The 115,343-nt window shown below is 31.1% G+C and carries 94 protein-coding genes, 2 tRNA genes and 1 riboswitch (1 of these 97 running past the window's edge); of the genes, 48 read left to right on the top strand and 48 right to left on the bottom strand.

The genetic code is table 11. From position 1 onward, the window contains the following. Positions 1–1,202 carry the 3' portion of a hypothetical protein gene (locus GYM73_RS03595; RefSeq protein WP_220234167.1) on the top strand. Its footprint begins 37 nt before the window's first position, so the window shows 1,202 of its 1,239 coding nt (coding positions 38–1,239); its start codon lies beyond the left edge, outside the window; its stop codon occupies positions 1,200–1,202. A 44-nt stretch (positions 1,203–1,246) separates the two neighbouring features. On the opposite strand, the gene GYM73_RS03590 is transcribed toward GYM73_RS03595, so the two are convergent. The 4 genes from GYM73_RS03590 to GYM73_RS03575 form a co-directional block, all read right to left on the bottom strand. Continuing rightward, positions 1,247–1,657, bottom strand: a complete 411-nt coding sequence (locus tag GYM73_RS03590) for a secondary thiamine-phosphate synthase enzyme YjbQ (RefSeq protein WP_160542299.1) — start codon at positions 1,655–1,657, stop codon at positions 1,247–1,249. Between the two features lie 19 nt (positions 1,658–1,676). Next, entirely contained in the window at positions 1,677–2,201 is a 525-nt protein-coding gene (idi, locus tag GYM73_RS03585; RefSeq protein WP_220234166.1) for an isopentenyl-diphosphate Delta-isomerase, read from the bottom strand. Between the two features lie 16 nt (positions 2,202–2,217). After that, positions 2,218–3,183: a PorP/SprF family type IX secretion system membrane protein gene (locus GYM73_RS03580; RefSeq protein ID WP_160542301.1), complete on the bottom strand. Its 966-nt coding sequence runs from the start codon at positions 3,181–3,183 to the stop codon at positions 2,218–2,220. Between the two features lie 117 nt (positions 3,184–3,300). Then, entirely contained in the window at positions 3,301–4,005 is a 705-nt protein-coding gene (locus GYM73_RS03575; protein WP_220234165.1) for an alpha/beta hydrolase, read from the bottom strand. A gap of 130 nt (positions 4,006–4,135) precedes the next feature. On the opposite strand from GYM73_RS03575, the gene GYM73_RS03570 reads away from it, so the two are divergent. Continuing rightward, positions 4,136–5,350, top strand: a complete 1,215-nt coding sequence (locus GYM73_RS03570) for an RsmB/NOP family class I SAM-dependent RNA methyltransferase (protein ID WP_220234164.1) — start codon at positions 4,136–4,138, stop codon at positions 5,348–5,350. Here the strand turns inward: GYM73_RS03570 and coaE are convergent. Continuing rightward, positions 5,343–5,942, bottom strand: a complete 600-nt coding sequence (gene coaE, locus GYM73_RS03565; protein WP_220234162.1) for a dephospho-CoA kinase — start codon at positions 5,940–5,942, stop codon at positions 5,343–5,345. The two genes, GYM73_RS03570 and coaE, sit on opposite strands and share 8 nt — an antisense overlap. Positions 5,943–5,949: 7 nt before the next feature. Continuing rightward, complete coding sequence (locus tag GYM73_RS03560) at positions 5,950–6,576, bottom strand: hemolysin III family protein (protein ID WP_220234161.1); 627 nt, start codon at positions 6,574–6,576, stop codon at positions 5,950–5,952. 154 nt (positions 6,577–6,730) lie between these two features. On the opposite strand from GYM73_RS03560, the gene hemG reads away from it, so the two are divergent. The 8 genes from hemG to uvrB all read left to right on the top strand — a co-directional run bounded on the left by hemG (position 6,731) and on the right by uvrB (position 15,018). After that, positions 6,731–7,270 (top strand): menaquinone-dependent protoporphyrinogen IX dehydrogenase, encoded by a 540-nt coding sequence (gene hemG / locus GYM73_RS03555; RefSeq protein ID WP_220234160.1) that lies wholly within the window; start codon positions 6,731–6,733, stop codon positions 7,268–7,270. A 68-nt stretch (positions 7,271–7,338) separates the two neighbouring features. Beyond that, positions 7,339–8,214, top strand: a complete 876-nt coding sequence (locus GYM73_RS03550; protein ID WP_160542307.1) for a carbon-nitrogen hydrolase — start codon at positions 7,339–7,341, stop codon at positions 8,212–8,214. 24 nt (positions 8,215–8,238) lie between these two features. After that, positions 8,239–8,880 (top strand): DUF4271 domain-containing protein, encoded by a 642-nt coding sequence (locus GYM73_RS03545; protein ID WP_220234159.1) that lies wholly within the window; start codon positions 8,239–8,241, stop codon positions 8,878–8,880. Positions 8,881–8,886: 6 nt separating this feature from the next. Continuing rightward, positions 8,887–9,624, top strand: a complete 738-nt coding sequence (locus GYM73_RS03540; protein WP_105297371.1) for a uroporphyrinogen-III synthase — start codon at positions 8,887–8,889, stop codon at positions 9,622–9,624. 352 nt (positions 9,625–9,976) lie between these two features. Then, entirely contained in the window at positions 9,977–11,110 is a 1,134-nt protein-coding gene (gene hemW / locus GYM73_RS03535; RefSeq protein WP_220234158.1) for a radical SAM family heme chaperone HemW, read from the top strand. Between the two features lie 28 nt (positions 11,111–11,138). Beyond that, the gene (gene murI / locus GYM73_RS03530) at positions 11,139–11,960 is read left to right on the top strand and encodes a glutamate racemase (RefSeq protein ID WP_105297369.1); all 822 of its coding nucleotides are present in this window, start codon (positions 11,139–11,141) and stop codon (positions 11,958–11,960) included. A gap of 152 nt (positions 11,961–12,112) precedes the next feature. Next, complete coding sequence (locus GYM73_RS03525) at positions 12,113–12,733, top strand: bifunctional nuclease family protein (protein ID WP_166003343.1); 621 nt, start codon at positions 12,113–12,115, stop codon at positions 12,731–12,733. Positions 12,734–13,011: 278 nt separating this feature from the next. Further along, positions 13,012–15,018 (top strand): excinuclease ABC subunit UvrB, encoded by a 2,007-nt coding sequence (gene uvrB, locus GYM73_RS03520; RefSeq protein ID WP_160542310.1) that lies wholly within the window; start codon positions 13,012–13,014, stop codon positions 15,016–15,018. 394 nt (positions 15,019–15,412) lie between these two features. Here the strand turns inward: uvrB and GYM73_RS03515 are convergent, their stop codons facing one another. From GYM73_RS03515 to GYM73_RS03450, 14 genes are all read right to left on the bottom strand, one after another. After that, complete coding sequence (locus tag GYM73_RS03515; protein WP_160542311.1) at positions 15,413–16,003, bottom strand: hypothetical protein; 591 nt, start codon at positions 16,001–16,003, stop codon at positions 15,413–15,415. 548 nt (positions 16,004–16,551) lie between these two features. Then, positions 16,552–17,502, bottom strand: a complete 951-nt coding sequence (locus GYM73_RS03510; protein WP_220234157.1) for a hypothetical protein — start codon at positions 17,500–17,502, stop codon at positions 16,552–16,554. Between the two features lie 537 nt (positions 17,503–18,039). Beyond that, on the bottom strand, positions 18,040–18,516 hold the full coding sequence (locus GYM73_RS03505) for a hypothetical protein (protein ID WP_160542313.1): 477 nt from the start codon (positions 18,514–18,516) through the stop codon (positions 18,040–18,042). Positions 18,517–18,530: 14 nt separating this feature from the next. Further along, the gene (locus GYM73_RS03500; RefSeq protein ID WP_160542314.1) at positions 18,531–19,571 is read right to left on the bottom strand and encodes an RHS repeat domain-containing protein; all 1,041 of its coding nucleotides are present in this window, start codon (positions 19,569–19,571) and stop codon (positions 18,531–18,533) included. Between the two features lie 794 nt (positions 19,572–20,365). Then, entirely contained in the window at positions 20,366–23,680 is a 3,315-nt protein-coding gene (locus GYM73_RS03495; RefSeq protein ID WP_220234156.1) for an RHS repeat-associated core domain-containing protein, read from the bottom strand. A 200-nt stretch (positions 23,681–23,880) separates the two neighbouring features. Then, entirely contained in the window at positions 23,881–24,291 is a 411-nt protein-coding gene (locus GYM73_RS03490) for a hypothetical protein (protein WP_220234155.1), read from the bottom strand. Positions 24,292–24,303: 12 nt separating this feature from the next. Next, entirely contained in the window at positions 24,304–25,317 is a 1,014-nt protein-coding gene (locus GYM73_RS03485) for an RHS repeat-associated core domain-containing protein (protein WP_255571021.1), read from the bottom strand. 177 nt (positions 25,318–25,494) lie between these two features. After that, complete coding sequence (locus tag GYM73_RS03480; protein ID WP_220234154.1) at positions 25,495–25,680, bottom strand: hypothetical protein; 186 nt, start codon at positions 25,678–25,680, stop codon at positions 25,495–25,497. A gap of 228 nt (positions 25,681–25,908) precedes the next feature. After that, positions 25,909–26,250, bottom strand: coding sequence for a hypothetical protein (locus GYM73_RS03475; RefSeq protein ID WP_220234153.1), 342 nt, complete (start codon positions 26,248–26,250; stop codon positions 25,909–25,911). Between the two features lie 128 nt (positions 26,251–26,378). Further along, a complete protein-coding gene (locus GYM73_RS03470; protein WP_255571020.1) occupies positions 26,379–27,719 on the bottom strand; it encodes an RHS repeat domain-containing protein in 1,341 nt (446 codons plus the stop codon). Between the two features lie 275 nt (positions 27,720–27,994). Beyond that, complete coding sequence (locus GYM73_RS03465; protein WP_220234152.1) at positions 27,995–28,531, bottom strand: hypothetical protein; 537 nt, start codon at positions 28,529–28,531, stop codon at positions 27,995–27,997. Next, positions 28,506–30,386, bottom strand: a complete 1,881-nt coding sequence (locus GYM73_RS09955) for an RHS repeat domain-containing protein (protein ID WP_255571019.1) — start codon at positions 30,384–30,386, stop codon at positions 28,506–28,508. The genes GYM73_RS03465 and GYM73_RS09955 overlap by 26 nt, the downstream gene beginning before the upstream one ends. A gap of 290 nt (positions 30,387–30,676) precedes the next feature. Beyond that, on the bottom strand, positions 30,677–31,039 hold the full coding sequence (locus GYM73_RS03455) for an immunity 8 family protein (RefSeq protein WP_220234151.1): 363 nt from the start codon (positions 31,037–31,039) through the stop codon (positions 30,677–30,679). Positions 31,040–31,049: 10 nt separating this feature from the next. Continuing rightward, positions 31,050–32,258 (bottom strand): RHS repeat domain-containing protein, encoded by a 1,209-nt coding sequence (locus GYM73_RS03450; protein ID WP_220234150.1) that lies wholly within the window; start codon positions 32,256–32,258, stop codon positions 31,050–31,052. A gap of 1 nt (position 32,259) precedes the next feature. Here GYM73_RS03450 and GYM73_RS03445 point away from each other — a divergent pair, with 1 nt between their 5' ends. Next, on the top strand, positions 32,260–32,577 hold the full coding sequence (locus GYM73_RS03445) for a hypothetical protein (protein ID WP_220234149.1): 318 nt from the start codon (positions 32,260–32,262) through the stop codon (positions 32,575–32,577). 205 nt (positions 32,578–32,782) lie between these two features. Here GYM73_RS03445 and GYM73_RS03440 read toward each other — a convergent pair whose 3' ends face one another. The 6 genes from GYM73_RS03440 to GYM73_RS03415 form a co-directional block, all read right to left on the bottom strand. Beyond that, positions 32,783–33,139 carry a hypothetical protein gene (locus GYM73_RS03440; protein ID WP_220234148.1) on the bottom strand — a complete coding sequence of 119 codons (357 nt, stop codon included), beginning with the start codon at positions 33,137–33,139 and terminating at the stop codon, positions 32,783–32,785. Positions 33,140–33,141: 2 nt separating this feature from the next. After that, positions 33,142–33,846 (bottom strand): hypothetical protein, encoded by a 705-nt coding sequence (locus GYM73_RS03435; RefSeq protein ID WP_220234147.1) that lies wholly within the window; start codon positions 33,844–33,846, stop codon positions 33,142–33,144. A 582-nt stretch (positions 33,847–34,428) separates the two neighbouring features. After that, entirely contained in the window at positions 34,429–36,192 is a 1,764-nt protein-coding gene (locus tag GYM73_RS09950; protein ID WP_255571018.1) for an RHS repeat domain-containing protein, read from the bottom strand. A gap of 316 nt (positions 36,193–36,508) precedes the next feature. After that, entirely contained in the window at positions 36,509–36,982 is a 474-nt protein-coding gene (locus GYM73_RS03425) for a hypothetical protein (RefSeq protein ID WP_220234146.1), read from the bottom strand. Positions 36,983–36,988: 6 nt separating this feature from the next. Continuing rightward, complete coding sequence (locus GYM73_RS03420; RefSeq protein WP_220234145.1) at positions 36,989–46,912, bottom strand: toxin TcdB middle/N-terminal domain-containing protein; 9,924 nt, start codon at positions 46,910–46,912, stop codon at positions 36,989–36,991. A gap of 23 nt (positions 46,913–46,935) precedes the next feature. Then, positions 46,936–50,010: a T9SS type A sorting domain-containing protein gene (locus GYM73_RS03415; RefSeq protein WP_220234144.1), complete on the bottom strand. Its 3,075-nt coding sequence runs from the start codon at positions 50,008–50,010 to the stop codon at positions 46,936–46,938. A 315-nt stretch (positions 50,011–50,325) separates the two neighbouring features. Here GYM73_RS03415 and GYM73_RS03410 point away from each other — a divergent pair, with 315 nt between their 5' ends. Both GYM73_RS03410 and leuS read left to right on the top strand, forming a co-directional pair. Further along, on the top strand, positions 50,326–50,961 hold the full coding sequence (locus GYM73_RS03410) for a DUF6348 family protein (RefSeq protein WP_160542317.1): 636 nt from the start codon (positions 50,326–50,328) through the stop codon (positions 50,959–50,961). A gap of 141 nt (positions 50,962–51,102) precedes the next feature. Beyond that, positions 51,103–53,958 (top strand): leucine--tRNA ligase, encoded by a 2,856-nt coding sequence (gene leuS / locus GYM73_RS03405; protein WP_220234354.1) that lies wholly within the window; start codon positions 51,103–51,105, stop codon positions 53,956–53,958. Between the two features lie 67 nt (positions 53,959–54,025). Here leuS and GYM73_RS03400 read toward each other — a convergent pair whose 3' ends face one another. Next, positions 54,026–54,793, bottom strand: coding sequence for an SDR family NAD(P)-dependent oxidoreductase (locus GYM73_RS03400; RefSeq protein ID WP_220234143.1), 768 nt, complete (start codon positions 54,791–54,793; stop codon positions 54,026–54,028). 121 nt (positions 54,794–54,914) lie between these two features. On the opposite strand from GYM73_RS03400, the gene GYM73_RS03395 reads away from it, so the two are divergent. The 3 genes from GYM73_RS03395 (at position 54,915) to GYM73_RS03385 (ending at position 58,130) form a co-directional block, all read left to right on the top strand. Continuing rightward, complete coding sequence (locus GYM73_RS03395; RefSeq protein WP_160556370.1) at positions 54,915–55,223, top strand: MerR family transcriptional regulator; 309 nt, start codon at positions 54,915–54,917, stop codon at positions 55,221–55,223. A gap of 303 nt (positions 55,224–55,526) precedes the next feature. Continuing rightward, positions 55,527–55,624: riboswitch (SAM riboswitch) on the top strand. A gap of 159 nt (positions 55,625–55,783) precedes the next feature. Continuing rightward, positions 55,784–56,920, top strand: coding sequence for a PLP-dependent aspartate aminotransferase family protein (locus tag GYM73_RS03390; RefSeq protein ID WP_220234142.1), 1,137 nt, complete (start codon positions 55,784–55,786; stop codon positions 56,918–56,920). A 28-nt stretch (positions 56,921–56,948) separates the two neighbouring features. Further along, positions 56,949–58,130 carry a homoserine dehydrogenase gene (locus tag GYM73_RS03385; RefSeq protein WP_220234140.1) on the top strand — a complete coding sequence of 394 codons (1,182 nt, stop codon included), beginning with the start codon at positions 56,949–56,951 and terminating at the stop codon, positions 58,128–58,130. Between the two features lie 30 nt (positions 58,131–58,160). Here GYM73_RS03385 and bshA read toward each other — a convergent pair whose 3' ends face one another. The 4 genes from bshA to GYM73_RS03365 form a co-directional block, all read right to left on the bottom strand. Then, positions 58,161–59,285, bottom strand: a complete 1,125-nt coding sequence (gene bshA, locus GYM73_RS03380; RefSeq protein ID WP_220234139.1) for an N-acetyl-alpha-D-glucosaminyl L-malate synthase BshA — start codon at positions 59,283–59,285, stop codon at positions 58,161–58,163. A gap of 1 nt (position 59,286) precedes the next feature. Beyond that, complete coding sequence (locus tag GYM73_RS03375) at positions 59,287–59,916, bottom strand: alpha/beta hydrolase (protein ID WP_220234138.1); 630 nt, start codon at positions 59,914–59,916, stop codon at positions 59,287–59,289. Positions 59,917–60,172: 256 nt separating this feature from the next. Further along, on the bottom strand, positions 60,173–60,823 hold the full coding sequence (locus GYM73_RS03370; RefSeq protein WP_105297009.1) for a protein-L-isoaspartate(D-aspartate) O-methyltransferase: 651 nt from the start codon (positions 60,821–60,823) through the stop codon (positions 60,173–60,175). 153 nt (positions 60,824–60,976) lie between these two features. Then, positions 60,977–61,891: an EamA family transporter gene (locus GYM73_RS03365; protein WP_220234137.1), complete on the bottom strand. Its 915-nt coding sequence runs from the start codon at positions 61,889–61,891 to the stop codon at positions 60,977–60,979. Positions 61,892–62,128: 237 nt separating this feature from the next. On the opposite strand from GYM73_RS03365, the gene rpsL reads away from it, so the two are divergent. From rpsL to rpsJ, 4 genes are read left to right on the top strand one after another with little or no spacing between them, the layout of a single operon-like run. Continuing rightward, on the top strand, positions 62,129–62,509 hold the full coding sequence (gene rpsL / locus GYM73_RS03360) for a 30S ribosomal protein S12 (RefSeq protein WP_055425682.1): 381 nt from the start codon (positions 62,129–62,131) through the stop codon (positions 62,507–62,509). Between the two features lie 25 nt (positions 62,510–62,534). After that, a complete protein-coding gene (gene rpsG, locus GYM73_RS03355; protein ID WP_055425681.1) occupies positions 62,535–63,011 on the top strand; it encodes a 30S ribosomal protein S7 in 477 nt (158 codons plus the stop codon). A gap of 7 nt (positions 63,012–63,018) precedes the next feature. Then, on the top strand, positions 63,019–65,148 hold the full coding sequence (gene fusA / locus GYM73_RS03350; RefSeq protein ID WP_105297011.1) for an elongation factor G: 2,130 nt from the start codon (positions 63,019–63,021) through the stop codon (positions 65,146–65,148). 11 nt (positions 65,149–65,159) lie between these two features. Next, complete coding sequence (rpsJ, locus tag GYM73_RS03345) at positions 65,160–65,465, top strand: 30S ribosomal protein S10 (protein ID WP_055425679.1); 306 nt, start codon at positions 65,160–65,162, stop codon at positions 65,463–65,465. A 678-nt stretch (positions 65,466–66,143) separates the two neighbouring features. Here rpsJ and GYM73_RS03340 read toward each other — a convergent pair. From GYM73_RS03340 to GYM73_RS03325, 4 genes are all read right to left on the bottom strand, one after another. After that, on the bottom strand, positions 66,144–66,839 hold the full coding sequence (locus GYM73_RS03340) for a formyltransferase family protein (RefSeq protein WP_220234136.1): 696 nt from the start codon (positions 66,837–66,839) through the stop codon (positions 66,144–66,146). 142 nt (positions 66,840–66,981) lie between these two features. Next, positions 66,982–68,109: a metallophosphoesterase gene (locus GYM73_RS03335; protein ID WP_220234135.1), complete on the bottom strand. Its 1,128-nt coding sequence runs from the start codon at positions 68,107–68,109 to the stop codon at positions 66,982–66,984. Positions 68,110–68,336: 227 nt separating this feature from the next. Continuing rightward, on the bottom strand, positions 68,337–69,722 hold the full coding sequence (gene glmM, locus GYM73_RS03330) for a phosphoglucosamine mutase (RefSeq protein ID WP_220234134.1): 1,386 nt from the start codon (positions 69,720–69,722) through the stop codon (positions 68,337–68,339). A 24-nt stretch (positions 69,723–69,746) separates the two neighbouring features. Beyond that, complete coding sequence (locus GYM73_RS03325) at positions 69,747–70,301, bottom strand: TlpA disulfide reductase family protein (RefSeq protein WP_220234133.1); 555 nt, start codon at positions 70,299–70,301, stop codon at positions 69,747–69,749. A 213-nt stretch (positions 70,302–70,514) separates the two neighbouring features. Between GYM73_RS03325 and GYM73_RS03320 the strand changes: the two genes are divergently transcribed. The 4 genes from GYM73_RS03320 to GYM73_RS03305 all read left to right on the top strand — a co-directional run bounded on the left by GYM73_RS03320 (position 70,515) and on the right by GYM73_RS03305 (position 72,007). Continuing rightward, complete coding sequence (locus GYM73_RS03320; protein WP_220234132.1) at positions 70,515–70,772, top strand: hypothetical protein; 258 nt, start codon at positions 70,515–70,517, stop codon at positions 70,770–70,772. Positions 70,773–70,838: 66 nt separating this feature from the next. Further along, the gene (locus tag GYM73_RS03315) at positions 70,839–71,468 is read left to right on the top strand and encodes a YceI family protein (RefSeq protein WP_220234131.1); all 630 of its coding nucleotides are present in this window, start codon (positions 70,839–70,841) and stop codon (positions 71,466–71,468) included. A gap of 338 nt (positions 71,469–71,806) precedes the next feature. Beyond that, positions 71,807–71,880 (top strand) — tRNA-Asp (locus tag GYM73_RS03310). A gap of 53 nt (positions 71,881–71,933) precedes the next feature. Further along, positions 71,934–72,007, top strand: a tRNA-Asp gene (locus tag GYM73_RS03305). Between the two features lie 182 nt (positions 72,008–72,189). Here GYM73_RS03305 and GYM73_RS03300 read toward each other — a convergent pair. The 4 genes from GYM73_RS03300 to GYM73_RS03285 all read right to left on the bottom strand — a co-directional run bounded on the left by GYM73_RS03300 (position 72,190) and on the right by GYM73_RS03285 (position 77,551). Then, the gene (locus GYM73_RS03300) at positions 72,190–73,245 is read right to left on the bottom strand and encodes an alpha/beta fold hydrolase (protein WP_220234130.1); all 1,056 of its coding nucleotides are present in this window, start codon (positions 73,243–73,245) and stop codon (positions 72,190–72,192) included. Positions 73,246–73,415: 170 nt separating this feature from the next. Then, the gene (locus tag GYM73_RS03295; RefSeq protein WP_220234129.1) at positions 73,416–74,168 is read right to left on the bottom strand and encodes a LytTR family DNA-binding domain-containing protein; all 753 of its coding nucleotides are present in this window, start codon (positions 74,166–74,168) and stop codon (positions 73,416–73,418) included. A gap of 6 nt (positions 74,169–74,174) precedes the next feature. Beyond that, complete coding sequence (locus GYM73_RS03290) at positions 74,175–75,188, bottom strand: sensor histidine kinase (RefSeq protein ID WP_220234128.1); 1,014 nt, start codon at positions 75,186–75,188, stop codon at positions 74,175–74,177. A 332-nt stretch (positions 75,189–75,520) separates the two neighbouring features. Further along, entirely contained in the window at positions 75,521–77,551 is a 2,031-nt protein-coding gene (locus GYM73_RS03285) for a dipeptidyl peptidase 3 (RefSeq protein ID WP_220234127.1), read from the bottom strand. Positions 77,552–78,037: 486 nt separating this feature from the next. Here GYM73_RS03285 and rlmH point away from each other — a divergent pair, with 486 nt between their 5' ends. The 5 genes from rlmH to asnB all read left to right on the top strand — a co-directional run bounded on the left by rlmH (position 78,038) and on the right by asnB (position 82,869). Beyond that, positions 78,038–78,511: a 23S rRNA (pseudouridine(1915)-N(3))-methyltransferase RlmH gene (gene rlmH / locus GYM73_RS03280; RefSeq protein ID WP_160556348.1), complete on the top strand. Its 474-nt coding sequence runs from the start codon at positions 78,038–78,040 to the stop codon at positions 78,509–78,511. Beyond that, positions 78,504–79,313 (top strand): CPBP family intramembrane glutamic endopeptidase, encoded by an 810-nt coding sequence (locus GYM73_RS03275; protein WP_220234126.1) that lies wholly within the window; start codon positions 78,504–78,506, stop codon positions 79,311–79,313. The genes rlmH and GYM73_RS03275 overlap by 8 nt, the downstream gene beginning before the upstream one ends. Further along, complete coding sequence (gene rdgB, locus GYM73_RS03270) at positions 79,298–79,870, top strand: RdgB/HAM1 family non-canonical purine NTP pyrophosphatase (RefSeq protein WP_160542336.1); 573 nt, start codon at positions 79,298–79,300, stop codon at positions 79,868–79,870. Before GYM73_RS03275 ends, rdgB begins: the two co-directional genes overlap by 16 nt. A 161-nt stretch (positions 79,871–80,031) precedes the next feature. Then, complete coding sequence (locus GYM73_RS03265; protein WP_220234125.1) at positions 80,032–80,976, top strand: MBL fold metallo-hydrolase; 945 nt, start codon at positions 80,032–80,034, stop codon at positions 80,974–80,976. Positions 80,977–81,204: 228 nt separating this feature from the next. Further along, positions 81,205–82,869, top strand: a complete 1,665-nt coding sequence (gene asnB, locus GYM73_RS03260) for an asparagine synthase B (protein ID WP_220234124.1) — start codon at positions 81,205–81,207, stop codon at positions 82,867–82,869. 48 nt (positions 82,870–82,917) lie between these two features. Here the strand turns inward: asnB and GYM73_RS03255 are convergent, their stop codons facing one another. Further along, the gene (locus tag GYM73_RS03255) at positions 82,918–83,760 is read right to left on the bottom strand and encodes a glycosyltransferase (RefSeq protein ID WP_220234123.1); all 843 of its coding nucleotides are present in this window, start codon (positions 83,758–83,760) and stop codon (positions 82,918–82,920) included. A gap of 427 nt (positions 83,761–84,187) precedes the next feature. After that, positions 84,188–85,474, bottom strand: coding sequence for an N-acetylmuramoyl-L-alanine amidase (locus GYM73_RS03250; RefSeq protein ID WP_160542341.1), 1,287 nt, complete (start codon positions 85,472–85,474; stop codon positions 84,188–84,190). Between the two features lie 22 nt (positions 85,475–85,496). Between GYM73_RS03250 and GYM73_RS03245 the strand changes: the two genes are divergently transcribed. The 3 genes from GYM73_RS03245 to GYM73_RS03235 are packed head-to-tail and all read left to right on the top strand — an operon-like array spanning position 85,497 to position 88,948. Then, on the top strand, positions 85,497–88,109 hold the full coding sequence (locus GYM73_RS03245; RefSeq protein ID WP_220234122.1) for a putative LPS assembly protein LptD: 2,613 nt from the start codon (positions 85,497–85,499) through the stop codon (positions 88,107–88,109). 23 nt (positions 88,110–88,132) lie between these two features. Further along, positions 88,133–88,510, top strand: coding sequence for a RidA family protein (locus GYM73_RS03240; protein WP_220234353.1), 378 nt, complete (start codon positions 88,133–88,135; stop codon positions 88,508–88,510). A gap of 6 nt (positions 88,511–88,516) precedes the next feature. Then, positions 88,517–88,948: a hypothetical protein gene (locus GYM73_RS03235; RefSeq protein WP_105297028.1), complete on the top strand. Its 432-nt coding sequence runs from the start codon at positions 88,517–88,519 to the stop codon at positions 88,946–88,948. A gap of 2 nt (positions 88,949–88,950) precedes the next feature. Here GYM73_RS03235 and GYM73_RS03230 read toward each other — a convergent pair whose 3' ends face one another. Next, positions 88,951–89,439, bottom strand: a complete 489-nt coding sequence (locus GYM73_RS03230; RefSeq protein ID WP_166006659.1) for a YkgJ family cysteine cluster protein — start codon at positions 89,437–89,439, stop codon at positions 88,951–88,953. 33 nt (positions 89,440–89,472) lie between these two features. Continuing rightward, positions 89,473–90,381, bottom strand: a complete 909-nt coding sequence (xerD, locus tag GYM73_RS03225; RefSeq protein WP_220234121.1) for a site-specific tyrosine recombinase XerD — start codon at positions 90,379–90,381, stop codon at positions 89,473–89,475. 116 nt (positions 90,382–90,497) lie between these two features. Here xerD and GYM73_RS03220 point away from each other — a divergent pair, with 116 nt between their 5' ends. The 7 genes from GYM73_RS03220 to GYM73_RS03190 all read left to right on the top strand — a co-directional run bounded on the left by GYM73_RS03220 (position 90,498) and on the right by GYM73_RS03190 (position 97,885). Continuing rightward, positions 90,498–91,937, top strand: coding sequence for an MBOAT family protein (locus tag GYM73_RS03220; protein ID WP_220234352.1), 1,440 nt, complete (start codon positions 90,498–90,500; stop codon positions 91,935–91,937). Positions 91,938–91,943: 6 nt separating this feature from the next. Next, positions 91,944–93,005, top strand: a complete 1,062-nt coding sequence (locus GYM73_RS03215) for a hypothetical protein (protein ID WP_220234120.1) — start codon at positions 91,944–91,946, stop codon at positions 93,003–93,005. A gap of 259 nt (positions 93,006–93,264) precedes the next feature. After that, positions 93,265–93,591 (top strand): nucleotide pyrophosphohydrolase, encoded by a 327-nt coding sequence (locus tag GYM73_RS03210; protein ID WP_160542348.1) that lies wholly within the window; start codon positions 93,265–93,267, stop codon positions 93,589–93,591. Next, the gene (locus tag GYM73_RS03205; protein WP_220234119.1) at positions 93,588–94,796 is read left to right on the top strand and encodes a 3-phosphoshikimate 1-carboxyvinyltransferase; all 1,209 of its coding nucleotides are present in this window, start codon (positions 93,588–93,590) and stop codon (positions 94,794–94,796) included. The genes GYM73_RS03210 and GYM73_RS03205 overlap by 4 nt, the downstream gene beginning before the upstream one ends. Positions 94,797–94,880: 84 nt before the next feature. Continuing rightward, complete coding sequence (locus tag GYM73_RS03200) at positions 94,881–95,846, top strand: glycosyltransferase family 2 protein (protein ID WP_255571015.1); 966 nt, start codon at positions 94,881–94,883, stop codon at positions 95,844–95,846. A gap of 112 nt (positions 95,847–95,958) precedes the next feature. Next, positions 95,959–96,999: an EpsG family protein gene (locus GYM73_RS03195; RefSeq protein ID WP_220234118.1), complete on the top strand. Its 1,041-nt coding sequence runs from the start codon at positions 95,959–95,961 to the stop codon at positions 96,997–96,999. Between the two features lie 103 nt (positions 97,000–97,102). Then, entirely contained in the window at positions 97,103–97,885 is a 783-nt protein-coding gene (locus GYM73_RS03190) for a glycosyltransferase (protein ID WP_255571014.1), read from the top strand. Between the two features lie 134 nt (positions 97,886–98,019). On the opposite strand, the gene GYM73_RS03185 is transcribed toward GYM73_RS03190, so the two are convergent. Continuing rightward, positions 98,020–98,898, bottom strand: coding sequence for a T9SS type A sorting domain-containing protein (locus GYM73_RS03185; protein WP_220234117.1), 879 nt, complete (start codon positions 98,896–98,898; stop codon positions 98,020–98,022). 372 nt (positions 98,899–99,270) lie between these two features. Here GYM73_RS03185 and GYM73_RS03180 point away from each other — a divergent pair, with 372 nt between their 5' ends. The 8 genes from GYM73_RS03180 to upp all read left to right on the top strand — a co-directional run bounded on the left by GYM73_RS03180 (position 99,271) and on the right by upp (position 108,955). Continuing rightward, positions 99,271–100,392: a glycosyltransferase family 4 protein gene (locus GYM73_RS03180; RefSeq protein ID WP_220234116.1), complete on the top strand. Its 1,122-nt coding sequence runs from the start codon at positions 99,271–99,273 to the stop codon at positions 100,390–100,392. After that, positions 100,385–101,503, top strand: coding sequence for a DegT/DnrJ/EryC1/StrS aminotransferase family protein (locus tag GYM73_RS03175; RefSeq protein ID WP_220234115.1), 1,119 nt, complete (start codon positions 100,385–100,387; stop codon positions 101,501–101,503). The genes GYM73_RS03180 and GYM73_RS03175 overlap by 8 nt, the downstream gene beginning before the upstream one ends. 6 nt (positions 101,504–101,509) lie before the next feature. Next, a complete protein-coding gene (locus tag GYM73_RS03170; RefSeq protein ID WP_220234114.1) occupies positions 101,510–102,556 on the top strand; it encodes a polysaccharide biosynthesis protein in 1,047 nt (348 codons plus the stop codon). Positions 102,557–102,581: 25 nt separating this feature from the next. Continuing rightward, positions 102,582–103,388: a polysaccharide biosynthesis/export family protein gene (locus GYM73_RS03165; protein WP_160542355.1), complete on the top strand. Its 807-nt coding sequence runs from the start codon at positions 102,582–102,584 to the stop codon at positions 103,386–103,388. 19 nt (positions 103,389–103,407) lie between these two features. After that, complete coding sequence (locus tag GYM73_RS03160) at positions 103,408–105,915, top strand: exopolysaccharide transport family protein (protein ID WP_220234113.1); 2,508 nt, start codon at positions 103,408–103,410, stop codon at positions 105,913–105,915. Positions 105,916–106,000: 85 nt separating this feature from the next. Beyond that, complete coding sequence (locus tag GYM73_RS03155) at positions 106,001–107,203, top strand: NAD(P)/FAD-dependent oxidoreductase (protein WP_220234112.1); 1,203 nt, start codon at positions 106,001–106,003, stop codon at positions 107,201–107,203. Positions 107,204–107,541: 338 nt separating this feature from the next. Beyond that, positions 107,542–108,213: a DUF4919 domain-containing protein gene (locus GYM73_RS03150; RefSeq protein WP_220234111.1), complete on the top strand. Its 672-nt coding sequence runs from the start codon at positions 107,542–107,544 to the stop codon at positions 108,211–108,213. Positions 108,214–108,295: 82 nt separating this feature from the next. Then, a complete protein-coding gene (gene upp, locus GYM73_RS03145; protein WP_220234110.1) occupies positions 108,296–108,955 on the top strand; it encodes a uracil phosphoribosyltransferase in 660 nt (219 codons plus the stop codon). 141 nt (positions 108,956–109,096) lie between these two features. On the opposite strand, the gene rpiB is transcribed toward upp, so the two are convergent. Together rpiB and uvrA are read right to left on the bottom strand one after the other, a co-directional pair. Further along, the gene (gene rpiB, locus GYM73_RS03140) at positions 109,097–109,558 is read right to left on the bottom strand and encodes a ribose 5-phosphate isomerase B (RefSeq protein WP_105297045.1); all 462 of its coding nucleotides are present in this window, start codon (positions 109,556–109,558) and stop codon (positions 109,097–109,099) included. Between the two features lie 402 nt (positions 109,559–109,960). Continuing rightward, positions 109,961–112,783, bottom strand: a complete 2,823-nt coding sequence (gene uvrA / locus GYM73_RS03135; RefSeq protein ID WP_220234109.1) for an excinuclease ABC subunit UvrA — start codon at positions 112,781–112,783, stop codon at positions 109,961–109,963. A gap of 422 nt (positions 112,784–113,205) precedes the next feature. On the opposite strand from uvrA, the gene GYM73_RS03130 reads away from it, so the two are divergent. Continuing rightward, positions 113,206–113,850 carry a trimeric intracellular cation channel family protein gene (locus GYM73_RS03130; RefSeq protein ID WP_105297047.1) on the top strand — a complete coding sequence of 215 codons (645 nt, stop codon included), beginning with the start codon at positions 113,206–113,208 and terminating at the stop codon, positions 113,848–113,850. A 128-nt stretch (positions 113,851–113,978) separates the two neighbouring features. On the opposite strand, the gene GYM73_RS03125 is transcribed toward GYM73_RS03130, so the two are convergent. Continuing rightward, entirely contained in the window at positions 113,979–114,629 is a 651-nt protein-coding gene (locus tag GYM73_RS03125; RefSeq protein ID WP_166006682.1) for an NAD(P)-dependent oxidoreductase, read from the bottom strand. Between the two features lie 80 nt (positions 114,630–114,709). Next, a complete protein-coding gene (locus GYM73_RS03120) occupies positions 114,710–115,117 on the bottom strand; it encodes an Rrf2 family transcriptional regulator (RefSeq protein ID WP_160567991.1) in 408 nt (135 codons plus the stop codon). Positions 115,118–115,343 lie beyond the last annotated feature (226 nt).

Raw genomic sequence — 115,343 nt, 5'->3', positions numbered from 1 at the left:
TATTTGTTGCCGGAGTTCTGGGATTTTTACTCAGGATATTTCAATACTATGAGGTACGTTTTCCGTATGGTAATTTTTTACATACTCATTCTCATATTGCTATGTTGGGAGGATTGTATCAATTATATTATGTATTAATCTATCTGTATTTTATCCCTCAAAATAAAAAAAAATTATCTTCCTATTCTGCCTTATTTTGGATTACTCAAATAACTATTTTGGGAATGTTATTGAGCTTTCCGATTCAAGGCTATGGCTTGTTTTCTATATTGTTTTCCGTTATACATATTTTATGTTCTTATTATTTCTGCTTTATAACTTTTAAGAGTATTACTCAAGAGAATGACTTGAGTTCTATTTTTCTTAGATCAGCATTAACTTGTATGCTCATATCTTCTTTTGGAATTTGGGGACTAGGGATTACAATGGGAACATTAGGTAAGAACTTTGTATTGTATTCTATTTGCATACAATTTTATCTACATTTCCAAATCAACGGTTGGTTTTTATTGGGCTCTTTGGCTTTATTATTACGATTGATTTCAATAAAATCTTTAAGGATTCCGCCTAAAATTGCCAGGTATTTTTATATTTTGATTTTAGGAGGTATACTTTTAACATTTGACTTACCTCTTAGCTGGTATTTTCATTCGATTTATATTTATTTTGTATACTCTTTAGGGATTCTTTGTAACATTGCCGCTTTAGTATTGTATTTAAAGTATATTCATCCTTTTATTGTAAAAATTAGTAAGACAAATAATTATATCCTATCTCTTTTATATGGTTGTTTTGTAATTTCCTTTATTGCAAAAAATGTTATCCAACTGTTTCTTTTAGTACCGGAAATGGCTCAATTATCTCATGAGATTAAAAATTTACGTATAGGATTTATACATTTGGAAGTTCTTGGAATGTATACAACTTTAGCTGTTGTTTTACTCTTGATACAAAGTCAATGGATTAACTGCAGAAATAATCTTATACAGATCGGTACTTTCTTTTTCTTACTTTTCTTCTTTATTTCGGAAGGTTTATTATTTATACAGGGATTTTACATTTATTTAGATAAAGGTTCAATTCCTTATTATTCTTGTATTTTGTCTTGGATCAGCTTGTTATTTCCTTTAAGTTTTGGATTATATTTGATGTATTTATATCAAGCTAATCTTTCTTTAAAAAGCAATAGCCAAATCCAGTAAAGTATCGAATAATAAAAATTAAAAAGGGGTTAAAAAAGGCTGAACTAGCTTAATATAGTAGCAACCAGTTTTCTGTTTCCTCCTCTATTTCTAAATTCACATAAATATAAACCCTGCCAAGTTCCTAGATTAAGTTTACCATTGGTTATAGGTATCGATACACTCGTTCCTGAAAGTATGGATTTAGCATGGGAAGGCATATCATCTTCCCCTTCATAAATATGGGTATAGTAAGGTTCTCCTTCTTTAACTAGATGATTAAAAATATTTTCTAAATCGAATCTGACATCGGGATCGGCATTTTCATTGATAGCTAAACCTGCAGATGTATGCTTAATAAAAAGATGGAGTATTCCGACCGGAGGAAGGTGCGGTAATTTATTGATTATTTCATCCGTGATCAAATGAAAACCTCTGGCTCGTTCTTTTAAAACAATTTCTATTTGAGATACCATCGGATTTAATGTTTAAAAATTAACCGGTGTAATGTTCAATATATTTTTCATATTTGTCGAATATAATCTTAAACCATTCAGTGTAATTAGAGGGATGCAAATCAATATCTTTTTTTAAATCGGTTAAGTTTATCCACTTTATCGATTCTACTTCCAAGGGATTGATAACTATTTCTCCATCGTATTGGCCTATGAAAACATAATCATATTCATGTTCAATAAGCCCGTCTCCTACCTCTGCTTTATAAATAAAATCGAACTTTTTGTGCAATTCACAATCAAATCCTAATTCTTCTTTAAGTCTCCGATGCGCTCCATCCATATAACTTTCACCAATTCTAGGATGGCTGCAACAAGTATTGGTCCATTTCAAAGAGGAATGATATTTTATTTTTGCTCTTTGTTGAATTAAAAGTTCCTTTTTTTTATTGAAAATAAATATTGAAAATGCTCGATGCAATTCACCTTTTATATGGGCTTCTTGCTTTTCCATTTCACCTACTATCTCATCTTTCTCATTCACTAAAACTACGTATTCTGTCATCTTTTCAAAAATTCTTCTATCTGTAACGAAATCCTTGCGGATTTATAAAGTTTTCTATATTATACCCTAAACCTACCAATAATCCATCACCTCCTTTTTTGAATACGTCTGTAATTCCAAAATTATAGCCAAAAGTAAAATTTAATCTGCCTAATTCTGCTTGTAAAAATGGTGTTACGGAAAGACCGCCGCTAACTTGAGAATCTTTGGCTGTTCTATAACTAACTCCTAAAGCAAAAGCATTGAAATCATCTTTATATTTGGCTTTCAAATTTAAATCCATCATTCTTTCGGAATTTGTATTTAAGCTCATCATAAATGAGGGTTCTAAAAAAAAGGATTCTACTAATTCCCAATTATAGCCTAAATTCAAATAATACCAAGAAGGTGAAGGTTCAATGGAGTTTACCACCGGTTTGTTTTTCCCTAAAGGTATGTCTTGTACAGAAACTCCTGCAAAGAAACCTTCATAGGCTACAGACATCCCTAAATTCAGGTAAGGCAAAAATACAGATTTATCACCATATAATAGAGGATCATTCGCATCTTCCGGTCTCAATTTGGAATATTCAAATGATTGTGAAAAAAAACTGAACGAAGTTCCGAATGAAAACTGACTTTCCGATCTGTTCTCTTCATCCGTTAAAGGAATATGATAGGCTCCTGAAATATTAGCTCCTGTTAGTGTAATCGGACCGTTTTCGTCCCTAAAAAAGTATGCCCCCAATCCTACCCTGTCAAAAGCATTGAAATGGGTACTGATGGTTTGAGTATTCGGACTTTCATTAAAATTGCTAAATTGTTGATGATACGTAGCTTTTAATACAATATCATCAGTAGATCCAGTATATGACGGATTAATCAACACTTTATCCGACAAAAGATATTGTTGATCAAAAGGAATACTTTGTTGTCCATATAATTTTACTTTAGTTAGAAAAAATGATAGCATTAAAAATAAAAAAAGTCGAAATGATCTCATTAGCAATTATTAAATTAGAATCTAAATAAACGTTTATATATTGTACAAACTTACTAAAAAAAGAAATATTTTAAGTATTAGTAATGTTTTAATTTTTTTTTCATCAATTTTTATTATTTATTCATTTAATATTATATTTTCTAATGCTTTATTCACTTTTTTTGGTAATTCCAATACTAAAAGATGAGATCCTTTTTCTATTATTTCAAGATGGGGTTGTTGGGTGGTAGCATAACTGGTATGTATCTTTTTAAATGGAAAAATAATATCTTTTGTTCCGTGAATTTGATATATTTTTTCACATTCTTTTTCGGGTAACCAATTTATAATTTGATCAATGGACCATTTAAAGTAATCTGAATTTAAATCTACCACAAATTCGTCTAACTTAATTTGATTTCTTTTTTGTTTTTTGGATGGTATTGTATTAAAATAGACGGATCTCATAAATGCATATGAAAGCATTTTCATTCCGGTAAAAAATTTCATAGGAAACCATTTTGCGAATTTAATTTTCTTTAAGATTTTAAATAATTCAGGAATTTGGATTTTATCTTTCATACTTGCTATCAGTATGGTTTTTTCCGGTTTCATAAACTTATTCATTTCTTGAACAATGACGCCTCCAAAAGAATAACCGACTAATATAAAAGGTTCGGATTGATCTATTTTTTCTGACATCTTTCGGACATAAGTAGATAAACTATCATTTTTTTCAGGAAGATGCCATTCTATATATATTTTTTCAAATCCTTCAGGTAGCTTAATGAACTTGAAACATTGACATTTTGCTCCTAATCCCGGAATGAAATATACCTTCATAGTTTTATTTATTTTGTAGTTAAGTAATTACTGTTATAATACAAATGTATTTTTTATTGTACAATGCATTAGCTTAAATATTGATACATGTTATAATTAACCTATATATTTGCAAATATTTTCATACGAAATGATTCCAAAGATAAAGTTACACAGAAATTTAATAATAGGTTTACATAAAGCCTTAGAAGAAAGTTTTTTCGAGCCCAATAAATACGCGGACAAGGTGTTGGAAAGAACCCTGAAATTCAATAAAAAATGGGGCAGCAAAGACCGTGGCTTTGTTTCTGAATCATTTTATGAGATTATACGCTGGAAAAACCAATTGGAATTTTTTGCAAATAAGAAGCTATCTCCCGAATCTATTGATAGTATAATCGCCACGTATTTACTCCGTAATAAAATTGAGCTTCAACCATTTCCTGAATTCGAAAAAGTATATATAAAAAAGATTAAGGATCGTTTTAAACTTCCCTTTCCCACTCTAGCCATAAAATATTCTATTCCTGAATGGATGCAAAAAGTGTTGGAATCAGAATTGGGCGATTCATGGAGCCAAGAAATAAAAGCTTTAAACGTTCCGGCACAAACCATCTTAAGAGCTAATACTCTTAAAATCACAGCAGAAGAACTTAAAGACGTTTTGAGTGAAGAAAATATAACTGTTGATTTTATCAGTGGATACAAAAATGCTCTTATAATGGAAGAGAAGAAAAATATTTTCAAAACACAAGCTTTTAAAGACGGTTTATTTGAAATTCAAGATGCGTCTTCACAAAGAGTGGGAGAATTTGTTGACGTAAAACCCGGGATGAGAGTTATCGATTCATGTGCAGGAGCCGGTGGTAAAACATTACAACTTGCTGCTTTAATGGAAAACAAAGGCCAAATTATTGCCATGGATATTCATGAATGGAAATTGCAAACGTTAAAACAAAGAGCTCGCAGAAATGGTGCTCACAATATACAAACTAAAGTTATTGAAGATTCTAAAACATTAAAAAGACTAGAAAATAGCGCAGATAGAGTACTCATTGACGCTCCGTGTTCCGGTTTGGGTGTGTTAAGACGTAATCCGGATGCAAAATGGAAATTAAATGAAGAGTTTATTAACCGTGTTAGAGAGGAACAAAGACAAATCTTGCAAAACCATTCCAAACTTGTTAGAAAAGACGGAATCCTAGTTTATGCAACTTGTTCCATTTTACCATCTGAAAATTCTTTACAAGTAAAAAACTTTTTGAAAGAAAACTCCAATTATCAGTTGATTGAAGAGAAAAAATTGATGCCATCCGTTTGTGGTTTTGATGGGTTTTATATGGCTAAAATCGTCCGAACTAGCTAGTCTGTTTGCATTTACTTTTTAAGATATTGACGGTTTGAATGACCTGATTCTTTAAATTTTCATAATCCGAATCATTATTTATATGAAAGGTGGATAATTTTACAATTTTACTCTGAGGCCATTGATGTTGAATACGTTCTTTAACTTCAGTTTCGGATAAATGATCTCTGGATAGTATTCTTTGCATCCGTAGAGGATCGGGAGAAGTAACAGCTATCGTAAAATCGCAATCCTTGTAAGAACCACTTTCAAATAAAATGGCTGCTTCTTTGATTCCAAATAGGGCATTCTGTTTACTTTTCCATAACTGAAAGTCGTGTTGCAAAGCAGTATGAACTAAAAGATTCTGCTTTTTAAGAAGTTCTTTATCGGTAAAGATTTTTTTTGCTATATATTTTCGGTTCAATGTGTCTCCTTCATAAGCCTCTTGCCCTAAAAGTGAAATTATATTCCTTTTGAGCTCATCATTTTCAACCATTAGTTCCTTTGCTCTTGTATCGGAATTAAACACCGGAAAACCAAAATCTTCAAATAAATTGGCTACCGTCGATTTTCCTACCCCCATTCCTCCTGTTAATCCAACTATTTTCATTAAAAATTTATATAATATAGTATACCATGGCGTAATGGGATGCGCTTCCTCCTAAAACAAATAAATGCCATATAAAATGAGCATAAGGCATCTTATCCCTTGCATAAAATATAGTTCCCAGAGTGTACAAAACTCCTCCCAGAACTAAAAAAATCAAAGCCTGAGAAGTCATAGAATTTGCGATATTCTTTATGTCGAATACCAAAAGCCAACCCATAACCAAATAAAGAAGTAAAGATAACTTATCAACCTTACCGGTCAAAAAAATTTTCATGATAATACCTAAAGCTGCTATAGTCCAAACGATAGTAAAAAGCGTCCATCCCGAACTTTTTTCCAATGTGATCAGACAAATCGGCGTATACGTTCCTGCAATAAGTAAAAATATACTCATATGATCTAAAACGCGAGCTTTTTTCTTCCAATTTTCATTCACAAAAAAATGATAGATGGTTGAAGAAGTATATAGGATGATGAGCGAAAGACCAAACGTCCAAATGCTTAAGGTACTGTATAAACTACTATTATTATTTTTTACTAATAGAAATATAAGTCCGACAACCCCCAATACAATTCCCATTCCATGCGAAATAGTATTTAAAATTTCTTGTTTATCTCTGGCTATTTGAGTCATTACCTTTAACTTTTAACAAAGTTACTAAATATATTTATCTGAAATTTAATTTTGTAATTTTTAACACTTCTTATTCATGAAAGCTTTATTCATACATACCGGCTATTACATTTATTATAAGTAATTTTGCAGTCACTAAAAACTTTATTGTCATATGTCATCAAAAGAAAAAAAAGTTTTGATTATATATTCTTCTACCGATGGTCATACCATTAAAATTTCCAAGTTCATTTCTGGTATTTTAAAAGCGACGGTAACTATAGTATCAATTAATGATCCAATTCCCTCTCTTTCTAACTTTGATGGTGTAATTATCGGGGCTAGTATTCGGTATGGATTCCACAGAAATAAAGTAAAAAAATATATCAATACTCATTCTCAAGAACTCAGTTCGATGCCGAATGCTTTTTTCTCAATAAGTTTAATATCGAGAAATAAAGAAAGAAGATTGGTTGAAAATAATCCATACGCTAAAAAATTTTTAAATAAAATTAAATGGAAACCAAACCTTATAGGTTTATTTGGTGGCTTATTAAATTATCCTGCCTATTCAACTTTTGACAGGCTCATGATTCAGCTTATTATGACAATGACTAAAGGTCCTACAGATTCTTCAACCGTAATTGAATACACAGATTGGAAACAGGTTAAAAATTTTGCCAACGAGTTTAATTCTCAAATTGATGCCATTTGAGCACTATAATTTATAAAATAAAACTTATTTTTGTAAGTGAAAAAACCTTGAAAATATATTTTTAAGTAATGGCAAAAGTAAAAATCGGATTGGTACAATCCAGCTGTTCCAATAATATTGAGAATAACATAGAGAAAGCAATTGAAGGAATTAAAAAAGCAGCTTCACAAGGTGCTCAAATAGTTTGTCTTCAAGAGTTATTTACATCCCTGTATTTTTGTGATGTTGAAAATTACGATAATTTTAAAATAGCTGAAACTATTCCCGGCCCCACTACGGACCGATTGGGAAAAGTAGCAGCTGAATTAAATGTAGTTATTGTTGCTTCTCTTTTTGAGAAAAGAGCCAAAGGATTATACCATAATACTACTGCAATTATTGATGCCGATGGTCAATATTTGGGAAAATATCGCAAAATGCATATTCCTGATGATCCTGCATATTATGAAAAATTTTATTTTACTCCGGGTGACTTAGGATACAAGGTTTTTCAAACCAAATATGCTAAAATTGGAGTATTAATTTGTTGGGATCAATGGTATCCTGAAGCTTCACGAATTACGGCTTTATTGGGTGCTGAAATTCTATTTTATCCTACTGCTATTGGTTGGGCTTCTACTCAAGATGAAGACACCAACATCGAACAATATAATGCATGGCAGACCATTCAGAGAAGTCATGCAATTGCCAATGGAGTGCATACAGTAAGTGTTAATCGTGTGGGATATGAACAAGACGGCGCGATGAAATTTTGGGGTGGATCTTTTGTTTCTAATCCGTTCGGCACTATTTTACAACAAGCTTCTCATGAAAATGAAGAGGTTATGGTCGTGGAAATTGAAACCGAACAATCTGACAGTTACCGAGTGCATTGGCCTTTTTTAAGAGATCGTCGTATTGACTCTTATTCTCCTATTACCAAACGTTTTATTGATGAAGATTAATTTATAGAGTAAATCATCTAAATTTTGGAAATAACAAAAATACCTTTAGGGGACAATCTGGTAAATTTTATTCTCTTAGGATCTTTACTATTATTGATTATTTCGAGATTTTTATTAATTCCTAAAGATGAACCCATTTTCCGTTTTAGGTCCATACCTACCGAAAATGAGAATTTTACTATGTATGTTGCTATATGTAGTTTTGTTTATACAGTTATTTTGGCTTTAACTCTTCTTCCTTTTTTTACGGTAGTAATTCCTTTTTACAATACGGAAGCTTTAAAATTAATCTCATTATTTGTAATTTTAACCATATATCAAGTATCTTCTTATACATTAGGAAACGGCTTTCTTTTGATATTAGGAAAAAACAAAGAATATCAGATTAATTATAATAATCGATTTATCTTTTTGTTTATCAAATTGTTTATTACAATACTACTTTGTTTTACAATATATTATACAGATATTTCGGTTCAATATGCTCCTTATCTTGTGGTAGGAACGCTATCATTTTTACTGGTTACAGAATGGATTTGGCTGATGTTCTTCATTAAAAATCAAATAAAACTTCCTGGTTATTATGAATTTTTGTACCTTTGCGCTTTCGAAATCTTACCGGCACTATATGTTTTAAAATTAGTGTTTTTAGGAGATAAATTTTAATTTATTATGAAAATAAAATCCGTTTTAATCTCTCTATCAAAGCCCGCTGGCGATAGTTCACCATATTTTGACATTGAAAAAAAGCATAAAATAAAAATTGATTTTTGTCCTTTTATCCATGTGCAGGGCGCTGATGCAAAAGATGTTAGATTACAAAAAATCGATTTTTCTAATTTTACCGCAATCATATTTACCAGCCGCAATGCGATCGATCATTTTTTTAGACTGGCCGATGAAATGCGATTTACAGTACCTGATTCCATGAAATATGTTTGTCAATCTGAGGCTATTGCTTTATATCTTCAAAGATATATCGTATACCGAAAAAGAAAAATCTATTTTGGAGAGAAAGAGGCGGAAGATATGATTCCTCTTTTGAAGAAGAACCCTAATGAAAAATATCTTTTACCAACTTCTGATGTGCTTAACCAGGATATCCCTGATGCATTAGACAAATCGGGAGTAGATTATACCCGAGCTATACTTTTCCGTACAGTAAGTAGCGATGTGGCTTCACAAATTAAAGATATTAAAGAATACGATGCTTTGGTATTTTTTAGTCCTTCCGGTATCAAATCCTTATTTGATAATTATAAAGATTTTAAACAAGATTCGATAAGTATCGGTATATTTGGTCATTCCACCAAACAAGCTGCTGAAGAAGCAGGATTAACTGTTAACTTCTTTGCACCAACCAAAGAAAGTCCATCAATGGCAAAAGCTTTGGATGATTTTTTACAATAAATTTATAAAATATAAAGCTCAAATTTAAAATTAAATTTGAGCTTTTTTTTACTGTATTGATAAATTTTATTTTATTTCTTACTTACATATTAACTTTGCTTTACTTATTACCTATTTAAATACTTGTAAGGCACATTTAGCTCTTAAGCTTCCGATATCTATAAAACTCATTCATTGATAATACACATTTTTTAACTTACTACTTTTTATAAGTGAATTTAATCTTCATTATACTATTTATCAGATATTAGGACGTAATCATTTGCTTAAAAAGCATTAATTAAATCAAGTTAAATTAATTAAAATGATTCAACATTTCCTTGAGTTGTAATATCTTTGCAATGATTTTACTATGTCGGGACTTTATATTCATATTCCTTTTTGTGTAAAAAAATGTAATTATTGTAATTTTCATTTTTCAACTCAATTCAACTATAAATCACAATTGATACAAGCTATAGGTAAAGAATTGATTTTAAGAAAAAATGAATTGATTAGCCCCATTAAGACCATATATTTTGGTGGTGGAACTCCTTCAATCCTTAATTATAAAGAACTTGAATACTTATTTACTATAATTAAGGAACATTACGATATGTCTGAAACTAAGGAAATTACTTTTGAAGCAAATCCGGATGATTTATCTGTAGAATATCTTCACTTCCTCAAAAATCAAACTCCAGTAAATCGTCTAAGTGTAGGGATTCAATCTTTTATTGATGAGGATATCAAATTTATGAATCGAAACCACAATGCGGATGAAGCAATTCAATCTATTCGATCCGCTCAAGATATTGGTTTTAACAATATTACGATAGATTTGATTTATGGGGCACAAACTACTACCCATGAAAGATGGATGTATACTCTTGAAAAAGCTATCTCTCTAGGAATTCCTCATATTTCATCCTATGCGCTTACAGTTGAACCAAAAACCGCTTTTGAAGCTCAAATCAGAAAAAATAAACTTCCACCTATTGATGAGGAAAAACAAGCGATTCAATTTGAAATGCTTAGAAATAAATTAATTGAGCATAAGTATATCCAATATGAATTTTCAAATTTTGGAAAAGAAACGTTTTTTTCTCAACATAATACTTCCTATTGGAAAAATAAACCTTATTTGGGGATAGGGCCTTCCGCCCACTCTTATAATGGAAAAGATAAAAGAAGCTGGAATGTCTCCCATAATATCCAATACCTTAAAGCAATCGAAAAGAATATACTCAATTATGAGGAAGAGGTAATTAGTGAAAAAGATCGTTTTAATGAAAAAATCATGTTGGGACTACGTACCCTCTGGGGGATCAATATCGAAGAATTGGAGAAAGAATTTTCATCTTCTTTGATGAAACACTTTTATAAAGAACTAAAGAAACTGGAAGCAACTAAAAAAGTAAGAATATCCAATCAAACAGTAACTATTCATCCAGAATCTTTATTTTTTACGGATGGAATTATTGCCCAATTTTTTTTCATTGATTAATAACTTATAAACACTTATTTTTGCACCAATGAAAGAAGAAGATCGACCTATTGGTATTTTTGACTCCGGAATGGGAGGACTTACTATTGCGAAGGAAATAAAACGATTGTTACCTCATGAAAGTCTAATTTATTACGGAGACTCAAAACATTTGCCTTATGGAGATAAATCTAAAGAAGTTATAACCGAATATTCGATAAAAATAACTAAATTTTTACTCGAAAATAATTGCAAAGCTATTGTTATTGCTTGTAATACAGCCACTGCCAACGCTTTGAAAGAAGTAATTGCTTTGGCAAATGAAAAAAATGTGCCGGTATATGATGTTATTTCACCCGTAGCTGAAAAAGTAGCCTTCACTTTTAATCAAAATGTAGGTGTGTTAGCCACCAAATCTACCATTTCTTCTCATATTTATAAAAAAAGCATTCAAAAACTAAATCCACATATTAATGTTCATGAACTAGCTGCTCCCCTGCTGGTTCCGGTAATTGAAGAAGGTTTTAATAATCATGAAATATCTTCTATAGTTCTTAAAACGTATTTAACTAATAAAAAGCTACAAAATATAGATTCTTTAATTTTAGGGTGTACTCATTATCCTATCATTATTAATGAAGTTAAAAATTTCTATTTAAATAAAATACAAGTTATTGATTCTCCACTGATCGTTGCCAATTACATTAAACAAGACCTTGAAAATAAAAAATTGACTTCACAATCTAAAAATCCTTTGTATGAATTTTATGTTTCCGATTTAACGCCTACTTTTTCTAAATTGGCAAAGAAATTTTTTGGAAGCTGCATACATCTTAAAATTGTTGATATTTTTAATATTATTAGAAATTAATTTATCAATAAAAAAGGATTTTATTAATTTATATAAAGAAAAGTTCCTTTATACCCCTAAAATAAATATCTATTAAAAAATTCTAAAAAAAATTCGTAAATTGCATTGTTATTTCAGTATTTACTATGTTTTCATTGAGTAATATATAATTTATGGATCTAATTCGACTACATATTAGAGGTATTTCATACAGCCAAACTCAAACAGGAGCTTATGCTCTTATTTTAGAAGAAGATTTTGGTAAAAGGAAAATTCCTGTAATTATAGGAAGCTTTGAAGCACAATCCATTGCTTTAGCATTAGAGAAAGATATTACTCCTCCCCGACCTATTACTCATGATTTATTTACTACCTTTGCAAGAAGTTTTCATATTATTGTAAAAGCTGTTTTTATATATAAATTAAAAGACGGAATATTTTATTCCAATATTTTATTTCAAAACAGAGATACCGATGAGGAAATTGAAATAGATTCTCGCACTTCTGATGCCATTGCCTTAGCCGTGCGTTTTGAAGCTCCCGTGTATGCCACTAAAGAAATTTTGGAAAAAGCAGGGGTATATATGGAAATGAATGAAGATGAATTAGCCACTGAATCAACTTTTGAAAAGGCGTTAGATACCATTGAAAATCAATTGAATATCAATGATATTGAAGATTCATTTGCCCATTTAACCGATTTCGAGATTAATGATTTAATTTCTAAAGCTATAGAAAATGAAGATTATGAGACTGCAGCAAAATTAAGAGATGAACTCGTTAAACGAAAATAATCTATCTCACAACTTGTTTAAATTTATCATTATTTTATAATATTTTAACATCAATTAATTGATTATTATTTATAAATTTAAGATTCAAACTTTAAATTTATTATCTTCCTTATTTAAGTAAATAAAACATTACTTAATTTAATGTAACATTTTTTTTGAAACCTAGGTTTCAAATGATAATTAATGCCTTAACATATTTGTTTTTATACAGTAAAAAACCTTTTTTAGTAAAAAGAGTACTATCAATATATATTTTATTACATTTATATTTTTAATATATGAAATTTCAAGTAGTTTCTCAATTTAAGCCCACAGGCGATCAGCCTCAGGCCATAGAATCACTTTCCAAAGGAATATTAAAAAATGAAAAGTATCAAACTCTATTAGGAGTAACCGGTTCGGGTAAAACCTTCACTATTGCCAATGTGGTTGAAAAAATTCAACGTCCGACTATCATCCTGGCGCATAATAAAACGTTGGCTGCCCAACTTTATATGGAATTTAAAGAATTCTTTCCAAATAATGCAGTAGAATATTTTGTTTCATATTACGATTATTATCAGCCTGAAGCATTTATGCCTACTACCAATACGTATATAGAGAAAGATCTGTCCATTAATGAAAATCTTGAAAAATTACGTTTAAGCGCTACTTCTGCCCTGCTTTCCGGCAGACGAGATGTATTGGTGGTTTCATCTGTTTCTTGTTTATATGGTATTGGAAATCCGGTAGAATTTAAAAGTAGCATGGTTTCATTAAAAGTGGGTCAGGCTATTTCAAAAACTAAATTACTGCAATCTTTGGTAAATGCTTTATATTCTCGCTCTGAAATCAATTTTGGAAGAGGAAATTTTAGAGTCAAAGGGGATGTAATCGATGTTTTTCCTGCTTATTCAGATACAGGAATACGAATTCAATTTTTCGGAAATGAGATTGAACGTATTGAAAATGTTGATTATGTTTCTAATAATGTAATTGATTCTATTGAAAGTATCAATATATATCCGGCTAACCTATTTGTGACTTCTCCGGAAACATTAAATAATGCTATACGAAACATACAAATTGATTTAGGTAAGCAGGTCGACTATTATAATGAAGTAGGTAAAAATCTGGAAGCTCACCGTTTAAAAGAACGAACTGAATTTGATCTGGAAATGATTAAAGAGTTAGGATATTGTTCGGGAATAGAAAATTATTCTCGATACCTCGATGGTCGTCTACCCGGAACCCGACCTTTCTGTTTATTAGACTATTTTCCTGAAGATTATTTAATGGTAATTGATGAAAGTCACGTTACTTTACCTCAGGTTCATGCCATGTACGGAGGAGACCGAAGCAGAAAAGAAACGTTGGTAGAACATGGTTTCAGACTTCCTGCTGCACTTGACAACCGTCCTTTAAAATTTGAGGAATTTGAAATGATGCAGAATCAGGTCATTTATGTTAGCGCTACTCCTGCTGATTATGAATTGCAGAAAAGTGAAGGTATATACATTGAACAAATTATTCGTCCGACCGGATTACTGGACCCTATAATTGAAGTGAGACCTTCTTTAAATCAAATTGATGATCTGATGGCTGAAATTCAAAAAAGAATTGAAGAGGATGAAAGGGTATTAGTTACTACGCTAACTAAACGTATGGCGGAGGAATTAACTAAATATCTTACGAAATTTGGAATTAGAACTCGATTTATTCATTCAGATATTGATACGTTGGAACGTGTTGAAATTATGCAGGATTTACGTATTGGTAAATTCGATGTTTTAGTTGGTGTAAATTTATTACGTGAAGGATTAGATCTTCCAGAAGTTTCTTTAGTTGCTGTACTTGACGCCGATAAAGAAGGTTTTTTACGTTCGCATCGTTCTCTAACGCAAACCGCGGGTAGAGCCGCTCGTAATATTCACGGTAAGGTTATTATGTATGCGGATAAAATGACGGATAGCATGAAAAAAACGATCGATGAAACTGCCAGAAGAAGGGAAATTCAAAATCAATATAATTTAGAACATCATATTACTCCTCAACCATTAAATAAAAAAATAACCAATATTTCCATTAATAATTTGGACAATGAAGTGAAATCATATGCTCCAAGACATGAAATTAAAAAAGTGGCAGAAGATGAACCTCAATATAAATTAGAAGATTTAGAAAAAATTATTTCTAAAAAACAAAAAGAAATGGAAAAAGCTGCTAAAAATTTAGATTTCTTAACGGCTGCTCAATATAGAGACGAAATACAGGCTTTAAAGGATAAAATGAATTTATCTAATTAAATAGTATTTTTTAGTAATACATCTATTTTATTAGAAAATAGCAGCTTAAAAAAATATATATAATTATTAAACGGGATTAGATTGATTATTGGATTAATTAAAAATCTTCATTGAATATTTTTTTTCCTATGATAAAAATTAGGGATAGAGTTAACATTAACAATACATACTATGGCTATAAACTGAAAAAGTTTTTTTAATATGTGATGGATGATTGAATATCTTTTATTTTGAAACTTTTCTAATTTGAAATTATTGAACTTTTTCTATTTTATTTGTTACGAAATATTATGATTTCATTTAGAATTCATAATTCCGGATTTTTATATAAATATCATAAAACCCCGTTATAAAGCGGGGTTTTCATATTTTAAAAATTAATATTAGTTAATAGTTATTTCCCCTCTAGACATTTAGCTATCTTTTCTTCTCGATTTCCATCCTCATCCATTGAACACTTATATTTCATCTTTATAGAAGCTAATGTTGTTTTCTCATAAGAATCACCATTTTTAATATAATACACTTTTTTTTGAGCATGATCGTCTCCGGGTAATTTATCAGTCATATCAATCGTTTGAACTTTTACTAAAGCATATAATTTATTCGGAACAATTTCTTTGCTTAATTGAACTTCATTTTCAATTAAAATAGGTCTATATGTAGCGATTTTAGTTTCTCTACCAAACATTTTTGATCTGGTTTCAAATTCTATTTTATCTATATTTTCTACATTTATTTCTTCACTTTTTCCACCTTTAGCTTTTGTAGGTGTAAAAGATATCTCCTTCATGTATTTTTTATTTTTTTTACCGAAGCCTACTCCATTTATACCTAATCTAGACCGCTGATCATTAATATAAGCTTTACCTTCTTTTAATTCTCCATTTTTTAAATAAACTTTTGCCGGAAGAGCTAATTTGTTAAATTGTCCATATGAAAACATACTAAATGTTATCATTAATAATAATAAAATTTTTTTCATAATGTTATTGTTTGTTTATATAAATTTTAGATTAAATAAATTTTAGTAGATATCTTGAAAATGTTTTATAGTAGCGATATTTTTTTAAGATTTTAATTTATATAGTTTAACTCCATATAAAGATCAATTCACAATTCAATAAATTTTTAAAATAGCCGACAAATATATAATTTTTATAGATAAATTTTATATTGATTAAAATTATTCAATTAAAATATTTATAAAAGTAATGTTCAATCCTTTAATTAGCAGTCCACTGTTACGATCATAACTTAGATTTATACTTAATTTTCGTTACTTAAATTATAGATTTAGAGAGTAATAAAAAAAATCAAGCAAATTACTTAGCGGACATAGAAGTATTTATTTGAAAATTATACTTAAAAATTAATATATAGGTTCTTCTGCTCCTAAATTTTCAACTAAATTTACATTATATTGATCTTTTTTACACACTATTTCCGAATTAGAATTATTATCTAATTTTATAACAAACTCACATTCTTTTTCTATATCTTTTTTTATACATTTTTAATTTATTATCAACTTTATCTCCTACTAATATTAGGATGATAATAATACTGCATTTTCTCATAGTTCACATTGCCGATTCCTATCCCTGCTCTTAAGGCTGTATTCTGAGAACAACAGAAGCCTTCCCCGTTTACGTAATCATCATTGTCTTTTCCGTTATACGGTACTTCAAAGTACGCATAGTTCCCTTTTAAGTCTTCAATGCTTCTTTGGTATTTCGCTTTCCAGTTGATCGTTACTCCGGGTACGGTTGATCCTGCATATTCTATTCTTCTCGGATCTGCGCCAAAGCTTTCTATATCTCCCAATTTACTTACTATTCGTTGACTTCCTGCGTAGTAATGTTTGGTATATTTTCCATTAGGACTTACTACTAAGTATGGGTTAATATAGGCCGTGAATCCTTGTGTTTCGGTATTCCCGCCTGAGAATAAGGAATTGATATACACTTGTTCGCTCTCGCCGCTTGTTTTGATTACTCGTTCTCCTGAAGCATCGTATACATAGTTACTTACATAGCCATAATCATCTATTGACATTAATCGGTTTTCTTCATCCCAGCGTAATTTCCTTTCTTGCGTTTGGCTGGTTTTTCTTAAATCCTTCTTCTCTAATTCTACATTTACATAGGTTAGATTTCCGTTTAAATCATAGTGATAATTCTTGTGCTCTTGGCGTTTTTCTTCTTCTTTACTTTCTTCTTCTCTGTAATTTATGTCTTGAACGGTTTTTATTTGATTCTTTTTCGTTGAATCGTAGGTATACGATAAGTCATAACCTGCTTTTAATCCGCCTTCAATCATTATGCCTTGTTGACTTACCTGTTGGTTTTTGCTTACTATATTATGTAAGTTATCGTAGCCCATTTGTAAGCGGTATGCGGCCGTTTTGTTATCCGCTCCTGTGTAACTTCCTTGTGTTTGTAATAAGCGGTAAAGTCCATCATAGGCATAGTCATGTTGCATTTGTCACCCATAGTCTTTTGGTTGTCTTGAGGTAGCGGGGCTTGGTTGGATACGCTTAATACATTGCTAACAGCGTCATACGTATATTTGTTACTAATGATCTGAGTTCTTACTCCTGATCCTTGCGTTTTTGGTGATACCCAAACTTGTAATTTTACACCTAGTAGAATTCATTGTTAGTGACCTGATTTTTTCGTTAAATTAACCCTTTTTCATCATGACATCCCCAAAAAAGTCTTTAAACCTAAGGATTTCTTAGTTACTTTAGAAAAGCTTAAAACTATTCCTGACTACGAAAACTTAGGCTTTACTCTTAAATCTAATTTTAAAATTACCCAAACGGTTTTACTGGCAGAAATCTCTTTCCCTAATTACACAGAACACAATCAATGGGATATTTATAATTTTTTTGCTTTCATTCGCTCCCTTATTCCTAAGTATGAGTTAGAGTTGTTAGATTTACTTAACAAAGAACTTTAAAAGAAAAACCCCGATTAATACGGGGTTTTTATTTATTAATTTAGATAGAAGATATATTTACATCTTTTCTACTCTAAATTTTAATGTATCTATTTTTACATGAAATGCTCTAGCCTCTCCCGTTCTAGTGCCAGCACTAGTACTCCATGGATAATAAATAGAATCATTTTTTATAATAAACACTCTTTGCAATATTCCCCAAGACATCTTTTTTGTCTTAGCACAAGAAGTAAATACAAAAAATATATCTCTTATAATTCCTCCTTTAGATGATATTTTACAAGGACAATCTATATTCATATTATAGCATTCTACAAAAGGCGGAGAATACCATAAAGTATCTCCTTTAGATGATATTTTAGGGGGTTCTTTATAGTTATATACTTCCTTAAACTTATTTCTTACATCTGAGGGCAATTCCTGATAAGTTATTTCTGTATAATCATCATTTCTAACCGGCCAGAACCATATAATAAATGATGTGCAGAATATAAAAACCAACAAAAGTATTATTACTGATTTCTTTACTTTCATAATATAATTCTTTATTATTTCAAGTCTTTCTCTACCTTGGGATACCAAACGTTTACATTTGCATCTGCATGTCCACAATGATTAGACATTCCACAACCAAACATATCTATTTTTAACTGATCTTTATATTCTATACGTGAATTTGCATCTTGATAAAATTCATTTGTCAAAGCGCCTGAACCTGTAATTCCCTGACCTGCTCCAGCTACAAGATCGACTTTCGAATCTACTTGAATGGAATTAATATGAAGCTGTTCAACAGGTGTTAAACTATATGCCGACTCATTAACTATGGTAGGAACGTTAACCATCACTAAGTTTATAGCAGGTATTTCATCTAACTCTCCTTTACTTACCATTAAAGATAAGGCTTTATATACATCTTTTGCTACTACTCTGGCCACGTTAGCTCCATGACTATGACCTCCAATAGCAATGCCTTTTCCTCTGTATTTTCCTCCTGAAATATTATTCTTAATAGATTTTATAACATCTTTTGCTATTCTATGTCCTGCACTAATTCTTCCTTCTTTTCCGTTCCAAAATGCATTATCTCTACTGAATAAACTTCCTGACCATCCCCATGAATCAAATGTACCAAACCTTGCTTTAAACTTATCTTCAAAACTTCCTTTAAAGTAGGTATTTGCATCCCAATCACCTGTTCCATGCATAAAATGCGCTTGCTTACCATTAGGATCTACCATTGTTATAGGGTTTTGATAGGTGTATCCATACGTATTTAAGTTAAATGAGTTGAAGACTCCTCTGTTGTGTTGACCGTCTATGTAGTGTTCTACTTCCATCATCGGATTATATCCGCTTAATGGATCCGCACTTAACCATACACTCTCTCTTGGATTATAATATCTCGCTCCGTAATAATACAGTCCTGTTTCTTCATCTAACTCTTTTCCATTAAACAAGTAAGGGGTATTCAAACTGTTGTTTCTCTCCTCTATAAACACTTCTCCAAACGGTACATATTCTACATGCTGCACTATTTCGCCATCTAAGTTAGTGATAAATGAGTAACAATGTTGTGAAAAATACATTGGAAGGCGTATGGGTAAAAGTCACAAAGCTTTTTCTACTCGTTTAAATTTGTTATCAGCGACATACCTCTTTTATTCATACTTAATCTAAATTTTATGACAACAAATTTAAAGTCGAAAACAAAAACCCCAAAGAGTTTCTAACCTCCTTAGTAAAGATTACATCTAATCCTTATTAACAAAACCTGGGCACACTATCGCCTCTCCTGCAAAATTTTACAAACAGCCCTAATGGAGGAACAGGAATATAAAAAAGAAACTTGTTGCCACCAACCGCTCGACTTTTATAATATTTTTTCTATTATTAAATCTCCCATTTCTATCAACGAACTGGAACTGCTTGACCTATTGAATAAAAGGTAATATAAAACCCCTCGTTCGGCGAGGGGTTTTGATTTAATTTATTTTTCCATCCAAGATAAAAACACTGTTGAAAAAAGTATCATCATAATGATTGATACAAAAGTATGAGATAGCAAAGAACTCCTTGTTAAAAAGCCACTCAAATCATTTTTGAAAATGTGTTGAAAACCATTTGTATCAAAAAAATACAACACAATAGCATATATTATAATGTTGATTATAAAGAATATATGTGATCCCTTAATTATATTCCTCATTGTAAAATAAATTATAACAGAAATAATTATTTGAATAATAAGGGTAATAAACATTAAAAATGGAGCCATGCCAATATTACCCCCTGAATATTCACTGTTAAATACCCATAAATAAAAAATTATAAAGGTAAGTATGCTTTCTACAAAAAATAAAAAAGGCATTTTCATATATTATTAGGGTTTCTGTTGATAATCTACTTTTATCTTTTTGTCTTGACTCGGTTGAGATGTCGAAGGATTACCAGCTACCACATTCTCATTTATTTCTTTTTGTGTAAAACTATCTACAGAATGTTCACTCAACCATCCAGTTTTATTATCTTTTCGAGTTTCATGAAAGTTTTCATTATTAATTCCATTTATTCTTGACACTCCGGCAATTCCATCATTTGTATGAGCTATTTGTTCATTTAAAACACCTTCGCTTGCTTGTAGTGAAGATCCTTGAAATGTTGCTAAATCTAAAACTCTTTCTATTCGAGCATCCAATTTATTCTCTTTCGCATATGCTTTTAAACCATTTATAAAGCCCTTACCATAGGCTCCTCCCATACTATGAGTTACTATTTTAATAGTTTCTCCATCTTTAAGATTTGCATAAATTTCTGCTGCTTGAGAGTATCCTTCTCTATATCCTGCATTTCTTCGATGGCTCCACCATAAATTATTCTTTCCCCCATCTATTGTCCATCTAGTAAGCGTATTTTTCCAACCTCCCATTGCTCCATCATAATAGCGAGCACGATAATCATTGAATCTATTTGCAATTCTTTGATCTAAGCCATTCCAATACTTCCTATTACCCCCATCTCCTGCATGCTGTCCATTAATAAATATTATTACCCTTCCATCAGGATCTATCGCATTTACTGGATTATTCGCTACATATGCATACGGTGAAATACTCGGATATTTCTCCGCCAATGGATCCACAGATAACCAAACAGATTCCCTAGGGTTATAATACCTTGCTCCATAATAATACAGCCCTGTTTCTTCATCTAACTCTTTTCCATTGAACAAATAAGGGGTATTCCAACTGTTGTTTCTCTCCTCTATAAACACTTCTCCAAACGGTACATATTCTACATGTTGTACTATTTCGCCGTCTAAGTTAGTGATATAACTTGAGCTGCCCAAATGATCCGGGTGATAATAATACTGCATTTTCTCATAGTTCACATTTCCGATTCCTATTCCTGCTCTTAAGGCTGTATTCTGAGAACAACAGAAGCCTTCCCCGTTTACGTAATCATCATTGTCCTTTCCGTTATACGGTACTTCAAAGTACGCATAGTTCCCTTTTAAGTCTTCAATGCTTCTTTGGTATTTCGCTTTCCAGTTGATCGTTACTCCGGGTACGGTTGATCCTGCATATTCTATTCTTCTCGGATCTGCGCCAAAGCTTTCTATATCTCCCAACTTACTTACTATTCGTTGGCTTCCTGCGTAGTAATGTTTGGTATATTTTCCATTAGGACTTACTACTAAGTAGGGGTTAATATAGGCCGTGAATCCTTGTGTTTCGGTATTCCCGCCTGAGAATAAGGAATTGATATACACTTGTTCGCTCTCGCCGCTTGTTTTGATTACCCGTTCTCCTGTAGCATCGTATACATAGTTACTTACATACCCATTATCATCTATTGACATTAATCGGTTTTCTTCATCCCAGCGTAATTTCCTTTCATGGGTTTGATTTGTTTTTCTTAAATCTTTCTTCTCTAATTCTACATTTACATAGGTTAGATTTCCGTTTAAATCATAGTGATAATTCTTGTGCTCTTGGCGTTTTTCTTCTTCTTTACTTTCTTCTTCTCTGTAATTTATGTCTTGAACGGTTTTTATTTGATTCTTTTTCGTTGAATCGTAGGTATACGATAAGTCATAACCTGCTTTTAATCCGCCTTCAATCATTATGCCTTGTTGACTTACTTGTTGGTTTTTGCTTACTATATTATGTAAGTTATCGTAGCCCATTTGCAAGCTGTATGCGGCCGTTTTGTTATCCGCACCTGTGTAACTTCCTTGTGCCTGTACTAAGCGGTAAAGTCCATCATAGGCATATTCATGCTGCATTTGTCCCCCCATAGTCTTTTTGTTGTCCTGCGGTAGCGGGGCTTGGTTGGATACGCTTAATACATTGCTAACAGCGTCATAGGTATATTTGTTATTAATGATCTGAGTTATTACTCCTGTTCCTTGCGTTTTTGGTGTTACCCAAACTTGTAAATCGCTAAGTCTTCTTCTTTCTGGATCATACGTATAAGTGGTTTCCGAGCCGTTGCAATATTTAAGATAATTTCTTTGTTCGAATTTATCATAGCCTATTTTATTTACATAGTCATAGCTATAAGCTTTGCTTCCTTTTATTCCGGTTAGTAATCCTGCTGTATTATAGATATAATCTACTTTTTCTTGATCCGGATAGATGATCTGCTCTAGTTTATTCCAGCTGTCGTACTTGGTTTGGGTTACGTAGGTAGCGATTGCTTGATTAGGAATTATCACAGTTCTGCGTACTTCGGTGATTTCTCCTAACGTACCGTATTTATACTCTTGAGCTCCGGTTGCATCTTCAACTAAAGATACTCTTCCTTTTCGGTTATATTTGGAATTTTTATTTCCGTAATGGTAGGTAACGTTATTTTGCGGATGTTCCGGATAATATATTGATTTTAATCGGGTATAATCATATTCGTATTCTATTTTTTGGTTTGTTTTTTCTAAGTTGGAAGTCTGACGACTTATTACATTTCCTAAGGCGTCGTAACTTAATCGGGTAATTCCTGCACTTGGATGTGATAATTGAATTCTTCTTCCGGCTAAGTCATACTTCGATTGAGTGATTTGTCCCTCGGTATCGATGACTTCTAATAATTGATTAATACCATCGTAAGCATAACGGGTAGTAATTATTCCTGACGGGCCGGATAGTTGTTCGGTCTTAACAGTAAGCCCAGATCCGTTGGCATAGGTTTTCTGTTTTCCTCCCATAGCATCCGTAACGATGGTTACTTGTTGTCTTTCAGTCGGATTTATTGTATACTCGGTGGTTTGAGTACTGGAATCCGGAAGGATAGTTGCTACGATACGGTCTAACAGGTCATAGTTGCTTACACTTGGGTTTACTTTATCGAAGTTTCGATTAAATTCTATGGCATGTTCCGGCGATTCGGTAATTGGATAGTAGCTTTTTACTACTCGTCCGAACGGATCCAGCATAGTTCTTCCACTTACAATAAGTACCTTTTCGTCCTGAGGATTACTTCCGTTTGCATCGGTCTTGGTTATCACTCCGTCTTTTTTTACCTGCAAGGTTCTTCCTGCTCCGTCAACAAAACTAAATGTTTTTATATCCTCTGTAGGGTGTTGCGGATTGTAATGATAAGTTATTGCATAAGCAGGGTTTTCAATGTCTCCATCTGAATTTAAAACTACTGACGGATTATACTTATATTTTATGGTATAAGGTAAATCCAATTCCAATTCATTTGGTCCGGTGATGGTTTCAATTCTTCCCAGATTATCTATTGTGGTTTCTGTGAAATATCCGTTGATATCTTTGCTGGTTAACGGTATTCCATAGCGATAATCATAATTTTCTAATAAACCGGTATATCCATTTGTTAATTTGAAAAATTAATAATATAATCAAAAAACCTCGCATAATGCGAGGTTTTTGATTTCTATTTACCTTTTGCCCATTCGGGACGTTCTTTCCAGCCTCCCGGCGGAGCTTGCTTTATGCTATCCGGTACTGGAATATCCTGGTATATTTTTGAATAACTATTATCCTCCAATGAAAATTGGACCAAATAATAATGTCCTACTTTGGGATCTGCACTATCCTTATATATACTACTACTTGAATATACTTTATCATTTACGGTATATTCATAACTTACTTTTTTATGATTTACTATAGGCCAATAGATCCGATCTATATATCCTATCGTGTAATTGCCATATTCTACAGGATTATGTTTGTAACTTATATACATATACAGCAAAATAAAAGGTATTATAATAAATAAATAATTCCATTTTGATTCCTTTTCAACTAAATAATAGCGTAAAGTTTCTATAAACTTATTCATTAGGGTTATTTTCTAATCCAATTTATTTTGAATTACATTGACTCCATAATCCGGGGCATTCATAAGTACGGTTGCGGCTCTGCTTCCTGCTGTTTGACCAAAGCGTACGCTGGTTTGCATATATGTCCCGATTACGGTTCCTTTAAATAATTGTGAACCGCTGATTCCTGTAGCTGCAGCTCCTCCTAATACCCCTAAGGTTGCCTGGTTTACAAATCGCTTGCCTTCAAGTGTTCCATTAAATACGGACTGCATTCCATCATTTATTGTTATTGGAGTTGATGAAGAAAGCAAGGCATTTCCTACATAATTCATTCCTAGACCCGCTAATCCGCTCTGGGTAAGGTTGACGTCTCCTATAGCTTTGGTCAAATCTCCGCCGTTTGTAGTCATGTTTGCCGCCGTTTGTACAGCTGCATCTGTGCCTACTCTACCTAAAACGGCTGTAGTTGTTGCTCCTCCGGATAAACTAAAGAATCCTGCTGCTATGCCTTCATAAGCCGCAAACGGTCCGAAAATCACGCCTAATGCTCCTAACGTCCAGTTCTTTACATCATCTGTATGCATTAAGGGTTTTCCGCCATAGGCATCCAAATATCGTTGATAGGCTTCTCTTGAGCGTCTTTCTTTTTCCTGCTGTTGCTTGGTTACTTCATCGTTGGACGGTCTTCTTTTTCCTATTACTTCTATTTCTGGTAATACTGTCTCATTCTCTGGATCTACGCCTTCTGTTTTCATTCCTGTTGGATCTGTATACTTTATTGGGTTCTGATAGGTATACTGATATATTAACATTGTTTTATCATATAAGGGATCTACACTTAAAAAGATGCTTTCTCGCGGATTATAGTATCTTGCTCCATAATAATACAGTCCTGTTTCTTCATCTAACTCTTTTCCATTAAACAAGTAAGGGGTATTCCAACTGTTGTTTCTTTCCTCTATAAACACTTCTCCAAACGGTACATATTCTACATGCTGTACTATTTCGCCGTCTAAGTTAGTGATATAACTTGAGCTGCCCAAATGATCAGAATCGGCGTGATATTTAATGTATAAAGAGTAATGAAAAAAAACAAGCTAATTACATAGCGGACATAGGTGTATTTATTTGAAAATTATATTTAAAAATTAATATATAAATTTTTCAGCTCCTAAATTTTCAACTAAATTAACATTATATTGATCATTTTTACACTCTACTTACCAATTAGAATCATTAACTAATTCTATAACAAACTCACATTCTTTTTCCATATCTTCCTTTCTTTTATATATTCCTAATTTATTATCGTCTTTATCTCCTACTAATAAAAGTTTTAACATTTGTTCAAATTGACTAGAGAAAATTATTAATTTTTCTCCTAACACTACCTTCCCATTCTGCAAATCATTAACTCCTTTTTATAATTCAGATATATTTCTTTAAAATGAAACACTATCTCCCTCATAAAAGAACTTATTCCAAATAGTGAATGGGAACAACTTAATGATTTAATGGAAATATTAAAGTAATTAAAAACAAAAAAGAGGAATTTTAAGTTCCTCTTTTTTGTTTTATTTGATCTTACCTATTTTAAAAAACTTAAGTAAAATAATAAATGAACTTAAGATAGGTTACCTATTAATTAATGTTGTAAATTTTCTTTCCGCAAGAATATCTTTAGGATTATACCAATAAAAAGACAATCCATCGTTACACATTCTAAATGCTTCAATTCCCACTTCATAAATTCCACTATCCCATAAATTCACCAAATTTAATATCCTTTCATAATTTAATTTACTTAATATAATTATAAGGTTTCCTAAATAAAAATCATCTGTTTCAATAATATTTTTGATATCTTCTTTTAATAAATTCAAACCAGCAGAATATAAACATTTTTTAGAATTTATTTTAGTTTCTGTATAAGATGATGTAATATCATATATTATTGAATTTTTTGTCGGTTTCATTTCAAATAAATAACATTCATGTTTTCCTATTTGATCAAATATAAACTCAAGTATGACATCGTTTTTATTAAAAAAACTCTGATCAAAATCTATATTTAAAATTATATATTTATTAAAACTTATCATAATTATTTAACTAGTTCTTTTGCTCCCTCTTCAGCTAACCACGATCCTCCAAATGATCCTACTATTCCACCACTTAAACCACCTACAAAACCACCTACCGCTGCACCTGGTACCGCACCAACACCACCAAAGAAACCTCCAATTACACCTCCTAAATAAGCTCCTCCTTCTGCACCGATCGCAGCTCCTGCAAAAGCACCTGCCCATCCACCTGCAACACTTGAACTTGTAATAATTGTATTGTTTCCAATAGTACCACCATCTTCATGTATTGCATTACCTATCCTAGCTGCGTCAATAACTATTGCGACTGGCTTTGCTACTTTACCAATTGCATCAAGCGTTTTACCTGAACTTTCTAATGCTTTTAATGTTTTTGCTCCTCCCGGTATTGCTGTATGTGGATCCGCAACACCTGTAGCTTTAGGATTAACGTTTAAATGAGGTTCTGGCGCACCTTTATGTGCCTGATCTGCTCTAATTACCCAATCACCAACAGGCTTTCCAGTTTTATTGCTTATCCTACCAGCTTTAGTGTCTCGTAATCCTGCTTTCGTATCTCCTCTTACAGGTTCCAATTGAAATCTTTGTTTAGTTCCACTATCAACTCCCTTAAATATATTACTCATTTTATTTGAAAACTCATCCCAATTTTTGCTTGGAGGATCTCCACCACTATCTTCAGGAGACATTCCAGTTGGGTCAATATACTTCACCGGATTTTGATACGCATACTGATATAGAGTCATCGTTTTTTCAAACATTGGGTCAACACTTAAGAAGATTGACTCTCTTGGATTATAATATCTTGCTCCATAATAATACAGTCCTGTTTCTTCATCTAACTCTTTTCCATTGAACAAATAAGGGGTATTCCAACTGTTGTTTCTTTCTTCTATAAACACTTCTCCAAACGGTACATATTCTACATGTTGTACTATTTCGCCGTCTAAGTTAGTGATATAACTTGAGCTGCTCAAATGATCCGGGTGATAATAATACTGCATTTTCTCATAATTCACATTGCCGATTCCTATGCCTGCTCTTAAGGCTGTATTCTGAGAACAACAGAAGCCTTCCCCGTTTACGTAATCATCATTGTCTTTTCCGTTATACGGTACTTCAAAGTACGCATAGTTCCCTTTTAAGTCTTCAATGCTTCTTTGGTATTTCGCTTTCCAGTTAATCGTTACTCCGGGTACGCTTGATCCTGCATACTCTATTCTTCTCGGATCTGCGCCAAAGCTTTCTATATCTCCCAGCTTACTTACTATTCGTTGGCTTCCTGCGTAGTAATGTTTGGTATATTTTCCATTAGGACTTACTACTAAGTAAAGATTCATATAAGCGGTAACTATCATAATTAAGACTTTACTATTAAATCCCTCCGCAAAGTAACGCAAACCGATTTATTAGCGTAAATCTCTTTTCCAAATTACAAGGAACATAACATATGGGCTTTTTACAACATTTTTGCGCTTAATAGCTCCCTTATTACTAAAGATAAATTAGATCTTCTATATCTTATATCTAATGAACCATAATAATACTCCTTAATAGAAAAGCGGAACTAAAAGTTCCGCTTTTCTACCTTACTATATTATTCGATTATTCAAATTTACTTATCTTCTATTATAATATTTCCATCTATATCTAAATTAATTCTTTCATAAAACCACAGCATATCATTTGTTTCCTTCTTTTTTTTTAATAAGAATTGAAAAAAATCATTATCATTTATATTTTTCTCTTTATTTATATAAAAATCTCTTATACAACTTATTACGCTATCTCTTTTCTTAATATTTTTTTCTTTATTATATTGTAAAACAAGAACATCATTAGTTAATATATTTTTTTCTATAGAATATTTAAAATATGTACTATCTAAGCTATTATAAAAATCTATCGTCCTTATATATTCTTTCTTTGCTAAAAAATATCTTGATTTTTCTCTTAAATAATCATATTTTGTTATAGAATCTTGCTTTAGCTTTTGATCTAATCTGTCTAAAAAATCAATTCCCTCCGATTTATAATCAATATTTTTTATTAATGAATAAGGTAATTCAGATGCTGTATATTTTTTTTGGCATCCTGATAATATCAGGACACCAAAGATTATTATTTTAAAATCGAATAGGATGTTTTGCATTTTTATTTGAATTTAACGGTAATCCTTTATTTTTTCCAGAAATTAATCCTCCTCCTTTTCCAGAATCTATTTTAAAACTAACAGGAATAGGAATTATTGGATGTTTTACCACTGGAGTATATATATTATCTCTTTCACTATATGGAATTACATTAGCTGAAATATATTTTTGATATCCCTTATTTTCTAATGCCACATTTAATGGTATGTTAAAAACTGCTTCAACCCCTGGAGGCATTGAATTAGCCATTCCTAATGTCTTACTATATGAATCATATCCATATACCAAATCTACTTTTCCTCCTGTAGCCACTTGTATTGCTCCATGAGACGATTTTATATATTCAAAGGATGCTTGAATATTAACACCTACTACTTCTTTTTCTCCACCGTCATTAACTCGCTTATCCAAACCTACCTTAACTTTCCCATTCAAATCTAACTTAGTCCAATCAGTTACAACATTATTTCCTTCTAAAGTGGATATAGAACCATATTTAGATTGGTTAATATCATGTCCCTGATTCACCCCTAAATAGTCTAAAACATCTTCATCATTTTTGCCAATATATGTCTGTCCTGGTTTGGTATTATTTTTTGAAGTAACTTCTTCATCCCAAATTATTCTACTTCCTTGCTGTACCCAATCCTCTCCTTTCATCCCCGTTGGGTCTATAAACTTAACCGGATTTTGGTAACAATATCCATACGTATTATGATTAAACGAGTTATACACTCCACCGTTGTGTTGACCGTCTATGTAGTGTTCTACTTCCATCATCGGATTGTAACCGCTTAATGGATCCGCACTTAACCATACACTTTCTCTTGGATTATAGTATCTTGCTCCATAATAATACAGTCCTGTTTCCTCATCCAACTCTTTTCCATTAAACAAATAAGGGGTATTCCAACTGTTGTTTCTCTCCTCTATAAACACTTCTCCAAACGGTACATATTCTACATGCTGTACTATTTCGCCGTCTAAGTTACTGATATAACTTGAGCTGCCCAAATGATCCGGGTGATAATAATACTGCATTTTCTCATAGTTCACATTGCCGATTCCTATCCCTGCTCTTAAGGCTGTATTCTGAGAACAACAGAAGCCTTCCCCGTTTACGTAATCATCATTGTCTTTTCCGTTATACGGTACTTCAAAGTACGCATAGTTCCCTTTTATGTCTTCAATGCTTCTTTGGTATTTCGCTTTCCAGTTGATCATTACTCCGGGTACGGTTGATCCTGCATACTCTATTCTTCTCGGATCTGCGCCAAAGCTTTCTATATCTCCCAGCTTACTTACTATTCGTTGGCTTCCTGCGTAGTAATGTTTGGTATATTTTCCATTAGGACTTACTACTAAGTATGGGTTAATATAGGCTGTGAATCCTTGTGTTTCGGTGTTGCCGCCTGAGAATAAGGAATTGATATACACTTGCTCGCTCTCGCCGCTTGTTTTGATTACTCGTTCTCCTGTAGCATCGTATACATAGTTACTTACATAGCCATTATCATCTATTGACATTAATCGGTTTTCTTCATCCCAGCGTAATTTCCTTTCTTGCGTTTGGCTGGTTTTTCTTAAATCCTTCTTCTCTAATTCTACATTTACATAGGTTAGATTTCCGTTTAAATCATAGTGGTAATTCTTGTGCTCTTGGCGTTTTTCTTCTTCTTTACTTTCTTCTTCTCTGTAATTGATGTCTTGAACGGTTTTTATTTGATTCTTTTTCGTTGAATCGTAGGTATACGTTAAGTCATAACCTGCTTTTAATCCGCCTTCAATCATTATGCCTTGTTGACTTACTTGTTGGTTTTTGCTTACGATATTATGTAAGTTATCGTAACCCATTTGCAAGCTGTATGCGGCCGTTTTGTTATCCGCTCCTGTGTAACTTCCTTGTGCTTGTACTAAGCGGTAAAGTCCATCGTAGGAATATAATTAATGGGATATTTATAACATCTTTTAACTCCTGCGCTCACTAATTCCTGAAGACGAACTCGAACTGCTCGATTTATTGAAGGAAAAAGAGTAAAGTAAAAGCGACCGATGCATATCGGTCGCTTTCATTTTAATATTTATAGAATTTTTGTCTGAAATTTTAGATCATCTCTACAATACAATAATATTAGATATTTTGATTATTCTTTATAATCCTCAAATTCCCAATATCCTATACGAGATAATTTCAAGCCTATTTCATCCCATGTATCTCCTGTTAATCCATCTACATACTTCTTTATGTAATTATAAATTCTAGCATAATCATACTCTTTAACTATCAAATAATGCCTAGCAAAAAATATATCTTCTTCTTTCATATTTTGTAATAACCATTTAGGAGTACATATTGTTAAATCAAAACTTTCTTCCCCTTTATTCATACTCTCTCCTACAATCATTCTAATTGGAACATTAAAATTAAACTTATCCAAAGGAAAATAATCACTCAAATACTCTCCAAAGTCATCTAATCTATATATTCTATTTAATACGGCCTTCATATAAATTATATTATTTAATATCTAAATGTCCGTTCCCTACTGGTTTTCCTCCTACCTCTGTTTTCCATTCAAAATTAGCTTGAGTTTTATTTATCCTACCTTTATATTTAGGGAGTCTAAAAATTTTTAATTCATCTTTACTCACTAAAGATGTTCCATCTTTAGATAGTCTAGCTCCTTTACCTACCCAAGACTCACCTAACTGCATAGCTTCTGATTCCGTAGCTGTTCCCATTCCAAAATTACCTTTAGTTTTAGCTGCTTCTCGTAATCTTCCACTAATTTCATTCCATGGTAATTCTCCAGTATTGGCTTTAGCAGTACCACTTGTAACCGTTCCAACTTTAGAAGCATTTCGAAGAGCTCCTGCACTTCCTGAACCTATTATACTAATACTCGCATCTACTATCTCTGCATTTTGCTTTGACATTCCTGCGGCTTGTAAGCCTTGACTAGTAAGTGAATTTTCTTCTTCTCCTGTCCACATTTGCCTTAATCCGGAACTAGCTACATCAGCTCCATGAACTGCTACTACAACTCCAGCTGCTTTAGTTGCCATTGTGGGCTCTGGTGTTACTAGTAAAGCACCTCCTGCTACCATTTCTAAAGCACCTCCTACAGCTTTTACTCCTCCCAAAATTCTTGTCCATACTTGTTTTCCATTTGGATCAATCAGTATAATTGGACTTTGGTAACAATACCCATACGTATTGAGATTAAACGAGTTATACACTCCTTCGTTGTGTTGCCCGTCTATGTAGTGTTCTACTTCCATAATCGGATTATATCCGCTTAATGGATTAGTACTTAACCACACACTTTCTCTTGGATTATAGTATCTTGCTCCATAATAATACAGTCCTGTCTCTTCATCTAGCTCTTTTCCATTAAATAAATAAGGAGTATTCCAACTGTTATTTCTCTCCTCTATAAACACTTCTCCAAATGGTACATATTCTACATGTTGTACTATTTCGCCGTCTAAGTTAGTGATATAACTTGAGCTGCCCAAATGATCCGGGTGATAATAATACTGCATTTTCTCATAGTTCACATTGCCGATTCCTATTCCTGCTCTTAAGGCTGTATTCTGAGAACAACAGAAGCCTTCCCCGTTTACGTAATCATCATTGTCTTTTCCGTTATACGGTACTTCAAAGTACGCATAGTTCCCTTTTAAGTCGTCTGAAAGCATTAAAAATATTAACATTTCGGACATTTTGGCGGTTCTTATTTTGATTGTGATTTTAGGTTGCTTTCTCCCTGATTTTTTGCCGATTTTCGGCAAAATTTGTGTCGTTTCTGCCCCGATTTTGGGGCAGATTTTTGGGGCTTTTTCGGACTGTTTCAGTCCGTTATTTTTATTAGTTCGTGGCTTCGCCACTTCCTTTTTCGGGGCTTTTTTCTTTTTTTTCTTTTTTTTCTTTGGTTTTTTCGGGGTTTCTAACCGTTTCAAAATCACTGAAAATCAAGCGGATTGGGTAAAAAAGGAAATGAGCGAAAAACGAGGTAAAGAAAATAAAATCAAATCATTATAAAAAAATTCAAATTGTGAGATAATTTTTTTATTTTGCCCGATTTTTAGAGCTAAAAGCGGACGATTTTAAACCTAAATACAAAAATTGCACGAAGTGTAGTAAATAAATTCGTGCTTTCAGCACTCCTTTTTTGCCCCTCTTTTTTAGTTCTGCGGAGCAGAACAGGGTAGAAAAAAAGCTCCGATTATTTCGGAGCTTTGATTGTTTAATGGTCAAAATCTATTAAGTACCATTTGTATAAAGACCAAATTATCCAAATTATAATAATAATCTCTACATATAAAATAATGAACTTTAAAACCTTATTTCCTTTGAATTTAAAGAGTAAAAATAAATTTGCAATTATGTAAAGGACTGCAAAAATAATTAACCCTATATTCCAAGTAATAAAATTCTGTCCGGTTTGATATTTCCATTCAACCCAATCGCTACCTATGTGATAAACCCTTTCATATTCTAAAGGATTGGTATTGTAATCCATAATCTCGAATAAAGAAAGTAAAGCAATAAGTAACGCAATAACTATCCCAACATAGGATTTAATTTTTAGCCCTATCTTCATAATCAATAGTTTACTCTTAATCTAATTTTGGATTCTTTTGATTTTTCGAGAATTCTAAAGAATGGCAAATCTTTAGTTGTTAAATCAATACAACCTGCACTTCCAGGAGAAGTTCCTCCGTGTATAGAAAAATTATTCCGGAGTACACTTTCCCCTGTTGCAGGATTAGTAACATTCACTTCTTGCGGACTTATCCAAGTTCTGGCTACGCCCCAAGCAAACAAGCCACCTGGCCAAGTTCCTTTTTTTACAAAAGCGGCTGTTCTGGTAGTAAAACTTTGGTCTGTCCACCATTGAATAGCTGAAGGATTTATCGAGTAATCGCCTTCAGGTAGCGGACCTGAAAAAGGAGTGGCTTGGGCTTGTTTTGAATAATCAAAAGTTCCGTCCTTTTGTTGTCTTCCTGATACGGCAGAAAAAGAAGTGCTATTAAGTTTTAAGTTTCCGTCTGATAACTTTTCTTGAGTGTAGTATGTTAGGTTCTTGCCGTCAAAAGTTAAGAGTTCTTCGCCTATGTTATTCCAACTTCCTCTACTATCATTGATTATTTCGTCTTGACTATTTCGCCATTCTAATTCTCCTGTTGAAGCATTTTCATACCAATCATCAAATTTAGTTACACTTTCTCCTTCCATCCCTGTAGGATCAATATATTTAATCGGATTTTGGTATGCATACTGATATGGAGTCATCGTTTTTTCAAACATTTGATCTATGCTTAAAAAGATTGACTCTCTTGGATTGTAGTATCATCTATTGTCATTAAATTACTTTCTCTTTTAAATAGCTTTAATGGCTAAATTAACTTATTTATACTTAATTTTAAAATTTATTTATCTTTTATATCATATACAATTATCATTTCTCTAAACTCCCTCTGTAGCATTGCTAATTCTTTTTTTATCTTGACTATGAATCTTCCCCGTAGCTCCGAAAAGCAAACTTTGAAATATGTTTCTAAGCTTTTACAATCACCTGGCTCTTATCCCCCTACAACGATCTGGAATTGTGGGATATGATTAATAAGTAAACTTCAATATAAAACCCCGCTAATAGCAGGGTTTTTAGTAGTTTATTTATTTTTAATAAAGTTAATAATCTTTAAAATAATCCGATAAACTATTCCAAAAATTAGTCCTGATATTGCCATAAATAAAAGTAATTTTAAAGGAATAATCCATTCTCCTTTTCTTATAAATATAATAAACACGAAAATCCATAATATTATTAAAATAAATATGTTGATATTTTTTTTTAACAAATATTTGATTCTTTCTACTAAATTTTTTTTATTTTTTTTCATCTGATTTAGCTTTAGCTTGTTTTATAGCTTCTGTTCCAACTCCAGAGCCAACAGCAGATGCTGTGATTGTTCTTTTAGATCCATATTTATCCAACTTATTTTGAGCTCCTTTAACATCTGCTTTATTTTTAGGAATTTTATTAGATTTTCCTCTGGCTGCATTTTTCTGAGTATTCAATTCTATTTGCAAAAATTTTGCTGTTTTAGAATTTTTCAAAGTTTTACTTGTTGCTTCTCCAAAAGCACGTCCAGCAGCTACGTCCACTACAGTAGTTTCTATACTTACTTCTCCCTCATTAATAGCCTGACTAGCAACACTTATTCCTGTATCTGTAGCTAATTCTATAATGACTGTTCCAATTTTACCTACATTTTTGGCTTTTGCTGCTATAGCTATTCCTGCACTTAAGGCTCCCGCTCCTGCGGATACTGCTATGGATTTATAATCTATATCGGTCCATGCTTCTATTCCTCTTTTTCCTTCTATATAATTTACCCCTACTTGCAATCCATAATCTACTATTGCTCCTATTACTGCTCCTGCTATAGCTTGCTTTCCGTTGGGATCTACTAATATTACAGGATTTTGATAACAATAAATATATGTGTTATTATTAAACGAGTTAAACACTCCTCCGTTGTGCTGACCATCAATAAAATGTTCTACTTCCATAATCGGGTTGTATCCACTTAACGGATCCGCACTTAACCATACACTTTCCCTTGGATTATAGTATCTTGCTCCATAATAATACAGTCCTGTTTCTTCATCCAACTCTTTTCCATTAAATAAGTAAGGAGTATTCCAACTGTTATTCCTCTCCTCTATAAACACTTCTCCAAACGGTACATATTCTACATGCTGTACTATTTCGCCGTCTAAGTTAGTGATATAACTTGAGCTGCCCAAATGATCCGGGTGATAATAATACTGCATTTTCTCATAATTCACATTTCCGATTCCTATGCCCGCTCTGGATGCTATATTGGATGAACAACAGAATCCTTCCCCATTAACGTAATCATCGTTGTCTTTCCCGTTATACGGTACTTCAAAGTACGCATAGTTCCCTTTTAAGTCTTCAATGCTTCTTTGGTATTTCGCTTTCCAGTTGATCGTTACTCCGGGTACGGTTGATCCTGCATATTCTATTCTTCTCGGATCTGCGCCAAAGCTTTCTATATCTCCCAACTTACTTACTATTCGTTGGCTTCCTGCGTAGTAATGTTTGGTATATTTTCCATTAGGACTTACTACTAAGTAAGGGTTGATATAGGCTGTGAATCCTTGTGTTTCAGTGTTGCCGCCTGAGAATAAGGAATTGATATACACTTGTTCGCTCTCGCCGCTTGTTTTGATTACCCGTTCTCCTGTAGCATCGTACACATAGTTACTTACGTAGCCATTATCATCTATTGACATTAATCGGTTTTCTTCATCCCAGCGTAATTTCCTTTCTTGCGTTTGGCTGGTTTTTCTTAAATCCTTCTTCTCTAATTCTACATTTACATAGGTTAGATTTCCGTTTAAATCATAGTGATAATTCTTGTGCTCTTGGCGTTTTTCTTCTTCTTTACTTTCTTCTTCTCTGTAATTGATGTCTTGAACGGTTTTTATTTGATTCTTTTTCGTTGAATCGTAGGTATACGTTAAGTCATAACCTGCTTTTAATCCGCCTTCAATCATTATGCCTTGTTGACTTACTTGTTGGTTTTTGCTTACTATATTATGTAAGTTATCGTAGCCCATTTGCAAGCTGTATGCGGCCGTTTTGTTATCCGCTCCTGTGTAACTTCCTTGTGCTTGTACTAAGCGGTAAAGTCCATCGTAGGAATATAATTAATGGAATATTTATAACATCTTTTAACTCCTGCGCTCACTAATTCCTGAAGACGAACTCAAACTGCTCGATTTATTGAAGGAAAAAGAGTAAAGTAAAAGCGACCGATATGCATCGGTCGCTTTATTTTTATTATTTATTAAATATTAGTATACCTTATTAAGGGGCATGCCCAATTGTAAAATTTTTATTTTTATATTCAAGCAAAATCCTTCTAATAACTTTTTATCGGATTACATTCAATCGAAATAACTTACCATCTTCACTTTCTACTTTAAAATTGGCTTGCTCTGAGGATAAATGTAATTCCTTATCAAAATCAAAAATTAATGTATTTTCACTTTTGTTTAAAAAATCAAAGAAATCAACACCTTGAGGATAAACTTCTTCCTGATAAATAACATTATTTCTCTTTACAAATATTATCTTATCAAATCCTGGATCTAATAATAATTCAAGATTTATATTCTTAAAAGTTTTGATATAATTACTACCTAAATCACCTTTTATAAGGTATACAGAATCCCAATCTGTGTTAATAATATCTTTTAGATTAATTGAACAATTTTCAGCTCTTAAATTTGAACAATTTTCTTTATAATATAATTTTATTCCCTTATAAAACTTTCTATTATCTAGACAACTATAAACCGTCATCAATAATAAAAGCATAATTAAAGACTTACTTATTGCTCTCATAATTTATTAATTAGATGGATTGTTATTTCTTGCATCCCTACTTACTTGTTCATTTGAATCTCTAGCTAAACCACTTAAATTATTTAACCTAACTTTATAAGCATTGTATTTATCATCAGACAATTTCCCTTTAAATACTTTCCACTTATCATCTTCTTTTCTTGCTTGCCATAATCCATTGTTATGAAATTCCTCTAAAACACTATTTACTAAATCTTTGCTATTAGTTGTTTTTGAATTTGCTCCTATATCCCGACCTATAATATTATTTAACAAGTCTACTGTCTGATCTGCATCCGCTAAATTATTATAAAGTCTAATTTTTAAATCTGCATTTGGGTTTTTCTCATGTGCATCACCAGCTTGCTTTGCTATATCAGATCCATAAGCTGCTGTTATAAGAGCTTGCCATGTAGCATGTCTAAATGCTCCCCTCTCTGACCCCTCATCAGATTTAACAGAGTTCAAAGATAAAATAGACTGATTATTATTTACATAACCATCATATCTAGTTGTTGCAAACCTTGATGCTATAGATGAAATATTATTTGATCCTTGTTTAACTTCTCCTATTGAATAAGCTATCATAGGATTCATTAAACTAAATAATCCAGTTCTAACATTTACTGATAAAAATGGGGCTTCATTTTGCTTTCCGTTGGGATCTACTAATAGTACTGGATTTTGGTAACAATACCCATACGTATTAAGGTTAAACGAGTTATACACTCCACCGTTGTGTTGACCGTCTATGTAGTGTTCTACTTCCATAATCGGATTATATCCGCTTAATGGATCAGTACTTAACCATACACTTTCTCTTGGATTATAGTATCTTGCTCCATAATAATACAGCCCTGTTTCCTCATCCAACTCTTTTCCATTGAACAAGTAAGGGGTATTCCAACTGTTGTTTCTCTCCTCTATAAACACTTCTCCAAACGGTACATATTCTACATGTTGTACTATTTCGCCGTCTAAGTTAGTGATATAACTTGAGCTGCCCAAATGATCCGGGTGATAATAATACTGCATTTTCTCATAGTTCACATTGCCGATTCCTATACCTGCTCTTAAGGCTGTATTCTGAGAACAACAGAAGCCTTCCCCGTTTACGTAATCATCATTGTCTTTTCCGTTATACGGTACTTCAAAGTACGCATAGTTCCCTTTTAAGTCTTCAATGCTTCTTTGGTATTTCGCTTTCCAGTTGATCGTTACTCCGGGTACGGTTGATCCTGCATATTCTATTCTTCTCGGATCTGCGCCAAAGCTTTCTATATCTCCCAACTTACTTACTATTCGTTGGTTTCCTGCGTAGTAATGTTTGGTATATTTTCCATTAGGACTTACTACTAAGTAAGGGTTAATATAGGCCGTGAATCCTTGTGTTTCGGTATTCCCGCCTGAGAATAAGGAATTGATATACACTTGTTCGCTCTCGCCGCTTGTTTTGATTACTCGTTCTCCTGTAGCATCGTATACATAGTTACTTACATACCCATTATCATCTATGGACATTAATCGGTTTTCTTCATCCCAGCGTAATTTCCTTTCTTGCGTTTGGCTGGTTTTTCTTAAATCCTTCTTCTCTAATTCTACATTTACATAGGTTAGATTTCCGTTTAAATCATAGTGGTAATTCTTGTGCTCTTGGCGTTTTTCTTCTTCTTTACTTTCTTCTTCTCTGTAATTTATGTCTTGAACGGTTTTTATTTGATTCTTTTTCGTTGAATCGTAGGTATACGATAAGTCATAACCTGCTTTTAATCCGCCTTCAATCATTATGCCTTGTTGACTTACTTGTTGGTTTTTGCTTACTATATTATGTAAGTTATCGTAACCCATTTGCAAGCTGTATGCGGCCGTTTTGTTATCCGCTCCTGTGTAACTTCCTTGTGCCTGTACTAAGCGGTAAAGTCCATCGTAGGCATATTCATGCTGCATTTGTCCCCCCATAGTCTTTTTGTTGTCCTGCGGTAGCGGGGCTTGGTTGGATACGCTCAATACATTGCTAACAGCGTCATAGGTATATTTGTTACTAATGATCTGAGTTCTTACTCCTGTTCCTTGCGTTTTTGGTGATACCCAAACTTGTAAATCGCTAAGTCTTCTTCTTTCAGGATCATACGTATAAGTGGTTTCCGAGCCGTTGCAATATTTAAGATAATTTCTTTGTTCGAATTTATCATACCCTATTTTATTTACATAGTCATAGCTATAAGCTTTGCTTCCTTTTATTCCGGTTAGTAACCCTGCTGTATTATAGATATAATCTACTTTTTCTTGATCAGGATAGATGATCTGCTCTAGTTTATTCCAGCTGTCGTACTTGGTTTGGGTTACGTAGGTAGCGATTGCTTGATTAGGAATTATCACAGTTCTGCGTACTTCGGTGATTTCTCCTAACGTACCGTATTTATACTCTTGAGCTCCGGTTGCATCTTCAACTAAAGATACTCTTCCTTTTCGGTTATATTTGGAATTTTTATTTCCGTAATGGTAGGTAACGTTATTTTGCGGATGTTCCGGATAATGTATTGATTTTAATCGGGTATAATCATATTCGTATTCTATTTTTTGGTTTGTTTTTTCTAAGTTGGAAGTCTGACGACTTATTACATTTCCTAAGGCATCGTAACTTAATCGGGTAATTCCTGCACTTGGATGTGATAATTGAATTCTTCTTCCGGCTAAGTCATACTTCGATTGAGTGATTTGTCCCTCGGTATCGATGACTTCTAATAATTGATTAATACCATCGTAAGCATAACGGGTAGTAATTATTCCTGACGGACCGGATAGTTGTTCGGTTTTAACAGTAAGCCCAGATCCGTTGGCATAGGTTTTCTGTTTTCCTCCCATAACATCCGTAACGATGGTTACTTGTTGTCTTTCAGTCGGATTTATTGTATACTCGGTGGTTTGAGTACTGGAATCCGGAAGGATAGTTGCTACGGTACGGTCTAACAGGTCATAGTTGCTTACACTTGGGTTTACTTTATCGAAGTTTCGATTAAATTCTATGGCATGTTCCGGCGATTCGGTAATCGGATAGAAGCTTTTTACTACTCGTCCGAATGGATCCAGCATAGTTCTACCGCTTACAATAAGTACCTTTTCGTCCTGAGGATTACTTCCGTTTGCATCGGTCTTGGTTATCACTCCGTCTTTTTTTACCTGCAAGGTTCTTCCTGCTCCGTCAACAAAACTAAATGTTTTTATATCCTCTGTAGGGTGTTGTGGATTGTAATGATAAGTTATTGCATAAGCAGGGTTTTCAATGTCTCCATCTGAATTTAAAACTACTGACGGATTATACTTATATTTTATGGTATAAGGTAAATCCAATTCCAATTCATTTGGTCCGGTGATGGTCTCAATTCTTCCCAGATTATCTATTGTGGTTTCTGTGAAATATCCGTTGATATCTTTACTGGTTAACGGTATTCCATAACGATAATCATAATTTTCTAATAAACCGGTATATCCATAAGCATCATCAATACGCTCTACATACATATGGTAATCTTTATCGTATCGATATTTATACCACATTCTTTGGCCTTTAGTATTGGCCGGTAAAGTTTTTTGGGTAATATTTCCGTACTTGTCGTAAGTAATATCAGTTACCGATTCTTCTTTATCATTGAGTTTTTGACGAACTCGTGTAATATGATTAGCATAGTTTAAATCATATTCTGCCGTTACTTCTCTTTGAACATTTCCACCGGATCCTTTGACTTGAACTTTTACCGGTAATCCGAAAATGTTCTTATTAGGATTAGAGGTATAGGAAATGGTTGTTTGATAGTTATAGCTTCCTGCTCCGTTTTCACCTAAGTTTCCGCTATCACTGTATCGGTAGTTGGATAGTTCTCCGTATTGATCTACCAAGTCATACGAATACCAGGTTTCATTGGTTATTATCCCTTGATCTTTACCTTCAAACACCGTATTGCGGGTATATTGTAGTGGAGTAAAGGAAGCTTGGTCATCAGAACATACTATGTTGGAAGAAATGCTATAATTGTTTCTATCCTTTTGTTTTACTTCGTATTGATAGTATTTGTTTTCAGTTTGGGCATATTTTTTCCCTTGAGCATCGGTGATGGTTGTTTTTAATAAATTACCTGAAGTATAGTAATTCGTAACATCATATTCTTCAATGGTTTTCCTATATACTTGATTGTTATTTTCGGTATTTATATTAATTTTTTCAACTTTTCCAAAACCTAAAAACTCTCTTTCATGTCTGTCTTGTTTTCCTTCCAGGTAGCGATATTCCGTACGCATATTAGCACCATCATCATGAATTCCGTCATCAATTTCTACGGATGACAACACCCATTTTCCTCCCGGATGTTCATAAGTAGCTTCGGAACGGTTATAATCAAGCATGAATTTTCCCCCTATGGAATTGGATACTTTGCTCAATTTATTGGTTCTTCCAATGGTAGAGCGCTTCACTTTTATACTTCCCGAATTATCCGTCCATACCATATCCGGATATCCGTCACCGTCAACATCTTTAAGCTCAAAAGTTGTATGACCGGTAGAGGTTGAAGAGTTTATACCCGGATTGATTGAAAATTTCAAATTAAAAGGTGGAGGAATAATAACGTTTAAAGTATACGCTACATGGGTAGAGACACTTACCGAGTTTGATTTTGCAATTCGACTTAATTGTTTCCACTCTATTTCGGGAGCAAAGTTAGTTCCTCTATTTAAAGACACCCACGCTTTTCCGTCACTAATACGTACTTTGTCAATTAAACCATCGCTGTTGACATCCATCAAATTAAAGGTAGGATTGTTGGTTACGGTGGTCACATTAACACCTCCGGCAAAACTTGAAGAAGCTTTATCGGTAGCTTTGGCAACTATCGGAATATCTACGCCTCCGGAAATTGCTTCGGATTTTGCTGATTGTATTTCGGTTATATCCCAATCTACTTCAGGAGTAAAGCTGTACCCCAAATTCAAACGTACTTTTCCGTTTTTATACACTTTATCCGGTAAACCGTCTCCGTTGAGGTCTATCAAGGTATGCTCCACATTTTCACTCATTTTCGGAGCGCTGATAGACAAGTCTACAGAGCTTATTCCCAATTCTGAGGCTTTAGAATCTTGAGAATTTTGTTGTTCCGAACTCTGTTTTTTGGTAAAAAGGGCAGCCGCAGATATAGGATTAGCTCCTAAACCATAAGCCTGACTGGTGGTATTGCTGCGATGATTGCCCGGAAATCCGTTACGTGAATCGATAATTTCTCCGTCGAAACCTCCACGGGTATTGGTGAATTGTATCTTATTTTTGGTTATAATATCCGGATATCCGTCTCCATTCATATCGGTAAATGACAAACGAGTTTCGTCACTGCCTTCGGAACTATTATATGTTATTCCAAACCCTTTTAAAGTTCCTTCATCTTTATTAGCTCCCGATTGTTTGGTTGTGCTTTTGGATTTACTTAGTAACTTTACTCCTACTGCCGAAGATCCTTGAAGACAATTTCCTGAAGAGGTAAATTTATTACTTAAACCTTCCAATGGGTTGGTAAGTTTAACCTCTTTTTCACCTAATCGGGATGCACTCATGCTTGAATCTTTAGTATATACATAACGGTCTGCTCCCGTCCAATAACTTTTGGTTTCAATATCTAATCCCATCGGAATAAAAATCATGGTACGAGGATCCATATCAGCATTTTCGTCCTGCGGCAATTTTAATTCCTTTTCATCTATAGGACGTGCAAAACGTCCGGCATTGGCATTATAGATAAATTGTCCCCATCCGCGATACATAGGTCCAAAACCTTTGTCTGAATCTTTTACAAAAATATTTGCATATCCATTTGACGACAATCCGTTTTCGGTTTGCAAAGTAAAAGTTAAAGCTTTCAAATTTTTGATGATCGTTGCATCCTTGGTAAATGCTTCCACCCAAATATTTTCAGTTAAAGCCCCATTTGCCTCAACTTTCAAATCCGTTAAAGGTGGAGTAACGACAATTCCATTCTCAACTCTGATTTTATATCTTCCCAATAATCCTGTTTTTTTCTTAATGGTAATCGCAAGATCTCCATTTAAAACGGAAGAATTCATAGGATCATTTGCCAGCGCTTGAAATGTAAGCGATATATTTTTAGTTTGGCTTGCATTTTCAAAAGTTAATGGATAATAATTTCCTTCCCATTTCTGATGGTAAATGCTGTAATTAACACTTCCCGGTTCTGCCTCTTGGCTGTCATCTAATTTTATCTGTGGTTTCCAACTAATTTTTTTCCAATTCACTTGGCTGGGTGAACTCAAAGTAAAATAAAAGTTTGTCCAATTTTTGCCTTCAGGTACAGGTATTTCCAAATTACCTTGATGAGATTCGTTCCAACTGAATGTTTTTTCATAAACTATAACTTCTTCGGAACGACTGTCATTGGTTTGAATAACTTTTACCGTAACGTCATCAGATGTGATCGGTTTTTCAAAAGTTCCAAATATTACGGCTTTTTTAAAATCACCGACACTGGTAGCTACATCCTGTGAAGCTATGTGGGATTCTGAGGATGGAAAACGATACATTTTTTGCCCGTCAGGATTTATACTGTTTAAGTCTGCTTCAGCAAGGGCGGTTTGTTCGTAGGTTATAACAGGATTCCATTGTACTTGATCAAAGCTTCCATTAGACATTTCCTGGTTTCCGGATTGTACTCGGAAATAAATTTTATCTCCTTTTTTTATAGTCTCGGATAATTTTATATTGGCAGGATAATTAGTAAAATCACCTTTGTTTATACTCTTATTCCATTTTTCTTTTCCTTTATATTGGATAGCAACCCTTACACCGTCGGCTTTTTCATATTCTTCAGTATCGTAATCTCCCGTTGGTGCTTGTAATTGTACATTTCCTTCTATTCTTATTTTCCCGTCAAAAGGTGCTTCCCATACTTTTACAACATCATAAAGTGGAGAATTATAAATAAGATCTTTTTGTTCTTGAGGATCTACCGCAGTATCAGAACTGTCAATAGTTCCTCCACCCATAATCGGGCTTGGAGTTGTAGCGCTTTCTAAAGAAAAGTTGGGTATAAGATTTCCGTCTTTATCTCGAATAATTCGATTAAAATAAACTTTTCCATTGGAAACTATATCGATCAATCCATCACTGTTTACGTCAGAAAAGTAAACCGTTGTTGTTGTATTTGTTGTACCTCCGCTTACTCCAACTGTCACCGCAGCCATCCACTTCCCTACTTTGGCTGATCCACCGGTATTAGTGCTGGTTGATTTGGTTTTAGAGAATTTGTTTACACCTTTTATGGCTAAAGGTTTACCAAATTTTTCTCCTTTTAGAGGTGTTAGCAAATGAGGTTCATAATATAATACTCCATTTTTTTGGTATACTTTATCCGTTAAACCATCACCGTTGATGTCTATAAAAATTGATTTACCCTCGGTTACACTATTACTATAACTATAGCTTCCTCCTATGGTACCACTATTAAAGATGACATCGCCTTTATTAAGACCTATCCCGGCATAAAAAGATCCTCCATACGATGTTGTGGAACTTTCGTTTATCTTTTCTCCTTTTTTTGCCCAAGTTTCTTCATTTTGACTAAAGGCTATATATCCCTCTTGAGATTTAACATCATCATAATATTCAAAACGATTGGAAGTAAATTCTTTTCCTTGATCGTCTTTGTGCGTTATCTGATCTAAAAGATCTGTATAAAACGCTCCGGATTTATATTTTAATTCATATTCTCTTAATTTACTTCCTTCAAAATCTATCTCAACATGGGTAAGTAAGCGATTAGAAGAGGTAAAAAATCCATATCGAGCTGAATTTGTTTCTTTTTGCTTAGTTTTAGCAGAAGTAAATTTAACTACTGTATGCGCATTTTGTCCTTTGTTACCGGCATGTACTTCTTTAAGATATAAAGCTTTGGATTTCAAACCTCCTTTTACCGGTTCTTCCACTTGTTCATAAATATATTCAATCCAATCTCCGTGAAGTTCTTCTACTCTGGAAACTTTCCATTCCGTAATTACGTCTTTGCTCTTTCCGGATATATCGGTAACAGTTCCTTTAAGTATTCCTCCATTTCCTCCGTAAGTATATTTAACCCCTTTTCTATTGGTAACTTCCCAGGTATAATTTCCCGGATTAGTTCCTTTCCTTTGAATGGTAGCAAAGCTCCCTTCTTTTCTGGAATAAAATAATCGATCCGATTTTCTGGCTATTTTTTCTCCTCTGTGGGCTATGGACGTATTTCCATCGGCTCCCAGGGTTACCAACTGGGTTCCATCCATCGTATAGGTTTCGGTTTCTTTTGAAGTATCGTATCTCGGTACTCCCCAACGAGTATCTACTGTTATACTCGGAATATTCATATCCCAGCCTTCGCCTAACCATCCGCTACCTCCATCACTGTTATATTGAATACCTAGAGATGGACTCATTCCATTACGAGCGGGAGGCATTTCAAAGATATAACTTAACGCTGCGGATCCACGATTATTGGCAGTGGGTGCGCTTATTAAATTCACCTTTGACAACGGATCGGCAACTTTAATATCGCTCATGGTTGTGGGTGTAAAACCATTAGTTTCCGGCGATTCCGGTACTTGTATCACCCCGTTAATCATATCCGTGAAATGAGTAGTTCGGGATATGATTACTTGATTTTTGGTATCTATACTGTCTCGTTCCAAAGCTACCCAATGATGGCTTTCCAAATCAAAATAGAAAGTACGGATATCTTTTTCGGTATAGCCGTTCGGAATTTTAGAGCGGTCGTAAGCCAACTTGAGTATTGCCCCTTCATTGAAATGCTCTCCATGAGGTAAAAATTTATACCCGTCTGCTTTCCCCGTCACATTTTTCATACCCATATCCAGTGCGGGAATGTCAATACTTCTTAATCCTCGAATCAGTATTTGCTTGTCACTTAACAAATTCTTACCATTTACACTCAATTCAGCTCCTAAAAGATGTATTTTATTATTTGTCTTATCTTTTTTAAACCATATTTGCTCTTGTGCTGTGTTAGATTGCAAGGGATACGAGTAATCTTGTTTTCCGGTTACAATTTTGGAATCTCTGACATTTTTAATTCCTTCGGTAACCAATTCAACGGTAGAAACTTTACCGGAAAGTACAACTTCAAATTCACCTTGACAGGTCGAAGTTTCGGTATTATTAATAACTAATTTGCGATCTTTTCCGTCTGCAAAATATCCTTTTACATAGGTATCTCCTCCTTCAAAAGCAAATGCCTCCCAGGTAATAGTACCTACAGGAGATTCTTGTTTTTCTACTTCAATTTTTAAGTTCTTTATTTTATATCCGTATCCGGCATCCTGCGGAATAGCAAATTGAATCGTATTATCACCGGTTTTCAGCCAATCTGAATTAATTTCTTCTTTTTGATGAGTCCATCCGGAATATTTTTTCACTAAATATCCTCCTCTGCTCATTCGGTCGTTGATACTTTTGGAAATTCCGTTTTTATCGGAAACTCCATATAATTCATAACTCAAATATACTTTTTGATCCTGCTGCGGTTTTTGATCCAGATATATCGTGAAAATATTATCTTCCGGATTATCAAAAATTTTATTCTCTAAAGTACCGATTACTCCTTCTGAAATATTAGCACTGTAAAGAATAGACTTTGAAGTAATTAATTTTTCTGATTTACTATTTTTTTGGGTTTCCTCACCTTTACTCATCACCGATTTTTGAGGGTTTCCAGATTCAGAATTCTCATCAACGGTTTCAGAATGCTTAGTAAGTACTAAACGTTTCTCCCTTAATTCATACTTCTTATGTTCAATTAAAGGAATATATGGGGAAAAGCTCTGTAATGCCATCGTGGATAGTAACACGAGTGAAACAAAACGGGCTTGCTTTGAATTTAATTTCATAATGATGTACTTATTTTAGTAATTTAGTTTATTGAAATCTTCTTGGTAAATTCACCTTCTTCGGAAAATATTTTCACTATATACACACCTTTGGAAAGTCCGGTAAGATCGAAGGTATGTTCAGTATCGATTTTGTTCATATGTTTATTCAAAACCATATTTCCTGAAAAGTCGAATACTGAAATCATTATTCCGGATGGTTGTTTTAACTTAATAGTACCGGTTATTTCTGATTTGTTTTTAAAATCTTTATAATAAAATTGAACATTTTTATTGGTTTTAACCGGTATGTCTTGATTTTCTGCTTCTTCCTCTTTTGTACAATCATCTTTCAAAATGATTGTTTGTTCCAATATACTCTTAGATAGATTTTCGGATTTTGGATAAGAATGAGCTCCTTGATACTTCCAATAATTAGGTTGAGATTCATTAAATCCGTCTGTGTTTCTTATATTATAAACACCTCCCACATTATTGTTTAATTTAATTGCAAAGAAATGGTAAAGGGTGATATATTCCGTATAAAAGGTTTCACCGTTTATTTTATAGTATACTTTATACGGCGATTGTCTTTCATTAAAGTCTTTATATATTTGAACTCGATCACCTTCCTTAAGCACAACATTTGCTAAAGGCGTGTTACTTTTTACATAGTCTTTTATTATATATATGCGTCCTTGATTGATTTCAAATCCTGCATGGATTGCAATGTCGGCTACTGAATTCGATCTTGGATTAAGAGTTAATCCCATCTGGAAATTTTGATTGGTACCTTTAATAGTTGTTTCAAAAAATCCTCCTCTATCCCAATCGATACTTTGTATACTATGTGCTTTTGCTTCCACACCGGTAGAATCGGATAAAATATTGAAACCACCCAATTCTTTTAATCTCAAGGTGTATTCACCGGTTGAAAGTCCGCTTAAATTTAAATCTTTACCATAAAATACTCCGGATTTTTTTACTTCCATATCATTTTTATCGACTAGTTCATATTCAAATCCTTCATCTCCTCTAAGAATTTTCACTTGTACGGATCCGTCATTATTACTATGAGAAGAAGCATCACAGGTTGGATTGCTTTTATTTATTTTTGCAATTATATTGGTTGGTCGGTATCCGAAAGTAAATACATCTTTTCCGTTGTAATCCGTATCAAAGAATACATTATTAAATATTATTTTTTGTCTGTATGGATCGTATTCATCCGATAAATAAAAATCGGTATTTTCTAATTTAAAATCTCCTTTTCCTGATCGGTCAATTAAAAGATATGTTCTTCCGTCTTTATATTCCGAGAATTCTTCCGCGCGATGTTGAATATATCCTAATTCAACTTTGTTACCGCTATTCACAAATCCTCCGGTCCTTACATCTTTGACAATCGATTCTAAATTCCACTTATACATGACCAGACTGACATGGAATGGTTGATCTATATCTTCCTTATCCAAAGGTATATTGGGAGAGTCTAACCCTGGAATTGGAGGGGCATATCCGTTAAATCGTATGATAAAATCATCTTTAGTTTTATCGATTTGTACCCGATCTCCAACATTTACTTTGTGATTGATATAATGTGTTACTATACCTCTAATAATGGTAAATACTTTTCCTTGATGATCTATGAATACTCCATAATCAGCACTTGGTTTTTGTTGATTTGTAACCTCTTTTGTACCGAACTTTAACATAACTCCTCCAAAAGGATTGCCTAAAGTTAAAGAGGCATGACCTTCATATCCTTTCAAGGGATCTTGAGTATACATGATCGCTGTCTCAGAATCTTTGCTGCGATCATTAACCATTTTTACTTGAGAAAACTTATATTTTTCTTTTACTGCTTCTAAATTTTCAGGCAATTTCCAAATTACGTCTTTTTCTTCTGTATTACTGATATTACCGGTATTTACTAACCATCGACGATTCATGATATTCATTCCGGCAATGCTTTCAATCTGAGATGTTTTAATATCATTGTTATTATCACCCCAAATCATATATTCAGAATCAGACAAGGAATTAGCCGGGAATTTTTCAATAACCAATAATTTATTTTTATTGGGTAAATTGTAATTATTAGCTTCATCATAGGAGTCTCCTTGTGCTGAATAAGTAAAATAAGGACTTTCTTCATAGGATGTGGTACTTCTTCGTTGATATAATCCACTTATATCATCTCTGTAAATACCTGTAACTCGATGATTATACTTTACATTCTCATCTTTGTCCCATAGTAATTTATCATAACTATTTATCAAGGAATTTTCTAACATAAAACCGTATTTTAAGGCTAAATACGATTCTACTTTAATTTTTTCAAGCGGATTTAATATACGATCGTACATGATTAATTCCGGCATGTACGCTCTGTATATCGAATTAGGATCAAAAAGATCTGTATTATAAGTCGAATTGTTATATTTATTGAATGAATAAAATTTTTCTCCTATGGATAAGGTAGAACTCATTCTTTCACCCCATACGTTAGTTGCTCGTTTATTTGCACGAAAATAAGTGAACAAACGCATGGTCTTTTCTTGATAAGCCGTTAGACCTGAATTTGAATTTCCGCTTGGATGATACATTAAATCATAGCCTTCTTCAGAACCATAGTCTAAAACTCCTTTGTTGCTTTCATCACTATGAATGATTTTATCTTTATTTAAGACAAATCCTTTTCCCTCCACCCCGTTAAGTGTGAAAATATAGTCCGGATATTCAAATTTATTTCCTGATAAATTGGCCTCGGCATAAGTACCTAAAATAGTAGCCGTAGATAAATTCCCACTTTTTATTTGAATTTCCTTACTCGAATATGGATTGGTTAAAAGTATTGAAGGATTAAAATTAATGGACCTCCCGAATGGATTCCATTCAACTATATACTCTCCACTACTATCATAGTAATTCAGCCGTAAAGAATCTCCAGAAAAATCTTTCCAAAGATATCTACCGTTAAGATTCTTTGTTTCAGGGACTGTTTTCATCCATAAAACAGCACCGGGAACACCTCCCGGCCCTACAATTCTACTTGTTTGTGCAGAAGTAAATATAGAATTAGCCCCTATAAGAAGTATTAAGTATAATTTTCTCATAGTTAAATGATTATTTTGAATTAAAGCAACAAATATATTATTTTATTTTTATTAAATATACACATAAAGGTTTTACAATTAAAAAAATTAATATTTTGAATTAATTATATTGTAGAATTGATAATTTTAAATTTAATATACATAATAAACATAATATAAATTACTTATAATTGTCTATTAAAATTTTGTATCAAAATATTTTTATAGAATCAATGCGATTTATGATAAATATATGAAGCGGTATTCGTGAGTTACGTACTTGTACTAGTTGTAGTATTAAAAAAGATATTATGTAATTTTGAAAAAAAATAATCTATGTCACCTCAAGAAATTCTCGCTAATATGCTTCTTGCTCATGACCTACCCAGCATTGAATATAAAGACTGGCTTTTGGTTGATGAACAACTTCCTGCCATGCGTGCTGAAACATTTGATTTTAAAGAATATGAAAACGGAGCCAGTATACGTTTAGATATAACCTTACTTTTAGCCAGTAAAAAAACTATCTCGGAAAGCTACTTAGGTATTGGTAAAAATAAAATTAGTGCCATACAAAATGCTTTTCAAAATTTTGTAACTAATTCATTTCATGTATTTTTATCTGCTTTTTGGCAAATTACTAATGATGATCAAATCGGAATTGAAGAATGGGAGATTAAAGGCAACAAATGGAAGGTATATATCGGTAATTTTGGGTGCAAAGGCGATTTCAATATTCCCGAGAATTTATTTAAAATCATAGAGGAACAAATTCAAGAGGAAAATCTAGAGGAAGATTTATATTGGCTTCGCATCTATTATGCTAATGTTAACAGCCGGGAGATTATGATTGAAACTTTAAAAAATAATGAAGTATGGCCGGAAATGGAAAATAAATTGAAAACAGTTGCATGGGAAAGTTCCGATAAATTTTACAGTCTAAGAAATTTTATTATATTGAAGCGTAAGTAAGTTTGTAAGAATTATTATATATATTTCATATCATATATCTTTTTTTTTACTATTGTAATTAATACGTATGCTTTGAGCTGAAATACAATTTAAAAATTGAATAAATCATTACCTTTGCAAAAAATTAATTCAATTTTACCCATGCAATATAATTTTCAGGAAATCGAAAAAAAATGGCAAAAAAAATGGAAAGAGCAACAAACATTTGCTGCTTCAAACCATACAGATAAACCCAAGTTTTATGTGTTGGATATGTTTCCGTATCCTTCGGGAGCAGGTTTACATGTAGGTCATCCACTGGGTTATATTGCCTCTGATATTTATGCAAGGTTTAAACGCCACCAAGGTTTTAATGTACTTCATCCCATTGGTTATGACAGTTTCGGGCTTCCTGCCGAACAATATGCTATTCAAACAGGCCAACATCCGGCGATAACCACAGAAGTTAATATCAACGGGGGTATAGATAATAAAGACAATGTTATAGCAGGATATAACAATCAGTTGAAAAAATTGGGATTTTCTTTTGACTGGAATCGTGAAATGAGAACATCTGATCCCGACTATTACAAATGGACCCAATGGATATTCATCCAACTTTTTAACTCATATTACAATACTGCTTCGCAAGAGGCTCGTCCTATTACTGAATTAGTAGATATTTTTTCAAAGGAAGGTAATGCTAAAATAAATGCCTGTACCTCACCAATTGAAATATTTTCGGCTGAAGATTGGAATCGTTTTTCAGATGAAAAAAAACAACATATTCTTTTAAATTATCGATTGGCTTATCGTGCAGAAACAACCGTTAACTGGTGTCCGGCCTTAGGTACGGTTCTGGCAAATGATGAAGTAGTAAATGGAGTTTCTGAACGGGGAGGATTTCCTGTTTATCAAAAAAGCATGATGCAATGGTCCATGCGGATCACCGCTTATGCTGAAAGACTTCTTTCCGGATTGGAAACCATCGATTGGAGCGAATCAATCAAAGAAAGTCAACGTAATTGGATCGGAAAATCTTTAGGAGCAGAAATCAATTTTGCTGTTGCTGATTCCGAGGCAACCGTTACAATTTTCACCACTCGTCCGGATACAATATTTGGTGCTACTTATATGGTTATGGCTCCTGAACATCCTCTTGTGGATCAAATTACTACCGGAACTTATTACGAAGCCGTAAACCAATATAAAGATCAAAGCACCAAACGATCGGAAAGGGAGCGAATCGCAGATGCTAAAATTGTTTCAGGACAATTTACCGGAGCTTATGCTATAAATCCTTTTACTCATAAAAAAATTCCTATTTATATTGCAGATTACGTATTATATGGATATGGAACAGGTGCCATAATGGCTGTTCCTGCTCATGATGAGCGCGATCATCGATTTGCTAAACATTTTGGACTTCCGATTGTTGAAGTAATTAAAGGAGGAACCGATGTTCAAGAAGAGGCTTTTTCTTCTAAAGAAGGAATCTGTATCAATTCCCAAATTTTAGACGGATTGACTGTTAAAGATGCTCAAGCTAAAATTATTGCAGAAATTGAAAAAATGAAAATCGGGCACGGAACTACCAACTACCGATTACGAGATGCCGTTTTTTCTCGTCAACGATATTGGGGGGAACCTATTCCTATATATTATAAAAATGATATTCCCTATGCTTTACCGGAATCTGCACTACCTTTACTTCTTCCGGAGGTTGAAAAATATTTGCCCACTGAAGACGGAGACCCTCCGTTGGGACGTGCTGCACAATGGGCTTGGGACACTGAAAATGAACAAGTTGTAAGTAACAACCGTATTAATCATACCACTATTTTTCCTTTAGATTTGAATACAATGCCCGGTTGGGCCGGAAGTTCCTGGTATTTTCTAAGATACACAGATCCAACTAACCATTCTTGCTTTGCGGATACTAAAAAAATAAATTATTGGGAAAATGTAGATTTATATATTGGAGGAAGTGAACATGCTACGGGACATTTATTGTATTCACGTTTTTGGAATAAATTTTTAAAAGATTATGGATACTGTGCCCAAGAAGAACCGTTCCAAAAATTAATTAATCAAGGGATGATTTTAGGTCAAAGTGCTTATATCTACCGAATTAACGGAACTAATAACTTCATCTCTTACAATTTATTACATGAAGCACAAGATACCACTCCTCTGCATATTGATGTAAAACTTCTTAAAGGAACAACGGATGAAGTTGATTTAGAAAAATTAAGAAATTGGAGGGATGAATTCAAAAATGCAGAGTTTATTCTTGAAGAAGGTAAATTTATATGCGGGAGAGAAGTAGAAAAGATGTCAAAATCTTACTACAATGTTATTAATCCGGATGATGTTTGTGATGAATACGGGGCCGACAGCTTACGTATGTATGAGATGTTTTTAGGACCTATTGAACAGGCTAAACCTTGGAATACTCAAGGACTTAGCGGAGTTCATGGATTCTTAAAAAAATTCTGGAAACTGTATCATTCCGGTGAAGGAGAAACTTTCTTTGTATCAAATGAAAAACCTACTAAAGAAGAACAAAAAATAATTCATCAATTAATAAAAAAAGTTAAAGAGGATTTGGATAACTTTTCTTTCAATACATCCATAAGTTCTTTTATGATTGCTACCAATGATTTGGTAAAAATAAAATGTTATAAAAGAGAAATTTTAGAATCTTTGTGCATTTTAATCTCTCCTTATGCTCCACATATTTCAGAAGAGCTATGGGAAAAATTAGGACATGAAAACAGCATTGAATTTCAAGCATTCCCTGAATTTAACGCTGAATATCTTGTTTCCGAAATACATGAATATCCGGTTAGTTTTAATGGAAAAGTACGTTTTAAAATTGAAATGCCTATTTCCGCTACTCCTAAAGAAATTGAAGAAGCAGTAATGTCTCATGAAAAAACACCGAATTATCTTGACGGCAAACAACCTAAAAAGATTATTGTAGTGCCTAAACGAATTGTCAATATTGTACTATAAATAGACTTGAAAAACCAATCCCAAAACGGATTGGTTTTTTTATATTTTTTATGCTACCTTTTATTAACTAATTAGTTGTTAATCCACCATCAACCGGTAGAATCGTTCCGGTAATCCATTGGGCTTGATCGGATGCCAGGAAAACAGCAGCCGCCCCAATATCTTCTACCGTTCCAATACTTCCCATCGGATATATAGATTTAATCATTGTATGAAAATTTGTTTTCCCTTCTTCGCTAAGCTGTTCTAAATTATATCGTAGAAGCGGCGTATCAATACTTCCCGGAGCAATAGCATTAACCCGAATTCCATCTTTACCTGCCTCAAAAGCCAATGATTTAGTAAATGAATCTATACCGCCCTTAGTCATGGAGTAAGCAGTAGATTCTCTTCCCGGTAACATTCTGTGTGAAAAATAAGATGAAATATTAATTATATTTCCTTTGGATTTTTTCAAAGATTGATACAAATTTTGAGTCAGCATATAAGGCGCTTTCATATTGAGATTAATGTGTTTATCTAATAAATCTTCAGATGTTTCTTCAAAAGGATTAAAACGACCGATTCCTGCATTATTAATTAACACATCAACTGTCTTTACTTTTTCTAAAATTAGTTTACCAACTGAAGATAATTTTTCAATTTCCGTCAAATCCGCAGAAATCAGAGAAACAGTTACATGATACAACGAAAATTCTTCTTTGATGTTATTTAATTTTTGAGAATCTCTGGCAATTAGAACAAGATTTGCTCTTTGTTGGGCGAAAGCACGAGCAATTCCCAAGCCTATTCCTTCTGTAGCGCCGGTTATAATAACATTTTTGTCTATGAACATAGTATTTAAATTTTAATTATATTTTATTGTTAAATATTTACATTTTATGCAAATTATTTACAATTACAAATTTAACTTTTATTTTGTATATTTACTTCAAATAATGTAAATAATTTACAAAATGAATGAAACCAATCATTTATCTTTCGATTTTAAATTTTTAGAGCAATTAATTGTGGGCATTGGCGAAGTTTCTCAAATAACGGGAATTCCTACCCGACAAATTAGGTATTGGGAAGATAAAGGAATTATCAAAAGTCTTACAGAACAGGAAGGAAAAAACAGAAGATACAATTATGAAAATATTAAAAAAATGATTCTAATAAAAGAATTATTGGAAGAAGGGTTTACATTAGATGCTGCTTCACAAAAATTAGACAGCCGAATGCAAATGATTGAAAACGTTTTAAAAAAGCTTACCAATAAATAAAATCAGTAGTAAATAAATGGGTTATTAAAAGATCATTTACATTATATAATATTATTATTGATCTTAATATAAATTAGTTACCATTGCAAAAAATTGTATTTTTTTAAACTTAGAATTAATTTCGACGGTTATTTAAATGCTTCTGTCGGTAAATTCATTTATATTTAGCATGCTTTATATCTTATATTATAATGATTAATAAAGATACATTACCTTTATAAATATTATAATAATATCGTTTTTTATTGGAAATTAAAAAATAAAACGTATCTTTGTAATATATTTAACGATCATTAATAAAATTACTTATCAAGAAAGGTGGAGGGAATTGGCCCTATGATACCTTAGCAACCCTCTTATATGAGTAGGTGCTGCATCCAACCGTAAAGGAAAGATAAGTCGAAACAGCTTACATACAAATACAAATAATACGAGCTTCTTTCGACCTACATAAAGAAGCTAATTCATAATTTAGCATTTAAATGGGAATCTTGTATAAGTTGTTTTATGATGATTAATGAATTTTAAGGCATTTATTAATTAGAAAAAACAACCTAGTCATGAAATTAGAAACAAAATTAGTACATATTTCTACTCCTGATGTACTTACCGGAGCTATTTCTACTCCTATTTACCAAACCTCTTCTTATGTTCAGGAAGAACCGGATGTGAATAAAGGATTTGCTTATACAAGAACGGCTAATCCTACTCGTAAAGTTGTAGAACAAGCCATTGCTGAATTAGAGGGCGGTATTGCCGGATTTGCTTTTTCATCGGGATTGGCTGCAACGGATTGTGTTTTAAAGTTATTAAAACAAGGGGATGAAATTATCGCTGTAAATGATGTTTATGGAGGTACTTATCGAATAGTTACTACAGTTTATAATAAATTTGGTGTAACCTCTAAATTTATTGATACGACTGATATTCAAAATGTCTTACAAGCAGTTTCAAATAAAACTCGCTTCATTTGGCTGGAAACCCCTACAAATCCAACTTTAAAAATATCCGACATTGAAGAAATCGCTAAAATTTCCAAACAAGTGGGAGCATTATTAATTGTAGATAATACATTTTTATCTCCTGCTTTACAACAACCGATACGTTTAGGAGCAGATATTGTTGTACACAGTGGAACTAAATATCTTTCAGGACATGGAGATGTTTTATCCGGATTTATAGTTGTGAAAGAACCTAAAATAGCCGAAGAATTAAAATATTTACAAAATACCTCAGGTGGGGTACTCTCTCCTTTTGATAGTTGGTTAACCTTACGCGGAATTCAAACTCTATCTCTGCGTATGGAAAAACATTCACAAAATGCTCAAAAAATTGCTGAATTTTTAACTACACATCCCAAAGTAGATAAAGTATATTATCCAGGATTAAAAAATCATCCCAACCATCATATTGCGGCCAAACAACAAAAAGGGTTTGGCGGAATGGTATCTTTTAGTTTAAAAGACGATACTTTAGAAGCGGCAAAAGATTTTTTAACCCGTACCAAAATTTTCCTTTTAGCTGAAAATTTAGGCGATGTTAGGAGTTTGGGTAGCCATCCTGCCACCATGACCCATAAATCAACCCCTCTTGAAGTTCGTAAAGAAACAGGAATTCAAGATTCTTTAATTCGTTTATCGGTTGGAATTGAAAATGTTGATGACCTGATTAATGATATCAAACAAGCTTTAGATTAACGGTTAATTTTATAAATTGAATAATTGAATGATAAGAAATAAACTTAAATTAGGAATTTTTGGATTTGGATGTGTGGGAACTGGATTGTATAAAGTGTTAGAAGAAGCCGAAAGTGTAGATGCAAATATTAAAAAAATATGTATTAAACATCCCGATAAACCGAGATCAATCGATAAAAAGTATTTTACTACTGATAAATACGAGTTATTATCGGATCCTGAAATTGAAGTTATTGTCGAATTAATAGATGACGCTGATGCTGCTTTTGATATTGTTTCAGAGGCCATGAAAAACGGAAAAGCTGTAGTTTCGGCAAATAAAAAAATGATTGCCGAACATTTACCTGAACTTCTAAAGTTGGAAAAAGAATACCAAGTTCCCCTACTCTATGAAGCCTCTGTTTGCGCCAGTATTCCCATCATCAGAAATTTAGAAGAATATTATGATAATGATTTATTAACATCGGTATCGGGAATTTTTAATGGTTCTACCAATTTCATTTTAACCAAAATGATCCATGAAAAACTTTCTTATCCTGTCGTTTTAAAAGAAGCACAAGATAAAGGATTCGCAGAATCAGATCCTACCTTAGATGTGGAAGGAATTGATCCTAAATATAAATTGTGTATTATTCTTTTTCATGCTTTTGGACTTATTACTAAACCGGAATCTATATTTAATTTTGGAATATCAAGAATTAGTGATTTTGACTTGGAATTTGCTCGTCAAAGAAATTTAACAATCAAGTTAATAGCAAGATGCAATAAAAATAATAATGAAATTACGGGCTTTTGTGCTCCTACTTTTATAGAAAAAGAAAATACATTAGCTCATGTAAATTATGAATACAATGGAGTGGTTTTAGAAAGTGCTTTTTCTGAAAAGCAACTGATGATCGGTAAAGGTGCGGGAGATAAACCCACCGGATCTGCCGTGCTTTCTGATATTTCAGCTTTAACGTATGATTACAGATATGAAAACAAGAAATATATTCATCTAAATAAACAATTACAATTAGTAGATACTAAAATTTATAAGGTTTATGTGAGATATCACGATCAATTTTCCGGTTTTGATGATTTTGAGTCCATCGAAGAACAATACAGCAGCCTTTCAGGTAATTATTTTATAGGCTTCATCTGTTTACATAAATTAGCGCATTCTTCATGGATTAAAGACCCGAATATAAATGTTATTTTTTTCAGCTGATTGGGTTGATAAGTATGTAAATTCAACTATTTAGTTATGATTGCCCAATGCTCGGTCATACAATTCTTTATATATAGGAATTATCTTAGAATTATCAAAAAGTAAAGCTTGATCTTTCGCTTGTTTTTTGAAAAGTGAAAGCATTTTTTCATCTTTCAGCAGCCTAATGGCATTCTTTGCCATGGAAGGAACGTCACCAACAGGTGATACAAATCCTGAAAAACCGTCTTTATTAACTTCCGTAATTCCCCCGGCATTACTTGAAATAACAGGTATGCCACAGGCCATTGCTTCTAAGGCTGCCAATCCGAAACTTTCTTGTTCAGAAGGTAATAAAAATAGATCTGCAATACTTAAAATTGAAGATACATCAACCATTTTTCCCAACGTTTTGATTTTATCCTCCAAATGATATACTTTAGTTAAATGCTCAATAGTTTCTGTCTCCGGTCCTTCTCCAACAATCAAAAGTTTCGATTTAACTTCTTTTTGTACCAGATTGAAAATCGACATTACATCATCAATGCGTTTAATTTTTCTCAAGTTAGATACATGGATAAGTAATTTTTCATCTTCAGAAGCAAAATTCTTTCGGATACACGGGCTTGATATTTTAACAGAATTATCAATAAAATTCGGAATTACTTCAATGTCTTTTTTTATAGTAAATGCCTCAAAAGTATCTTGTTTTAAACTTTGGGAAACTGAGGTTATATAATCGGATTTATTGATCGAAAATTCGACACCGGATTTATAAATGGGATGACTTCCTACCAAAGTAATATCTGTACCGTGTAAGGTAGTGATTACCGGTAAGTCAACACCCTTCTCTTTTAAAATTTGCTTGGCAAAATAGGCTGCATAGGCATGAGGTATTGCATAATGCACATGCAGCAAATCTAATCCGTAAGTTTCTGCAACATTTACAATGATTGTAGACAATGCTAAGGAAAAGGGTTGATATTCAAATAAAGGATATTGTTTAACGCAAACTTGATGAAAATATACATTAGGCAAAGTGACATCCAGCTTTGCCGGAATGCTATAGCTTATAAAATGAGCTTCATTACCTAATGCGGCCATCTCCATTCCTAATTGGGTGGCAACTATCCCGCTCCCACCGAACGTAGGATAACAAACAATTCCAATTTTCATCTTATTGCAAAAAATTTAAAAGATCATAATAGTTTTCAGAATTTATGCCATGACCTTCATTGTATTCATGATATTCATAATCTAAATCTAATTCTTCACATATTGATTTGAATTGACGAGACCATTGAATGGGAATAATAGGATCTTCTTTTCCATGTGAAAAGAAAAATTCCAATTGTGAAAAATCATCTCCCATGTTTACGTCTTTCAATAATTCCGGATCCGGATATCCACTTAAACAGGCTATTTTTTTAAACCTTTTAGGATGGTGTAATGCTAATGAAAAGGAAAGGATTGCTCCTTGACTAAAACCTAACAAGGTTATGGAATTAGTATCGAAAGGATATTTAGTTTGGATTTGATCCAAAAATTTCATAATAATTTTTTTCGATTCAATGGCCTGGTCGGAATTAATCATTTTGGCTCCTGAATTAAAATCTAAATCGTACCAGGCATATCCACCCATGCTAATTTCTCGTATGGCTCGTAAACTAATTACGTAGGCATCATCGGGTAATTCTTCTGCAAAACTGAACAAATCTTGCTCATTACTTCCATACCCATGCAGTAAAAGTATTAATGAAGGCGTCTCGGTAGCTGACTTAGGTTCTCTTAATAAATAATGGACCATATTTAGAAATTTAGTAAAACAAAGATACTCTTTTTTGTATAATACATTTTAGAGAATCAAGCGATCTAACGTTATCTATACGTTTCTTATGAAATTTATGCTTCTTGGTGAGTATCTTGAAAATGATTTTTTTTAGATCAATTGTTAATAAGAAAATTAGATTAGATTATATTATACTTTTTCAAATTATTAAAACATAATGCTTTATAGTAAAATAGATACGGTTTAAAATTATCAATTGAAACCAATCGATTTTTTATTCAATCACTCTATTTTCTAACATAGGAACAAATTGATAATCTCCAAACTCCATAGTCTCAAATGTATTTTCATCTAATTTTAGAACGGTATACATTTTTTGCTCTTTTTCACCTATAGGAATAACCATGACCCCTCCAACTGCTAATTGCTCCAATAACTTTTTAGGCATGGTGGGAACCCCCGCTGTCACTATAATTTTATCAAAAGGAGCAAAAGAAGGAAGACCTAAATATCCATCGCCAAAAATTTGATGTTTAGGAGTGAAATTAATTTTTTTAAGGATTCTTTTGGAGAATTCAAATAATTCTTTTTGTCTTTCAATGGTAAAGACTTGTGCTCCTAAAGCTACTAAAACAGAAGTTTGGTATCCGGAACCCGTTCCAATTTCTAAAACTTTTTCTCCTTTCTGAACGTGTAATAATTGAGTTTGAAAAGCTACTGTAAATGGATGGGAAATCGTTTGATTGGATAATATTGGAAAAGCTCGGTCTTCATAAGCCAGATCTTCAAATATTGAATCTATAAAAAGATGACGAGGAATTTTATTTAGGGCGTTTAATACAATTTCATCATTTATTCCTTTTTGCTTAAGTAAATTAATTAGTTTATTTCTCTTTCCTTTATGTTTTAATGTATCCTGTTTCATTGTCTTGCAAGTTATTTAAAATATCAATGAGAAACAATATTTACCGGGACGCATAAAGGCGAAAAGCAAGCGATAAAAAATATTTTTTACATGAAAATTATTGTAAGTTAAAAAGTTCCTTATTTTTATCTTATTTTTATTTTTTTGAATTTTTTATTTTTTTAATCTTTTGGGAAGGATAAAAGTTAAATTAAGTAAAACAATAGCGATAAGGATAAGTACAATGCCCACCCATTGCAGGGAAGTTACTTTTTCGCTAAGCATAAATTTCGCCATCATAACAGAAACCGGAAGTTCCAAGGAAGCGATTATACTTCCTATTCCGATTCCCACCACCGGCATACCTTTGGTAAATAAAAATGGAGGAAGAATAGTTCCGAAAACAGCTAATATAATACCCCATTTATAGAATATTGAAAAATGGAACGGTTCAGTTATCAGCGCATGAGCCCAAATCAATGAAACCATAAGGGTGGCTCCTACTAGCAGATAAACAGACCGCAAAGTAGAGGGCATAGATAAGGCTACTTTATTGGACGTAAACATAGAAAAAGTATAGGATAGTGCTGCTAAAATTCCAAAAATTACACCTGTTGCATTCAAATGAACGTGAGATTCATTAATAAGATTGGTTGCTAATAAAGTACCCAAAAGAATGGTTAAAATGGCTACAATTTCAACAAGTGTAGGTTTCTTACGATTTACAATAAAATCCACTAATGCACCCATCCATACCGCTTGCATAAGTAAAACTATGCATATGGATACAGGGATTCCGTAATGAACAGCTAAATAATAAAAGGTGCTGGTAAGACCAAAAGATGTTCCACACAAAACTAAATATACTTTATCTTTTAAAGTGTATTTTTTTTCTTTACTTACCTGTTTATTTTTACTAAAACCATGAAGTATGATAAGACCTAGCAAGCCGAGGACCGCTTGAGAAAAGGTAACCTCCGCAGTAGTATAACCGTCGTTATAAGACAGACGAACAAAAGTTGCCAATACTCCATAAGAAGCTGCTGCAAACGCCACAAAAAATAGCGATTTTAAGTAGTTCACGTTCATTTATTTGTATTTATATAATTTTAAGCAGGTTCAAAGTTAAAAACTTAAATTCAGATACTTGACGAAAAATTCATTCAATTCTTGATTTTTTTTAAATTTAGATTAAACTATTATCATTTAGAAAGATAAAATTTTAAATAAATAATCATATGAATCAGTGGATTATGGGCGTATTATTTTTTGCATTTATAAATAAAAAGCACTACATTTGCAAACTTAAAAATTAAAAGAGCATAAATGCCAACTATTCAACAATTAGTAAGAAAAGGAAGAGCCACACTTACCAAGAAGAGTAAATCGGCTGCTTTAGATTCTTGTCCACAAAGACGTGGAGTATGTACTCGTGTATATACCACTACACCTAAGAAACCGAATTCAGCACTTAGAAAAGTAGCCAGAGTTCGTTTAACTAACGGTAAAGAGGTCAATGCGTACATCCCGGGAGAAGGACATAATCTGCAAGAGCACTCGATAGTATTGGTGAGAGGCGGAAGGGTAAAAGATTTACCTGGTGTTCGTTATCACATTGTCAGAGGTGCTTTAGACACAGCTGGTGTTCAAGGACGTTTACAAAGAAGAAGTAAATACGGAGCTAAACGACCTAAAGAGAAAAAATAAGTAATAACGAAATTATTCAGGTAAAATGAGAAAAACGAAAGCAAAAAAACGTCCGCTTTTACCGGATCCTAAGTTTAACGATCAGTTAGTAACTCGTTTCGTTAATAACTTAATGAAAGACGGTAAAAAAAGCATAGCTTTTAAAATTTTTTACGATGCGTTGGAAATCGTAGAAACTAAAAAAGAAAATCAGGAAAAAACATCTCTGGAAATTTGGAAAGATGCTTTAGAAAACGTAATGCCTCACGTTGAAGTACGTAGCAGAAGAGTTGGGGGAGCTAACTTCCAGATTCCAATGCCTATTCGTCCGGATAGAAAAATTTCTATGGCGATGAAATGGTTAATAAAATATTCAAGAGATAGAAATGAAAAGTCCATGTCTCAAAAGTTAGCTGCTGAAATTATTGCCGCTGCTAAAGAGGAAGGTGCTGCAGTTAAAAAGAAAACCGATACGCATCGTATGGCTGAAGCTAATAAAGCATTCTCACATTTCAAATTCTAAAGAAAATATGTCTAGAGATTTAAAATATACACGTAATATAGGTATTGCTGCTCACATTGATGCAGGAAAGACAACTACAACGGAAAGAATTTTATTTTATACCGGAGTAAACCATAAAATCGGAGAAGTTCATGACGGAGCTTCAACGATGGACTGGATGGTTCAAGAAGCTGAAAGAGGAATCACTATTACTTCTGCAGCTACTACATGTAATTGGAATTTCCCATTAACTGATGACGGTAAAAAACTACCGGATACACAGTCTTACCACTTTAATATTATCGACACTCCGGGACACGTTGACTTTACTGTTGAGGTGAACCGTTCATTAAGGGTATTAGACGGATTAGTTTTCTTATTTAGTGCGGTTGACGGTGTTGAGCCTCAATCTGAAACTAACTGGAGACTTGCGGATAATTACAAAGTTCCAAGAATGGGATTTGTAAACAAAATGGACAGACAAGGTTCTGACTTCCTAAATGTGTGTCGTCAGGTTAAAGAAATGTTAGGATCTAATGCGGTTCCTATCGTATTACCTATCGGATCTGAAGAAGATTTCAAAGGGGTAGTTGACTTAGTTAAAAACCGTGCTATTGTATGGCATAATGATAACTTCGGTTCTACTTTTGATATTGTAGATATCCCGGAAGATATGAAAGAGGAGGTAATGGAATATCGCCAAAACCTTATCGAAGCAGTTGCTGAGTACGATGAAACTTTAATGGAAAAATTCTTTGAAGATCCGGATTCAATTTCGGAAGAAGAAATCCACGAAGCGCTTCGTAAAGCAACTATAGATATCAGCATTATACCTATGGTTTGCGGATCATCTTTCAAAAATAAGGGAGTTCAGTTTATGTTAGATGCTGTTTGCCGTTATCTTCCTTCTCCACTGGATAAAGAAGCTATTGAAGGTACAGATCCTAAAACTGATGAACCGATTGCAAGAAAACCGGATGCAAAAGAACCGTTTGCAGCTTTAGCGTTTAAAATTGCTACCGATCCTTATGTTGGTCGTTTGGCTTTCTTTAGAGCTTATTCCGGTCATTTAGATGCCGGATCTTATGTATTAAACACTCGATCCGGAGATAAAGAAAGAATTTCCAGAATCTATCAAATGCATGCCAATAAACAAAATCCTATCGAATATATCGAAGCCGGAGATATTGGTGCAGCAGTTGGATTTAAAGATATTAAAACAGGAGATACACTTTGTGATGAAAAATCTCCGATTATTTTGGAAAGCATGGTATTCCCTGATCCGGTTATCGGTATCGCTGTAGAACCTAAAACTAAAGCGGATGTTGATAAATTGGGTATGGCTTTATCAAAATTAGCGGAAGAAGATCCAACTTTCCAAGTAAAAACAGATGAAGCTTCAGGACAAACTGTAATTTCAGGAATGGGTGAGCTTCACCTTGACATCATTGTAGACCGTTTAAGAAGAGAATTTAAAGTTGAAGTAAACCAAGGACAACCTCAGGTTGAGTATAAAGAAGCTTTAATGGGATCTGCTGATCACAGAGAAGTTTACAAAAAACAAACCGGTGGTCGTGGTAAGTTTGCTGATATTGTATTCCAAATCGGACCTGCTGATGAAGGAAAAACCGGATTAGAATTCGTAAACGAAATCAAAGGTGGTAACATTCCTAGAGAATTTATCCCATCTGTTGAAAAAGGTTTCAAAGAAGCTATGAAAAATGGTCCTTTAGCAGGATATGAGATTGACGGTATGAAGATCACATTGAAAGACGGATCTTACCATGCGGTTGACTCTGACCAGTTATCTTTCGAATTAGCAGCTAAACTTGGATTCAAAGAAGCAGCTAAGAAAGCAAAACCGGTTATTATGGAACCTATTATGAAATTGGAAGTTTTAACTCCGGAAGAATATATGGGGGACATTGTAGGAGACTTAAACCGTCGTAGAGCAACAGTAAGCGGAATGGATGATAGAAATAATGCCAAAGTTATTAAAGCATTTGTTCCATTATCTGAAATGTTCGGATACGTAACTTCCTTAAGAACTTTATCTTCAGGACGTGCTACTTCAACTATGGAATTTGACCACTATGAAGCAGCTCCTCAGAATATAGCTGATGAAGTAATTGCTAAAGCTAAGGGTACAAACGTTTAATTTTTAAAACAATGAGTCAAAAAATAAGAATAAAACTTAAATCTTACGATTATAATTTAGTTGATAAATCAGCTGAAAAAATCGTAAAAACCGTGAAAGCAACCGGTGCTGTAGTTAATGGTCCTATTCCATTACCTACTCATAAAAGAATTTTTACCGTATTGCGTTCTCCACACGTTAACAAAAAATCTCGTGAACAATTCCAATTAAACTCTCATAAAAGATTAATGGATATCTACAGTTCTTCTTCTAAAACTGTTGATGCATTAATGAAATTAGAGCTTCCTAGCGGTGTTGAAGTAGAGATTAAAGTATAAGTTTTTAAACGAAACTTTAGATATAAAAAACCTTCTGAATTATAATTCAGAAGGTTTTTTTATTTTATATAGTATAACAAAAACGCACATTACCACTTAAATATAATATTTATTTATACAGTATTCGGAATATATTTTAAGTATTTACTTTATTATTATATAAATTTTGGCACGAAATTAGTGTTTAATAAAAGCATAAATAAATCTATTATGAAAAATAATTTGGCTTATTTTTTTAAAAGTATATTGTTCTCAACTGAAAAAAGTAGTATTAGTCATTCTAACTTATTGCCAATTGTAACTTTCAGCACATTTATAATTCCATTTTCAATAGTAAAATTAACTATCTTAGTATATCTATCTAACTTTCTAAGATATTTTTTAAAAGAATTCAGATTTATATTCTTTAGAAATCCAAATATATATTTTTCAAGACCTCAATCTGTAATTTACTGCGATTGTTGCTATAAAAATTAATTAAAATATTATTGAATATTTTGAATGGTTTAGAATTTTAATTATGAATGAATTATAAGATAAAAAAGAATAGAATCAGAAAATTTAAAGACTAATTATAAGTATATGTATAAATTCACCAATTAAATTTGTAAACTCATTTAATTTAAATTCAATAACATGTTAAATTCTATTTAGTGATGCAGGCTTTTTTAAGCCTGCTTATTTTATATTTTTATCTTTATATTCTTCAAATTTTAAATATAATTTTTCTTCTTTAATTCTGGGCATTCTTCGATGAGGCTCTGCCACATCCGTTGGTAAGGAAATAAAATCTTTAATGGTATCGACCTTTTCAATAGAATCAACCAACAGCTGCATTTCTAAATTCCAAAGTTTAAAGCATAGGGTATGAAACGTATCTTCTGTAACTATTTCTATTTTTTCTTGAATAATTAAAAGCCCCGCATCTGCTTCTTTGTTTACATAATGAACCGTTGCGCCTATGGGTAAATCTTCATATACCGCCCATTTCAGAGCATCTAAACCCCGAACAAAGGGAAGGTATCCCGGATGAGAATTTATAATTTTATGGTTGGAAACTAATTGTTCGGGCAATAAACCCGCTCCCGCTATTAAGATAGAGTGATACGAATTTTCTGTAAAACAGTTATCCAACTCTCCTATTTCTTTTTTTATATAAGTATAGTCTAAATTTTTAGCTAACTGTTCATTTTCCAGGGTAAGAAGTAATTCGGTGGGACGATGTGTAATAAGTGCTTGTATAGGTTTTCTGGGAACAAATGGTATTGCATATACATCAACTTTATAATATCCTTTCCCTTTTAATCGCAACAATACTTCTTGTATTTTCCTTGTGGGATGGTCATAACAAATAACAGCTATTTTTTTATTCATAATAAATATTTTAAAAATTAACTATTTCTAGTGAGATTTACTAAAGTGTGTTATTTTAAAGCATTATATAAATAATAATATAATGAACGGGAAAAGGACGTTCTATTGTTTAAAACTTTAAAAATAACACTTAAATTTAAAATTAATTTTGGGTTGAATCTTGTAAAAAATCTACTACCACATATTCAGAATTGGTTCCTATTCTGAATCTTCCTCCCCAAATTCCGATTCCTGAACTTACATAGATATGAGTATTTCCCTTTTTTAGATAACCGTGAGATTTCTCGAATATGGATTTAGTAATTAAAGAAATCGGCCAAACTTGACCTTGATGGGTATGTCCTGAAAATTGTATGTCTATTTGATTAAGCTCGGATTCTTCCAGATGATAGGGCTGATGATCTAGAACGATTATAGGTTTAGAGGAATCAAAATCTTTAATTAATTCATTAAGAGGCTTTCTAGAGCTATTGGTACGATCATCTCTTCCCACAATATAAAAACTATTTTCAATTAAAATTGAAGAATCTCTAAGTAAATGAATACCGGCATTTTTAATAAAATCTATACTTTCAGTAATTCCACTTATATATTCATGATTTCCTAAACAACTGTAAATACCTAAACGGGATTTTAATTTTTTAAAATGCTTTTCCAATAAAAAATGCTGTAAAGGCTTAACATTAGTGTCAATGATATCTCCTACTATAAAAACTAAGTCAGGTTGTTCCTTATTAATTTTATTAATCCAGCTTTTCAGTTCATTTCCATGAATGGCATAACCCAAATGAAGGTCGCTGATCATTACAATTTTTAAAGGTTTAATTAACTTTTTATTAGTTGATAATTTTAAATATATTCTCCTTTTATTAAAATAATTTCTATATCCATAGAAACCTATACAAACCACTAAGCATAAAATTAAGATAATACCATAATTGTTATTAAAGAAATTTTCAGGTATAAATTCACCAAACTTATTTAATAAAAGCAATCCATCATAAACAAGAAAAAGTAAAAAGGAGTATAAAAGAACAACCGGCCAACTAGTAGAAATTTTATATAAAATCGTTGCGGATGTTAAAGATAATTTTTTTGAGAAAAGTAAAAATAATATAAAAGAAGAGGGAAGAAAAAATACCAGTAAGAAAAAAATGCTTTTTAGTATAATTGATTGTTCAGATAATAATGAATATATATGATAAAAAATATAAAAGTTAGCTAAAAAGTATAAAAATATGGTAAACGAAAATAAAAAAATTTTTTTCATAGAATCTTTTTTTTCTAATTTTTATAAAGATAGCTAACTTCCATTTCAATCAAATTTAATTTTTAAGGATCAAAAATATTTTACTTTACTTAACTAAAGTAGATTAAATGATTTTAATTGATTAAAAAAATTATATAAATCAGAATAAATTAAACGGTTTGTTTAGTATATTTTATTTTAAAATTGATTTCTACTTTAATTTTTTAATCACCTGGATAATCATTATCTTAGTCAGATACCTGCTTTATTTCTTCTATAAACCTATCTGCCAATTGATCGGCTTCTTGTTGCGTAGGAGCTTCAGTATATATACGGATGATAGGTTCTGTATTTGATTTTCTTAAGTGTACCCAATTATCGGAAAAATCGATTTTCAACCCATCATAAGTTTTTATATCTTCATTTTTATATTTTTCGGTTAATTTTTGTAAAATAACAACTGTATTAATTTCCGGACTTAAATCAATTTTTTTCTTTCCCATAAAATAGGAAGGATACGTATTTCTAAGTTGTTTTATTGTAATCTTTCTTTCAGCAAGATAGGATAGAAAAAGGGCAATTCCAACTAATGAATCACGACCATAGTGTAATTCCGGATATATAATACCTCCATTACCTTCGCCTCCGATACGCGCGTTGATATCCTTCATCTTTGTTACTACATTAACTTCTCCAACTGCCGAAGCATGATATTCTTGATTGTATTTTTCTGAAATATCTCGTAATGCCCGTGAAGATGATAAATTAGAAACCGTAGCTGAAGGAGTTTTACTTAAAACATAATCTGCAACAGCAACTAATGTATATTCTTCTCCAAACATGGTTCCATCTTCGCATATAAATGCTAAGCGATCTACATCCGGATCCACAACTATTCCTAAATCCGCTTGTTCTTTAGGAACTCTTTTCATTATTTCGCCTAAATTGACTTCCAACGGTTCGGGATTATGTGGAAAATGTCCGTTGGGTGTACAATACATTTCGATTACTTCAACTCCTAATTTTTCTAATAAGGGAAGAACCGATATACCTCCTGTAGAATTTACGGCATCAACCACCACTTTAAATCCTGCTTTTTTTATTAAATCAACGTTCACTAAAGGCAGTTCCAATATTTTGTTTATATGATGCTCTATTGCTTTTTCTTCTTTTAGATACGATCCTAAATAATCTACTTCAACAAAATCAAAATCTTCCGTATCAGCTATGTTTAATAATTCTTTCCCATCTTTATCGGATATAAATTCACCTTTAGCATTCAGTAGTTTTAACGCATTCCATTGTTTAGGATTATGACTTGCCGTTAAAATAATTCCTCCGTCTGCTTGTAAATATGGAACCATAATTTCCACCGTTGGAGTTGTCGAAAGTCCTAAATCAACAACATCTATTCCTACTCCCTGTAAAGTGGATGAAACTAACCCGGAGATCATTTGACCGGAAATCCGTGCATCTCTCCCAAGTACTACTTTAATTTTTTCTTTATTTAATTTTCTTTTTAACCAAGTTCCATAAGCCGAAGCAAATTTTACGGTATCAATCGGTGTAAGATTTTCTCCTATTTTACCCCCTATTGTCCCTCGAATTCCTGATATACTTTTAATTAACGGCATAGATATTTTCTTTTATTCTTATAATTATTTTGAATATTCTTCAATTTTACTTAAAATGAATTCTTTGGTAAGATTTCCTAAAAATCCTTCTTTTTTATTTCCTTTTTGTATAACTGTTACCGGTATACCCCCTTCTAAATCAGGACTAATCGTACCAATATGGTCTCTCATTTCTTTAGAGGATATATTGTATACGTTTTTCATTTTATTTTTTTGCACAAATGATTGTAATGTACTTTGGGTATCTATTTGATCGATGCTTACAAAGATAAATTTTACTTTTTCATGGGTGTATTTCTCTTGAAGAGCCACAAAATCAGGTATTTCTTTAACACAAGGAGGACACCAAGTTGCCCAGTAATTGGTAATATATATAGTATCACTCTTTGTATTTAATAAACTTTGAATTTTTGAAAAATCAGACTTGATTATTTTAGTTTCTTGATTACTTACTTCAATTTCGGAATGATCTACAGTAGTTTCATGAGTTTGTTTTGAACTCTGCTCTTTACCAGTATTTTTTTCTTTACAGGAAACTAGTAAAGCAAGGCTGAATAGTACTACATATATTTTTTTCATTTAACTAATTTATTTACAAAAGTAATCATTTAAAAGTTCAAATTTTTATTTTATAAAATCAATCATATAGTTTATGTAAAAAAAAACATATTTTTTTAAAGTGTTTTTACACGTATTGTTTATAAATTATATCGCAGAATACTACTCTTTATTTTTATAAATAAAATAGACCGTAATTGCTATTTTTTTTATATTTGATAAAATTAAATGTTTATGAAAAAAAATTTTTATGTTATAGCAATCCTTACTTATGGATTGATTTCATGTGATAAATATTCAAGCGGTAATAAAAATATTATTCCTGCCGATATTGAACAAAATGTAAATTCACATTCTCAATCAAATGATACCTTAAAAAACTCTTCTATTGTTATTGATTCTTTAAAAAGTGAATCTACAAAAGATTCCTTAACGAAAAAAAATCTTACCCAAGATTCATTGCATCCTACGAAAACAGTTATAAAAAAGTAACTAATTATTTAAAACTAATTATTTGATTTATTAAATAATTTTTTACTAACAATTAAAACTTTTAAGATGTTATATAATAAATATATTAGTTTAATTTTATCCGTTCAACTTATTTTGTTTTCTTGCGGAGATAATAAGAGTAATAAATCTACCTCGACTTCTGAAGTAAAAAGCGTTGAAACTACAACACAACAAATTAAACCTCAAGGAAAAGAATCCAGTTTCAAAAAAGAATTAGTATGGACGGCTTATAAAACTCCAAAAAAAGTACCTGTAAGTGGTAGTTTTAAAAATATTTCCTTAACCAACACCAAAGAAGATAAACCGTTGGATGAATCATTGGAAGGAGCAAAATTTTATATTGATGGAACAACGGTTTCTACCGGTGACACTTCAAGAGATGGAAACTTAACTTTATTTTTTTTTAAAAGATTATCCTCTCCTGAAATTTATGGATCATTTGGGAAATTTGAAAACAATAAGGTGAAAATCTCCTTAACTTTAAATGGAAAAACAATAACCAAAGAATTTTCATATAAACTTGACAAAAAAATGATGATGATTCAAGGTTCAATCGACGTATTAAAAGATTTTAATTCTGAAAAAGCATATACCAGCTTGCATAGAGCTTGTTTTGATCTGCATGAAGGTAAAACTTGGACAGAAGTTGATTTAATGGTTTTTATTTCTAAATAATACTTGTTATCTACAATTAAGTTTGTTTGCGACAAGTTAAACCTAAAATAGTATCAATCACAATTAAACAATCAATACGTAATTAATTTTTAGATACATTATATGATTGATTCAGTACCTATTAATCGATAAAGAATTAAATTTAAAAAAATTAGTGTTTATTTCATTTATTATTTTATTGAAATTCATAGATTTAATAGTATTAAATGAGATTAATTACTTTAAAAATCGTTATTTGTAGCAAAAAATATGAATTTTTCAATCAAAAAAGTTTGTGAAATTGAAAAATGAGTTTATCTTTGCACCACTGAAATTATTAAAAATAAGTCTTCAGAAAAGATCCGGTAGTTCAGTTGGTTAGAATACCTGCCTGTCACGCAGGTGGTCGCGGGTTCGAGTCCCGTCCGGATCGCTAAGAAACATAAATTTCTTTATTTTTTTATTGCACACTATGCAATCTACCCTGATCCGGTAGTTCAGTTGGTTAGAATACCTGCCTGTCACGCAGGTGGTCGCGGGTTCGAGTCCCGTCCGGATCGCTAAAATTTAAACTTCATTTTCATATTAATTCCTATTAATCTCCTTTTTTATTTATTAGTATTTAACTATGAAGACTCTTAATACAGATCTCTAAATATCTTATTTTTGTTTAGAATTTAATTATTATAAGAGTTTTTTGCATGGATATCTACCCTATTATACTAATTACTATAGTAAAGCATTAATTTAATTTTTTTTCTTTTAACCACTTTTGTATATGATCCGCAATTTCAAGATTATTAAGGTCTGACATAATAAAATGCGTATTTCCATTTATTCCAATGTCCGGCAAATGAATAACAGTGACATCTCCACCGCTTTCATTTACTAATTTCGCCCATTCTTTAGCAGAAATCAGTACTTCTCTCCAAAAATTTTGCGAATAAGCAGTAGTTTTTTCTTTGGGAATAAAATCTCCATAATATATGAGTATAGGTATACGGGTTAATTTCATAAATTGATTCATGGGTATACTCCCTCCCCTATTTCCTACAGGAACTTTCCCTTCGGGAAAACTAAACGCACCCGGTTCAATGGCAATAATTGCTTTTACCTTTTCATTCTGTATAGCTGTTTTCCATCCGGGCAATCCTCCGGCTGAATGTGTAAAAAGAATAGCATCTCCCGATTTATTCAATACTTCTGATAATGAGTTTACAAGAGTTTCCTCATCTATACTGCCTGTATTGGGTGTCATCATTCTAAAAAATTGATCGATTGATATACTATCTTTTGGAAATTGTACTCCCTCATAATAATTTGGATATTTTCCTATCCGAAATTGTGTAAACCAGGTTTGATCATCAGGTGCTGTTGAAATAGCTAGGGGCTTACATGTTTGTCCTGCTTCTCCCCTTCCGGGTTGATCTACCAGGTATATACTATACCCCTTTCTTAAAAATATATTGGAAAATCCCTCTCGCCCGTCTGCTGTCGTTTGCCAGCTTCGTCTGGATTGCCCATACCCATGTAGAAAAACCATGGACGTATGCTTAGGATGAACAGGAATTTGATACCATACATCGGCATGATCACAATGTCTTGTTTGTCCTCCTTGTGGCTCGAACCAGGGCTTATTAGGATCAAATACTCCTTCGCTCTTACTAATTTTACCTCCTACAGAAAATGCCCCCTGTTCTTTGATTAGTATGGGCTTTTCTTCAAACTTATCATCTTTTTTTTGACCATAAGCCAATACTAGCAAAAGTACACTTGTCATTAAAAAAACTGTTTTCATTATGTCATATAATAATTGTTAATATTATCGTGTTCCACAAAGTTTCATAAATACCAATTTATCTGAGTTTTTTATTGAACTTAAAGCGAAATATTGGGCATAAAAACGAATAAAATTAAAATGTATATCCAATCGGCGGAAATCAATTTATTGTCTAGAAAAGGAAATTGTTAGTCTTTTACCAACCATTCTTTAAATTCAGCAGCTTTATTTTTACTGATATACATTCGTTCAGGAATTTTTACATCAAGTGTAATATACAACCGGTTATCAAACCAAATCGTTATATTTTCAATACTGCTTCGGGATATAATATATTGTTTATTGGCTCTGTAAAAATCTTTAGGATTTAATTTAAGATAAATCTGCTCTAAAGTTTTGGAAATAGGATATGTTCTACCATTTTTCAAGGTTACCTTTGTGTTTTTATCTGTGTTGTAGAAATAGGAAATATCTGAAATTTTGACGGGCACTAATTGATCTTTGTAAGGAAGTAACAATTTATTTATATAATTGGGATTAGGAGCTAACCGGGAAAGTCTTGATAAATACTTAAAAACAGTATTCTGAGTATTTCTTTTATATTTATGTAAAGCATTTTCTAGTTCTTCTTGTTTAATGGGTTTTAGTAAATAATCAATACTATTTTGCTTAAAAGCTTGAATGGCAAATTCATTATAGGCTGTCGTAAAAATAATGGGTATTTCTATAGTTAATCGTTCAAAAATTAAAAATGAAATTCCGTCTGAAAGCTGAATATCCAGAAAGATTAAATCAGGTTCAGGATTATTGGTAAGCCAATGTATAGTCTGATCAACACTTTCTGTGACACCAACTATTTTTATAGTTGAATCAATCTCTTTCAATAAAGCTTCAAGTGTTTCATTTGCAGCTGTTTCATCTTCAACTATTAATACGTTCATCATAGCTTATTTAAGTGGCAAATAGACATAAAATCGGGATTCATGTATTTTTTTTCTTATATGTTGATTGCATAATAAATAAAACCTTTTATCCAAGTTATTTAAACCTGTACCGTTGGTTTCCTGAACGGTTAATTTTGGATATATGGGATTTGAAATTACTAATTCATTTGTTTGATTTATATATATGGATATTAGCATTTTATGGTCACTATCGATCCGATTATGTACAATAATGTTGTCAAGAAGAGGCATTAAAGATAAATAGGGTAATTTTTTATGTAATGATTGTTTACGTACTTGTATTGTATATTCTAATTTATTGGCAAAACGTATTTCCGTTAAATAACGAAAGGCTTCCAAAAATTTTAATTCTTCTTGTATACTTACTAATCCTTTTTTATTATTTTGTAGAATATATCTAAAAACATCCGATAATTTATTTATATAGGTTAGTGTTGCCTTTTCTTCTTTTTTTCTAATTAATGATGTTAACCCGTTTAAGGAGTTGAAAAAAAAATGCGGATTTATTTGATTCATTAATGCATCGTATCTGCTTTGCAGATTTTCTAATTTAAGTAATTCAATTTCTTGTTCTTTTTTCCTACGCTCTTGGTATAACCGTGAAATATAACCAATACATATAGCCAACATTGAAATAAAGAAAAACTGGAATAATACTAAACTTCCAAAATGCTTAACCTTACAATATATAATAAATGTAATTAGTCCATAAAAACTAAAAGCGATTCCCGATATACATAAAGTATATACTAATCTGAATTTAATTGTTTTTTTTAGACAATTATTTAAATTCCAACAAATTAAATAACACAAAATGGAAACATAATAACCATAACGAAAAAAAAAGAATATCGTAAATCTTAAACGTTTATCTTGAGATAAAATTTTCATTTCATAAGGTATCCATGTAATTTCAGGATAAAGAATAAATAAAGTGCAAATTAAACTGAATATTAATAAATTACTGGGAGTATTTAGAGTAGCATATTTAGGCATGATTTATAAATAATAATCATTACACTTGTTAACTTGTATAAATAGTAATCAAATTTTCATTTAGGTAATTTATATAAAAAAAAACCGGAATAAGATATATTTAGCAAATCTAAGAATGAATTTTATTTTAGGATAAATTATTTTAAAAATATTTTATCTCTAATCCGAATATTATACTAATAAAAAGGAAAACTTTATAAATAATTTGTCTGAAAATTAAATAGGATTTCCATTTTATAAATAAGTGTATGTAATAAAGCTTATCATAAAATAAAACGACTTTACTTACAGTCTGTAAGTAAAGTCGTTTTGTATGGTAAGTATTTAAATTTTTAGTTTTCAAGAGGAAGGAATCCATAATTTTTAGAGTAGAACAACATTTCTACTGCAAATGATTCCGGATAAGTAACTTCAATGTCAGTTATTTCTCCTTGTTCATTGGTTTTAGGAACTAAAATAGGATTGATGAAACCTTTATATGCTGCGGTATTAAATTTAGAATTTCTTTTTAAAACTTCTGCATGTAATTCTTTATCCACTTTTACTCCATACGTTTCCACTAAATTTTTTGCAGCATTATAATCTCCTTCAGATTTAATTCTTTGAGTTTCTTTCAGTAATTCTCCAAATAAATTGTGAAGCTTTTCGTAATCATTAATTTTAAAATAGGTTTTACCATCTTTAACCACTTTTTCAATTACATTATCTTTTTTACCTTTTTCATACGCCCACGCACTAACCCATTGACGATTTCTCATATGTGCTTCTTCTATATCTCTACCCGGTTCAATTCTAACTAATTGAGTCATTAATCCGTTTCGTATATAATCATTATAGGCTGTCATTCCTACTTTTTTCCAGTCATCTACTAATCCTAGCTTTTGTAATTCCGGATCATATAAATAATACAACCCTACTAAATCTGCTCTTCCCTCTTCCATAGTAGATGCATAACTTTTTAAAGTTTCTTTAGGGGTTCCGACACCTTGATTAATTTGTCCCGAGGCATGACCCACAACTTCATGTAAAGCTGTATGCAGTTTATCTGCTAATTCTCCGTATTTTTCTGATAATTCTATTTCTTCTTGGCTGTATGCAAATTCTTTTAATTTTTCACTTCCTCCGGCTAAATTATAAGCGTCTATAATATTACCTAAAGAAACCGACTTTGAGCCATATTCCGCACGGATCCAATCCGCATTAGGTAAATTTACTCCAATCGGAGTACTGGGTGAAGAATCCCCCGCTTCTGATGCTACATTAACTGTTTTATACGATATCCCTACTACATTTTTCTTTTTATGTTCCGGCATTAAAGGAGAATGATCTTCAAACCATTGTGCATTTTTGGATATAACTTCCATTTTTGCCGACATGTCAAAATCTTTGATTTGAACGATATTTTCATAAGATCCTTTATGACCAAGCGGATCATTATACACCTCTACAAATCCGTTTATATAATCTATATTTCCTTTAGTTGCTTTAAGCCATGCTATATTATATTCATCCCAAGTTTTTAAATCTCCTGTTCTGTAATATTCAATTAAAAGTTTCAAGGCATCTCCCTGTTCTTTATTTTCAGCTACGGTAACAGCCTTATCCAACCAATAGATTATTTGATCAATAGCTGAACCGTACATTCCCCCGCTTTTCCAAATCTTTTCTTCTAAAGTACCTTTACTGTCTTTAACTAATTGGGAGTTTAAACCAAAAGATAAGGGACGAGAAGCATCCGAACTTTTTTTAGCTGAATAATATTTCTCCACTTCCTTTTCGGTAATTCCTTCTCCATAAAAATTTACTGCAGATCCTGAAATTAACCCTTTGGATTCATCAAGATTTACTTTTTTAGAATCTTTTTCATTGAATAAAATGGAAACGATCTGAGAATCCAATGAAGTTTGAGTTTCTTTCAATAACTCCTCAAAATATGCTTGGGTAAATTCAGGCATAATTTTATCGTTCGAATAATGATGATGAATCCCATTTGAAAACCAAACCCTTTTTATATATACTTCAAAATTGTTCCAATCTTTAGAGGTTTTATCTCCTTTATAATTTTGATAGATGGATTCTAATGCTTTTCTTATTTTTAAATTATATTTATAGTTTTGGTCCCAAAGGATATCTCTACCTGCTAATCCGGCTTGAGAAAGATAATAGACCAATTTTTTTTCATTTAAAGACAACTTATCCCATTCAGGTATTCGATATCTTAAAACTTCAATATTGGCAAAACGATCGACTTTATAATTAAAATCTTCTTCACTAATTTTTTCGGTTTGCTCTGAATGTTTTGATTCACAAGACCCCAAAATTATTGAGGCAGCAAGAATACCCGCAACAATATTAATTTTCATCTTTATAATGTTTATATGTTAATTATGTTAACAAAGATAAAAAACTATATGATAAGGAGAGTATAGTTCTCAAATTTATTATAAAATGAATGGGATAAGTTTATAATTAAAAAAATAATACTCAATACGTTATATATTAACCTTAAAAGAATATTACTTTTTAATAAAACTGATATAAGAACCTTCCATAAAACTATTTACCACTACAATTGGGATTTATATCTAAATTTTCTAAACGGGTAAAAACCGGTATACTCTTCTAATTTAGGACGCAATCTATTTAAAAATGAAAGTTATTATCTCAATCAAGAAAAATATATTACAAAAGAGTATTCATAAACTGAATTTAATTTTAAACGTTTAAAACTTATATTATATGGAAGTGAGTAAGTATATTATTACTAAATTTTTTTATTAAATACAGGCTTAATAAAAAGAAGACTTTATTTATAAATAATCTTCTATTTTTGCAGTTATTAATGTGGCATGAAAATTACATTATTATCGATTGGCAAAACCAATTCTAAAGAATTAGTATTTCTAATGGAAAATTTAGAAAAACGCTTACCCGCTTTCATAAAATTTGAACGCAAAGAATTGCCGGATGTAAAAAATTCCAAGAATCTTTCAGAAAATGAATTAAAAAATGCGGAAGCAGAGTCCATTCTTTCTTTTTTGGATTCGGGAGATACACTCATAATTTTAGATGAAAAAGGCAAAGAGTTTACTTCGACTGAATTTTCATCATTTCTGGAAAAGCAAATGAATAATTCTGTTAAACATTTAGTTTTTTGTATTGGAGGAGCTTATGGATTTTCTGACAAGATTTATAATCTAAATCCTCAAAAACTAGCTTTATCCAAAATGACATTTACGCATCAGATGGTGCGTTTGTTTTTCGTTGAACAATTATATCGCGGCTTTAGTATTTTACAAGGCAAACCTTATCACAATGAATAATTATCTTAAATTAAAATGGTATGACATAGTTTTAGCTCTTATCTTATTTTTTTTGGGAGCTTTGGTACTAAGTCCTCTATTTTCAATTCTAGCTAAAAAACTACATACCAATCCCTACGTTTTTACCCCGATTCTAACCATTGGAAATTATTTTATCGTCTTTTTAGTCTATTATTTTGTGGGATTGAAACCCAGAAAAGAACGTTTTATAATCAGTTACTCACTTAAGAATAGTAAACTCTTCCCTATTGCCCTTTTGTTATTTTTTGGACAATATTTAGTTTCAGAATTTTTAACCGGATTAATACCTACTCAAGGCGGAATATTCGAAAAAATGTATAAAACCATGTCGTATGCCTTATTGGGTAATGCCGGTAATTATCCTATAATTACCTTTATATCGGTATGTATCGTTGCTCCAATTTTTGAAGAATTATTTTTTAGGGGATTTATTTTAAAGGGAATGCTCAATAATCAAATTAAACCGCAAAAAGCTATATTAATATCAGCCTTAATTTTTGGAGGAATCCATATATTTCCTTGGCAAGCAGTTGGTGGAATTTTAGCAGGAATTGTCTTAGGAATTACTTTCTATAAAACAGGTTCCCTACTTACATGCACACTACTTCATTGCATTAATAATACGATAGGTTTTATATTTTTTATACGATATAAATCATTGGAATCACCCGAATTAGGTTTTAGTAATTTTACTCTGTTTATTGTTGGTATTATTATAATAGCTATATTTGGATGCATTTATATGAAATTAACAAAAAATCAATCATGGAAATCCTATTAGCTACACAAAACGAACATAAAAAAGCTGAAATAATTGAAATTTTACCCGAAAATTTTCAACTTAAAACCTTTGCTGATTATAATTTTGAAGGCGAAATTGAAGAAACAGGTACCACTTTCCGTGAAAATGCTTTTATTAAAGCTAAATTCGGGTATGATTTAACTCATATACCTTGTTTTGCAGATGACAGCGGATTAGTAGTTGAAGCTTTAAATGGAGAACCCGGAATCTATTCTGCGCGTTATGCAGGCACCGGATCTTTTAAAGATAATATTTCTAAAGTGCTAAAAAGTATGCAAAATAGTACCAATAGAAAAGCATATTTTATAAGCGTAATCTGTTGGGTAAATAATGAGGAAGTTAAATATTTTGAAGGTAAAATTTTTGGAACTATTACTACTTTAATCAAGGGTGATGGTGGGTTCGGATATGATCCGATATTCATTCCTGACGGATATTTGAAAAGTTTCGCAGAATTTTCACCTAAAGAAAAAAATATGATAAGTCACAGAGCTATTGCTTTACGAAGATTTACCAATTTTTTAAAGTTATATTAGTTAACTTTATACTATAAATGATCCGTTATATTTTTTACTTTAATTAAAGCAATCATTGAATTTCATTTTCTTAGCATACGTTGATATTTCAATTAATGGAAAGATGCACGAGTCTTATGAAAAAATATTTCAATTATAATTTGATTTAAAAAAGTAGGATCATGAAAAAATATTTTCTGAAAATATGTCTTGCGGTATCTATAATTACCTCGGCTCAGAATTTAGAGATCGTTCCATTAGGAGTATACGGAGGAAGTAATGAGAGTAATCTTTCTTCTTATCTAATTGCTGAAGAAAAAACATTCAATTATTTAGCTTTGGATGCCGGAACTATTTATAGTGGTATTAATAAGGCAATTGAAAAAGGAACCTTTACCAATACTACAATTGAAAATGTATTAAAAGATAACATCAAAGGATATTTTATATCTCATGGCCATTTAGACCATTTATCAGGAATGTTGATTAACTCTCCCGAAGATTCCTCCAAGCCAATTTATGCAAGTAAGGAAACCATAGATGTTTTAAAAAATAAATATTTTACCAATGCTGCTTGGATCAATTTTGCCAATGAAGGCGAAAGTCCGATTCTAAATAAATATCAATATGTATACACAGAAATAGGAAATGCATTCCCTATTCTTAATACCCATTTAACGGGTACGGTTTATGAATTAAGTCATGTAAAACCTCTTAAAAGCTCCGCCATATTAGTAGAAAATAATACTCGGGCAGTTTTATATTTTGGCGATACCGGAGCAGACAGAATTGAAAAATCCGATAAACTCAAAAAAATTTGGAACCTTATAGCTCCTAAAATTAAATCAGGAAAATTAAAAACCTTTCTGATTGAAGTTTCATTTCCTAATTCTCAACCTGAAGAATTATTGTTTGGTCATTTAACGCCCAACTTACTAAATGAAGAAATGAAAAAATTAGCTCAATTAGTAGGAAAAAAAAATATGAAAAAACTTACAATTATTGTTACCCATATCAAACCCAAAGGAAATCATGAACAAATAATTAAGGAACAATTAGTAAACAATAATCCATATTCTATCAATTATATATTTCCTAAACAAGGAGAGCGTATTATTTTGAAATAGTTGATAAAAATAAGAACCTCTTACATCTTTCTGAAAAATATTTTTACAGTTTATTATTTCAAACATTTCACATTCTCAATCTAAACTTATTTTTGTGTTTTACCATCAAAAAGTTTATAAAATAAATTAAAACCAATAAATAAATTTATTTTAAAAATAAAAATTACAAATTATATTTACATTTAAGCTAATTTACTTTAATTTTACAAAAATTAATAAACAAAAAAAATGTGTGGATTTGTAGGAATTTTCGATTTAAAAGAAGCCGGTGAAACAATAAGACCTCAGGCTTTAAAAATGGCAAAAAAAATTCGTCATAGAGGTCCGGATTGGTCCGGAATCCATTGCGATAAAAATGCAATCCTTGCTCATGAAAGATTATCCATCGTTGATATTGCTTCCGGTGGTCAACCCTTATATAGCAGCGATAAAAAATTGATATTAGCCGTAAACGGTGAAATTTACAATCATAAAGAAATTAGAAAGAAATTTAAAGGAAAATACGATTTCCAAACTTTATCTGACTGTGAAGTTATTTTAGCTTTATATAAAGAAAAAGGGGTTAAATTATTTGAAGATATTACAGGAATTTATGCCTTCGTTTTATATGATCAAGAAAAAGATGCTTATTTAGTTGGCAGGGATCATATGGGAATCATTCCTTTATATATGGGATATGATGAAAAAGGGCAATTTTATGTAGCCAGTGAACTCAAATCGTTGGAAGGAGTTTGTCCGGATATCAAAGAATTTGAACCGGGAAAATACTTATACAGTCCGGAGGGAGAAATAAAAACTTGGTATCATAGAGATTGGATGAATTTTGATTCTGTGAAAGACAACATTTCAGACATTCAAAAATTAAGAAAAGGATTAGAAGATTCTGTACACAGACAGTTGATGTCTGATGTTCCTTACGGTGTTCTTCTATCCGGTGGATTAGACTCATCCATTATTTCAGCTATTGCAAAAAAATATGCAAGTAAAAGAGTGGAAGATAACAATAATTCGGATGCTTGGTGGCCTCAACTGCATTCTTTTGCTGTAGGACTGAAAGGTGCTCCGGATTTGTTGGCAGCCAGAAAAGTGGCAGACCATATCGGGACCGTACATCATGAAATTCATTTTACCATTGAAGAAGCTTTAGATGCGATCAGTGATGTCATTTATCATATTGAAACCTACGATGTTACAACGGTTCGTGCTTCTACCCCCATGTACTTATTAGCCAGATATATAAAATCTATGGGAGTAAAAATGGTATTATCGGGAGAAGGATCCGATGAACTTTTCGGCGGATATTTATATTTCCACAAAGCACCTGATGCTCAAGCATTTCATGAAGAAACCGTCAGAAAATTAGATAAACTCCACCTTTACGACTGTCTTCGTGCCAATAAATCCTTAATGGCGTGGGGAGTTGAAGGACGGGTTCCTTTCTTGGACAGAGAATTCATGGATATTGCCATGACTTTAAATCCTAAAGATAAAATGTGTGGAAACGGAAAAATTGAAAAGCATATTTTAAGAGAGGCATTCGAAGATTATTTACCTGAAGAAGTTGCTTGGAGACAAAAAGAACAATTCTCTGATGGAGTGGGTTATTCTTGGATTGATACATTAAAAGAAACGGCTGATAAAAAAGTTTCTGATAAACAAATGGAAAGAGCATCCGAACGCTTTCCAATTAATCCACCAATGTCAAAAGAAGAATATTGGTTCAGAAGCATATTTGAAGAACATTTCCCTTCTCAAGCAGCAGCACAAACGGTTCCTTCTGTACCTTCTGTAGCCTGTAGTTCTGCCGTAGCTTTAGAATGGGATGAAGCATTTAAAAATAACCCTGATCCATCAGGTAGAGCCGTAAAAACGGTCCATACTGATGCTATTTAGGTCAAAATTTCTCTTTCATGGCTTTTATTATTGATAATAAAAGCCATTCTATTCTACTACTATCCCATTTGGAAATAAGTTTTTCTTTTTTAGATAATTATATATTTTTGGAAAAAATATGCGTAAAAAGAGTTTTATCTTTAATTTTCTATTTTCTCTAACGGATTGTACCACATAATCACTTATGGTTTCTTGATTAAATACAGAAGCCGGAATTTTACTTTTTAATGTTTTAATGGCTTCATTATAATTGGTTGCTTTGCTTTGACTTAATGATTTTCCGTCATGAATTCTTCTATATTTGTATAAGGGTTGATTGAAATAATAAAAGCTATAATTTTTTACTGCAGCTCTTGACCAGAAATCCCAATCTTCTGCATACGACAAAGTTACATCATAGCCTCCATTATCCTCCCATACCTTTTTTTTATAGATACTTGAATTGGGTAAAAAACATCCGCTATTTATTAACCGTAAACGGTTATATTTTCCTGATTTATTATACCTGTTCTCACTTCCGAAAATTATATAATCTCCATAGAGAATGTCAATAGTTGGATCATGAATAATCTTATGTAAAGCTTGATCATAATAATTTCCATTCATTATATCGTCCGAATCGAAAGGTAATATATATTGACCTTTTGCATTTTCAATACCCGTATTTCTTGCCCTGGCTACTCCTCCATTTTCTTGATTTATAATTGTATATTTTTCTTTGTAATCTTCCAATATTTTTAAAGTCTCCGAATCTGTTGATCCGTCATTTACTAATATGACTTCATAAGGATATGAAAAATTTACCTCTTCAATACTTTTAATAGTTTCCTTCAAATAAATTCCTGAATTAAAAACCGGAACAACTATAGATAAAATAGGATTTTCTTTCATATTACAAAAGTAATTTTTTTATGGGATTGAATTTTATATTCCAACAAAATAAAATTAAGATCATTACCATGACGATAAATTATCTGTTTTAGTGACCCTTAATTTTATTAGTTTTAAACACAATATAAGTATGAATATTTTTACAATTGATTCATATACTTTATACTATCTTTTAGATTGTGCAATTGGTAAAATAAGGATAATTGGAACCGAGCTTTATTTAAATAATGGGTTGAATGAACCATTTGACAAGGCTTGGTTTTTAAGAAATTTGATCAACGTTATAAATTTAAATAATTATCAATAAGCTCAATAAACGGGATCTATTGGGAAACTTTAGAAATCTTTTATAATGGATATTTTTTAACTCATGTTATGAATTTATGAGTAGAAAAAATTTATATCTTATTTAATATACTGATTTAAATTACGATAAAGTTTTCGAAATGATAGCATCTGAAAATCCTATTTTTTTATAGATTTCCAATAATTTTTTGGCTGAATCGTAACTACTTACTTTCCCGCTGGTATATATGTATAAATTGTTATCCGTTTTTTGTCTTATTACATTATTTAATCCCCTGAAAATAGCATCTCTTTCTCTGTATTTTTTAGGTGATACAAATAATTCAATGGTATAGTATAGACCGGTTACCACTTCTTTTTCATTAAATTCAACTATAGAAGCATCTGTAAACCCGGCTTCTTTGGCAATTTTTAATGTCGCTTCACTTTCAGATCGTAAATTGGTACTTCCTGCATAATATATATACTTACCGTTTGATTTAACAATTTCAACATTTTTCATACCTCTAAGTTGCAAGGAATTAGGACTGTATCTGTTGAATGATGCTAAGAATTGTACCTTTAGTGATAAGTTACTGTCCACCGGATTTTCAACAACTTGTTGAATTTCTTCCTCCGCTTTTTTCTCTGATTTTTTATCGTATTCCTTTTTATAGCTTAAAAAAGCTTCGTATATATCTTTAGCTATAGTATTTTGTCCATCTTCTGAAGCTAAATATTGCCCTTCTTGAGGATTAGAGATAAATCCGGTTTCAATTAACACTGAAGGCATGGCTGTTTGAACTAAAACCAAAAAACCGGCTTGTTTTACTCCTCTGGAAAATCGATTTTCTTTTTTAAAATTATTTTCCACATAGCTGGCCATTTTTAAACTGTTTTCTAAATATATGTTTTGCATCAATGTGAGGCCTATTACCGATTCGGGTGATGAGGGGTTGAATCCTTCATAAGTCGTTTGATAATCTTTTTCCATATAAATAACTTCATTTTCCCTTTTTGCAACATCAAAATTATCTCTATTTCGATGAGCTCCCAGAACAAAGGTTTCCGTACCGTACGGGGCACTTTTAGGGCTTGAATTACAGTGTATGGAAATAAATAAGTTGGCTTTTCCTTTATTGGCAATATCTGCGCGGGTCATTAATGGAATAAATTCATCAGTTTTTCGAGTATAAATAACTTCTACATCTTTATTATTATTTTCAATCATGGCTCCAACTTTTAAAACCAATGAAAGATTTACATCTTTTTCATTGGCATAGGCTCCTCTGGCACCATTATCATGCCCGCCATGTCCGGCATCCAAAACTAAGGTAAAATCTTTTTTTTGTGAAGATAAAGAGCCGGTGAAAAAAATTAAAGTTATTAGTAGTATATTTTTTAAGTTAAATATTGTTAAAACTCTCATTAATTCTTTTTTTTGATTAATTTTGACAGCAAAATTTTTTCTGAATTTATATGCTTTGATCAATTCAAGTTTCAAATATAATATACTTTATTTATTTTTTCTAATTTTTAACATTCTCTTAGCACAGGAAAAAAGAGTTAAAACCCTTTCTGACACTGTAAAAATCCCTACTGATTCCATATCAGTCAATAAAGAAAAGCTTGAAAATATTGTGGACACTAAAGGGGATGAAATTCGTAATGTTTTTTCAAAAAAATTAACCTATCTGATCCATAATGCACAAGTCAGCTATCAAGATATGACTATTAAGGCAGATTATATTGTTATGGATTGGAATACCGGAGACATTTTAGCTCGTGGAAAAGTAGACAGTTTAGGACGAATTATTGATAATATAAAATTTATTCAGGGAGGAAAAGAGTATGAATATACGGAAGCCCAATTTAATATGAATACCAAACAGGGTACGGCTTTTAATATTCGAACGGAAGAAGATGAAATGGCAATTATTGCTAAGAAAGCCAAAAGAATGAATGATGAAGAATATTATATGAGGGGGGGATTTATGACTACGGATGAATATTTTAAAGCAAAGAAAGATTCTATTCCTGATTATGGTTTATCGACCAATAAAATGAAAGTTATTACCGGTAAAAATCAAAAAACCATCATTGCAGGACCTACCACGATGTATATTGAACAAGTACCGACTCCGTTCATTTTACCCTTTTTATATTTGCCTTCTACGGGCAGCAATCGACAGGCGGGAATTTTAATTGGAACGTTCGGTGAACGGCAAAATAAAGGATTTTATTTGGAAAGATGGGGAATTTATGTTCCCATTGGTGAATATTTGGACTTAGAAAGCCGTTTTGGATTTTATACTAAAGGAAGCTGGATGATTGATAATCGATTAAGATATTTGAATCGTTACAAATATTCCGGTAATTTAAATTTTATTTATGAAAAAAATATAAACAGTACCAAAGGACTGGATGATTATTCAGAAATTGAAAATTATCGTATTACATGGTCTCATTTACAAGATGCCAAAGCTAATCCAAACTTGTCCTTTAACGCATCGGTAAATTTTATGAGTCAGAATTACTATAACAACAGCATATATAATCAAAATGCTTTACATGGTAATGTAAATAATAATCAAACATCATCATCAATTTCTTTGGTTAAAAGATTTAATAATAATCCCTTAACTATTTCACTTAATACCTCCGCTTCGCAAAATATTTCAACCGGTGATGTAACCATGGTACTTCCTAATGTAACGGTTACGATGCCTCAAATTTATCCTTTTAAACCTAAATTAGGACCTAAGAAAACCATTTGGCACAATATCTATATGGATTATAAAATGAATCTTCAAAATTCATTGAATACGACTACTGACGATATGTTTACGTCAAAAATGTTTAAAAACTCTAATAACGGAATGAAAAATTCCACCAGTTTTGGTACTACTTCCACGCTTTTTAATTATTTTCAATTAGGTATCAATGGTAATTATCGAGAAATCTGGACTACAAAGACTATAAGAAGGGACTATAATGCTTCTACGGATAAGGTTGAAACATTTAATAAAGATGGATTTAAAACTTTCCGAACTTTTGACGGGTCCCTTAATTTAACAACGACTTTGTATGGTATCGCCAACTTTAAAAAAGGAAGTATGATTCAGGCAATTCGACATATGATATCTCCTACGATCAGCTATGGTTTTATGCCTGACTTCTCTAAAGATTCTTGGGGATATTACGGTACGTACACAGATAAAGATGGAAAAAAAGTAAAATATTCTTATTTTGAAGGAAATGTCATGGGTAATCCTTCCAATTATGAAAACAGTTCCATAAATATTTCCCTTGCTAACAATCTTGAAATGAAGGTTAGAAATAAAAAAGAATCCAACGGTTTTAAAAAGATAAAAATATTCGAATCTTTAAATATCAATACATCTTATAATTTTGCTGCAGATTCTTTGAAATGGAGTCCTATTAATGCTTCGGGTTCATCTTCTTTATTTAATTCTAAATTACGTGTTAATTATGCCATGAGGGTAAATCCTTATAAAATAGTATTTGATACTCCCGAATCAACAGTAGGTCATGCTATTGATAAGTTTGGATATTTCACTATTGCCAGTTATACGATGGGACTAAATTTTTCTTTGGATGAATCATTATTTGGTGAAAAGAAAGTAATTAAATATAAGAAGCAAGGAACAGTTAGATATGAAAAATACTACTTTGATGATGAAAATTACGCCCATTTCGATATGCCTTGGAAATTGGACGTAGGATTGAATTATGCTTCTACAAAAGAATATAATAGAAATACTAATGTAACTGCTACGGTAAATCTTTCGGGAGAAATCTCCCCTTCTCCGTATTGGAAAATTACTGCATCTACTAATTACGATTTGGAAAGTAAAGAATTCGGATACACTCGACTAGGATTTATGAGAGATTTGAGAAGTTTTAATATTAATTTTAATTGGGTTCCCATTTCTTCAAGTTATAACAAAACATGGAGTTTTTATATAGGAGTAAAAGCAGCCATATTAAAAGATGCGGTAAAATACGAGGCTAAAAATTTCAATGACAATGCAAGTTTTTAAAAAATTTGTATATTTAATTCATGATTAAAAAAATAATTAATACTGAAAAAGCTCCTGCAGCTATTGGACCTTATTCTCAAGCGATTAAGGTTAACAACTTTTTATTTGTTTCCGGACAAATACCGGTAGATCCGCAAACCGGTGAAATTCCTGCTTCCATTGATGATCAAACTCATCAGGTTATGAAAAATATTGAAGCAATTTTAAGTGAAGCTAATTTAAATTGGAATAATTTGGTTAAAACTACCATCTTTCTTCAAAATTTATCTGATTTTGCCACGGTTAATGAAATATATGCTTCTTATTTTTCTGATGCGTATCCGGCCCGTGAATGTGTACAAGTCTCAGCCTTACCCAAAAATGTTTTAATTGAAATTTCAGTTATTGCTACAGAATTATAAAACGAAATGATAAGAAATACTCTTGCAGTTATATCCGGGCTTTTAGTAGCCATTACAATAATTACTCTTTCTGTTATGATAAATTCTTATTGGATACCTTATAATTATAAAGGTCTTCCTATAGAATATTGGAGATCCATTGTTCGTACTGCTAAAGGCGAATTCTTTATAGCTTTATTAATTTCTTCCGGGATTGGTTCTCTCTTAGGTGGAATAGTTTGCGCTTTATTAGTAAAAACAGCAAAAACTGCCTATGCTATGTTGATCGGATTTATACTTTTACTAACTGCTATTATTTCTGTTTTTACATTTAAAGGACATCCCACCTGGTATATAATAAGTATGTTTTTTATATTTTTTCCATTCTCTTGGCTAGGGGCTAAAATAGTGGAATGGTTACAAAATAAAAAAATAATTGATTCACAAAAAAACAAGTAATTCTACATTCGTATAGTTTTCATTAACAGCTCCACTACTTCGTAAGCAGCCGGACATATGACCGTATTTTTTAAGGTTAATTTATTAATCTGATAGAATTTTTTACGATCCGTATGGGGGTATTCTTTACATGCTTTTGGACGTACTTCATAGATGGAACAATAATTGGAACTGTCTAAAAACGGACAAGGCAATTGTTTAAATATCCAATCATTTTCTTCATCTTTATACAAATATTGATCTATAAAATCAATCGGTTTCATTCGTAAATATTTAGATATTCTTTCAATGTCTTTTTCCAAAAACAAAGGTCCGGTAGTTTTGCAACAATTAGCACATTGTAGGCAATCTATATGTGAGAAAATTTTATCATGAATTTCGATTAATTCTTGATCCAATTTTTTGGGCTTCTTATTTTTGAGTTTTTCTAAATATTTTTTGTGTTCTGAAGCTTTTTTTAATGCTTCGTTTTTATATTTATCTAAATCCATAAAACTTTTATGTATATTATTTAACTTAAAATATTAGCCCTTTTTAATTGAAAAAGGATGATATTTTTCTATCGTATCTCTTAGTTGTTGATTATCTAAATGGGTATATATTTCTGTTGTGGTAATACTTTCATGTCCCAGCATTTGCTGAATTGAACGTAAATCGGCACCATTTTTCAGTAACACCGTTGCAAAAGAATGCCTGAATGTATGGGGGGAAACTTTCTTTTTGATTCCGGCCTTTTCTGCAATATTTTTTATTATTATAAAAATCATTTCACGTGTTAGCTGCCCTCCTCTTCTATTTAGAAAAAGTATATCTTCACATTTAGGTTTCGGGTTTAAATGAATACGAATTGAGTCTTTATAAAGATTTATATATTTAATCGTCCAATCCGATACAGGTACTAATCTTTGTTTATTCCCTTTTCCGATAACTCTAATAAAATTTTCATCTAAATATAAATCGGAAAGTCGTAAATTAATTAATTCTGAAACACGAAGGCCACATCCATATAATGTTTCAATAATGGTACGGTTCCTCTCTCCTTCTGATTGGGATAAGTCTATTGACTGTATTATAGTTAATACTTCTTCATGGCTTAGCACGTCAGGAAGATATAGGCCAATTTTAGGACTTTCGAGCAATTCTGCCGGATTATCTTGCCTTTTTTCTTCTATTTGCAAAAATTTAAAAAAAGATTTTAATGATGATATTACTCTAGCTTGAGACTTGGCTGAGGAAGATTTTTTTGCAAAATCATAAATAAAATCTTGAATTAAAAATCTATCTATAGTATATGGGGTAATGGACGTATCATGGTCGGTAAATTTTATTAGTTTTTTGATATCTCTTATATAAGCTAATTGTGTATTTTGAGAAAGGCCTTTTTCTAATAATAAATATTCTTGAAAATTATTTAATGCTAAGTTCCACTCCATGGTAACAAAATTAAAATTTTATAAAAATATCTTTAATAAATAATCAACCTAAATAAGCAATTTAATTATCCTTATTTTAATACATTTTTGTAATTTTGATGAATAAATATAGAAAAATGTTTTTCAACTCTTTTGAATACGCAATTTTCCTCTCAACTATTTTTATTATTTATTGGTTTATTTTAAATAAAAATTTAAGGATTCAAAATTTATTTGTTTTACTTGCAAGCTATTATTTTTATTCTTGTTGGGATTGGAAATTTTTATTTTTACTTGCTTTTTCAACAATACTTGATTTTACTAGTGGACTCAAAATTTACGAGTCAAATACACAAACAAAAAAAAAAATATGGTTAATAGTTAGTGTATCTATTAATTTAGGTTTTTTAGGTTTTTTCAAATATTATAATTTTTTTATTGAATCTTTTGCTGATTTAATTCAAAAATTGGGTTTTACTGCTCATTATTCAACTTTAAATATAGTTTTACCGGTCGGCATTTCATTCTATACTTTTCATGGTTTATCTTATGTATTTGATATTTACAACAAAAAAATCAAACCTACGCATAATTGGATTGAATATGCCTTATTCGTAAGCTTTTTTCCACTCCTGGTTGCCGGACCTATAGAAAGAGCCACTCACTTACTCCCTCAAATTGAAAGACAAAGAAAATTCAATTATGAACTTGCTGTAAGCGGTTTAAAACAAATTTTATGGGGGTTATTTAAAAAGATAGTAATTGCTGACAATTGTGCTAAAGCAGTCAATTTAATTTTTAATTCCTATGAGAGTCAATCGGGTGGAACTCTTTTTTTAGGTGCTATTTTGTTTTCATTTCAAATTTATGGTGATTTTTCAGGGTATTCTGACATAGCTTTGGGTTCAGGAAAGCTTCTTGGTATTAAGTTGATTAAGAATTTTAATTATCCCTATTTCTCAAGAAGTATAGCTGAATTTTGGAGAAGGTGGCACATTTCTTTATCATCATGGTTTAAAGATTATCTGTATATTCCTCTAGGTGGAAGTAAAGGTGGAGTAATTAAGAGAATTAGAAACACTTTTATAATCTTTTTAGTTAGCGGTTTTTGGCATGGAGCAAATTGGACTTTTCTAGTATGGGGAGGATTAAATGCTCTATTTATTATGCCATCTATTGTTCTTAAAACTAACAGAAAAAATTTAGATATTGTTGCAAAAGGTAAAATTTTACCCAGTTTTAATGAAACTTTTAAAATACTATTTACATTTTTACTATCTTCATTTGCTTGGATTTTTTTTAGGGCAGAGTCTTTGAATCAAGCATTTAGTTATATAAATAGAATGATTGTCTTCCTTAGTTTACCGAATTTAAATTCATTAAATATATTTATTTTTCCGCTTTTAATATTTTTTATTGGGGTAGAATGGTTAGGTAGGGAGAATAATTATGCTATTGAAAAATTGTTTTATAAATCTAAAACTATTTTTCGATGGAGCTTTTATTATTTTATAATAATCTTATTGATTATTTTTGGGCAAAAAAATTCTCAAGAATTCATATATTTTCAGTTTTAATTGCTAATGATAAAATTCATCTATAAATTTATTGTTTTTTTTATACCTATAATATTTTTTTCTTATATTATAGATTATATCGTATCAAAAAAAATCAGAGAATCAGGAATAGGTGATTTTTCCGTTTGGGAAGATATTTATAAAGGCAAAATAAATTCAGATATCGTAATTTATGGTTCTTCGAGAGCTCTGAATCATATCGATCCTATTATTTTAGAAAATAAATTTAATACTACTTCTTATAATTTAGGAATGGCCGGACAACATGTTTGGTTGCAAAATTTAAGACATTTAGAATTTTTAAAATTCAATAAAATTCCAAAAGTTGTAATTTATTCTTTAGATGATTTGTTTTTTAGTAATCCTGAAGGAATTTATCAACCGGATCAATTTTCACCCTATTTATTTTGGCCCGAACATAAAGAAATTAAAGAGCAAATGTCTGTCTTTAAATTCCCTCATTTTACTTTTTATGATTATAACTTTCCATTAATAAGATATATAGATTCATTTTATGCTAAAAAAATATTTGAAATAGGAAACAATTTTTGCAACTCATTTTTTAATAAATTTTATTTAAAAATAAACGAAAAAAATATAAAGGATACTGAAAAATTACTATCAATTAATGATGATGTTGTTAAAATTCCTGATGGAAGAATTAAAGGTTTCCTCCCTATCGATTCACATTGGAATAATGACTTAGAAAAAGCCTTATTTTCTGAAGAAAATATCGAAGTTTCAATAAATAAAAAGGGTATTTTATTATTTGAAAAAATTATTAATGAATTGAAAAGTAAAAATATATATATTATTTTAGTATATACTCCTGAATACATTGAAGGACAAAAATTTGTTAAAAACAGGAATCAAGTAATTAAAATATATAAAGATATTTCAAGTAAATATAACATTCCATTTTTCAACTATTCAGAAGACTCTATGTCATTTAATAAAAGCTATTTTTTTAATTCGTTACATCTAAATGCCAATGGTGCTGAACTATTCTCTAAAAAATTAGCAAACGATTTATATCCTATTTTGAGTAAGGTTCTCAATAAACATTAACAAAATATAATTAAATTAGCTTTCGAAAATAATTTAAGAAATTAATTTTTTTGTGATTTTCTAGAAATAATAAAATTAATTGGAAGTACAATATAGATATACATTTTATTAATAATGATATTGAATAATTTATAATAGTACATTTTTATCTTATCATCCGAGCTCTATTAGTTAAGAATAATTGATAAATAAAAAATAATGTTCATAATAAAGATAAAGTAAAAAATTTTATAATTTCTATAGTTTCTATATATATAAAATGAGTTTAAAAGATTTACAACTACAAGTTGACCAATGGATTCAATCATATGGCGTAAGGTATTTTAACGAATTAACCAACATGGCTCAACTCACTGAAGAAGTGGGTGAAGTCGCCAGAATTATATCCAGAAGATACGGAGAACAATCTGAAAAAGAGTCCGATAAAAACAAAGATCTAGGTGAAGAATTAGCTGATGTTATTTTCGTTGTAGCTTGTTTAGCCAATCAAACAGGAATTGATTTGGAAAAAGCTTTTCAAAAAAAATTAAAGTCGACTACTCAACGCGACAGTGAAAGACATCATAACAATAAAAAATTACAATGAGGGAAATTTCAATCAATCTTTCCGGTTCAAAAAGTATTACCAATCGTGTATTAATATTAAATTCATTGTTCAATAATTCTCTACAATTACAAAACCTATCTAAAAGCCAGGACAGTCAAATGATGAAAGAAGCTCTTTCTTCTAAAGAGCATTGCATTGATATACATCATGCCGGTACAGCTATGAGGTTTTTAACTGCATTTTTTTCAATTCAAGAAAATAGGGAAACTATCCTTACCGGTTCTCATCGAATGAAAGAACGCCCTATAAAAATTTTAGTGGATGCGTTAAATCAGTTAGGAGCAAATATTTCATATGTTGAAAATGAAGGATATCCTCCGTTAGAGATAAAGGGGAAAGGAATTAAAAGTAATATTATTAATTTACCGTCTAATATAAGTAGTCAATATATAACTGCTTTATGCTTGATAGGAACTAAATTAGAAAAAGGTTTAGTTATAGAGTTAGAAGGTAAAATTACTTCAAAACCTTACATTACTATGACTCTCCAGATTTTAAATAAAATAGGAATTAAAACCTTGTTTAACCAAAATAAAATTACAATATACCCGGTCAGTGAGATAAAAAATCAACCATTTATAATTGAAAGTGATTGGTCCTCTGCGTCTTATCATTATTCTATATGTGCTTTAAGCGAAAATTTAACTATTAAGTTAAAATATTTATTTGAAGATTCATTACAGGCAGATAGAAGAGCAGTGGATATTTATCAAAAATTTTTTGGCATTACTACTACCTTTAACACAAACGAAATAACCTTATGTAAGCAACCCAATTTTGAATATCCTAATTTTATAGAATTGGACATGAATGATTGTCCTGATATTGCGCAAACGGTAGCTTTAACTGCCTTTGGTCTACGTATTCCTATAAAAATTACGGGACTTGAAACTTTGAAGATCAAAGAAACCGATCGTTTAGTTGCACTAAAAAATGAAATAGAAAAATGCGGAGGTAAGGTAGAAATTACTGATAATTCTTTTACTCTTCTTAAAGTCAATTCTTTTAATGCTAATCAAAAAATTGAAACTTATAATGATCATCGAATGGCAATGAGTTTTGCTCCTTTAAAATTACTGTTTCCTTTAGAAATCAAAAATCCGGATGTAGTTGTAAAATCATATGTGGAATTCTGGAATGATATGCAATTTTATGGAATAAAAAATCACACATATCCTAAATAATTAATACATTTCAATATTTGAATGCTTTTATATAAAATATTTAATATAAAATTAAAATAGTACCTTTGGTTTTTTTATATATCTATGATTTATAAAGTTTCTGTAATTGTACCTGTATATAATGTTGAACCCTATCTTCGTAAATGTTTAGATTCGCTTATAAATCAAACATGTAAAGAAATAGAAATAATTATTATTAACGATGGATCTACAGATAATTCACAATTAATCATTGACGAATATGCGTTAAAATATGATAATATAAAAACTATTGTTCAAAATAATAAAGGGTTAAGCGAAGCTAGAAATACCGGGATAAAACATTCATCCGGAGAGTTTTTGGCATTTGTTGACAGTGACGATTGGATTGAAAAAGATATGCTACATGAAATGATCAATCTAGCCAAAAAACATTCAGCAGACATAGTTTTATGTAGTCTTCAAAATATAAATGATCAAGGCAAAATAATAAAAAAATTACCTGAATTACACCAACTTCCTGAAAGGATTGATCTTACACAAGATTTCACAATATTTGGGGAAATGTCTTGTTTTGCATGTAATAAAATTTTTAAAAGGGAACTATTTAACGACATCTCTTTTCCTAAAAATATGCATTTTGAAGATGTAGCTACGATTCCTCGATTATTTTTAAAAGCCCGAACTGTTGCTAAATCTAATAAATATTTTTATCAATATCTAGTCAGAACAGGTTCAATAACCAGAAACTATACAATTAAAGGTATAAATATGTTTGATGCAATAGATATGGTCAAGCGTGATTTTATTAAAAGTGTATACGTTAAAAACCTTCAAGATTGGCATAAGTTTATTATCTTTCAAGGATTTTATTGTTTTTTAGCCTATTATGCGTATGTAAAAAATTCAACTAGTAGAAACCAAATGTTTGCTAAACTCAGAAAAATAATAACAAGTGAACATATAACCAAAAAGCAAATTTTTACTTATAACAGATTTAAAAAAAATTATCTATGTTCATTAAGTTTAAAAAAAATAGTATTTTATGTATTACAATTAATTAAATTATAATTTAATGCTTCATCCTGTCTATTATATTATTTTATTTGTAATAACTTTTTTCTCATATATTGAAATATTCAATAATGGTACTAAGGCTAAAATAAAAGTACCTTATATTGTTATGTCTTCACTTTTAATATTTCTGTGTGGAATACGTGTTGCCCAAGGTGCCGATTATTGGCCCTATTTTAAGCTATATATGGGTATCAATAAATATGTAAAATGGGACAAAGTTTTTAATGCAGATATTGAAGTAACTTATGTGATAATATCAAAAATTTTGGGGTATTTTAAAATGCCCTTCTTTGCATTATTATTCATTTTTGGACTTATTTCAGTTTCTTTAAAAACATATACCTATTATAAATATTCTCCTTACCCTATGTTATCGCTAATGTATTTTTTTATGCCCAGTTATTTTTTTAGTGATTCCGGGCATATTAGACAAGCAGTGTCGATAGCATTTTGTTTATATTCCTATCAATATATTGAACAAAGAAAATTATTAAAATTTTTAATTTGTGTTTTTATTGGATATTATTTTCATAAAACATCTTTAATATTTATTCCGGCCTATTGGATAACTAGATTAAATCTTTCAACTTTTTCCTGTTTTTTAATCATAATTTTTGCTATAATTATATCTCCTTTTAAACCTTATTTAATTTTTGAAAATTTATTTTCCAATATTTCATCTGATCTTATATCTGAAGCTACAGGAGGATTTTATTCTTATCGAAGTTTGGAAGGAACAGGATGGGGATTAAATGATATTGTAAAACTAATTTTTATAACTATTTTATTAGTAAACGATAAATATATTTGTAATACAACTACTAATCCTAATTATAAAATGATAAGAAATTTAGTAGTAACCTATTATTTCTTATTCTATTCTTTACGAGAAAATTCAATATTTTCAATAAGACTTCCTACTGTATACGGTGATTTTTGGACTATACTTATAGCGATGATCATAAAATATTCTAAAAATAGCTATCGGATTATGATATATTATTTTTTAGTTGTATATATTTATTTGATGAGTTGGAGATTTTGGACTAATTCTGTTGCTTTAGGATTCGATAAAATGTCTACTATATTTAGTGAAAATGTTGATATAAAATATTTTATTCCATATGAAATCATTAACGAAAATTAATTTAGGCGATAAATTTTTTATAAAAATATTTGATCTTTTAAGTTTAAATTATATTAGAGCCATCGGCTACTTATAAAATTATTAATTAATAAATAATTATCTAATGGATAATATGCCATCCGTTTCAATTATTACAGCAAATTACAACTCTGCCGTTTATATTGTTGATACCATCGAGTCCGTTTTAAATCAAACGTATAACGATTGGGAATGGTTGATTGTTGATGACGCTAGTACTGATCAATCTATTGAAATAATAAAAAAATATGACGATAAAAGAATTAAACTTATTGCATTAAAAGAAAACTCCGGAGCAGCTCTTGCTCGAAATCATGGTTTAAATAATGCTCAAGGAAGATATATAGCTTATATTGATAGTGACGATATATGGCTACCTAATGCTTTAGAGGAAAGAATCAATTACTTAAAAAGAAATAATGAGGAAGCTGTATACACCTCTTATAAAAGGGTTGATGAAAATTTAAATCCCAGACTTACTGATTTTATTGCTGAAGATTCTATCAACTATAATCGTCTGTTATATAATTGCCCTGTATTTATTTCAACTTTAATATATGATTCTAAAAGAATAGGAAAAATTTTTTTTCCAAATGTTTATAGAAGAGAGGATTATGCAATGATCCTAAACTTATCTAAAAAAATAAAAAACATACGAGCATTAACTTTGCCTATGGTGATTTATAGAATAAGACATAACTCTTATTCAAGAAATAAGTGGTTAATGTTAAAACTCCAATTTCTAGTTTATCATAAATTTTTAAATCTACCATTATATAAATCTTTATTTTATACCGGACATTGGGCTTTTAATGGGTTAAAAAAATATAATAAATTTAGTATTGCACTTAATGATCACAATATGTAATATACTTTTATATACCTTAAATACACACTATTATTTGATTAGTAAATGAATAATTTTAACTATTAAAATCTTAAATAATAAAATCTCCCTACTAAAAATAGCAGGGAGATGTCATTTTATTAAAATATCTAAATTTAATTTTTAATTATTTTTTTAGTAATTATATTTTGATTCGCTTGAATTTTAACAATATAAATACCGGCAGGTTGTTCCTGAATATCCACATGGATTTCTTTTTCTTTTATTTCTTTAGTATATACTATATTTCCATTTAAGTTCATTATATGTATTACTCCTTCTATTTGATTTTCTAAAGAAATGGTAAATAATCCATGAGTAGGATTGGGATAAATAGACATTGAGTTTTCTGATATTCTTGTTTTATCTGATTCTATCGTATTAGTATCTAGTTTAAATGTACTTTTATCCGAAGGAGAAATATAAACTTTTGAAGCTACATTTATAGATTGTCTAGCTCTACTACTATTCACATAAATCTTAACTTTTATGTGATAAGTTCCTGGTTCTAATGCTTTTTCAACCAATGGATTCCTAGAATTGAACCATCCTTTAGCTCCATCATTCATCCAGGTTGTTTGAGTTATTTGAAATTCTTGATCTTTTCCATTGGGATTTTCTTTAACAACATAGGTCCATTGCCTCATAAAAGCTAATGTCCTAATTTCTAAGTTTGCTTTTGAACCTTTAGGTACCACAAAGGATTTACTTTTATAAATGAAATACCCTTCGCCCGGATCACCTGGCGCACCTGTAATCCATCTTTCATTATAAGTATTATCTTTAAATTGGGGAAGATACCAACCCGAATAGGTATGCCTTGTACGAGCGGTATGTTCTGAACCATCCGGACGAATATATTTCCAATCCGGGTCCTCAATCTCGATAGGCATAACGGAACCGTCATCAAAACGTCCGGTACTTAGGTCAATTACATTGACTTGGGCTTTAAATATTGAAAATAAAAAAATAAAAAGCCAGTAAATTTTTTTCATACTATTATATTTTATAAATTTATAATACAAATATATATTTATTTTTTTAATATTTTATTTTGTATATATAAATAATGTTAAATATTATAAAATTAAAAACAGTAATTACATTTAATTTATATTGTATTATTAATTTATATTTTTTTTAAATAATAAATTATTCCACGATAAACTTAATATTATCCCATATAAAACTTTCAACTCAATTTTTTTAGAAGAATTTGTGTTAATTCATTTTATTTGAAAATAATAAATAAAAATTTATTTAATTCAACAAAAAAACTTTATAAATATTAACTTTTTAAATATATCTTTGTTAGATTCATAATAATTGTACAATAACGTTAGTTATTAATTCGACTTAATGTAAATATGGAAGAAGTTGATATAAGAAATATTAAGTATTTTTTGGGAATTGATAGTTTCTATCTAAAATGTATATTGGGTTTTATAGGCTCATTCTTATTAACCTATTTGACTATTCCTAAAATTATTAGAGTTTCTTATAAAAAAAATTTAATGGCAAGACCTAAGGAAAGAAGTTCTCATCACACGGAAACTCCTAATTTAGGTGGAATTTCAATTTTTTATTCTGTTACGATTATGTCTTCCATATGTGCTTATGAGTTATTTTCTTCCTATATTTTTTTATTTTCCGGAATTATTGTTCTATTCTTCATTGGATTAATGGATGACATCTTAGTTGTTGCACCTAATAAAAAATTTTATGCACAAATTGTTACCGCTCTAATGATTTCTGTGGGATCCAACGTTCGAATAGGTCATTTCTTTGGCATATTCGGTATTAATCTACTACCCTATTGGTTTAGTATTTTATTTACCGTTTTAATTTTTATTTTTTTAATAAATGCTTTCAATTTAATAGACGGAATAGATGGTTTAGCTTCAGGTGTCGCAATCTTAGTTTGTTGTGCATTCATAATTACTTTTTGGAGATTGGGATCAATTAATTATCCTATGATTGTCTTAGCATTAACCATTATAGGAAGTCTTTTAGCCTTTCTCCATTATAATTTTTCCAAAAGGTATAAAATATTTATGGGTGATACCGGATCTATGATTATAGGATTTTTACTTTCATTTATGGGTATTAAATTCCTAAATTTATTTTTATTGCAATACCCATTCGGTACTCCGGTATATTGGATTCAAACAGCTCCAATAATTGTTATTGCCATTTTAATTATTCCTATCATTGATACGTTAGGTGTTTTTATGATACGTATATACAAAAAACGCTCTCCTTTTAATGCAGATAAAAATCATATGCATCATAGATATTTACGTTTAGGTTTATCTCACAAAAAAGTTACGTTAGTTATAGTTGCAGAAAATGCTATAGTTATATTAGTTGCTTACTTTTTAAGACATATTAATGTTCATCTACTACTTATCATAATTTTATTATTGGGAATCATATTTTCTTTTCTCCCCTTATTATTAACTAAAATTATACACAAAAAACGTGAATAAAAACACCAAAATATATTTATCTCCTCCCAACATTGATCATTCAGAAATAGAAAATGTAGTTCAAGCTCTAAAAAGTGGATGGATTTCACCTTTTGGATCTTACACAATTGATTTTACTAATAAATTATCTAAATATTTTAAAAAAAATATTTTATTAACCAATAGTGGAACGTCTTCCATTCACCTTGCTCTAAAAGTAACCGAAATTAAAGAAGGTGATTATGTTTTATGTTCTAATTTTACTTTTGCTGCTACTGCTTTTCCTATTTTATATGAAAAAGCTATTCCTGTATTTATAGGTTCTGAAAAAGAAACATGGAATATGTCTCCTGAATTTCTTCACTCCGCAATTGAAGATTTAAATAGAAAAGGTATAAAACCCAAAGTTTTAATCATTGCACATATTTACGGAATGCCTGCACAATTGGATAAAATAATTGATATATGCAAGGATAATAACATCATAATCATTGAAGATGCAGCAGAGGCGTTAGGTTCCTTTTACTATAATAAGCCTTTAGGCTCGATGGGTAACTATGGAATTATTTCATTTAATGGAAATAAAATTATTACTACCTCTCAAGGGGGAGCTCTAATATTACCCAATAAAAAAAGTTACATCTATGCTGAAAAATTAGCTTTTCAAGCAAAAGAAAAAGTCGATTATTATAAACATAATGAATTAGGATATAACTACTCTACAAGTAATATTCTTGCCGCTTTAGGTAGTGCACAATTTGATAAATTGGAAAAAAAAGTAAAAAGAAGAAGACTTATTTTCGATTATTATCTTTCAAATCTGGAAAAACGATTCACCATAGACTATCAAAAAGAATTAAATCACAGCTTTTCTAATCGTTGGTTAAGCTCTTTTATATTTCCAACCTCATTAAATAAAAAAATTAAAAGTTTGCTTGATAAAAACAATATTGAATCAAGATTTCTTTGGAATCCACTAAATAATCATAAAGTTTTTAAAAATTTTTCATATTATGGTGATTCTTTTTTTGAGAATAGGCTTTTCAAAAACGGACTGTGTCTACCTTCCGGAGATAATTTGAACGATGAAGATTTAAATAAGATTATAACTATTATCGATAAAAATATTTAAAATATAATGCCAAACAAAGAAGATATAATCAAAATTCAAAATCAAAAAATTTCTTTTGAAGAATTATTTAATAAAAAAATAGATTATTCAAATAAAGAATATGATTATTTAAATCAAAAAGTAATTTTAGTTACCGGTGGAGGAGGTTCTATAGGAAGCGTACTAATACAAAGATTATTGGAAAGTTCGTGTAAAAAAATTATAATCTTGGATCATTCTGAATATGCAATTTTTAAAATCAAGTTAAAATTTAAAGATGAAATTGACAATAATCGTTTACAGTTATTTTTAGGAGATATTAGAAATAAAGAATTATTAAAAAAATTATTTTCTTTATTTTCTATTCAAATAATTTATCATGCCGCAGCTTATAAACATATTGATATTTTAGAGAATAACATAGAAGAGTCTCAATCTGTAAATATAGATGCTACATTGAATTTATTGGATATTGCGTTGACTAATCATGATGTCGAACAGTTTATTTTTATTTCAACCGATAAAGCTGTTCAACCCATAAATATTATGGGAATATCTAAAAGAATTGCGGAACTAAATCTTCTAAAAAAAATTATAAAAAAAGAAATTCCTACCACTTTAGAAATTAAAATTATTCGATTTGGAAACGTTTTCAATAGTAGCGGCTCGGTTTTCACTATCTTTAAATATCAAATTGAAAATCAATTGCCTATTACTATTACAAATAAAAACATGAACCGATATTTTATTTCCAAATATCAAGCCTCCAGAGGATTAATTGAAATAGCCTCTCCTATTAACCGTTCCGGTATTTATACTCTAGATATGGGGAATTCTTATAATATTGATGACTTGTTAAACACATTTTTACAAAAATTAAATCTCGACTATAAGCCGAAAATTATTTATTTAAATAGAATTTCAAATTTTGAAAAATTTGAAGAACAATTATATTTTCCTTTTGAAGAAATTGAAAATAATATATCTATTTATAAAAAAATAATTTTAAATAATTATGATATAAGTAATATTGAAACAGAAATTACAAATCTTATGCAAATATTAAAAAATTAACTATTTTTGCAGTTTAAGTTATTATATGAAATTTAATCAAGCTATTTTTATTATTTCTTTTGCTTTATTTTTATGTTCTTGCATCGGTGTTAAAGATTTAAAATATCTTCAACCGAGCGAAAACCTACATTATAATGAATATGGATTAGTTCCGGTAATCTATGAAAACTACAGGGTAAAAAAAGATGATATTTTAGCAATGACCCTTATCACTTCGGATAAAAACGCTTCCCGATTTTTAAGTGAAGAAAATACAACGGCATTTAAAGGAGGTGCTAACAGTGGAGATGGAAGATTAAGAACTAGTGGATTAATCGTTGATGCCAATGGATATATAACCATATATGGATTAGGTGAATTTTATGTATATGGGTTAACTTTAAATGAAATAACAGATTTAGTTCAGTCTAAACTAAATGAAGTATTATATAATGATGGAAAAGCTGAAGTTCGAATGAATATAGGAGCCATCAAATATTATATGGTAGGCGAAATTGCATCACCCGGAGAAAAAACAGAGTTGTCTAACCGTGTCGATTTATTACAAGCGATAGCTAAATCGGGAGATTTAACAAGATACGCTGACAGGCGCCATATTAGAATCATCAGAGAATACCCGGAAGGTAAAAAAAACATTGTGCTTGATATAACCCGCGATGATATTCTAAACTCTCCCTATTTTTATTTACAATCTGGAGATCAAATTATTATAGACCCATTAAAAGAGAAAATATCTGGTTTAGGAGGAGGTACTACTATTGGAGATGTTACCCAATTCCTATCTGTAGGTATTCAGGCAATTACAACGTATTTATTTTTCAAAACATTATAATAAATTTTAGTATCGAAACATGAATACCACTGACCAGCAAAATACTATCCATAATAAAACACAAAAAAATAAAAATTCCGATTTTCTAGAAAATAATTTTTTTAGTCTTGAAAGATTTATTCGAAGGCTTATAAAAAATTGGTATTGGTTTTTAATCGCTTTTATATTTGGATGGACCATAGCTTTTCTTGTCAATCGATTTTCTGATCGATTTTACCAATCTTCTACTACAGTCAGTATATCTTCCGGTACATCAAGCGTTCTGGCTCCCAATCAATCCATAAACTTTATTTGGGGAGGAAATTCAGGGGCTACGCAAGGTATATATTATAAAAAATTACTGACTTCCAGAACTCACAACGAAAATTTAGTCAAATCGCTTAATCTATACATAAATTATTATTTAAAAGGTAATTTTAAAACAACTGAAATTGACTATGTGGATGTACCTTTCAAAATAGTAGTGGATACAAATTATCCCCAATCTTTGTATACAGACATTAAAGTGGATATACTCCCTGATCATAAATTTAAACTTACTTTTCCTGATAACTTAAATGAAACGTGTTTTCTTTATACAAACGAAAACTATTATATACGTAAAGACAAATATGTAAAAGAGCTCATTGTCCCTTTAAATACATGGGTACAAACAAATAATTTAAAATTTAAGTTTGTTAAAAATAAAGAATACGGGGGCAGATTTGGAGATAACATTACATATCTCAGTTTTTATTTTTACTTATCTACCATAAATTATTCTGTATCCAAAATTAAATCTTTAGTTTCTATAGACTTTGATCAAGACCTTCCATCCATCATGATTATGACAAAGAAAGGATTAAGTTTAAATGGGACTATTAATTTCTTAAATAAATCGGTAGATGAATTAATAAAAAGAAGACTTGAAGATAAAAATAAAGTTAATTTAAATACCATTGATTTTATTAAAAAACAAATCATAATAACAAAAAGAAAATTAGATAGTGCTACGGTTATCTTTCAGAAAGTTCAAATGGATAATAAGATTTTTTCAAAATCTGATGTTAGTACCAATGTTATCTTATCTAAAATACAAGGTTTAGATCTTAAAAGAGAAGAATTAAAATCTAAAATTGAGGCTTTAAATAATTTTAAAAAATCATCTTTCAATAATAACACTTATTTGAATAGAGATATTTTAGGGATATCGGATAATAATATAGATGGTTTGATGCAAAATGTTCAAACGTTAGAACAAGAAAAAAGAGATTTATTATTAATATATAGAGACCATTCAGAACCTATTAATGAAATAAATTACAAAATTAATAATGCTAAAAATAAGGTTATATCCATACTAGATAATTCATCTAAAGATCTCGCTACCAATTTAAAAAGTGTAAATAATCAAATAAGTAATTTAGAACTCGATATTGAATCTCTTCCGGAAAAAGAACGATTATTTGTCAATGCGCAAAGAGGTTATTTACTAAATGACGGAATATACAATACTCTTTTGGATAAATTATCTGAGGCAGAAATGAGGAAAGCTACTACAATTTCTGATATAACTGTATTAGATAAAGCAAAAAATACGGGACAAGCTCCTATAACTCCAAACATTCAAAAAAATAAATATAAATATATAGGTATATCATTGGTTATTCCTTTTATATTGTTGTTCTTAATCGAACTATTAGATAATAAAATAAAATTAATTTCGGATTTAAAATCGGTTACTAAAATCCCAATTATTGGTACTATCGGACCTAAAAATACCGAAAATAATTTAGCTGTACTGGCACGCCCTAAATCGAGTATTTCTGAAAGTTTTCGAGCTATTAGATCTAATTTGAGGTTTTTATATAATGAAAAGGATGTGAAGGGGGGAAAAGTTTTTTTAATAACCTCTTCTATAGGTAGTGAAGGAAAAACCTTTATAGCAATTAACTTAGCTTCGGTTTTAGCTTTAAGCGGTAAAAAAACGGTTTTAGTTGGAATGGACTTGCGAAAACCTAGAATTTTTGATGACTTTAAAATTAGTAATAAAGTCGGATTATCAGGATATCTTTCCGGATCAAATTCACTAGAAGACATTATTAAAAAAACAGAATATGAAAATTTAGATATTATTCCGGCAGGACCTATACCTCCAAATCCGGGTGAATTATTGATTAGTATGGAAAATGAAGAATTGATTAAAAAATTAAGAACTATGTATGATTATATCATTATAGATTCTCCACCGGTTGGTTTAGTTATTGATGCATACGATCTAATATCTCTTTCTGATGCCAGAATTTATGTTGCCCGTTGCAATTATACGTATAAACAGCTTTTAAAGGGAATTAACGAGAAATATAATAATGATGAAGTAAACCACATTGGAATTATATTCAATGATTACGTTAATCCGGGAGGATATGGATATGGGTATGGCTACGGGTACGGATATGGTTATGGTTATGGATATGGATATTTTGAAGAAGATGAAAACTATGACAATTCGTTACTTACTCGAATAAAACGTTTATTTAAAAAATAATAATCAAAAAGGTTGGAACATATTCCAACCTTTATTATAAATATATATACATTAAAATTTTCGTATATAACATAATTAATCGTAAGTGAAAAAGCTTATCATTATAGGAGGCGGAGCTTCCGGATTTTTTTTAGCATCCAACATTAATTCCAATAAATGGGAAACAATTATATTAGAACAAGCTAAAAGCCCCCTTCAGAAATTAAAGATATCGGGCGGAGGAAGATGTAATGTTACTAACGCTTGTTTTATACCTAAAAAACTGGTAAAATTCTATCCTAGAGGGTCCAAAGAACTTTTAAGTGTATTTAATCATTTTCAACCATCTGATACATTTGAATGGTTTGCTCAAAAAGGCGTTAATTTAAAAATTGAAAATGATAATAGAGTATTTCCCGAAACTAATTCTTCTCAAACCATTATAGATACATTTATTGAGCAAGCAACCAAAAAAAATATTGAAATTAATTACAATTCAACTGTAATTAACATTAAAAAAATAAATGATAAATTTGAAATAATTACTACTCATTCCACATATTATGCTGATGCCTTAGTAGTTGCAACGGGAAGTTCCTTAAAAATGTGGAAAATCCTAAATCAAATAGGTCATACCATCATTCCTCCTGTCCCTAGCTTATTTACCTTTTTATGTGATGATCCACTGATTCACAATTTACAAGGAATTTCTTTTCCTGAAGCAGAAATACATATTCCTTTATTAAAATACAAAGAATTCGGGCCATTACTTATCACTCATTGGGGTATAAGTGGACCTGCCATATTAAAATTATCTGCATGGAGTGCCCGAGAATTATATAATCTTAATTATAAATTTGTTGTACGGGTGAATTGGATTTCTGAAACTTTTGATAAGGTAAAAGAGGCATTAATTCAAGAAAAAGAAAATCATCCCAAAAAATCGATTTATAGTGTAAAACTATACCATTTAACTCATCGATTTTGGAATAATCTTTTAGGACATCTGCAAATTAACGATAAAAATCTAGCCGATTTAAGTAAAAAAGATATTAATAAAATAGCAGAATCACTTACCAATACGCAATTATCCATTAATGGAAAAAATACGCATAAAGATGAATTTGTTACAGCCGGAGGAGTAGATTTGAAAGAAGTTGATTTTCGCACTATGCAATCTAAGTTAATACCTAATTTATATTTTGCGGGTGAAGTTTTAAATATTGATGCATTAACGGGGGGATTTAATTTTCAAGCATGTTGGAGCGAAGCATATATCATAAGCCAACATCTTAATTCATATAATTGAAATTTAAATTTTATTTAGTAAATTGAAAAAATAAAATTTGAACTAACTATTATAAAAGCATTTTAAAGATTTTAATAATGATTTCATTAGAAACCTATTTAAAACATGTGAAAGATCTTACCAAATAAATTATTTATTTTTTTAAATACCAAACAACAGTTAGTGCCGACAAGCTACTATTTTATATGCTTTTTTATTAATAAAAAATAATTTAACTACTATGAATTTTAAGTTTCCGTTCATTTTAAATAAAAAAAAATTATATCCTTAAAAAAATACTATGTATCAATCTAATTATATTTATATTTCATTTTTATACTAACTAATACTCAAAATACATGAAACCTTTCTATTCTATTTTAATCCTATTGGTATTTAATTTGTCATTTACACAACCGATAAATTTTGAATCGATAAAAGATAATGTAACGGATAAGAATTCGTCCTATTATTATGATCAATTAATATCTGAATTCTTAAACAATACGTCTGCCTTCCATAATGAGAAAGTTAAATCGTATTATCTTTATTATGGTAAACTATATTCTTCATATTATACTAAGTTTTTGGAAGGAAAAAACAATTACTTAAAATTCATGAAACAAATAGCAGCTAAAAAATATACTAAAGCAGTTATTTTAGGAGAAGAATTACTAAAAAATGATCCGGTTAATCTTACGGTGATTTTAAATCTAATTATATGTTATAATGAAAATAATGAAAATGAAGAAAGATTAAAACTATTAAAAAATCAAGCTGAAATATTAATGAGAGCTATTGCTGATTATGGAGATGGAAAGAATAAGGAAACCGCTTTTAAAGTTATTTCATTAAGTGATGAATTTGCACTTTTAAATTATATGGGAATTAATCTTGAAATGTATAGTAGAAATTTTGAAAAGCTAAATTCAACTACTATCTTAGATATTTGGACTAAAGAGCAGAAATATCAAAAAGATAAAAGAAATAAAATTTATATAGAAGTTTTTACAGAACCTTCTGTTAAATAGAATAACTGAATCTTCTTTGTAGATCACCACTTAGTTTATAAACTTTTAGTGCAAATAACTTATATTTACAAAAATAATATTTATGATAGTCCACGATTTCAGTAAATCTAAATCCATTTTAAATCATTTTGTAGGAGAATTAAGAGATGTTACTATTCAGAAAGACAGAATGAGATTTAGAAAAAATTTGGAAAGAATAGGTGAAATTTTAGGTTACGAACTAAGTAAGACGTTAGAATACCAGACTGTTAACATTACTACTCCTTTAGGTAGTAAGCTTACAGAATTGATTATCCAGCAACCTGTACTATGTACTATTTTGAGAGCGGGATTACCTTTACATCAAGGAATGATGAATTTTTTTGATCAAGCAGAAACCACATTTGTATCCGCATTTAGACATCATCCGAACAGTAATAAAGAATTTGAAATAGTGGTTGAATATTTGGCAACTCCTTCTTTGCAAGATAAAACATTAATAATTTCAGATCCTATGCTGGCTACCGGTGAATCTTTGGCAAATGTTTATGAAGTTTTATTAAGTCAAGGAAAGCCCAAGAAAGTACATATTGTTGCAGCCATAGGCTCCAAACCGGGAATTGATTACATTAAAACTAAATTACCTGAAAATTCAGAACTATGGATTGCGTCTGTTGATGATGAATTAGATGAAAACAAATATATCGTACCGGGATTAGGAGATGCCGGTGATTTGGCTTTTGGAAAAAAATTATCCAAATAGATAAAGCGGATTGTTTTTTTTAGCTAAAATAATAAAATAAAAAAAGAGTAACGTTTAATTTAACTTACTCTTTTTTTGATTGAATAATTATTAATAACTATTTAAAAATAAATAAAAATATTTTTTTTAAAATTTCAAAATTTATTTTTTGAAATATTCTTCTTCGTAATCACAGATTCGTTGAACTTTTGGAGCAGAACCGCCACCGCTAAATTCTGACTCTAACCAAGTATTCAACAAACTTTTCGCAAGTTCATGCCCAATTACTCGTTCACCAAAACAAATAATTTGTGCATTATTACTTTTTCTTGCTCTTTCAGCAGAAAAAGGATCATGACAAACCGCTGCTCTAACTCCCGGTATTTTATTGGCTGTTATTGCCATTCCAATACCCGTTCCACACGTTAACACAGCTCTTTCAAATTCTCCTGCTGCCACAGCCTTTGCTACTTTTGCTGCAACATCCGGATATAAAACCACCTCTCCTTTTTCAGCACCAAAGTCTTTGACTTCATATCCTAATTTTTCTAAATGATCTTTTAAGACAATTTTTAAAGCATACGCTGCCTCATCGCAGCCTATTGCTATTTTTTTCTTACTCATAATATTGTTTGTGTGTTTTAGTTAAATCTTTATTAAGATTTCTTTAACAAATATAAGTACTATTTAGCAGTTTACCAACATAAATTTTAATTTTTATTCACTATTGTAAATAATTTTACCTTTAAGTTAGCAAAAAAATATTTTGTAAAAAATTACAATACAATTAAATACATTAAAAAAATCAAGTAAAAATCTGATGAAAATTTTTTATTGATTTCTTAAAATTATCTTAAGAAAAAAAATAAATGTTAATAAAATTAATACTATTGAAAAGTAAAATTTCTTTATTTCACGGAAGCAAATTTTAAAAATCTTGATAGAAATTAAGATAAATAGGTAAATTATGAACAGGGTAGCCGGATCAATTAATACACAATTTGTTTATAAATAATTTAGCAAAAATTATAATTCATCCTTTAAAAATTTTGCAGTATAACTGCTTTTATTTTTAACTACTTCTTCCGGGGTACCTTGTGCAATTATTTTACCTCCTTTATCTCCCCCTTCCAATCCGATGTCAATAATATAATCTGCTGCCTTAATAACATCGAGGTTATGCTCGATAATAATAATTGAATTACCTAAATTTACCAAACGATTGATTACTTCCATTAAAATTCTGATATCTTCAAAATGTAAGCCTGTAGTTGGCTCATCCAATATATAAATGGTATTTCCTGTTTGTTTTTTACTTAATTCTTTAGCTAATTTAACTCGTTGAGCTTCCCCTCCCGATAGGGTTGTTGATTGCTGTCCTAAAGTAATATAACCTAAACCTACTTCTTGTAATGTCTTAATAATGCGATGAATTTTAGGGATTGGCTGGAAAAAATCTACAGCTTCATCTATGGTCATATCCAATACATCTGAAATAGATTTACCTTTGTATCTTACCTCTAAAGTTTCTCTGTTAAATCGTTTTCCATGACAGGCTTCACAATGAACATATATATCCGGTAAAAAATTCATTTCAATCAATTTCAATCCGGAACCTTGACAAACTTCACATCTTCCTCCTTTCACATTAAAAGAAAACCTGCGCAATTGATATCCTCTTATCTTTGATTCAGGCAATTGAGCAAACAAGTTTCGTATATCTGTAAAAACTCCTGTATAGGTTGCAGGATTGGATCTTGGAGTTCGACCAATTGGCGATTGGTCTACATCCACAATCTTGTCTAAAAATTCTATGCCTTCTATTTTCTTATAAGGAAGAGGTTCTTTTTCAGCACGATAGAAATGTTTGTTTAATATAGGATACAATGTATTAGTTATTAACGAAGATTTTCCACTACCGGAAACTCCGGTTATGCAAACCAATGACCCTAAAGGTATATCGAGGGTTACATTTTTTAAGTTATTTCCTGTACATCCTGTTAATTTTAAATGATTTCCATTTCCTTTTCTTCGTTCCTCGGGTATGGGAATTTGTAATTCTCCATTAATATATTTTGCAGTTAATGTATTTGCTTTTGATATATTTTGTGGTTTTCCTTCCCAAACTACCTCACCTCCTCCCTTTCCGGCCAATGGTCCCATATCTATTACATAGTCTGCATTTAGGATCATATCTTTATCATGTTCCACTACTAAAACAGAGTTTCCTAAATCTCTAAGTTTTTTTAAAGAGTCTATTAATTTAATATTATCGCGTTGATGTAGACCAATGCTGGGCTCATCTAAAATGTATAAAACATTGACCAATTGAGAACCAATTTGTGTAGCCAAACGTATTCTTTGAGATTCTCCACCGGATAAAGTCTGCGAGGGCCGATCCAAACTAAGATAATCTAAACCAACGTCAACTAAAAAACTGAGTCGCTTGGAAATTTCTTGAATTAAATCTTTAGCAATTATTTGGTTATTTTCAGATAATTTTGAAGGCAGTTCATGAATCCATTCACTTAATTTTTGTAAAGAAAAACGGGCTATTTCCGAAATGTTTTTGTTATCAATCTTAAAAAATAAACTTTCTTTTTTTAAGCGTGCTCCCTCACAAACCGGACAAATTCTATCTTCAAATACCTGAGTTTTAAATTTTTGAGATTCTTCTTCATCTTTTCCGGTGGACAAACGAGTTATATAATCAATGATTCCTTCAAAATTTACTTTATAGGTTTTCTTAATTTGAGCATAATCTAAATCTAAGGTAACCTTATCATTTATTCCATAGAGGATTTCATCTTTTGCTTGATCAGAAAGTTTTTCCCACGGAGTAGACATTGTAAAACCATTCTTTTTTAGGATAACATCTATTTGAGATAAGATCCATCCGGTATGACTAAGTTCTTCAAAAATTGGAAAAACGTTTTTGTCAAAAGATAATTTGGGATTGGGCACCAACTTATTTATATTGATTTCCTTAACTCTTCCTAATCCGTTACAGTGCTCACACGCTCCTTTAGGAGAATTAAAAGAAAAAGTGTTTGGTTCAGGCATTTGGTAAGAAATCCCGGTACTGGGACACATTAAATTACGACTAAAATATTTTCCCTGCTCCTCTCCTTGCTTCAAAAGCATTATGGTACCCTCTCCATATTGCATGGCTAAACGTATCGATTGTATGATCCGTTGAGTATTCTCTTTTGTATCTATAATCAGCTTATCTATTACAACCTCAATATCGTGAATCTTATAACGGTCTAACTTCATATCCGGAACAATATCCAATAATTCTCCATCAACTCTAACTTGTAAAAAACCCTTTTTAGCAAGATTTGCAAACAACTCTCTATAATGTCCTTTTCTTGATCTAATTAATGGTGCTAAAACTAACACCTTTTCTCCTGAAAAATCTTTATAAATTAAATCAGTAATTTGATTTTCCGAATAAGTAACCATTTTTTCACCCGTCTTGTATGAATATGCGTCCGAAGCTCGGGCATATAACAATCGAAAAAAGTCATACAATTCTGTTACGGTTCCTACAGTTGAACGTGGGTTTTTCGATGTGGTTTTTTGTTCAATAGCTATAACGGGAGATAATCCATCTATTTTATCTACATCCGGACGATCTAAAGTTCCCAAAAATTGACGTGCATAGGCTGAAAATGTTTCAATATATCGTCTTTGACCTTCTGCATATATTGTATCAAAAGCCAACGAAGATTTTCCACTTCCGCTTAAACCGGTAATTACTACTAATTGATTTCTGGGAATTTTAAGAGAAATATCTTTGAGGTTATGTTCTCTTGCTCCATAAATATTTATATAATCCTGATTCATTATAGGTTATCTCAAGTTAATTGATTAACTGACTTAAATTAAAGTAGTGCGCAAAGATATGAAAATTTGCTTCTTTTTATTTAAATCTGTAGTTAACATATTATGTATAAATAACACAAATAATCATACCAAATCTTTGACTAATATATGTTCTGAAAAATTAGGTAAATTTGAACCTATAATTAATCATCATGGGTTATTCCAATTTTATAAAATATACATTACAAGCAAGTAGTAATGAGATAATTAAATCCCGTATTTTATAGAGGAAATAATTCTTATATATCCCTCTAATTAAAAGTTTTAGTTTTCGATATTTTATAATTTTAACCAATCAAAATTTAGTTAATTAAATTAGTAACGTTCAAACCGGCTAATGCTAAATTATTGTAATTTTGCAAGTTTTAATTGAATTGATAACCATGAAAGAATACGTTTTTGAATTAGTTCGACAAATCCGCTTCGTTGACATTATTGAATTTATAGGAACATTTGCCTTTGCAATCAGTGGTGTTCGGGGTGCTGCAACAAAAAAATGCGATTGGTTTGGTGCTTTTGTTTTAGGTTTTGTTACTGCCGTTGGAGGGGGAACTTTTCGTGACCTTCTTTTGGGTATAACTCCTTTTTGGATGCTTAATAGTATTTATGTATGGTGTACTCTTTTCTCTTTGTTATTTTATATATTTCTACGAGAGCATCTTAATCATTTAAATAGTTTCTTTTTTTGGAGTGATAGTATCGGACTTGGATTATTTGTTGTTGTAGGCGCTGAAAAGGCTATGTTATTAGGATATGACTCATGGGTCATAGTGATTATGGGAACTATTACAGCTGTTTTAGGTGGAGTAATTCGCGATATTCTTTTAAATAAAGTCCCTCGAATCTTTAAGCGTGAAATTTATGCTTCTCCCTGTATAGTTGGAGGTATTTTTTTTGTAACGCTTCAATTCTTCAACTTTAATTTACCTTTTATTAGTGCTGTAACTATCGGAATTGTAGTTTTATTAAGATATATAGCAGTTAGATGGGATTTGCAAATCCCTAAACTTAAAAGTGAAAAACTTTAAATCATAGTATGTCTTTACTTTATAACCTAAATTTATAAATTAATTGAGAAGTTAGATCATTTCAGTTTAAAAATTTAAATTATACACTACTATATAAAAAGAAAAAGGGAGTTTAAACACTCCCTTTTTTAATATCCTATGGTAAATCTTTGTTGATGATGTTTTGGATTTTCAAGTTCGTCGACCATAGCTTTCGCATAATCCTGAACAGATATTTTACTGTTCCCTTGATCATCTGTAATAAGATCATCTAATCCTAAACGATATTTTCCTGTTCTTTCTCCCGGCTCTATAGTTCCGGCAGGTGAAAAGAAAACCCAATCTAGTTCTTTTTCCGGTAAAAATTGATCTTTTAAGACTAATGCTAAGGCTTTAACTCCCGGTAAAATTTCATCAGGAATTGCTCCTGAATCTACAACGGTTTTACCCGGAGCTACCAATAAGCTTCCTGCTCCACCAACCGCTTGTAATCTCTTAATACCCGCTTTTTTAACAGCCTCAATTATTGATTGATATCCTTTTATTGTATCATCGTAAATATTGGGATTAGTCCAGCCCGGATTATATGCACTTATTACTGCATCATTATTTTTTAAAACTTCTGCTAATTTATCTGTGTCAAATACATCTGCACTTACCACTTTTAAATTTTTATCGTCATTCTTAATTTTATCTGCCGAACGAACGATTGCTGTTACTTGGTACCCTCTGCTCAGTAATTCTTTTACTAATTGTGACCCTATAAATCCTGAGGCACCTATTAATGCTACTTTTTTCATAATTTGTATACTAATATTAATAATTAATTCTTTGATAACTTATTTTCATATAATAAATGAGATTTCCATATTTGTTTTCCCTAAAATTTCATGCTGAAATCTAGAAGGGTTACTCCTTCCAGTTTTTTAAATACTACCTCTTCAATAGTTTCATTCAATTCGCTAATGTTTTCATTTATTTTTTTTCCGACACAACATAAAGGATTGGGAGATGGTAAAAGTTTTCCTACTAGCGATTGATTGTAAACACTTAAATATATTTCAGACAATGCAATTTTTTCAGGAGATTTTAATAATCTACTTCCCCCGTTCTTTCCTTCTTTTGTTTCTATAAAACCATGTTTTTGAAGGTTGGATAATTCATTCCTGACTATAACAGGATTAAGATTTAAACTTCCTGCTATATAAGCTGACGGTAGCCATTGATCCAAATTTTTTGCCAAAAGAGTAAGTATATGCATGGAAACTGTAAAATGGCGATCATTCATTACTGTAATATTTTTAATTACAGTTCAAATATAAGCTTTTTTTATAAAATATTTACATATTTATTAAGTTATTCAATATTTATTAAAATAAATTAGTAAACTATTATTCTAATTATTTTGTAGTGTCTCTATTTCAAAATGAATTAGTCTCCGATATATAACTTTTATTTACTAGTTATACAGAGCTTATAATAACAGACATTAAAAAAAGGGATTCAAAGAAATG

The organism is Apibacter sp. ESL0432 (assembly GCF_019469225.1).
Lineage (GTDB): Bacteria > Bacteroidota > Bacteroidia > Flavobacteriales > Weeksellaceae > Apibacter.
Note: the sequence above shows the minus strand (reverse complement) of the source record. Positions and strands in the feature narration are given on the sequence as shown.

Coding starts and splice junctions, on each gene's coding strand:
- GYM73_RS03590 (WP_160542299.1), bottom strand. CDS start 1,657: ATGGTATCTCAAATAGAAATTGTTTTAAAAGAACGAGCCAGAGGTTTT.
- idi (WP_220234166.1), bottom strand. CDS start 2,201: ATGACAGAATACGTAGTTTTAGTGAATGAGAAAGATGAGATAGTAGGT.
- GYM73_RS03580 (WP_160542301.1), bottom strand. CDS start 3,183: ATGAGATCATTTCGACTTTTTTTATTTTTAATGCTATCATTTTTTCTA.
- GYM73_RS03575 (WP_220234165.1), bottom strand. CDS start 4,005: ATGAAGGTATATTTCATTCCGGGATTAGGAGCAAAATGTCAATGTTTC.
- GYM73_RS03570 (WP_220234164.1), top strand. CDS start 4,136: ATGATTCCAAAGATAAAGTTACACAGAAATTTAATAATAGGTTTACAT.
- coaE (WP_220234162.1), bottom strand. CDS start 5,942: ATGAAAATAGTTGGATTAACAGGAGGAATGGGGGTAGGAAAATCGACG.
- GYM73_RS03560 (WP_220234161.1), bottom strand. CDS start 6,576: ATGACTCAAATAGCCAGAGATAAACAAGAAATTTTAAATACTATTTCG.
- hemG (WP_220234160.1), top strand. CDS start 6,731: ATGTCATCAAAAGAAAAAAAAGTTTTGATTATATATTCTTCTACCGAT.
- GYM73_RS03550 (WP_160542307.1), top strand. CDS start 7,339: ATGGCAAAAGTAAAAATCGGATTGGTACAATCCAGCTGTTCCAATAAT.
- GYM73_RS03540 (WP_105297371.1), top strand. CDS start 8,887: ATGAAAATAAAATCCGTTTTAATCTCTCTATCAAAGCCCGCTGGCGAT.
- hemW (WP_220234158.1), top strand. CDS start 9,977: ATGTCGGGACTTTATATTCATATTCCTTTTTGTGTAAAAAAATGTAAT.
- murI (WP_105297369.1), top strand. CDS start 11,139: ATGAAAGAAGAAGATCGACCTATTGGTATTTTTGACTCCGGAATGGGA.
- GYM73_RS03525 (WP_166003343.1), top strand. CDS start 12,113: ATGGATCTAATTCGACTACATATTAGAGGTATTTCATACAGCCAAACT.
- uvrB (WP_160542310.1), top strand. CDS start 13,012: ATGAAATTTCAAGTAGTTTCTCAATTTAAGCCCACAGGCGATCAGCCT.
- GYM73_RS03515 (WP_160542311.1), bottom strand. CDS start 16,003: ATGAAAAAAATTTTATTATTATTAATGATAACATTTAGTATGTTTTCA.
- GYM73_RS03510 (WP_220234157.1), bottom strand. CDS start 17,502: ATGCAACATGACTATGCCTATGATGGACTTTACCGCTTATTACAAACA.
- GYM73_RS03505 (WP_160542313.1), bottom strand. CDS start 18,516: ATGAAAGTAAAGAAATCAGTAATAATACTTTTGTTGGTTTTTATATTC.
- GYM73_RS03500 (WP_160542314.1), bottom strand. CDS start 19,571: ATGTATTTTTCACAACATTGTTACTCATTTATCACTAACTTAGATGGC.
- GYM73_RS03490 (WP_220234155.1), bottom strand. CDS start 24,291: ATGAATAAGTTTATAGAAACTTTACGCTATTATTTAGTTGAAAAGGAA.
- GYM73_RS03475 (WP_220234153.1), bottom strand. CDS start 26,250: ATGAAACCGACAAAAAATTCAATAATATATGATATTACATCATCTTAT.
- GYM73_RS03470 (WP_255571020.1), bottom strand. CDS start 27,719: ATGAATCTTTACTTAGTAGTAAGTCCTAATGGAAAATATACCAAACAT.
- GYM73_RS03465 (WP_220234152.1), bottom strand. CDS start 28,531: ATGCAAAACATCCTATTCGATTTTAAAATAATAATCTTTGGTGTCCTG.
- GYM73_RS09955 (WP_255571019.1), bottom strand. CDS start 30,386: ATGGGTTACGATAACTTACATAATATCGTAAGCAAAAACCAACAAGTA.
- GYM73_RS03455 (WP_220234151.1), bottom strand. CDS start 31,039: ATGAAGGCCGTATTAAATAGAATATATAGATTAGATGACTTTGGAGAG.
- GYM73_RS03450 (WP_220234150.1), bottom strand. CDS start 32,258: ATGTCCGAAATGTTAATATTTTTAATGCTTTCAGACGACTTAAAAGGG.
- GYM73_RS03440 (WP_220234148.1), bottom strand. CDS start 33,139: ATGAAGATAGGGCTAAAAATTAAATCCTATGTTGGGATAGTTATTGCG.
- GYM73_RS03435 (WP_220234147.1), bottom strand. CDS start 33,846: ATGTTTGAAAAAACGATGACTCCATATCAGTATGCATACCAAAATCCG.
- GYM73_RS09950 (WP_255571018.1), bottom strand. CDS start 36,192: ATGGGCTACGATAACTTACATAATATAGTAAGCAAAAACCAACAAGTA.
- GYM73_RS03425 (WP_220234146.1), bottom strand. CDS start 36,982: ATGAGAGCAATAAGTAAGTCTTTAATTATGCTTTTATTATTGATGACG.
- GYM73_RS03420 (WP_220234145.1), bottom strand. CDS start 46,912: ATGAAATTAAATTCAAAGCAAGCCCGTTTTGTTTCACTCGTGTTACTA.
- GYM73_RS03415 (WP_220234144.1), bottom strand. CDS start 50,010: ATGAGAAAATTATACTTAATACTTCTTATAGGGGCTAATTCTATATTT.
- GYM73_RS03410 (WP_160542317.1), top strand. CDS start 50,326: ATGTCACCTCAAGAAATTCTCGCTAATATGCTTCTTGCTCATGACCTA.
- leuS (WP_220234354.1), top strand. CDS start 51,103: ATGCAATATAATTTTCAGGAAATCGAAAAAAAATGGCAAAAAAAATGG.
- GYM73_RS03400 (WP_220234143.1), bottom strand. CDS start 54,793: ATGTTCATAGACAAAAATGTTATTATAACCGGCGCTACAGAAGGAATA.
- GYM73_RS03395 (WP_160556370.1), top strand. CDS start 54,915: ATGAATGAAACCAATCATTTATCTTTCGATTTTAAATTTTTAGAGCAA.
- GYM73_RS03390 (WP_220234142.1), top strand. CDS start 55,784: ATGAAATTAGAAACAAAATTAGTACATATTTCTACTCCTGATGTACTT.
- GYM73_RS03385 (WP_220234140.1), top strand. CDS start 56,949: ATGATAAGAAATAAACTTAAATTAGGAATTTTTGGATTTGGATGTGTG.
- bshA (WP_220234139.1), bottom strand. CDS start 59,285: ATGAAAATTGGAATTGTTTGTTATCCTACGTTCGGTGGGAGCGGGATA.
- GYM73_RS03375 (WP_220234138.1), bottom strand. CDS start 59,916: ATGGTCCATTATTTATTAAGAGAACCTAAGTCAGCTACCGAGACGCCT.
- GYM73_RS03370 (WP_105297009.1), bottom strand. CDS start 60,823: ATGAAACAGGATACATTAAAACATAAAGGAAAGAGAAATAAACTAATT.
- GYM73_RS03365 (WP_220234137.1), bottom strand. CDS start 61,891: ATGAACGTGAACTACTTAAAATCGCTATTTTTTGTGGCGTTTGCAGCA.
- rpsL (WP_055425682.1), top strand. CDS start 62,129: ATGCCAACTATTCAACAATTAGTAAGAAAAGGAAGAGCCACACTTACC.
- rpsG (WP_055425681.1), top strand. CDS start 62,535: ATGAGAAAAACGAAAGCAAAAAAACGTCCGCTTTTACCGGATCCTAAG.
- fusA (WP_105297011.1), top strand. CDS start 63,019: ATGTCTAGAGATTTAAAATATACACGTAATATAGGTATTGCTGCTCAC.
- rpsJ (WP_055425679.1), top strand. CDS start 65,160: ATGAGTCAAAAAATAAGAATAAAACTTAAATCTTACGATTATAATTTA.
- GYM73_RS03340 (WP_220234136.1), bottom strand. CDS start 66,839: ATGAATAAAAAAATAGCTGTTATTTGTTATGACCATCCCACAAGGAAA.
- GYM73_RS03335 (WP_220234135.1), bottom strand. CDS start 68,109: ATGAAAAAAATTTTTTTATTTTCGTTTACCATATTTTTATACTTTTTA.
- glmM (WP_220234134.1), bottom strand. CDS start 69,722: ATGCCGTTAATTAAAAGTATATCAGGAATTCGAGGGACAATAGGGGGT.
- GYM73_RS03325 (WP_220234133.1), bottom strand. CDS start 70,301: ATGAAAAAAATATATGTAGTACTATTCAGCCTTGCTTTACTAGTTTCC.
- GYM73_RS03320 (WP_220234132.1), top strand. CDS start 70,515: ATGAAAAAAAATTTTTATGTTATAGCAATCCTTACTTATGGATTGATT.
- GYM73_RS03315 (WP_220234131.1), top strand. CDS start 70,839: ATGTTATATAATAAATATATTAGTTTAATTTTATCCGTTCAACTTATT.
- GYM73_RS03300 (WP_220234130.1), bottom strand. CDS start 73,245: ATGAAAACAGTTTTTTTAATGACAAGTGTACTTTTGCTAGTATTGGCT.
- GYM73_RS03295 (WP_220234129.1), bottom strand. CDS start 74,168: ATGAACGTATTAATAGTTGAAGATGAAACAGCTGCAAATGAAACACTT.
- GYM73_RS03290 (WP_220234128.1), bottom strand. CDS start 75,188: ATGCCTAAATATGCTACTCTAAATACTCCCAGTAATTTATTAATATTC.
- GYM73_RS03285 (WP_220234127.1), bottom strand. CDS start 77,551: ATGAAAATTAATATTGTTGCGGGTATTCTTGCTGCCTCAATAATTTTG.
- rlmH (WP_160556348.1), top strand. CDS start 78,038: ATGAAAATTACATTATTATCGATTGGCAAAACCAATTCTAAAGAATTA.
- GYM73_RS03275 (WP_220234126.1), top strand. CDS start 78,504: ATGAATAATTATCTTAAATTAAAATGGTATGACATAGTTTTAGCTCTT.
- rdgB (WP_160542336.1), top strand. CDS start 79,298: ATGGAAATCCTATTAGCTACACAAAACGAACATAAAAAAGCTGAAATA.
- GYM73_RS03265 (WP_220234125.1), top strand. CDS start 80,032: ATGAAAAAATATTTTCTGAAAATATGTCTTGCGGTATCTATAATTACC.
- asnB (WP_220234124.1), top strand. CDS start 81,205: ATGTGTGGATTTGTAGGAATTTTCGATTTAAAAGAAGCCGGTGAAACA.
- GYM73_RS03255 (WP_220234123.1), bottom strand. CDS start 83,760: ATGAAAGAAAATCCTATTTTATCTATAGTTGTTCCGGTTTTTAATTCA.
- GYM73_RS03250 (WP_160542341.1), bottom strand. CDS start 85,474: ATGAGAGTTTTAACAATATTTAACTTAAAAAATATACTACTAATAACT.
- GYM73_RS03235 (WP_105297028.1), top strand. CDS start 88,517: ATGATAAGAAATACTCTTGCAGTTATATCCGGGCTTTTAGTAGCCATT.
- GYM73_RS03230 (WP_166006659.1), bottom strand. CDS start 89,439: ATGGATTTAGATAAATATAAAAACGAAGCATTAAAAAAAGCTTCAGAA.
- xerD (WP_220234121.1), bottom strand. CDS start 90,381: ATGGAGTGGAACTTAGCATTAAATAATTTTCAAGAATATTTATTATTA.
- GYM73_RS03220 (WP_220234352.1), top strand. CDS start 90,498: ATGTTTTTCAACTCTTTTGAATACGCAATTTTCCTCTCAACTATTTTT.
- GYM73_RS03215 (WP_220234120.1), top strand. CDS start 91,944: ATGATAAAATTCATCTATAAATTTATTGTTTTTTTTATACCTATAATA.
- GYM73_RS03210 (WP_160542348.1), top strand. CDS start 93,265: ATGAGTTTAAAAGATTTACAACTACAAGTTGACCAATGGATTCAATCA.
- GYM73_RS03205 (WP_220234119.1), top strand. CDS start 93,588: ATGAGGGAAATTTCAATCAATCTTTCCGGTTCAAAAAGTATTACCAAT.
- GYM73_RS03200 (WP_255571015.1), top strand. CDS start 94,881: ATGATTTATAAAGTTTCTGTAATTGTACCTGTATATAATGTTGAACCC.
- GYM73_RS03195 (WP_220234118.1), top strand. CDS start 95,959: ATGTCTTCACTTTTAATATTTCTGTGTGGAATACGTGTTGCCCAAGGT.
- GYM73_RS03190 (WP_255571014.1), top strand. CDS start 97,103: ATGGATAATATGCCATCCGTTTCAATTATTACAGCAAATTACAACTCT.
- GYM73_RS03185 (WP_220234117.1), bottom strand. CDS start 98,898: ATGAAAAAAATTTACTGGCTTTTTATTTTTTTATTTTCAATATTTAAA.
- GYM73_RS03180 (WP_220234116.1), top strand. CDS start 99,271: ATGGAAGAAGTTGATATAAGAAATATTAAGTATTTTTTGGGAATTGAT.
- GYM73_RS03170 (WP_220234114.1), top strand. CDS start 101,510: ATGCCAAACAAAGAAGATATAATCAAAATTCAAAATCAAAAAATTTCT.
- GYM73_RS03165 (WP_160542355.1), top strand. CDS start 102,582: ATGAAATTTAATCAAGCTATTTTTATTATTTCTTTTGCTTTATTTTTA.
- GYM73_RS03160 (WP_220234113.1), top strand. CDS start 103,408: ATGAATACCACTGACCAGCAAAATACTATCCATAATAAAACACAAAAA.
- GYM73_RS03150 (WP_220234111.1), top strand. CDS start 107,542: ATGAAACCTTTCTATTCTATTTTAATCCTATTGGTATTTAATTTGTCA.
- upp (WP_220234110.1), top strand. CDS start 108,296: ATGATAGTCCACGATTTCAGTAAATCTAAATCCATTTTAAATCATTTT.
- rpiB (WP_105297045.1), bottom strand. CDS start 109,558: ATGAGTAAGAAAAAAATAGCAATAGGCTGCGATGAGGCAGCGTATGCT.
- uvrA (WP_220234109.1), bottom strand. CDS start 112,783: ATGAATCAGGATTATATAAATATTTATGGAGCAAGAGAACATAACCTC.
- GYM73_RS03130 (WP_105297047.1), top strand. CDS start 113,206: ATGAAAGAATACGTTTTTGAATTAGTTCGACAAATCCGCTTCGTTGAC.
- GYM73_RS03125 (WP_166006682.1), bottom strand. CDS start 114,629: ATGAAAAAAGTAGCATTAATAGGTGCCTCAGGATTTATAGGGTCACAA.
- GYM73_RS03120 (WP_160567991.1), bottom strand. CDS start 115,117: ATGAATGATCGCCATTTTACAGTTTCCATGCATATACTTACTCTTTTG.